Here is a 111,846-nt window from a genome sequence, read left to right as displayed (position 1 = left end):
GCGATCTGGCACAACCGGGCCACCGGAACACCGATCACACGATCACTGATCGCCTACGACCACTGACCAGGACTTCGGACTTACTCGTCTAGGCCGCCGGCTGGAGAGGGGCGGCCGGGGCGGTTCCGAGGCGGTAGGGGTCGCTGCGCAGGCCGCGGGAGGTGACCACCACCGTGAGCGGGGTTGTCGCGCCCGGCGGGAGGGTGGCCGTGAGGGTGCCCGTGGCCGGGTCCTGGACCGTCGGGAGCGGGGTGTCGTCGACCGTGAGGCGGGGGTCGGTGAAGCCGCCGCCCTCGACCGTGAGCACGCCGTCCCCGGTGACGGCGGCGTGGGTGATCACCGGGTTGCCGCGGGTGGCCATCTTGTTCACCAGGTACGCACCCGCCGGCGCGCCGGTCAGCGCCCAGATCTCGGACGGGAGCTCGGGGAGGCCGGCGCCCACGTCGGAGAGGAAGAACAGGACGACGTAGAGCATCGTCACCACGCTCAGGGCGACGTACTGGAGGTCCACGAGGTCGGTGCGGCCGCTGTCGTTGGCGATCAGCTCGCGCAGCGGCCGGCGTCCGGTGGCGGTGGGCCTCGGGGCCGGCTTGGCCAGGGTGCCGTGTTCCACCCTGATCCCGACCACCGTCTTCGCCCCGATCAGGGCGAGGTAGGGGCCGCCGAGCAGCGGGAGGTAGACCCGGGTCAGGGCGGAGAGCGGGCCGTGCTCGCCGCGGAACCAGCCGATGCCGCCGCCGGCCGTCAGCCCGTAGCCGAGACTCGCGAGCAGCAGCCAGACCAGGATCACGGTCCAGGCCAGCGCGAGGGTGGTCGAGGTGGAGAGCCGGCCGTCGCGGCCGGTGACGAAGCCCGCCCTGCGGTACAGCCGCAGGGCGACGGGTCCGGCCAGGGCGGCCAGTAACGCCAGTGCGAAGAGTGCGGATGCCATGTCGTCCCCCCGGGTGTGCGGTCCTGGGGAGAGCCTCACCCGGGCGGGGCGGCCATGACAAGTTGTCAAGCGGCCGTCATTCGTGTTCCGGCAGGACCGGGAACCGCCTCGGCGCCACGAGCAGCAGGACCAGCAGCGCCGCCACCCCGGCGAACGCCGCGCCGAGGAAGATGTGGTGCACCGCGGCCGCCACCGCGCCCCGCAGGTGTGCGGACGCGGCCCGCGAGAGGCTGCCCGGCTCGGCCAGGGCCCGGGACACGTCGTCCAGCCGGTGCGGCAGGCCCGGCAGGTGCTCCCGTCCCAGCCGGGAGGCGACGGTCGCGTTGGCCACCGCGCCCATCAGCGCGGCCCCCACGGCCTGGCCGACGGTGCGGCAGAACAGCACCGAGGCGGTCGTCGTGCCGCGTTCGGCCCAGTCCACCGTGGACTGCACCCCCACCACCAGCGGCAGCTGGAACAGGCCCAGCGCGGCGCCCAGCAGCAGCATGATCAGCGCCGGCTGCCAGATCCGCGCCGGGTAAGGCAGCAGGGTGAAGGAGAACAGGACGACCGCGGCCAGCCCCATCCCCAGGGCGGCGGTGTCGCGGAAGCCGATGCGCCGGTACACGTGCTGGCAGACGGCGGCCGACAGCGGCCAGCTCAGCGTCATCAGCGCCGTCATCAGCCCTGCCCCCACCGGCCCGAGCCCGAGGACGGACTGGGCGTAGGTCGGCATGAACACCATCGGGGCGACCATCAGCAGCCCCAGTGCCCCCATCGCCAGGTTGACGGCGGCGATGGTCCGCCGGCGCCACACCCACCCGGGCAGGATCGGGTCCCCGGCCCGCCGTTCCACCCGGACCACCACCGCCGCCAGCACCGCGCTGGCGCCCAGCAGCCCCAGCGAGGGCGCGGACAGCCAGGGCCAGGCGACCCCGCCCTGGACCAGGGCGAACAGCAGCAGCCCGCCGCAGGCGAAGATCCCGAGCGCCCCCGCCCAGTCCACCGGCCCGCGGTGCGCGGGGGCGCGCCGGGGTTCGACGAGGTGGCGGCCGGTCAGCCACAGCGCCAGCCCGGCCATCGGCACGTTGATCAGGAAGGTCCAGCGCCAGCCCGCGTAGCCGGCGATCAGTCCGCCGAGGGCCGGGCCGATGAGCGCGCAGCTCGCCCACACGGTGGTCATGCGGGCCTGGATGCGCGGGCGGTCGCGCAGCGGGTAGAGGTCGGCGGCCAGGGTCTGCACGGTGCTCTGCAGGGCGCCGCCGCCCAGCCCCTGGACGATCCGGAAGGCGATCAGCGCGCCCATGTTCCAGGCGGAGGCGCACAGCAGGGAGCCGGCCAGGAAGAGGGCCGTGCCGAAGAGCAGGACCGGTTTGCGGCCGAAGGTGTCGCTGAGCTTGCCGTAGACGGGGAGGGTGACGGTCACGGCGAGGAGGTAGCCGGAGAAGAGCCAGGAGAAGACGGCGAAGCCGCCGATGTCCCCGACGATCTGGGGGACGGCGGTGGAGACGATCGTGGTGTCGAGGGCGACCAGGGCCATGGACAGCATCAGTGAGGCGACGACCCGCGCCGGCGGCCTGCCCTGCACGGGTGGGGCGGCCCCCGTCTCGGCCCCCGCCTCCTCGGCTGAAACCTTTCTCCCGGGTGTGCCGGCCGGCTTCTTGCCGGAGCCCGCGCCCCCGCTTTTCTCCGTCTCCATCACGTTCCCCCTTCGTCCGCGCAGACACCCTCTCACCGGGGTGCGCCCGGCGGAATCCCCATCTCACGCGGGTGCCCCGGGCCGTGCGGGCCGTGTGCCCCCTACGTCCGGTCCGTCGAAGGGCGGACGTCCCCTAGGGGTCCCTCCCCATTTGGGTCCAGAGGACTTTCGTCCCGGCGGAGGAGGCCGGACGGCCTGATCCGTCTTTGACTGGTGCACAGGGGAGAGGGCCGCGGGGGCGAGGTGGGGTTAACCCCCCGGCCGATACGGCGACGGGCACCAGCGCGCCGGACACCCCGGGTTCAGCAGACTTCACGACGGCGACGCACGTACGCCGTACGCACACCGACAGGGGAGAGAACACCGTGACAACGGCGATGACCGAGACCAGGCACGGAAGCGACGGGGGACACGGCTCCGTGGCCGCACGGGCGCGCCAGGTCGTCAAGGCGTACGGCTCCGGCGAGACCCGCGTCGTCGCCCTCGACCACGTGGACGTGGACATCCACCGCGGCCGGTTCACCGCGATCATGGGCCCCTCCGGCTCCGGCAAGTCCACCCTCATGCACTGCCTGGCCGGCCTGGACACGGTGACCAGCGGCCGGATCCACCTGGAGGACACCGAGATCACCGGCCTGAAGGACAAGAAGCTCACCCAGCTGCGCCGCGACAGGATCGGTTTCATCTTCCAGGCGTTCAACCTGCTTCCGACGCTGAACGCCCTGGAGAACATCACCCTCCCCATGGACATCGCGGGCCGCAGGCCCGACCCGCAGTGGCTGGACCGGGTCGTGGAGACCGTCGGCCTCGCCGGGCGGCTGGGGCACCGCCCGACCGAGCTGTCCGGCGGCCAGCAGCAGCGCGTGGCGGTCGCCCGCGCCCTCGCCGCCCGCCCGGCGATCATCTTCGGCGACGAGCCCACCGGAAACCTGGACTCGCGGGCCGGCGCCGAGGTCCTCGGCTTCCTGCGCCAGTCGGTGGACGAGCTCGCCCAGACCATCGTGATGGTCACCCACGACCCGGTCGCCGCGTCCTACGCCGACCGCGTCGTCTTCCTGGCCGACGGACGCATCGTCGACGAGATGTACGCGCCCACCGCCGACCAGGTCCTGGACCGGATGAAGGACTTCGACGCGCGCGGGCGGACCTCGTGACCGTCATGAAGACCGCGCGGCGCAACTTCGTCGCGCACAAGGGCCGGATGGCGCTGTCCGCCATCGCCGTGCTCCTCTCGGTCGCCTTCGTCTGCGGGACCCTGGTGTTCACCGACACCATGAACACCACCTTCGACAAGCTGTTCGCCGTCACCAGTTCCGACGTCACCGTCAGCCCCAAGGAGCCCGCCGACGGCGAGGCCGACCCGAACCGCGGCCGCCCGCAGGTGCTGCCCGGCTCGGCCGTGGAGAAGGTGCGCGGCGCCGAGGGCGTGAAGTCCGCCGAGGGCGGCGTCCTCTCGACGGCCGTCACCGTCGTCGACTCCAGGAACGAGAACATGGGGTCGACCACCGGCGCCCCCACCATCGCCGGCAACTGGACCGACGGCGAACTCAAGTCCATGAAGATCACCTCCGGCCGGGCCCCGCGCGGACCGACCGAGATGATGGTCGACGCCGACACCGCCGCCAAGCACCACCTGAAGCTCGGCGACGAACTGCGCACCATCGCCGTCACCGGTGACGTCCGCGCGAAGATCAGCGGCATCGCCTCCTTCACCGTGACCAACCCGGGCGCGGCGATCGTCTACTTCGACACCGCCACCGCCCAGGAGAAGCTCCTCGGCGCGCCCGGCACCTTCACGCACGTCAGCGTCACCGCCAAGGACGGCGTCAGCGACGAGCAGCTGAAGAAGAACGTGGCCTCGGTCCTCGGCGCGGACACCTACAAGCTGCAGACCGCCAAGGAGTCCACGGCCGCCAACAAGAAGGACATGGGCTTCCTCGACGTCATGAAGTACGTGATGCTCGGGTTCGCCGGCATCGCCTTCCTCGTCGGCATCTTCCTGATCTTCAACACCTTCTCCATGCTGGTCGCCCAGCGCACCCGCGAGATCGGCCTGATGCGCGCCATCGGCTCCGACCGGCGACAGATCAACCGCTCGGTGCTGCTGGAGGCCCTCCTGCTGGGCGTCGTCGGCTCCGCCGCCGGTGTCGCGGCGGGCGTCGGCCTGGCCGTCGGCCTGATGAAGCTCATGGGCTCCATGGGCATGCACCTGTCCACCGGCGACCTGACGGTCCGCTGGACGACCCCGGTCGCCGGCCTGGTCCTGGGCACCGTCGTCACCGTCGTCGCCGCCTACGTCCCGGCCCGCCGGGCCGGCAAGGTCTCCCCGATGGCCGCCCTGCGCGACGCCGGCACCCCCGGCGACCGCAAGGCCGGCGCGGTCCGCGCCGTCCTCGGCCTGGTCCTCACCGGGACCGGCGCCGCGGCCCTGTTCCTCGCCGCGGCCGCCGACCAGGCCTCCGCCGGCTCGCTGTGGCTGGCCGTCGGCGTCCTGTTCAGCCTGATCGGCTTCATCGTGATCGGCCCGCTGCTGGCGGGCGTCGTGGTCCGGCTGCTCGCCGCGCCCGTCCTGCGGCCCTTCGGCTCCGTCGGCCGGCTCGCCGAGCGCAACGCCCTGCGCAACCCGCGCCGTACCGGGGCCACGGCCGCCGCACTGATGATCGGACTGGCGCTGGTCGCCTGCCTGTCGGTCGTCGGCTCCTCGATGGTGGCCTCCGCCACCGACGAGCTCGACCGCACCGTCGGCGCCGACTACATCGTCGCCTCCCAGGGCGGCCAGCCGCTGATGCCGCAGGCCGAGCAGGCCATGCGCGCCGTCAAGGGCCTGGACCACGTCACCGCCTACCGCGAGGTCGAGGCGCGGATCACCGCCCCGGACGGCACCTCCGCCCAGGACCGGCTCAGTGCCACCGACCCCTCCTACGCCCAGGACGTCCGCCGCAAGACGAGCGCCGGACAGCACCAGGACGCGTACGCGCCCGGCGCGATGGCGGTGGGCTCGGAGTACGCCGCCCAGCACCACGTGAAGATAGGGGACGAACTGGGCGTGGCCTTCAACGGCGGCAAGACCGTCAAGCTGAAGGTCGCCGCGATCACCCTGGACGAGGGCAACCTCGACAAGGGCGTGAAGTACGTCAGCACCGCCACCGCCGAGGCCAACCTGCCGGCCGACCGGCTGCCGCGCCCGTTCATGCTGCTGGCCAAGGCCGAGAAGGGGCAGGCCGACAGCGCGTACACGGCGCTCAAGGCGGCCATGGCCGAGTACCCGCAGTACAAGGTGCTCAACCAGACCGACTACAAGAAGGACCTCAAGGACCAGGTCGGGCAACTGCTCGACATGGTCTACGGCCTCCTCGCCCTGGCGATCATCGTCGCGGTGCTGGGCGTCGTGAACACCCTGGCCCTCTCGGTGGTCGAGCGGACCCGCGAGATCGGCCTGATGCGCGCCATCGGCCTCTCGCGCCGCCAGCTGCGCCGGATGATCCGCCTGGAATCGGTGGTCATCGCCCTCTTCGGCGCCCTGCTGGGCCTGGGACTGGGCATGGGCTGGGGCGCCACCGCACAGCAGCTGCTCGCCCTCCAGGGCCTGAAGGTGCTGGAGATCCCGTGGGCGACGATCATCGCGGTCTTCGCCGGCTCGGCCCTGGTGGGCCTGTTCGCCGCACTGGTCCCGGCGTTCCGGGCGGGGCGGATGAACGTCCTGAACGCGATCGCCAGCGAGTAGCCTCCGGCGGTCGGACGGGGGAAGACCCGGGGGCCCCACGGGCCCCCGGAACCCCGGGGGAGCACGGGGGTCCCACGGGGGAGGCCCCGGGAACCCCCCGGGGGAAGTACGGGGGCCTCCGGGAGGCCCCCGGACCCTGCGCGGGACATGTGGGGGTCCCCGCGGGGGAGCATCGGGCCCTGCGGTCCGGGGGCCCATGGGGGAGTACGGGGGAACGCGCCGGCCCCGGCCCGTCCGGGAGGGCGGGCCGGGGCCGGCACGCTGCCTCATCGTCCTCGGGTGGGCCTTCGGGCGGCCGCCCGGGCCGGCGGTCGGGGGTGTTCCGGTTCCGCCGTCACAGTCGGCGCTCCAGGAGGACCGTTCCCTCTGCGTCGCCCACCAGGGCGAACCGCGACCCCGGATGCAGCCGGCCCGCGTATACCAGCGGGTCCCCGGCCCAGCCGGAGGCGTTGTCGAAGACCAGGTACGCCGGGCGCACCCCCCGCGAGCCGCCGAGCCACAGCACCCGGCAGCGCGAGGTCAGCCGGGTCAGCGCGGGGTAGTCGGCCTCCACCGTCACCCCGTCGGGGATCCGCGCCAGCAGCCGCTCCACGGCGGCGGCCCGCGCGGGCTTCTCGTACGCGGCCCGCTCCCCGAGCCGGGCCAGCGGCAGGCCGGTCGCGCTCAGCGCGAGCCCCGCGGCGAGCAGGGCGCCGGGCAGCTGGTGGGCGTACGAGCGCACCCACGGCCGGGGACCGCGCCGGACGCGGTCCAGGGCGTCGGCCAGCGCCAGCGCGACGACCGGCATCAGGACGGCGCTGTAGTGCCAGTCGGTGGACCAGAAGTGCGGGTCGGACGAGGTGAAGCGCCAGCCCAGCGTCGGCACGGCCACCCACAGCAGCGGGGAGCGCAGCGCGAGCAGCCCGGTGGTGGGCACCAGCACCCAGACCAGGGTGGTGAGCTTGGTGCCGAGGCCGTGCAGGGCGTCGGCGGGGCCGCCGGCCTTCTGCCAGTAGGTGTAGCCGTCGGCGGCGAAGGCCGGGATCACCACCGTGAACACGAGTGCGGCCGCCGCCGCCCCGGCCACCGCCACGCCGAGGGCCAGCCGCGCCGCCCGCCGGTCGGTGCGCCGGGCCCGCCAGGCGACGACGAGCGCCAGCGCGGCCAGGGTGAGCCCCTGGTCCTCCTTGACCAGCAGCAGCGGCAGCCCCCAGACCAGCGCCGCCCGCCAGCGGCGGGCCAGCAGGGCCTCCAGGGCGAAGGCGATCAGCGGGACCGCGAAGCAGATCTCGTGGAAGTCGAACTCGACGGCCCGCTGGATCCCCCAGGACAGCCCGTACACCGCCCCGAGCGCGAGCCCCCGCGCCGACCCGAGGAGCCGGGCGGAGGCCCGGGTGACGGGCAGGGCCGACAGCGCGAACAGCGCCGCCTGCACCACCAGGAGGGTGACCGGGCCCGGGAAGATCCGGTAGAGCGGGGCGATCAGGGCGATGACGGGGCTGAAGTGGTCGCCGAGGACGTTGGCGCCCGGCCCCTTCAGGTCCACGACGGGCGCCTGGAGGTGGGCGTAGGCGCGGACGGCCTGCTCGAAGATCCCCAGGTCGTAGGAGCCGTCCTCCATCCGCATGTGGCGGGTCACGGAGAGGGTGGCGTACGCGGCGAACAGCGCGGCGGTCAGCGCGTACGGCGCCCGGGCCCGGGCCCACGCGGCGGCCCGGGCCCGCCGGTCGGCGCGCGCCTCGACGGCGGCGGGTGCGGTGGGCTCCGCCGCCGGCGCGGGGGCGGGCGCGGCGGGCGCGGCCGGCGCCGTGCGGGGCGCGGTCGTGCCGTCGGGCGGGCTTCCGGATATGGACATCCGGACAGATTGTCATCCTGGTTCGGAAGCGTGGATTCCGCCCCGGTCGCGGGCGCGCTCCGGGCGTGCCCGGGCGGGGCCTCGGGTGTGCTGGCGGCGGGGTCCGGGGTGTGCCCGGCTCGGGGCGCACGGCATGCCCGGATCGGGGCCCGTATCCCGCGCGCGGCCGGCACCCCCGCGGCATAGGGTGGGAACCCCCGGCCCGTTCACGTGTCGGGTGCTTCGCGTTGCCCCGCCCGCCCCTCCACCGGATGGAAAGCCGCCTTCATGAGCCTCACCGGACTGCTCGACGCCGTCACCCGGGACCCCGCCCTGGCCGAGGCGGTCACCGCGGCCGGGGACGGCAACCGCATGCACGTGGACCTGGTCGGCCCGCCCGCCGCCCGCCCCTTCGCGATCGCCGCGCTGGCCCGCCGCACCGGGCGGACCGTCCTCGCCGTGACCGCCACCGGCCGGGAGGCGGAGGACCTCGCCGCCGCGCTGCGTTCCCTGCTTCCGCCCGACGAGGTGGTGGACTACCCGTCCTGGGAGACCCTGCCCCACGAGCGCCTCAGCCCGCGCAGCGACACCGTCGGCCGCCGCATCGCCGTCCTGCGCCGCCTCGCCCACCCCCGCGCGGACGACCCGGCCTCCGGCCCCGTCTCGGTGGTCGTCGCCCCGATCCGCTCCGTGCTCCAGCCGCAGGTCAAGGGGCTGGGCGACCTGGTCCCGGTGAGCCTGCGGCACGGCGAGAGCACCGACCTCGGCGCGGTCACCGAGGCCCTGGCGGCGGCCGCGTACGCGCGCGTCGAGCTGGTGGAGAAGCGCGGGGAGTTCGCCGTGCGCGGCGGCATCCTCGACGTGTTCCCGCCCACCGAGGAGCACCCGCTGCGCGTGGAGTTCTGGGGCGACGAGGTCGAGGAGATCCGCTACTTCAAGGTCGCCGACCAGCGTTCCCTGGAGATCGCCGAGCACGGCCTGTGGGCCCCGCCCTGCCGCGAGCTGCTGCTGACCGACCAGGTGCGCGAGCGCGCGGCGGCCCTCGCCGAGGCCCACCCCGAGCTGGGCGAACTCCTGGGCAAGATCGCCGAGGGGATCGCCGTCGAGGGCATGGAGTCCCTCGCCCCGGTCCTGGTCGACGACATGGAGCTGCTCCTCGACGTCCTGCCGGCCGGCTCCATGGCCGTGGTCTGCGACCCCGAGCGGGTCCGCACCCGGGCCGCCGACCTGGTGGCGACCAGCCAGGAGTTCCTGATGGCCTCCTGGGCGGCCACCGCCGGCGGCGGCCAGGCCCCCATCGACGTCGGCGCGGCCTCGCTGCGCGGCATCGCCGACGTCCGCGAGCACGCCCGCGAGCTCGGCATGATGTGGTGGTCGGTCTCCCCCTTCGCCGCCGACGACCCGGCGCTGGGCTCCGACACCCTCAAGCTCGGCATGCACGCCCCCGAGGCCTACCGCGGCGACACCGCCCGCGCCCTCGCCGACACCAAGGGCTGGATCGCCGACGGCTGGCACACCGTCTACCTCACCGAGGGCCACGGACCGGCCGCCCGTACCGTCGAGGTCCTCGGCGGCGAGGGCATCGCCGCCCGCCTGGAGGCGGACCTGCGGGCCCTGGAGCCGTCGCTCGTGCACGTCTCCTGCGGCTCCATCGACACCGGGTTCGTCGACCCGGCGCTGAAGCTGGCCGTCCTCACCGAGACCGACCTCACCGGCCAGCGCACCGCCACCAAGGACCTCGGCCGGATGCCCACCCGCCGCCGCAAGTCCATCGACCCCCTCACCCTGGAGGTCGGCGACTACATCGTCCACGAGCAGCACGGCGTGGGCCGCTACATCGAGATGGTGCAGCGCACCGTCCAGGGCGCCACCCGCGAGTACCTCCTCGTCGAGTACGCGCCCGCCAAGCGCGGCCAGCCCGGCGACCGGCTCTACATTCCCACCGACCAGCTGGAGCAGGTCACCAAGTACGTCGGCGGCGAGGCCCCGACCCTGCACCGGCTCGGCGGCGCCGACTGGACGAAGACCAAGGCGCGGGCGAAGAAGGCCGTCAAGGAGATCGCCGCCGACCTGATCAAGCTGTACAGCGCGCGCATGGCGGCCCCCGGCCACACCTTCGGCCCGGACACCCCCTGGCAGCGCGAGCTGGAGGACGCCTTCCCGTACGCGGAGACCCCCGACCAGCTCACCACCATCGCCGAGGTCAAGGAGGACATGGAGAAGTCCGTCCCCATGGACCGCCTGATCTGCGGCGACGTCGGCTACGGCAAGACGGAGATCGCGGTGCGGGCCGCGTTCAAGGCGGTCCAGGACGGCAAGCAGGTCGCCGTCCTCGTCCCCACCACCCTCCTCGTCCAGCAGCACTTCGGGACCTTCTCCGAGCGCTACAGCCAGTTCCCCGTCAACGTGAAGGCGCTCTCGCGCTTCCAGTCCGACTCCGAGTCCAAGGCCACCCTGGAGGGCCTCAAGGAGGGCTCGGTCGACGTGGTCATCGGCACCCACCGCCTGTTCTCGCAGGAGACCAAGTTCAAGGACCTGGGCCTGGTCATCGTCGACGAGGAGCAGCGGTTCGGCGTCGAGCACAAGGAGCAGCTGAAGAAGCTCCGCGCCAACGTCGACGTCCTCACCATGTCCGCCACGCCCATCCCCCGCACCCTGGAGATGGCCGTCACCGGCATCCGCGAGATGTCCACCATCACCACCCCGCCGGAGGAGCGCCACCCGGTCCTCACCTTCGTCGGCCCGTACGAGGAGAAGCAGATCGGCGCGGCCATCCGGCGCGAGCTGCTGCGCGAGGGCCAGTGCTTCTACATCCACAACCGGGTCGAGTCCATCGACCGGGCGGCCGCGAAGCTGCGCGAGATCGTCCCCGAGGCGCGGATCGCGACGGCCCACGGCCAGATGTCCGAACAGGCCCTGGAACAGGTCGTGGTCGACTTCTGGGAGAAGAAGTTCGACGTCCTCGTCTCCACGACGATCGTCGAGTCCGGCATCGACATCTCCAACGCCAACACCCTGATCGTGGAGCGCGGCGACAACTTCGGCCTCTCCCAGCTGCACCAGCTGCGCGGCCGCGTCGGCCGGGGCCGCGAGCGCGGGTACGCGTACTTCCTCTACCCGCCGGAGAAGCCGCTGACGGAGACCGCGCACGAGCGCCTGGCCACCATCGCCCAGCACACCGAGATGGGCGCGGGCATGTACGTGGCGATGAAGGACCTGGAGATCCGCGGCGCCGGCAACCTGCTCGGCGGCGAGCAGTCCGGCCACATCGCGGGCGTCGGCTTCGACCTGTACATCCGCATGGTCGGCGAGGCCGTCGCCGACTACCGGGCCGCGGTCGAGGGCGGGGTGGAGGAGGAGCCGCCGCTGGAGGTCAAGATCGAGCTGCCGGTCGACGCGCACGTCCCGCACGACTACGCGCCGGGCGAGCGGCTGCGCCTCCAGGCCTACCGGGCGATCGCCTCGGCCACCTCGGAGGCCGACATCAAGGCGGTCCGCGAGGAACTCACCGACCGCTACGGCAAGCTGCCCGAGCCGGTGGAGAACCTGCTGCTGGTGGCGGGCCTGCGGATGCTGGCCCGGGCCTGCGGGGTCGGCGACATCACCCTCCAGGGCCCCAACATCCGCTTCGGACCGGTGGAACTGCGCGAATCGCAGGAGCTGCGCCTCAAGCGCCTCTACCCCGGCACGGTCCTCAAGCCGGCCACCAGCCAGGTCCTGGTCCCCCGCCCCAAGACGGCCCGCGTCGGCGGCAAGCCGCTGGTCGGCCGCGAACTCCTGGCCTGGACGGGCGAATTCCTGACCACCGTCCTCGGCTCGTAACCCCCCGCCCCACAGACCCCGCCCCCCCGGGCCGCCCGCTCATCCGCGGCCCGGGGGCCGTCAGTCGGTGCGGGTCAGGTTCTTGTATTCGACGGTCCTCCAGGTCGGGCCGCTCTCCCAGTGGGCGAGGAGGTACGGCTTGCCGTCCAGGCAGACGTGGTCGGTGATCTCGGTGCCGTCGGGGCCCTTCGACAGGAGTACGAGGACCGGTCTGGCGTTCAGGTAGGTGTCCCGGCCCCGGTGCAGGCCGGTGCGGTCCGCCGGGAAGGTGCTGGCGGGGGAGCCGTCCTTGCACAGGGCCAGGAGGTGGGCGACCGAGGGGTCGCCCGGCCTCAGGTCGATCCAGCCGTCCTCCGTGTCGGGGGACTTGGCGGGCTGGTCCCTGAACTGGTCCTGGAGGAACTCGTAGTCGCCCCGCAGGGATACCTTGGCCTCGTTCACGAGGATCTCCCCCGCCCCGTGCCGGTTGACCTTGACCTCTCCGTAGCAGCTGCCGTCGCCCTCGAAGGTCAGCTTCGCCGTGATCTCGCGCGCGCCGATCCGGCGCGAGATGACCGCCGTCTTGGAGTCCGCCCGCTCCGTCTCCTCGTACGCGGCACGCAGGACGGCGGCCGGGTCGCCCGTGAGCGGGGTCTGCGCCGGGGCGGAGGACGAGGGCGTCGGCGCCGCGTCGGTGGAGTCCGGGCCGCAGGCGGTGGCCGCGGCGGTCAGCAGGACCGCGCAGGTGAGCGCGGCCGTGGTCGTGGTTCTGGGCATGCGGGTGCGCATGTCGGGTCCCCCCCTGGGATCGATCAGGAGATCAGAGGGTAGCCGCAGGGGGCAGGAGGGCGGTGGAGTGCGTGGGAGCAGGCGCCCTCGGCGGCGAGGCCGACGGGACGCCCCGGGGGAGCGGCTCGTACAGGGCCTGTACGACGGGCTGTCGGACGTCGCCGTGACCCCGGGCGGGCCGGCGCCGGGCCGCCCCCGGGCCGCCCGTGCTGCGACCCTGCAACGGTTGCGCGCATACCCTCACGGACGGCCGGAAACGCTGTATACGCTTCCAGCCGTCACCCTTTCCGCACGGCCCGTCAGGAGCAGCGATGCACGGCCCCGGCATCCCGCCGCAGCAAGGCCCCCACGGCCACCGCCCCGTGTCCGGGGCGGCGATGACGCTGCGCGTGCTGTTCACGGCGCTGCCCCTCCTCACCTGCGGTTTCTTCGCCTGGGGCTCCCTGCTGCGGATCGCCCTGCTCACCCGCAGAAGCCGCGACTGGGTGCTGCTGGTCCTCGGCGGGGTGCTGTCCGTCGTCTGGATCACCTTCATCGAGCTCGACCCGACGGCCGAGACCAACGGCTGGCAGGGCAACCTCGGCGCCGGTGGCTCGATCTTCACGGGCTTCGCCGTCTGCGTGTACTACCTCGTCGCCGACATCAAGCACCACGAAGCGCGGGCCGCCCTGCCCCAGGCCGTGGGAGCCGCGCCCTGGTACCCGGCGCAGCAGCCCCCGTACGCCCAGCCGCAGTCGCAGCAGCCGGCGCACCTGCCGCAGCCCCCGCAGCAGACCCGGCCCTCCTACGGCTACCCGCCCGTCCCGCCGCAGCAGACCCCGGCCCCCGGCCGGCCCCCGCGCATCGGACAGGTCCGCGCCGAACTCGACGAGCTCAGCGAACTCCTGCGCAAGCAGCCCCCGCACACCCCGCCCGCGCCCCCGCGGCCCGGCGGCCCCTACCAGGACCCGAACAGCACGGCGATCCAGGACCCGCAGCAGTGACCGCGAGCGAACGGCTCGTCGGCGAGCGCTACCAGCTCGCCACCATCCTCGGCCAGGGCGGCATGGGCCAGGTGTGGACCGCCTACGACCGGCGCCTGGACCGCCGCGTCGCCGTCAAACTGCTGCGCCCCGACAAGGTGGCCGGCCCCGGCACCGTCGCCGAGGAGCTGCGCCGCCGCTTCGTGCGCGAATGCCGGGTCACGGCACAGGTCGACCACCCGGGCCTGGTCACGGTGCACGACGCGGGCAGCGACGGCGACGAGCTCTACCTCGTCATGGGCTACGTCGAGGGCTCCGACCTCGCCGACCACCTCGCCGAGCACGACCCCTACCCCTGGCCGTGGGCGGTCGCGGTGGTGGCGCAGCTGTGCGCGGTGCTGTCCGCCGTGCACGCCGTACCGATCGTCCACCGGGACCTCAAGCCCCGCAATGTGATGATCCGTCCGGACGGGACCGTCCTCGTCCTGGACCTCGGCGTCGCCTCCGTGATGGACACCGACACCACCCGCCTCACCAGCACCGGCTCGCCCATCGGCAGCCCCGCCTACATGGCCCCCGAACAGGCCATGGGCGGCGCGGTCGGCCCGTACACCGACCTGTACGCCCTCGGCGTGCTGCTGTACGAACTCCTCAGCGGTACCGTCCCCTTCGCCGGAACCACCGCCCTCGGCGTCCTGCACCGGCACCTGTACGAGCCCCCGGCCCCCGTCCGCGGCCGGCGCCCGGAGATCCCGCAGGAGCTGGAGGCGGTCCTCATGCGCCTCCTCGCCAAGGACCCGCAGGACCGGCCCGGCAGCGCGCAGGAGGTCTACGAGGCCCTCGCGCCGCTGCTCCCGGCCCCCGGCAGCCGCCCCGTGGCCGGCCCGCTCGACCCGACCCGGCCCTTCCTGCGCCCCCAGGCCCCCTGGCCGGACCGGCCGGCCGCCGTCGTCCCGCCGATGCCGGCCACGGCGCCGGCCCCGCCCCGCCCGGACATCCCCGGCGCCGTGGACGAGGCCCGCAAACTGCTGGACCAGGGGCGGCTCACCCAGGCCGTGGACATCCTCGGCGGCATCCTCCCGGCGGCCGCCGCCGAGCACGGCGCACACTCCCCGGTGGTGCGCAGCCTGCGCAAGCAGTACGCCGCCACGCTGATGGACGACGGCCAGTACCGCCGCGCCCTGCCCGAACTGCGCCGCCTCGCCGACGAATTCCCGGCCGGGGACCCGCAGGCGCTGCGCTTCCGCTACGACGCCGCGCAGTGCCTGGAGCAGCTCGGCGAACCGGCCGCGGCCCTCGCCGAGTACCGGTCGCTGCTGCCGCTGTTCGAGAACCACTACGCCAACCCGGACCCGGGCCTGCCGCTGGAGGTCCGCCGCCGGATAGCGCACCTGCTGCTCTCCCTCGGCGACCGCGCGGCCGCCCACGACACCCTGGTCCGGCTCCTGTACGACGCGGACCGGGTGCACGGCCCGGCGCACCCCCTCCCGGTGGAGATCCGCCGGACCCTCCAGTGGCTGGGCCAGGTCCGCTGACCCGGCCGGTCCGCCGGGCCGCCGGCCGCCGGGCCCGCTGACCCCGCCGGGTCCGCTTGCCTCGCCGACCCGCCGACCCGCCGACCCGCCGACCCGCCGACCCGCCGACCCGCCGACCCGCCGACCCGCCGACCCGCCGACCCGCCGACCCGCCGACCCGCCGGCCCCGCCCGCCGCCGGGCCGTCAGGTGGTGCGCCGGGTGCGGCGCCGCCCCGGTACCGGCAGGTACTCCGGCCGCCGCCGGTGCACCGCCAGCGCGGCCACCAGCAGGGCCGACAGCCCCGCCACCGCCGCGCCCGCCGCCAGCCCCGGCGGGGTGAACCCGCAGCGCAGGGTGGTCGTGCGCCCGTCCAGCGGTACCGCCAGCAGCCCCAGGCGGGACCCGGCCGGACGGCCCGCGCAGCTCCAGCCCGCGACGGCCGGGACGGCGACGACCGCGGTGCCGGTGCTGCCGGGCGGCAGCGTGGCGGTCAGGTCCGAGTCCCCGACCCGGACCGAGGTGGCGGCCGCACCCCGCAGGGCGGACACCGCCGCGGTCAGCTTCGCCCGGTCCAGGCAGGACAGCGCCCACACGGCGGGGGCCGGACGGTCGAAGACCAGCTTCGAGGCGGGCCCGTGCGAACGCCCCAGCGGCTGGAGCGCCGCCCGGTTCTTCGGCGGGTTGCCGTTCAGCTTGAACGGCCGGCCGTCCGCGAGCCGCGCTGTCGCGTTGTACTCGGGCGCCCACAGGAAGGCGTCCGTCCCCGACCGGCAGACCTGCGGCGCGACCGGATCCTCGTACACCTTCGCCCCCAGCAGCAGCTCCTGGTTGGCGAACGGCGACGCGCCGAACTCCGGCGGCGGCCCCGCCGGGCGCACCGTGACCAGCGGCAGGGCATCGCCGCGGGCGATCCTCCCGTCCGGCTTCAGCCGCGCGCCGACCGAGAACAGCGCGTCCGTCACCGGGTTGTCCAGGCTCTGCACGCTGCGCCCGCGCGAGGTCCAGCCCGCGCCCAGCGCCGCCATCGTGCGGGTGAACACGTCCGGGGTGTGGCTGCTGTAGTAGGAGCCGCCCTCACCGCCCAGCAGCAGCGGGTCGTTGCCCGTCAGCGCGGGCCGGCCCGCGTCCGTGCGGTACGCCGGCCAGCCGTCGGCCCGGGTCAGGGCCCGCTCGCGGGAGGTGTCGGCCCGGCCCCAGGAGGGGTAGTCGTCCAGCCCGGCCAGCTTGCCCTTGTGCCCGTACGCCGTCGTCGCGGAGGCCTGCGCCACCAGCGCCACCGCCAGCACGGCCGCCGCCGGCAGCAGCAGCCGCCGGTGGCGCAGCGCCCACCAGGCGCCCGCGCTCAGCGCCAGCCCCCCGCAGAACAGGGCATACCCCCAGCCCGTGGCCAGCGCGCTGCCCGCCGCCCAGGCGGCGGCCGCCGCCAGCACCACGGCCCCGGCCGCCAGCGCCCGCACCCCGGGCGGCCCGGCCGCGAGCCCCGTCCAGGCGGCGATCACCACGATCCCGGCCAGCACGAAGGTCTGCCGGTACGGGCTGCCGTTCGGCGTCGCGAAGACGTGCCAGACCAGATGCGTCGGTCCCCACTGCAGGGACAGCAGCACGGCCGCCACCAGCCCCGCCCACCACAGCCGGGTGCGCGGCGGCAGCGCCCGGTGGAACGGCAGCGCCGCCACCAGCAGCAGGGTCCCCGTACCGATGAACAGGGCCGGGGAGTTGAAGGAGTACGTGGCCGGCAGCAGCCGGGCGAACAGATCCGACCAGGGCGCCGGGGAGAACTGCTTGGACCAGCCCGGATAGGCCTGCCGCGAACTCAGGAACAGCGGCAGCAGCAGCGGCGCCGTCAGGGCCGTGCCGAGCACGGTCGTCAGCGCCGCCCGCCCCACCACCCGCAGCCGCTCGCGCGCCCCCTCCCGGGTCAGCACCACCCGCACCACCAGCACCAGCGCCGCGCCCAGGGTGGCCATGTAGGCGGTGTAGAAGTTCGCCGTCCAGCAGACGGCCACCACCAGCACCCCCAGCAGCGGCCGCCGCGCCCGCAGCGCCCATTCGCCGGTCAGGCACAGCAGGGGGAAGGCGATCAGCCCGTCCAGCCACATCGGGTTGTACGAGGCCTCGATCACCGACCAGCCGCACAGCGCGTACGAGGCCCCCAGCAGCCCGGCCGCCCACCACGGCCCGGGCCGCTGGGTGCGCAGCAGCCAGGCCATCGCGGCCGCCGCGACCGTCATCTTCAGGACGGTGACCGCGTACACGGCGAGGTCGATGTCGTGCCGCGGGAACAGCGCGACCAGCGGGGCGAAGGGACTCGTCAGGTAGGTGCCCAGATCCGGCAGGAAGCTCGTCCCGTACCCGGACTGCCAGTTGAACAGCAGCCCACCCCGAGCCCGCCCGTGCAGCAGGTCCCACAGGTGCGCGTGGAAGGGCACGAACTGGTTGCCGAGGTCGTTGACGCTGCGGTGGCGGGGCCCGTACGGGAAGACCCGCGCGACGGCGTCCCCGGCACACACGGCCACCGCCGTGACCAGGGCGGCGAACGCCGAGCCGAACAGACCGGCACGGCGCCCGGAACGGCGGACGGGGGCCGGAGCGGGGCGCTCCGGAGCGGGATGCGGAGCGAGCTGCGATGTCGACATGGTGGTCCGACCTTCGCAGGAACGCCGAACTCCGCGGTAGCCGGGGGGTGAACTGGAGGTCGGCGGAAGGGGTATGGGCGAGTTCCGCCACGCATGGCCGGAGAGGACGTGCGAGGAGAGTTCCTCGGTCGAACGGATGACCTCCGCATGGGGAGCTCGTTGGGGAGGAGGGGTTTCGATGCGAGGGGTGACGGGATGGTGGGTGGGGTGCGCCGGTTGGCGGCGCCGTTCCTCGTGCCCGGCCCGTCGGGGGTGTCGGTACGGACCAGGCTGAAAGGCTTGGAGGCCGGGGACGAGCAGGTACTGGCGCGGGCCGGCGCGCACCTGGGCTCGCTGGCTTCGCGTGACCTCGCCATCCGTTCCCGCGATGGTCTGCGGCATTCCGCGCGGAGCTGGGCGGCCCGCAAACGGGAGCTGACCGCCGCGTCGTCATCGCGGTGGGCGGGCAGCGTCACGAAGGCCACGCATGATCAGTGGGCGCTGGCCCGGCGGGGGCAGACGGCATACATACAGAACCTGCAGGCCGGGATCCGGACCGTCCGCGACCGCCTGGCGCTGCCCGTCGGAACGAAAGGCGCCGGCGGGTCTCCGGGCGGCTACCGGTCGCAGCGGGAGTGGCACGCGAAATCGCGGCGCCTGCGCGTGCTGGACGACCGGCTCGCCTCCGTGGTGGCCGACCACGAGGCAGGCCGGGTGCGGGTGGTGCGGGGTGGCAGGGCCCTCCTCAACACCAGGCACCACCTGGTCGCCGCGCGGCTCGCGGAGGACGAGTGGCGGCGGCGGTGGGAGGCCGAGCGCTGGTTCCTCCAGGCCGACGGCGAGACGGGCAAGAGGTACGGGAACGAGACGATCCGTGTCACCTCGGACGGCGAAGTGAGTATCAGGCTCCCCGGCCCGCTCGCGGATCTGGCGAACAGCCCGCACGGCAGGTACGTCCTGGCCGGCAGGGTCGCGTTCGCGCACCGGGGAGCGGAGTGGGCGGACCGCGTCGCAGCCGACCTGGCAGTGGCCTACCGCATCCACTACGACACGGCCCGCTCCCGCTGGTACCTGACCGCCTCCTGGCAGTATCCGCCCGCCAAGGCCGTCCCGATCGTGACCGCCCTCGCACACGGGGTGGTCGGAGTGGACACCAACGCCGACCACCTCGCCGCCTGGCGGCTCGACCGTCACGGGAACCCCGTGGGCGCTCCCCGCCGCTTCGCCTACGACCTCTCCGGAACCGCCGGCCACCGCGATGCCCAGGTGCGTCACGCCCTCTCCCGTCTGTTGCACTGGGCGCGGTCCCGCGGCGTCAAGGCCATCGCGGTCGAGGATCTGGACTTCGCCGGTGAGAAGACCCGTGAGAAATACGGTCGGAAGCGTCGTTTCCGGCAGTTGATCTCCGGTTTGCCCACCAGCCGGCTGAGGAACCGTCTGGTCTCCATGGCCGACCGGAGCGGCATCGCGGTCATCGCCGTCGATCCGGCCTTCACCAGCAAGTGGGGTAACCGGCACTGGCGAAAGCCTCTGACATCGAAAAACCGCAAACCCACCCGGCACGATGCCGCGAGCATCGCGGTCGGGCGGCGCGCCCAGGGCCATGCGATCCGGCGGCGGACGCCACCGCCCCCTGTTCACCGGAGTGATGAGCAGGGGCATCGGAGTGTTCAGGCCGGACCGGACACCCCTGGGCGTGAGGGACCCCGCCCCCGCCTCACCGGACCGCGCACACGATGCGCCGGGCCCGGGAGCGGAGCGAAAGCGGGGGACCAGCGTGCCCAGCACCGTTCGGGGCACACGGCCGAGCCGCGGTCCTGGCAACAGGAGCGATTACAGCCCGGTCCGCAGGAATGGTGAACTCGCACCTTCAACACCCCCGGAATCGTTGGTCGAACCGGTGGCTCGGGCCACTCTGACTGCATACCATCGATCACCGCACGGCCTTGTGCACCGACGCACAATCCCCCGGCCCTGGAGGCTCCTTTGCACCGTCGCACAGCGCTCTCCGTATCCGTCGCCCTGCTCGCGGCGGCCCCCCTGCTGGCCGCCTGTTCGGGCGGGACCCGTCCCGGTACCGCGGCCGTCGTCGGCGGCGAGCGCATCACCACTTCCGCGCTCCAGGCGCAGGTCAACGACGTGCGCACCGCACAGAACCGCTCCGAGCAGGGGGCGCGGCTGATCGGGGCCACCGCCGGACTGGAGCGGCTCAAGCTCAACAAGATGATCCAGACCGCGGTGCTGGAGCAGGCGGCGGACGACGCCGGGCTGAGCGTGAGCACCAAGGAGGTCGAGGACGTCCGCAAGGCGCAGCTCCAGCAGGTCGGCGGGGAGAAGGCGCTGGCCGCGGCGGCGCTGGAGCAGGCGCAGCTGGCCCCGGACCAGATCGACGCCGACACCCGCTTCAAGCTGCTGCGCGACAAGCTCTTCGCGCACTACGGCAACCAGGACAAGGCCCTGGTCAAGCTCGGGGAGGCGGCGAAGGCCCTCCACATCGAGGTGAACCCGCGCTACGGCCGCTGGGACGAGAAGCAGATCCTGCTCGGCGACCAGCAGACCCCGTGGATCACCCAGAAGACGATGCCCGAGCAGGCGGCACCCGCCGGAGCCTGACGGTCGTGGGCGGAGGTAGGTTCGGAGGGTGACCGACCACACCGCCGAACCCGCCCCCGTGACCGCCGACGCCTCCGCCGAGGACGCCGGTCGGATCGTCCTGCTGACCGTCAGCCACCGGGTCGCGCCCGGGCTGCTGTCCTGGCCGGCCTGGCAGGCCCTGCGCGCGGCGGACCGGGTGCTGTGCGCGGACCCGGGCCACCCGCAGCTGCCGTACCTGCGCGAAGCCGGGGTGGAGGTGGCGCACGAGGCCGCCGACGCGCACGCCCTCGTCGATGCCTGCGCCGGCGGCCGCACCATCGTGGTCATCCCGTCCGGGGAGGGCGACCAGCGGCTGACCGACGGTCTGGCCCGGCTCGCCGGCTCGGGCCGGGTGGCCATGCCGGACCTGGAGCTGCTGCCGGGGTCGTACGACCTGCCGGGCGCGCGGCTGCTCGATCTGGTGCAGGTGATGGACCGGGTGCGCCGCGAGTGCCCGTGGACCTCCCGCCAGACGCACGAGGGGCTGGTGAAGTACGCCATCGAGGAGGCGTACGAGCTGGTCGAGGCGATCGAGGACGGCGACCGGGACGCGCTGCGCGAGGAGCTCGGCGACGTGCTGCTCCAGGTGGTCTTCCACGCGCGGATCGCCGAGGAGGGCGTGGCGGGGGAGGAAGGCGAGGAGGCGGAGGCCTTCTCCGTCGACGACGTCGCCGGCGACCTGGTCGACAAGCTGATCCGCCGCCATCCCCATGTCTTCGGGGACGCCACGGCCGAGTCCCCGGAGGACGTCAGCGCCCACTGGCAGGCGACCAAGGCGGTCGAGAAGCGGCGGGAGTCGGTCACCGACGGGATCCCGCTGGGCCAGCCCGGGCTGGCGCTCGCGGCGAAGCTCGCGGGCCGGGCCCGTGCGGGCGGGGTTCCCGTGGAGCTGCCGCGGGGTGAGGGCATCGGGTACGAGCTGCTGGCGCTCGCGGCGCGCGCGGAGGCGGCGGGGACCGACCCGGAGACGGCGCTGCGGGCGGCGGCCCGGGTCTACCGGGACGCGATCCGGGCGGCGGAGGGCGTCGGGGAGTAGCCCGGCGGTTCAGAAGCTCCGCACGGTGGGCGGCTAATGCTTCCCTCCGCCCTCAAAGCATTAGCCGCGCCGTGTGGGCCGGGCGTCCGCGCCCCATGCCGTCTGCCGGCGGGGGGCAGGAGTCGCGCGGGGTGCGGCTGGTCGCCTGCCGGCACATGCCTCCGGGCGGCGCAGAGGCATTAGCCGCGCGGCGCGCGGTCCGCCGGGTTGTGCCAGTGCGGGGCCGGGCGGTGCAGGAACCACTCGCCGAAGCCCAGCGGCCGGCCGCCGCGAGCGGCGCTCGGGACCGGGACGGCGTCGTGGAAGAGCCGGTCGGGCCGGGCCCCGAGCTCCTCCAGCAGGAGGGCGGTCTCCTCCATGAACACCGGCGGCCCGCTCAGGTAGACGTCCTGCTCCGGCCACAGGGCCCGGTTGCCGAGCGCGGTCGCCAGCCGGGCGGTGGCCTGGTCGCGGTGCTGGCCGGGGGCGGGGGTGATGTAGGTGACGCCGAGCCAGCGGAAGGCGGCGGCGTACGCGTCGATCCACGGGCGGTCGTAGAGGTGCGCGGCGTCGCGGGCGGCCAGGAAGAGCCGTACGTCCTGATCGGGAGGGTGGTCCGCGAGCTCCTCCAGCATCGCGCGGACGGGGGCCCAGCCGGTGCCGGCGGCGATGAAGGTGACGGGCCGGTCCGCGCGGCGCAGCGTCAGCCGCCCGCCGGGGGCGCCGAGCCGCAGCGCCTCGCCGAGCTGGACCTCGCGGACCAGGGCGGTGCTGAGCCGGCCGCCCTCGATCCGGCTGACGTGCAGGTCGACGGTGTGGTCGGGGCGGGGTGCGTTGGCGAGGGAGTACGTGCGCCAGGTCGTCGGCACCCGTTCGCTGCTCACGCTGACGTACTGGCCGGGCCGGTACGGGAGCGGGGCGTGCGGTGCCAGGGTGAGGACGCCGATGTCCTCGCCGTACTGGAGGTGGCGCACGACCTCGGCGTCCCACCAGGGCGGGTCCTGGCTCGCGGCGGCGCCGGCCCCCATCGCGTCGGCCATCACCTGGTAGGCCTCGCACCAGGCCTTCTCCACGTCCGGGGTCCAGGCGTCACCGGAGGTCGCGGCGAGGGCGGCGAGCAGGCTGGCGCCGACGGCGGCGTAGTGCTCGGGGCCGGCCAGGTACTTGCGGTGGTCGCGGCCGAGGTCCTGGAGATAGGGGAGGAGGGAGTCGTCCTCCAGATGGGAGACGACATGGGTGAGTGCGGCGAAGAGCCGGTCGCGCTGGCGTTCCATGTCCTCGGGGGAGGAGGGGAACAGCCGGCGGAGCCCGGGGTTGTGCCAGAAGAGGTGGGAGTAGAAGAACTTGACCGCGTGCTCGGCCCGTCTCTCCACCACCGCGAAACTGCTCTTCAAGATCCTCACGTCCACAGGACCGAAGTAGGAATGTCCGACAAGCCGCCGTCAAGTGAAGGCGGATCTGCGGACAGCCGCGACGAAGCAGGCATAAGGGATGTCCGGTAGTGGCCCGGGATACCGTCGACGGGTGCACGAGCAGACCCCCGACACCCCGTCCGCCCCTTCCGTCCCCGAGGCACCGGCCCTCTTCGGCTGGGAGTTCGCCACCGACCCCTACCCCGCCTACGCCTGGCTGCGCGAGCACTCCCCGGTGCACCGCGCCACGCTGCCCAGCGGCGTCGAGGCCTGGCTGGTGACCCGCTACGCCGATGCCCGCCAGGCCCTCGCCGACCAGCGGCTGAGCAAGAACCCGGCGCACCACGCGGAACCGGCGCACGCCAAGGGCAAGACCGGGATCCCCGGGGAGCGCAAGGCGGAGCTGATGACCCACCTGCTCAACATCGACCCGCCGGACCACACCCGGTTGCGCCGGCTGGTGTCGAAGGCCTTCACCCCGCGGCGCGTCGCGGAGTTCACCCCGCGGGTGCAGGAGCTCACCGACCACCTCATCGACGCCATCGTGGAAAAGGCGGGGGCCGAGCGGAAGGGGGAGACGGACCTCATCCACGAGTTCGCGTTCCCCCTCCCCATCTACGCCATCTGCGAGATGCTCGGTGTACCGCGCGAGGACCAGGACGACTTCCGCGACTGGGCCGGGATGATGATCCGGCACGGCGGCGGTCCGCGCGGCGGGGTCGCCCGGTCGGTGAAGCGGATGCGCACCTATCTCGGGGAACTGATCCACCGCAAGCGGGACGATCTGGGCGATGACCTCATCTCCGACCTGATCCGGGCGAGTGACCACGGCGACCACCTGACGGAGGCCGAGGCCACGGCGATGGCCTTCATCCTGCTGTTCGCCGGCTTCGAGACGACCGTGAACCTCATCGGCAACGGCCTCCACTCCCTCTTCATGAACCCCGCTCAGCGCGCCCTCCTCCAGGACTCCCTCGCCGCGGGCGAGACCGGCCTGCTGGAGACCGGTATCGAGGAGCTGCTGCGCTACGACGGCCCGGTGGAGCTGGCCACCTGGCGGTTCGCCACCCGGCCGCTGACCCTCGGCGGGCAGGACATCGCCGCCGGCGACCCGGTGCTCGTCGTCCTCGCGGCGGCCGACCGCGACCCCGCGCGCTTCGCGGACCCCGACGCCCTCGACCTCTCCCGGAGTGACAATCAGCACCTCGGATACGGCCACGGGATCCACTATTGCCTCGGCGCCCCGCTGGCCCGCCTGGAGGGCCAGACGGCGCTCGCGACTTTGCTGAAGCGTCTGCCGGATCTGGAACTTGCCGTTCCCCCCACGGACCTGCGCTGGCGCGGCGGACTCATCATGCGGGGCCTGCGCACCCTCCCCGTCCGCTTCACAGTCCCGAACGCCTGAGGCGGGTGCGAAGCCCGGCGGGGGCGGCGGAACTGACCGGAATTCAGTACTCGGCCGAACTTGTGACATCCGTTCGAAGGCGGCTAGGTTCTGCCGTTACCCCGCCGTTATACGAAAGGTGCAGGCTCATGCTTCCCGGGAACGGCCGCCACAGACGACCCCGTCAGGTCCCCGCCATCGTCGTCACCGCCGGAGTCACCGGCTCAGCGCTGGCCCTGCCGCTGCTCGCCGCCACGGGCGCGAGCGCGGCCGACACCACGACGTGGGACAAGGTCGCCGACTGCGAGAGCGGCGGCACGTGGAGCGCCAACTCCGGCAGCGGAGCCTACGGCGGCCTGCAGTTCACCCTGGAGCAGTGGAAGAGCGCGGGCGGACTGGAGTACGCCGAGCGCCCCGACCTCGCGAGCCGCTCGCAGCAGATAGCGGTGGCCGAGCGGGTGCTGGAGTCCCAGGGCCCCGAGGCGTGGCCGCTGTGCTCGGCGTCGGCCGGGCTGTCGAAGAACGGGCCGAAGCCGGACGTGGACACGGGAACCTCCAAGACCCCCGGGCCGGTCGGCGCCACCCCGGTCCGGCCGGACTTCTCGGTGCCCGCCACGGGCAAGGGCGGTGCCTCCACGGACTTCGGGGCGCCCACCCCGGCACCCGGCGCCCCGGCTGCGGGCGTCCTGCCCGACTTCCCGCTGGGAGCCTCCAGCGGACTGCCCGTCATGCCAGAGCCGGACTACTCCGTGCCCACCACCCCGACCACCGGCCCCACCTCCCCGACCACCGACCCGACGAACCCGGGCAACCAGAACAACTCGAACAACCAGGGCAACCAGAGCAACCAGGGCAACCCGAACGGCCAGGGCAACCAGGGCAACCAGGGCAACCAGGGCAACTCCAACAACCAGGGCAACCCGGCCAATCCGGCCACGGCCACCCCCACCGCCCCGGTCGACCCGACGGCCCCGGCCACCCCGGGCGCCACGCCCTCCCCGTCGCCCACCGCGGCCGCCGACGGTGGCGGCAAGCACCGCGGCCCCGCCGCGATCGAGGTGCCCGCGGCCCCTGGCACGGCGTCAGCGGCCGCCGAGCCCACGTACACCGTGAAGCCGGGCGACAACCTGGCGGCCATCGCGGACGCCAACGGCCTCAAGGGCGGCTGGAGCGCCCTCTACAAGGCCAACGAGCAGGTCATCGGGACGGACGCGGACCTCATCAAGCCCGGTCAGAACCTGGATCTAACCAAGAAATAGGGGTAGTTCGGGCAGCCATTACGGGCTGAATGTCCGTTATCGGCAAGTGAGACATGCATCTCTTCCGGACAACTGGCGTGTCTCGTTCCGGAACTTCCGCAAACCCCGCCCCGACCTGCGCAAACGCGCTTCCGAGGAACGCAAGTAGGCCGGTTTCTCCCCAAAATCACACGTTGAACATCGGGGAGAGACCTGCCTACCTTCTGAGTCGCCCGCCACCGCGGGCTCCTTCGACCGCATCGCCGAATCCTGCCGGCGGCCGGAGGGAACAGTCGTCGCGCAAGCGCCGTTGGCAGGAGCGGGGGAACCAAGGTAGTTGCCGGGAAAGGCCGTTGAGAGACGGCCCGCGTACCGGCTAGGGGTGAAGACGCGCAACTGCGCGGCCGGGCAACTCATCCGCCCGAACCCGACAGCTCACCTCGAAGGCGTCGGTGAGGAGAACTCCATGCTGCTTTCCGGCAAGGGCAAGCACCGCCGCGGCTCCAAGGCCGTCCGTATCGTCACGCTCGCCGGTGTCGCCGGTGTGGCCGTCGCCGCCCCGCTGATGGCGGCCGGCTCCGCCAGCGCCGCGACCGTCTCGGAGTGGGACAAGGTCGCCTCGTGCGAGTCCGGCGGCAACTGGTCCATCAACACCGGCAACGGTTACTACGGCGGCCTCCAGTTCTCCGCGTCCACGTGGGCCGCGTACGGCGGCAAGGCGTACGCCTCCCAGGCCAACCAGGCCAGCAAGTCGCAGCAGATAGCCATCGCCGAGAAGGTCCTCAAGGGCCAGGGCAAGGGCGCCTGGCCGTCCTGCGGCGTCGGCCTGTCCAACTCCGCCTACAACGGCGGCGGCTCGACCACCACCCCGGCCAAGCCGAAGCCGGAGACCAAGCCGGCCCCGGCCAAGCCCGCCCCGGCGAAGCCTTCCGCCCCGAAGGCCGACACCGACACCGAGACCAAGAGCACCGGCTCCGGCTCCGGCAACTGGACCCCGTCCAAGCCGGCCCCGTCGAAGCCGTCCGCCCCGAAGACCGAGACCCCGGCGACCGGCAACGGCTCGTACACGGTCGCGGAGGGCGACACCCTCGGCACCATCGCCCAGGCCAACGGCGTCAAGGGCGGCTGGGAGAAGCTGTTCGACCTGAACAAGGACGTCGTCAAGGACGCCGACCTGATCTTCCCGGGCCAGAAGCTGAAGCTCAGCTGAATTCCCGCGTAACACCCCAGCGGCATCCCGCCGCTGCCCGTGGCACCGACGCCCGGCGCGCAGCCCCTTGCGCGCCGGGCGTCGCCATGTCCGGGGTCGGCCCCCGATATTCCAGGGCTCTATGTCCTGGAAGGCGGGTATTCGGCCCCTTTTTCGTCCCAGGACCCGGGCGGCGGCTGGCCGACCGCCCGGAGCCGGTTAGGCTCTAGTCGGCGAGGCCGTCCCAGGCCCCACGCCACCGCACACCCAGCGTCACATCCCAGAAGGAGATGCTCGTGCCGTCCATCGACGTCGTCGTAGCCCGGGAAATCCTGGACTCCCGAGGCAACCCCACGGTCGAGGTCGAGGTGGGCCTCGACGACGGCAGCACCGGCCGTGCTGCAGTTCCGTCCGGCGCCTCCACCGGAGCGTTCGAAGCCGTTGAGCTCCGCGACGGCGACCCCAACCGCTACCTGGGCAAGGGCGTCGAGAAGGCCGTCCTGGCCGTCATCGAGCAGCTCGGCCCGGAGCTCGTCGGCTACGACGCCACCGAGCAGCGCCTGATCGACCAGGCGATGATCGACCTGGACGCCACCGAGAACAAGGGCTCCCTCGGCGCCAACGCCATCCTCGGCGTCTCCCTCGCCGTCGCGCACGCCGCGTCCGAGGCCTCCGACCTCCCGCTCTTCCGCTACCTCGGCGGCCCGAACGCGCACCTGCTGCCCGTTCCGATGATGAACATCCTCAACGGCGGTTCGCACGCGGACTCCAACGTCGACATCCAGGAGTTCATGATCGCGCCGATCGGCGCGGAGTCCTTCTCCGAGGCCCTGCGCTGGGGTGCCGAGGTCTACCACACCCTCAAGAAGGTCCTCCACACCAAGGGCCTGTCCACCGGCCTGGGCGACGAGGGCGGCTTCGCCCCGAACCTGGAGTCCAACCGCGCCGCGCTCGACCTCATCATCGAGGCCATCAAGCAGGCCGGCTACACCCCGGGCAAGGACATCGCGCTCGCGCTCGACGTCGCCGCGTCCGAGTTCTACAAGGACGGCAAGTACGAGTTCGAGGGCCAGTCCCGCTCGGCCGCCGAGATGACCGAGTACTACGAGGAGCTCGTCTCCGCGTACCCGCTGGTCTCCATCGAGGACCCGCTGTTCGAGGACGACTGGGCCGGCTGGAAGACCGTCACCGACCGCCTGGGCTCCAAGGTCCAGATCGTCGGCGACGACCTCTTCGTCACCAACCCGGAGCGCCTGGCCCGCGGTATCGAGGAGGGCTCCGCGAACGCCCTGCTCGTCAAGGTGAACCAGATCGGTTCGCTGACCGAGACCCTCGACGCCGTCGAGATGGCCCAGCGCAACGGCTTCAAGTGCATGATGTCCCACCGCTCCGGCGAGACCGAGGACGTCACCATCGCCGACCTCGCCGTCGCCGTGAACTGCGGTCAGATCAAGACCGGCGCCCCGGCCCGCTCGGACCGCGTCGCCAAGTACAACCAGCTGCTGCGCATCGAGGAGATCCTCGACGACGCCGCGGTGTACGCCGGGCGCAGCGCCTTCCCGCGCTTCAAGGGCTGAGTCCTCGCCTAGCCTCCCTACGTCCCCGCACTCGGTCCCGTACCGTGTGCGGGGACGTATTGCGTAGCGCGCACCAGGGGAGGCGGACCAATGGCCGGGAACCGGGATCGGTTCTCCACCTTCTCCACGGCGACCAGGCTCCGGCAGCTCGGCGAGCGGACCGCGGCCCACGTCTACCGCTCGCAGTCCCGCCGGCAGGTGCGCCGCAGCCGGCTCACCGGCCGGGCGGCGCTGCTGGTGCTCGTCCTCTGTACGCTGGTCGTCGCCCTCGCGTACCCGATGCGCCAGTACGTGTCCCAGCGCTCGGAGATCGCGGACCAGCAGCGGGCCGCCGCCACCGCGCGCAAGCGCCTGGAGCAGCTCCGCGACGAGAAGGCGCGCTGGCAGGACCCCGCCTACGCGGAGCAGCAGGCGCGCAGACACCTGCACTTCCTGCGCCCGGGGGAGATCGGCTACATCATGACCGACCCCGGGGCCGCGGCAGCGGAGCACCGCCGGAGCGGCCAGGGCGGATCCGACCGCCCCTGGTACTCCAACGTCTGGGACGGGGTCGACAAGGCCGACCGCCCCGGCGACTGAACCACCGCGACCGCGCCACCGCGACCGCGCCGCGCGACCGCACCACCCGACACGACCGTCACCCACGACCGAACGAAGAGACTTCCTCCAGGCATGCAGACGCCCCCGCCCCAGACCGACCGGACCGAGCCGACCGCCGCCGACATCGAGGCGTTCGAGCAGCAGCTCGGGCGCCCGCCGCGCGGGCTGCGCGCCATCGCGCACCGCTGCCCCTGCGGCCAGCCGGACGTCGTCGAGACCGCCCCGCGCCTCCCCGACGGCACCCCCTTCCCGACGCTGTACTACCTCACCTGCCCGCGCGCGGCCTCCGCGATCGGCACGCTGGAGGCCAACGGCGTGATGAAGGAGATGCAGGCCCGCCTCGCCGAGGACCCGGAGCTCGCCGCCGCCTACCAGAAGGCGCACGAGGACTACATCCGGCGGCGCGACGCCATCGAGGTGCTCCAGGGCTTCCCGAGCGCCGGCGGCATGCCGGACCGGGTGAAGTGCCTGCACGTGCTGGTCGGCCACTCCCTCGCCGCCGGCCCCGGGGTGAACCCGTTCGGCGACGAGGCCCTGGCGATGCTGCCGGAGTGGTGGGCCAAGGGCGCCTGCGTCACCCCGTGCGGCGAGAAGGCGAAGGAAGAGGAGTCCGCATGACCCGGGTCGCCGGCATCGACTGCGGTACGAACTCCATCCGCCTCCTCGTCGCCGACTGCGACCCGGCCACCGGCGAGCTCGTCGAGCTCGACCGCCGGATGACCATCGTCCGGCTCGGCCAGGGCGTGGACAAGACCGGCCGGCTGGCCCCGGAGGCGCTGGAGCGCACCTTCGCGGCCTGCCGCGAGTACGCCGCCGTGATCAAGGAGCTGGGCGCCGAGCGGGTCCGCTTCGTGGCCACCTCGGCCTCGCGCGACGCCGAGAACCGTGAGGACTTCGTCCGGGGCGTGCTGGACATCCTGGGCGTGGAGCCCGAGGTGATCTCCGGCGATCAGGAGGCCGAGTTCTCCTTCACCGGCGCCACCAAGGAGCTCACCGGCTCCACGGCCCTGGAGCGGCCCTTCCTGGTGGTGGACATCGGCGGCGGCTCGACCGAGTTCGTCGTCGGCGAGGAGCACGTGCGTGCCGCCCGCTCGGTCGACGTGGGCTGCGTGCGGATGACCGAGCGGCACCTGGTGGTGGACGGCGAGGTCACCGACCCGCCGACCGCCGGGCAGATCGCCGCCATGCGCGCCGACATCGAGGCGGCGCTGGACCTGGCCGCCGAGACGGTCCCGCTGGGCGAGGCCCGCACCCTGGTGGGCCTGGCGGGGTCGGTGACCACGGTCGCCGCGATCGCCCTGGACCTGCCGGAGTACCGGTCCGAGCGGATCCACCACTCCCGGATCTCCTACGAGCAGGTCCGCGAGATCAGCGGGCGCATGCTGACGGCCACCCACGCCGAGCGCTCGGCGATCCCGGTGATGCACCCGGGGCGGGTCGACGTGATCGGCGCCGGGGCCCTCGTGCTGCTCGCGATCATGGAGCGCGTCGGCGCCGCCGAGGTCGTGGTCTCCGAGCACGACATCCTGGACGGCATCGCCTGGTCCGTGGCCTGAGCGGTCCGCCCTCGCGGCGGTGGGAGGGGGGGTCCGGGTCCGGGCGCCCCCTCCAGTCGTTCGAGGGCGTTCCTGCGGCGGTTGTCGTGCGGAGCTGTGGCCGAATATCGGGTTCCGCCCGATGAGTGGCTGGTGGGGCGGGGGAGGACGCCCGGGGCGGGAGCAGTGCGGGAGCAGTGCGGGGCCTGTGGAGAGGCCGAAAAGGCCCTCCCCCGTACCAAGTTCGTGAAGTTCTTCACAAGGAAAAAAGGCCCTCCGGGTCAACAAGAGGGTCGTTCGACGGGTTCTCGAGGGTTGCAGGGCCGTTTCAGCACCTGTTTGTGCGATGCGCGGACGCTGCGGGTTTCGTATCAGAGGTAAGGACGAAACCCGGTGGTCCAGTCCGGTTGAGGCCTTGGAGGCCAGTTCAGGGCGGGTGAACAACGAATCCCGTGACACCGTGGTTCCCGTTGCGCGCCATGATCTGGGTCACGCGGGGCGCGCAGTGTAGCAGAGGTCTCCCAGCTCCTTGTGAAGGGGCTCACGAGCATCACCCCTTGGGGTGCTGGATACTCATCTCATGAGCACCACGGAGCGTCCCAGGATCCTCGTTGTAGGAGGTGGGTACGTAGGCCTGTACGCAGCCAAGCGCATCATGAAGAAGATGCGCTACGGCGAGGCGACCGTCACGGTCGTCGACCCGCGCTCGTACATGACCTACCAGCCCTTCCTCCCCGAAGTGGCCGCAGGCAGCATCTCGCCTCGGCACGTCGTCGTCCCGCTGCGACGCGTGCTGCCCAAGGCTGAGGTTCTCACCGGCCGGGTCACCACCATCGACCAGGACCGCAAGGTCGCCGTCGTCACGCCGCTCGTCGGCGAGGCGTACGAGCTGCCCTTCGACTACCTGGTGATCGCGCTCGGCGCCGTCTCGCGCACCTTCCCGATCCCCGGCCTGGCCGAACAGGGCATCGGCATGAAGGGCGTCGAGGAGGGCATCGGCCTGCGCAACCACGTCCTCGAACAGCTCGACAAGGCCGAGTCCACGACGGACGAGAACGTCCGCCGCAAGGCTCTGACCTTCGTCTTCGTCGGTGGCGGCTTCGCCGGCGCCGAGACGATCGGCGAGGTCGAGGACATGGCCCGCGACGCCGCGAAGTACTACACCACGATCAAGCGCGAGGACATGCGCTTCATCCTGGTCGACGCGGCCGACAAGATCCTTCCCGAGGTGGGGCCCAAGCTCGGCACCTGGGGCAAGGAGCACCTGGAGTCGCGCGGCATCGAGATCTACCTCAGCACCTCCATGGACTCCTGCGTGGACGGCCACGTGGTCCTGAAGAACGGCCTCGAGGTCGACTCCAACACCATCGTGTGGACCGCGGGCGTCAAGCCGAACCCGGCGCTGGCCCGCTACGGCCTGCCGCTCGGCCCGCGCGGCCACGTGGACACCGCCCCCACCCTCCAGGTCCAGGGCACCGACTACATCTGGGCCGCCGGCGACAACGCCCAGGTCCCGGACGTCGCCTCCCGCAAGGCCGGCGTCGAGAACGCCTGGTGCCCGCCGAACGCCCAGCACGCGCTGCGCCAGGCCAAGGTCCTCGGCGACAACGTGGTCTCCGGCATGCGGGGCTTCCCGCAGAAGGAGTACGAGCACTCCAACAAGGGTGCGGTGGCGGGCCTCGGCCTCCACAAGGGCGTGGCGATGATCGTCATGGGCAAGATGAAGATCAAGCTCAAGGGCCGTCTCGCCTGGTACATGCACCGTGGCTACCACGGCATGGCCATGCCGACCTGGAACCGCAAGATCCGCGTCTTCGCGGACTGGACCCTCGGCATGTTCCTCAAGCGTGAGGTCGTCGCCCTCGGCGCCCTCGAAACCCCGCGCGAGGAGTTCTACGAGGCCGCCAAGCCGGCGCCGGCTCCGGCCGCCGCCGCTGCCCCGGCCGAGAAGGCCAAGGCCTCCTGACCCCGGCACCGACGCCTGGTCCCTGAGCACGACCCCGAAGGGGCCGCCCGCCATCCGTGGTGCGGGCGGCCCCTTCGGCGTACCCGCGTACCGGCGTACCCGCGTACCCGCGTGCCGGGCCCGGGTCCGGGGCCGGGCCCGGCACCGGCGCGCGAGCCCCGGCGCACGGCAGGGTCAAGGTGCGCTCAAGGTGCGGTCCAGGTGTGATTCGGCGGCGAATGGCGCCGAGCCGTTGTGGGTAGGCCGGTGGGTCGGACCACCTTGGAGGTGCCTCGATGACCGAAGCCGCGCCGCGGCTGGCAGCCCTTGCCGAAACCCTGCTGGGCGCCCCCCTGCCCGTCCGCATACGCGCCTGGGACGGCAGTGAGGCCGGCCCCGCCGCCGGTCCCGCACTGGTGCTGAACAACCGGCGCGCCCTGCGCCACATGCTGTGGAAGCCCGGCGAACTCGGCCTCGCCCGCGCCTGGGTGGCCGGGGACCTGGCCATCGACGGCGACCTCTTCGACGCGCTGGACAAGGTGGCCGGCCTGATCTGGGAGCGCGAGCCCGCCGCCGCGCCCGCACCCGCCCGCAGCCCCCGCTCCGGCCTGGCCAAACTCGCCGCACTGCGCCCTCACCTGCCCGCGCGCGCCTCCGGCGCCGTCGGCACGGCCGCCCTGCTGCGCGACCCGGCGACCCGTGCCGCCGTACGGGAGCTCGTGGCCCTGGCCCGCCCGTGGACCCGGCCCGCGCCGCCCCCGGAGGAGGCCGCCCGCCAGGGCGGGATCCGCCACTCCAAGGGCCGCGACCGGCACGCCATCAGCCACCACTACGACGTGGGCAACGCGTTCTACGAGCACGTCCTCGGCCCCTCGATGGTGTACTCCTGCGCCTACTGGACCGAGGGCGGCACCCTGGAGGACGCCCAGCGCGACAAGCTGGACCTGGTCTGCCGCAAGCTCGCCCTGAAGCCCGGCCAGCGGCTCCTGGAGGTCGGCTGCGGCTGGGGCTCCATGGCCCTGCACGCCGCCCGCGAGTACGGGGTCCAGGTCACCGGCATCACGCTCTCCACCGAGCAGGCCGCCTACGCCCGCAAGCGGATCGCCGAGGAGGGCCTGACCGACCGGATCGAGGTCCGCGTCCAGGACTACCGGGACGTCAAGGACGGCCCGTACGACGCGATTTCCTCGATCGGCATGGCCGAGCACGTGGGCTCCGAGCGCTACCGCGAGTACGCCGGGATCCTGCACGCCCTGCTGGCCCCCGGCGGCCGCCTGCTCAACCACCAGATCGGCCGGCCCCCGGAGCCCGACGAAGCGGCGTACGAGATCGACGAGTTCATAGACGCCTACGTCTTCCCCGACGGGGAGCTCTCCCCGGTCGGCTCCACCGTCGGCGAGCTGGAGAAGGCCGGCTTCGAGGTCCGCGACGTGGAGGCGCTGCGCGAGCACTACGCGCTGACCCTGCGGGCCTGGGTGGCGCGGCTGGAGGAGCACTGGGACGAGGCCGTACGGCTCACCTCGCCCGGCCGCGCCCGCGTCTGGCTGCTCTACATGGCGGCGTCCGCGCTGGGCTTCGAGCACGCCCGGCTCGGGGTCAACCAGGTCCTGGCGGTGAAGCCGGCCGGCCGCGGGCTCTCCCGGATGCCGCTGCGCTCCCGGGTCTGGGGCGGCGCGTAGCCCCGTACGCCCCCAGCGCGGAAGGGCCCCGGGGCGTGTCGCCCCGGGGCCCTTCGCGTTCCTGCTCCCGCCCCGGACTACTCGGTCTTGATGGCGGTCAGCATGTTCAGCCGGGCGGCGCTGCGGGCCGGCCACATGGCGGCCAGGACACCGACGGCGCCGGCCAGCAGGAGGAAGATCCCGAGCCGGCCGTAGGGGAGGATCAGCTCGTAGTTCGGCACCGACTTGGTGAGGGTGCTGCCCACGGCCCAGGCCAGGAAGAGGCCGATGCCCATGCCGAGGACGGCGCCGAAGAGCGAGATCACCACGGACTCCAGGCGGATCATGTTCTTGACCCGGGCGCGGTCGAGGCCGATGGCCCGCAGCATGCCGATCTCCTGGGTCCGCTCGAAGACGGACATGGCGAGGGTGTTGACCACGCCGAGCACCGAGATGATCAGCGCCATGCCGAGCAGGCCGTACATGATGTTCAGCATCGTGTTGATGATGCCGCCCATCTCGTTGCGCATGTCCTGCCGGGTGGCGACGGCCATCGCAGGGTTCCTGCCGAGGGCGTCGACGACGGCCTGCTGGCCGGCCTTGGAGTCGCCGGCGGTGGCGTTGACGTAGACCTCGCGGACGTTCTGCTGGTCGGTGTGCGCGCTCAGGACCTTGTTGTCCAGGACGTACGGGGACAGCAGGCCCTCCAGGTCCTTGTAGACGGCGCCGATCTTCAGGGTGGTCTTCTGGCCGTCCTCGAATTGCGCCTGGACGGTGGAGCCGACGGTGAGGTTCTGCTTCTTCGCGGTGCTCTCGGCGACGGCGACCTCGCCCTTGCCGAGGGAGGCCAGCGAGCCGGCCGTGACGTCGATGTTGAGCAGTTCGCCGATGGTGGCCGGGTTGACGCCGGAGGCGGAGCGGAAGCTGTCGCCGATCTTGAAGTAGCCGTCGGCCTGCGGGGAGACCGCCTTGATGCCAGGGGCCTTGGCGAGGGTCTCGGCCACGGACTTGTCCAGGCCGCCCATGCCGCCGGCCATGGAGACCTTGTAGTCCGCCTTCAGCTTGTCGGTGCTCATCCGGTCGACGGCGGTGCCCAGGGTGATGCCCAGCACCGACAGGGTGGTGACCAGGGTGAGGCCGATGGCCAGGGAGGCGGCGGTCACGGCGGTGCGGCGCGGGTTGCGGACGGCGTTCTGCGCGGCCAGCTTGCCGGGGACGCCGAACACCTTCTGCAGGAGCGGGCGGACGGCGCCGATGACCGGCCGGGACAGCAGCGGCAGCAGCACGATCATGCCGATGAGCATCAGGCCGGCGCCGGCGCCGATGACCATGCGGCCGTCGCCGCCCATGGACACGCCGAGGAAGACGACGCCGATGCCCGCGAGGCTGATGAGCGAGCCGAGGACGTTGCGCACGACCAGGGACTTCGCGGTGGCCGGGAGGTGGGCGCTGCCCATGGCGGCGACCGGGGCGATCCGCCCGGTGCGCCAGGCCGGCAGCAGGGCGGCGACGGTGGTGACGACGACGCCGATGAGCAGGGCGGCGACGACCGTGCCCGGGGCGATGACCAGGGCGCCGTCGGGGATCTTGGCGCCGAGGGTGTCCATCACGGAGCGCATGCCGACCGCCAGGCCGATGCCGGCCGCGAAGCCGATCGCGGCGGAGGTGGCGCCGATGACCAGGGCCTCGGCGAGCACGGAGCGCATGACCTGGCCGCGCTTGGCGCCGACGGCCCGCAGCAGGGCCAGTTCCCTGGTGCGCTGGGCGACCAGCATGGTGAAGGTGTTGTAGATCAGGAAGACGCCGACGAAGAGGGAGATGCCGGCGAAGGCGAGCAGCCCGGTGCTGAAGCTGCTCATCTGCTTCTCGATGTCCTTGGCCTGCTGGGCGGCGAGCGCCTTGCCGGTCTGGGCCTTGGTGTGCTTGCCGTCGAGCAGCGGCTTGATGTCGGAGAGCAGCTGGTCGGCGGAGGTGCCGGCCTTGGCGGCGACGGCGAGCTCGTCGTAGAAGCCGGGCTGGAGGTAGAGCTCCTGGGCGACCTTGGTGTCGAACAGGACGAGGCTGCCGCCGGCGTTGACGGCGCCGTCCTCGGTGGTGAACACGCCGGTGAGGGTGAACTCCCTGACCGGGCCGTTGGTGGCGACGCGGACCTTGTCGCCGGTCTTGTAGCCGCCCTTGGCCGCGGACTCCCTGTCGAGGGCGATCTGGTCGTCCTTGGCGGGGCCGGCGCCGTCGGTGAAGGTGTAGCGGGGGTCCTTGCCGTCCTTGACGGGGGCGTAGTTGGAGCCCTTGTTGGCCCAGCCGGAGCCGATCAGCCGGCCGTTCTCGTCGCCGACGCCGGCGAAGCCGGAGACCCGGCCGGAGACGGAGTCGACGCCCTTGACGGCCTTGACCTTGTCCAGGGTCTGCTGGTCGATGCCGGGCTCGCCCTCCTTCTGGCCGTCCTCGTTGCGGGAGGGGCCCCACGAGGTGACGGAGACGGCTATGCCGTCGTAGCTCTTGGCCGACTGGCCGGAGAGGGCCTTGCTCATGGTGTCGGTGAAGACGAGGGTGCCGGAGACGAAGGCGACGCCGAGGGTGACGGCGAGGACCGTCATCAGCAGCCTGGCCTTGTGCGCGAGGACGTTGCGCAGGGCGGTACGGAACATGGGGTTATCAGTCCTGGGCTGGAAGTCTGTTCGTGGCTTCGGTGATCAGTGACCGATCAGCTGGTGCGGCCCTTGGCGTCGAAGGCCTTCATCCGGTCGAGAACGCCGTCCGCGGTGGGCGCGTACATCTCGTCGACGATGCGGCCGTCGGCGAGGAAGATGACGCGGTCCGCGTAGGCGGCGGCGACCGCGTCGTGGGTGACCATCACGACGGTCTGGCCGAGCTCGCGCACCGAGTTGCGCAGGAAGCCGAGGACCTCGGCGCCGGAGCGGGAGTCGAGGTTTCCGGTGGGCTCGTCGCCGAAGATGATCTCGGGGCGGGCGCCGAGGGCGCGGGCGACCGCCACGCGCTGCTGCTGGCCGCCGGAGAGCTGCGTGGGGCGGTGGGAGAGGCGGCCGGAGAGGCCGACCATGTCCACCACGGTGTCCAGCCACTGCTTGTCGGGCTTGCGGCCGGCGATGTCCATGGGGAGGGTGATGTTCTCCAGGGCGGTCAGGGTCGGCAGCAGGTTGAACGCCTGGAAGATGAAGCCGATCTTGTCGCGGCGCAGCTGGGTCAGCTGCTTGTCCTTGAGGGTGGCGAGCTCGGTGTCGCCGATGCGGACCGAGCCGCCGGAGAAGGTGTCCAGGCCGGCGACGCAGTGCATCAGCGTCGACTTGCCGGAGCCGGAGGGGCCCATGATCGCGGTGAACTGGCCCCGGCCGAAGTCCACGGAGACGTTGTCCAGCGCGACCACCTGCGTCTCGCCCTGGCCGTACACCTTGGAGAGCTGCGTGGCACGGGCGGCCACGGCCTGGGCGGTGTGCTGCGGGGCGTAGTTCATGGCGGTCACGGGGACTCCTGTCGGGCGGTGCTGCTGCGCGGTGGCGGGACCCTTCCATCCTCACCGCGGCCTTACCCCCGGGGGATCAGCCGAGGTGCCCGTTCGACGGCCCACTGGAGTCTGACCGGGGTGCCGGTCGTCTCCTCCTCTGGTATGACGGGAGCCCTGAGGACGGGCCGGGGGGCGGGGGTGGCCCGGGGTGGCGCGGGGCAGCGAAATCACGTCATTTGCGAGGCGGGGCACAGCGTCGTCCTCAGCGCTGCCGACCGTGACTTATCGGTCCTGACGCCCACTCAATCGCCAATAAAATCAGACAACATCGGATAGACGGGCCGCTGGCGGACGGGGTCTTCCGGATAGGCTCACCGCAGCGTTCAAGGCTTTTACCACGGGGCCCGCTGCGCCCTGCCCGGATGGTGGAATGCAGACACGGCGAGCTTAAACCTCGCTGGCCCTCGGGCCGTGCCGGTTCAAGTCCGGCTCCGGGCACTTCCGCGCCTGCGCGACGGCCCCGTGCACCACTCGCGGGGCCCCTTCCGACATCCCCGGCGATCCGCCGCGCCTTCTCCTAAGATCCTCCTCCAGTAGTAGGGTGCTTTCTTTGCGAACGCATTACCCTTGACGCAAGGCCGCGCTCCGTGGCCATGGAGGAGTGAGATGAGGAGCAGCAACCCGGTCTTCTCGCGACGGGGGTTCAGCCGCGACAACGGCGGCTACGCGGGCTTCGACGCGCAGTACGCGCAGGCCGGGACCGCGACCAACCCGTACGCGACGAATCCTTACGCCGTCGACCCCAACACCGGCATGCCGGCCGCCCCGGCCCGCGGCACCACCATGACGATCGACGACGTCGTGAGCCGTACGGCCATGACGCTCGGCGTCCTGATCATCACCGCGGCGGTCGCCTGGGTCGCCCTGCCGGTCGACCCGGCGAACCTCAACAAGTCGTACTTCATCGCCGGCGGCGCGGCGCTCGTCGCCTTCGTCCTCGCGATGGTCCAGAGCTTCAAGCGCAAGCCGTCCCCGGGCATCATCCTCGCCTACGCGGCCTTCGAGGGCTTCTTCCTCGGCGTCATCTCCGCGGCGACCAGCTACTACCTCAGCCCGGGCGTGGTCATCCAGGCCGTGCTCGGCACGATGTGCGTGTTCGCCGCCGTGCTGGTGGCGTACAAGATGCGCTGGATCCGCGTCACGCGGCGCTTCACCGGCTTCGTGATGGCCGCGGCCCTCGGCTTCGTCCTGCTGATGCTGGCGAACTCGCTGTTCATGCTGTTCGGCGGTGGTGACGGCCTCGGCTTCCGCAGCGGCCCGCTCGGGATCGTCTTCGGCATCGTCGGCGTGGTCCTCGGCGCCTGCTTCCTCGCCATGGACTTCAAGCAGGTCGAGGACGGCGTCACCTACGGCGCCCCGCGCGAGGAGGCCTGGCTGGCCGCCTTCGGCCTCACCATGACCCTGGTGTGGATCTACCTGGAGCTGCTGCGCCTGTTCCAGATCCTCTCCGGCGACGACTAGTCGTACCGGCCGCGGTCCGCGGTCCGCAGGCAGGGGGAAGGCCCCGCGAGCGACGCTCGCGGGGCCTTCCCGCATCTCGGGGGCGTACGGGGCAAGGGGGCCGGGGTTCAGCCGAACCGGCGGGCCGCTCTGCGCAGCCCGTATTCGTGGACGATCGCCTTCGCCTGGCCGTGCGACAGGTCGTGCGCGCCGAGCAGCCAGTTGACCTTCTCCTCGAACCGGAGGAGGGAGGGGCCCTCGTCGACGGTCCGGAGCCAGTCGGAGATCTCACGACCGGTGGTCTGGGGGATTCTGTCGATCATGTTGCGGTGGGTCTGTTCGGAGAACTCAACGGACATGGGCGCCTCCGGGGGTATCGCCGTGCTGTTCTCTTCATTGCACCGTGCCGGAGAGTTCGCCCGTTGGCAATGGTGCCCGGGCGGCGCGTAAGGTCGGCCGGGTGCTCGATACCTCGCCCCTGACCGCCGCCGTGGAACGTTTCGCCGACCGGCTGCGGTCCGCCCCGCAGAGCCGGCTCCAGCGGGGAGCCGCCGCCGAGGCCCTGGAGCTGGCCCGCGAGCTGGCCGCGACGGCACAGCGGCTGGAGGACCCCTCGGGGGCGGCTCCGGCGCGCGTGATGCCCGACGAGGGCGTCTTCGTCGTCGGGGACCAGGTGACGGTGGCCGGGCAGGACCTGGCCGAGGCACTGCGCGCGGCCGCGGCGGGTCCGGGAAGCGCGAAGGCCCCGTCCGAGGTGCTGGACGAGGCCGTGGCGCTGGTGGAGCGGGCGGAAGTCAGAGCGATGCGATGACGCGGTCCGCGAGGATGTAGACGTTGCTGTCGGGGTCCTCGGCGTCACCGCAGGAGAAGGTCAGCGCGTAGGCGCCGGAGATGCCCGAGCCGCCCAGCAGGACCGGGGCCGTGCCCGAACGCAGCGCCTCGGCGAGGCGCTCCGCCGTCTCCCGGTGGCCCGGGGTCATGCACAGCGTGGTGCCGTCCGTGAAGACGTACACGTCCAGGGTGCCCAGCGGGCCGGGACGGACGTCCGCGAGGGCCGTACGGGCCTCCGCGAGCTCCTCCAGGCGGCTGACCGTGCGCTCGTGGTCGGCGCCGGGGTGCGGCTGGACCGGGACGAAGTCGGGGTGCGAGGGGTGGCGCCGGCGGGCCGCGGCCAGCTCGGCGGAATCCTCGGCGTACTCCGGGTACTCGTCGGCGAGGTCGTCGCCCAGCACGGGCTCCAGGCCGACCAGGTCCGCCTGCCGGGGCAGGAAGACGGGGCCGTCCTCGCCCAGGCCCGGCAGCCCGCCCAGCAGGCTCGTAGGGGCCTCCCCCGCGAAGCGGGGGGAGGCGTCGGCGGCGTCACGGGCCTCCTGCGCGGCCCAGAAGGCCCGCGCCTCGGCCAGCTCGCGCTCGCGCTCCTCGGCGAGGGCGGCGGCCACGGCGGCTCGTATCTCGGCGGCGGGGGACTCCACGGCGCTGCGGGCGTGCGGGACGCCCGCGCCGCGGGCGTGGGCCGGCACGGCGAGCTCATCGCGCAGGGCCGACACCTGCTTGCGCAGTCCGTGTACGGCGTGCAGCGCAGCAGCGCCCACGGCCGTGGCAGCGGCCGTGGTCAGCAGCAGGGCAAGAGACATGGCGCTCACTGACTAACTCCTGATTGATTCGATCCCCCGACTTCCTACATCAGCTTGTCCTGTGCTGGGAATGGCGTGCAGTGCATTACGTCATGAATTGGACAGGTCTTTCGTCCTTGAGGCCCTGAGGCGATCGCGTCTGACCTGGGCAAATGCCGATCCCCCAGGACAAAGGTCACATCCTGGGGGAGATTCGGTCACAGGTCGGCCGCGACGGGATTAGACCTGATGTCAGTACACCGTATGGATCTAGAGGATCCCTTGCGGGAGCTGGGGGCCCGGCTGGAGCGGTACCGAACCCCCTACTCTCCGCTGTGTGGCCCGGGTCTCAGCTGAGGCGCTCGATGACCATGGCCATGCCCTGGCCGCCACCCACGCACATGGTCTCCAGACCGAACTGCTTGTCGTGGAACTGCAGGCTGTTGATCAGGGTGCCGGTGATCCGGGCACCGGTCATCCCGAACGGGTGACCGACGGCGATGGCGCCGCCGTTGACGTTCAGCTTCTCCAGCGGGATCTCCAGGTCCCGGTAGGAGGGGATGACCTGCGCGGCGAAGGCCTCGTTGATCTCGAACAGGTCGATGTCGCCGACGGTCAGCCCGGCCCGCTTCAGCGCCTGCTTCGACGCCTCGACCGGACCCAGGCCCATGATCTCGGGGGACAGGGCGGTCACACCGGTGGACACGATCCGCGCCAGCGGGGTCAGGCCCAGCTCCCGGGCCTTGGTGTCGCTCATGATGACGAGCGCGGCCGCGCCGTCGTTCAGCGGGCAGCAGTTGCCGGCCGTGACCAGGCCGTCGGGGCGGAAGACCGGCTTGAGGCCCTCCACGCCCTCCAGGGTGACGCCGGCGCGCGGGCCGTCGTCCTTGCTGACGACCGTGCCGTCCGGGGTGGTCACCGGGGTGATCTCGCGGGCCCAGAAGCCGTTCTTGATGGCTTCCTCGGCGAGGTTCTGCGAACGCACGCCGAACTCGTCCATGTCCCGGCGGGTCACGCCCTTGAGACGGGCCAGGTTCTCGGCGGTCTGCCCCATCGAGATGTACGCGTCCGGGATCAGACCATCCTCGCGCGGGTCGTGCCAGCCGCTGCCCTCGCTCTGCGCGACGGCGGCCGTACGGGCCTCCGCGTCGGCGAACAGCGGGTTGTGCGTGCCGGGCATCCCGTCGGAGGACCCGTTGACGAACCGCGACACCGTCTCGACACCGGCGGAGATGAAGACGTCGCCCTCGCCGGCCTTGATGGCGTGCAGCGCCATGCGGGAGGTCTGGAGGGAGGAGGAACAGTAGCGGGTGATCGTGGTGCCGGGCAGGTAGTCCATGCCCATCTGCACGGCGACGATACGGGCCAGGTTGTGGCCCTGCTCCCCGCCGGGGAGGCCGCAGCCGAGCATCAGGTCGTCGATCTGGCGCGGGTCCAGCTCGGGAACCTTGGCGAGGGCGGCCTGGATGATCGTGGCGGTCAGGTCGTCCGGCCGGACGTCCTTGAGGGACCCCTTGCCGGCGCGCCCGATGGGGGAGCGGGCGGTGGAAACGATGACGGCTTCGGGCATCGGGACTCCAAGGGGTGTGCGCAGGGGTCTGCGTGCGTCGTTGCGGGACCGCAAGCGAAGTTACCGCCCCGTACGGTCGAGGTCACCGGGGCGGTGGTGTGATGCCCGTCGCTTGGAGGCGGGGTGGGGGGTGGGCGGGGCCCCGGCGGGGCGGTCTCACAGATCGGTTGGGGCTTTCCCGTCAGTCTCATCGTCCTTCCGTGTCGGGCCGGCCTGTCAAGGGCGCTCCTTCGTCGCGTCGCTGCGCGATGGCCTTCGGCCACCCTTGACAGACCGTCCCGCCACGGAAAAACGAAGACTGCCGGGAAACCCCCAAAGAAACGGGACGGTGGATCAATGGGCATGCGGCCGGATCAGCGACCCGTCGGGGTGGTCGGGGGTCGGCAGACCGGGCATCCGGCCCCGTCGCGAGCGCAAGCGGGGACGACCTACGCGTCAGATCGCTACGCGCTCCTCCCGGCTTAGCGTCCGCCGCCCGTCTGGGGTCGCTGCCGTCGCCCGGGGACGACGGAGTCGTCATCCGGGGCCGGAGGGCGCGCCTGATCGCTACGCGCTCCTCATGTCCCAGCGTCCGGCGGCCGTCTGGGGCTGATACCCGCACCAAAGGACGATCAGGACGACATCCGGGCCCTCCGGCGCCTCAGATCGCTACGCGCTTCGCTCATATCGGCGTCTGGCGGCCGTCTTGGCTTTCTGACCGCACCAGACGATGAGTGGCAGGGCATCCCAGCCCACGACCACCCCTGGACGCCGAGAAAAGAGAAGCGCGTAGCGATCTGGCGCGCCGGGGAGCCCGGATGCCGCCCTGATCGTCCTTAGGCGCAGGCAGCGAGCCCAGACGGACGGCAGACGCTAAGCCGGGAGGAGCGCGTAGCGATCTGACGCGTGGCTCGTCCCCGAATGCGACTGTCGGGGCCGAATGGGATGTCTGCCGGCCCCCGACCACCCCGAAAGGTCCCTGATCCGGCCGGATGTCTCAGGTACATCCGTCCCGTTTCTTTGGGGGTTTCCCGGCAGTCTTCGTTTTTCCGTGTCGGGACGGTCTGTCAAGGGTGGCCGAAGGCCATCGCGCAGCGACGCGACGAAGGAGCGCCCTTGACAGGCCGGCCCGACACGGAAGGACGATGAGACTGACGGGAAAGCCCAACCGATCTCTGAGACCGCTCAAGAGGGTCCCGGCCCCCACCCGTCCCGCCCGGCCCTTCACCCCCGCCCGGGCGGGAGCCACCCGACCCCGACCCCGCCTCCCTCACGGCGCCGACGGCCCAGACGGCGTCGCCGGTTCCGGGGTGGCGTCCGTCGGGAGGCGTCGGCGGCGGCGGTGTTTGAGGAGGGCCCACGGGCCTCGGGCCGGGGTGACCTCCGTGCCCGGTTCGCCCGCCGCCGCCGAGGCGGCCTTGGCCACCGGGAGCAGGTCCTCGTTGCGGGAGACGTCCAGGCGGTCCGACTCCGGCCACACGCCCAGCGCCGCGCACAGCGTCGGCAGGACGGCCATCGCCGCCGTCGCGTAGCCCTCCGCCGAGGGGTGGTAGGAGTCCGGGCCGAACATCTCCCGCGGGTTCGCCGCGAACTCCGGGCCCAGCATGTCCCCCATCGAGACCGTCCGCGCCCCCAGCGCGACCACCCCGATGGTCTGCGCGGCCGCCAGCTGGCGTGAGACCCGCCGGGCCATCCAGCGCAGCGGCTGGTACACCGGCTCGATCGTGCCCAGGTCGGGACAGGTGCCGACCACCACCTCCGACCCCGCCAGCCGCAGCCGCCGGACGGCGGCCGTCAGGAGCCGCACCGACTGCGTCGGCGGCATCCGGCGGGTCACGTCGTTCGCCCCGATGATGATCACGGACACGTGCGGCGCCGGCCCGTCCGCGTCCAGCAGCAGCGACACCTGGCGGTCCAGGTCGTCCGACATCGCCCCCGACAGCGCCACGTTCCGCAGCTCGACCGGCCGCTCCGCCACCGCCGCCAGCCCCGACGCGAGCAGGGCCCCCGGGGTCTGGCGGGCCCGCCGTACGCCCAGGCCGGCCGCCGTCGAGTCGCCCAGCATCGCCATCCGCAGCGGCCCCGGGCTCAGCTCCGGCCCGCCGAACTCGCTCCCGTAGAGGCCGTCCGCGCGCGGCGGGTCCGGCAGGCCCGTGCCCACCGTCCGCTTGGCGAACTGCACCTCCGCCAGCACCAGCCCCACCGCGGCCACTCCGACCAGCCCGAGTCCGCCCCCGCCGTACGCTGCCCCCGCCGCGATCCGGCGGGCCGTTCTCGCCCTGGACACCTCTTGGGCCACCTCCTCGGGTCGTGTTGACCTTCCTGCCCGTTAGTGCCGGTCGGCCAATCCCTTTCCGCATACTCTGGCCGGACCTCCCGGAGAACCCGTGGAGTCCCCTTCTTGGAGAACATGGTGCAATTCCACGACTCGATGATCAGCCTCGTCGGCAACACCCCGCTGGTGAAGCTCAACCGCGTGACCGAAGGCCTGCAGGCCACCGTGCTTGCCAAGGTCGAGTACTTCAACCCCGGCGGTTCCGTGAAGGACCGGATCGCCGTCCGGATGATCGAGGCCGCCGAGCAGAGCGGTGCCCTCAAGCCGGGTGGCACCATCGTGGAGCCGACCAGCGGCAACACGGGCGTAGGACTCGCCATCGTGGCCCAGCAGAAGGGCTACAAGTGCATCTTCGTCTGCCCTGACAAGGTGTCCATGGACAAGATCAACGTGATGCGCGCCTACGGCGCGGAGGTCGTGGTCTGCCCGACCGCCGTCGACCCCGAGCACCCGGACTCGTACTACAACGTCTCCGACCGCCTCGCGCGCGAGCCCGGCGCCTGGAAGCCGGACCAGTACAGCAACCCGAACAACCCCCGTTCGCACTACGAGACCACCGGTCCCGAGCTGTGGGAGCAGACGGACGGGAAGATCACGCACTTCGTGGCGGGCGTCGGCACCGGCGGCACGATCTCCGGCACCGGCAACTACCTCAAGGAGGTGTCCGGTGGGAAGGTCAAGGTCATCGGCGCCGACCCCGAGGGCTCCGTCTACTCCGGCGGCAGCGGCCGCCCGTACCTCGTCGAGGGTGTCGGCGAGGACTTCTGGCCCACCGCCTACGACCCGAACGTGACCGACGAGATCATCGCGGTGTCCGACAAGGACTCCTTCCAGATGACGCGCCGCCTCGCCAAGGAGGAGGGCCTGCTGGTCGGCGGCTCCTGCGGCATGGCGGTCGTCGCCGCGCTGCGCGCCGCCGAGGGCCTGGGGCCGGACGACGTGGTCGTCGTCCTGCTGCCGGACAGCGGCCGCGGCTACCTCAGCAAGATCTTCTCGGACGAGTGGATGGCCGGTCACGGCTTCCTGGAGGAGGCCGGTCCGGCCGCGCGCATCGGCGCCGTCCTCGCGGACAAGGAGGGCGGCATCCCGTCGCTCGTCCACATGCACCCCGAGGAGACCGTCGGCCAGGCCATCGAGGTGCTGCGCGAGTACGGCGTCTCGCAGATGCCGATCGTCAAGCCGGGCGCCGGCCACCCCGACGTCATGGCCGCCGAGGTCATCGGCTCGGTCGTGGAGAAGGAGCTGCTGGCGGCGCTGTTCGCGCAGCGGGCCTCGCTGAACGACCCGCTGGAGAAGCACATGAGCGCGCCGCTGCCGCAGGTGGGTTCCGGTGAGCCCGTCTCCGAACTGATGTCCGTGCTCGGTGAGGCGGACGCGGCCATCGTGCTGGTCGAGGGCAAGCCGACCGGTGTGGTGAGCCGTCAGGACCTGCTGGCCTTCCTGGCGAAGACCTCGAAGTAGTCGTCCGTTCCGCGGCCGGGGGCCGGGCCGGGGTCCTTTCCCGGCCCTTGGCGCAAACGGTACGGTCCCGACACGTGGCGGCAGCGCCCGCTTAACACGGCACCGGCACAGTGGTCCTGTCGGCGGGACGGCCCGGGAGACCGGGCTCCGGCCGGCGCCATGTGCGGCGTCAGCGCGCCTCCGGAGCGGCTCCCGGAGCGGGCCGGCGCCCCAGGACGCGGACGGCCCTGACCCGGCCCGTGTCCCCGGCGGGGCCGCCGCCGTCCCGCCCTCCGGGCCCGCCCGGGGGTGCGGCGGCCCCGCCGATACCCGCTCGCCCCGGCCCTGCTCCGGCCCCACCCCCGCCCCCGCCTCGTCCCGTTCCCGAGGCGCCCGCGCGGCGGCACCGCGCCCGCATCACGGGCACCGGCTTGCCGTCCTGCATAAGCACATGCAGAGTGCACCCTGACTGAATATCTCGCTCGGACGAGGGGACGGCGATGAGCGACAGCCCGGCCGCACGGCTGCAGAAGCTCTTCGAGGGGCACCGGCTGACGCCGACGCAGCGGCGGATCGCGCACTGCATGGTGCGCGGCGCCGCGGAGGTGCCCTTCCTGTCGAGCGTGGAACTCGCCGAGCTGGCCGGGGTGAGCCAGCCCTCGGTGACCCGGTTCGCCGTGGCCCTCGGCTTCGACGGGTACCCGGCGCTGCGCCGGCACCTGCGCGAGGTGGCTCCGGCCGAGCCGCCGCGGGCCGCGCGCGAGGAGTCGTACAACGAGTACCAGCAGGCCGTCGAGGGCGAGATCGAGAACCTGCGGCGGCTGGCGACGATGCTCGCGGACCCGGCGCCGGTGGAGGAGGCGGGCCGGCTGCTCGCCGGGTCGTCCCCGCTGCCGGTGCTCGGGCTGCGGGCGGCGTCCTCGCAGGCGCGCGGGTTCGCCTACTTCGCCGCCAAGGTGCACCCGGACGTGCGCCTGCTCGACGAGGGCGGCTCGATGCTCGCCGACCGGATCGACGCGGCGGCCGCGGCCGGGGCGTCGGCGCTGCTGTGCTTCGCCCTGCCCCGGCACCCGCGCGAGGTGGTGGAGGCCCTGGAGCACGCCCGGGCGGCCGGGCTCACCACGGTGACGGTGGCGGACTCGGCGTTCGCGCCGGTCGCCCGGTACTCGGACCTGCTGATCCCGGCGCCCGTCGGCACCGGGCTGGCCTTCGACACGGCCTGCGCGCCGATGCTGCTGGGCCGGGTGCTGCTGGAGGCGATGGCCGACGCGCTGCCGGACGCGCAGGCCCGGCTGGAGTCCTTCGACGCGCGCGCCGCGGCCCGCGGGCTGTTCGTGGAGTGAGGCCGGTCCCGGGCCTCACAGCAGGGCGTCGCGCAGCCCGCCGCCCGCTTCCGCCACCAGTTCCGCTGCCGTCTGGGCCGGGCGGGCCGGGCGGAAGCGGACCGTGCCCGCCGCGTCGGTGGTGAAGCCGTGGACGGAGGGGCGCGGCAGGCTGTTGTAGCCGTAGTGGGCGGTGAAGAAGTACGCCCCGGTGTCCGGTACGGCGATCAGGTCGCCCGGGGCCAGTTCGGGCAGCTCCCGGGCGGTGGCCAGCAGGTCGCCGGCGAAGCAGGCCGGGCCGGCGACGTCCTGGGCGACCGGCGGGCCGGTCTTCGGGGTGCCCTTGGCGTCGTAGGCGAGGATCCGCAGCGGCCAGGCGGCCGGGGCGTAGACCGTGCGGGTGGCCACCTGGACCCCGGCGTGGGTGAGGGCGATCCGGCGGCCGCCGGCGGTCTTGGTGTACTCGACGCGTGCGAGGACCGTGCCGTGCTTGGCGAGCAGGGACCGGCCGAACTCCGTGACCAGTCCGTACGAGCCGTCGAACAGGGCCGGGACGGCCTCGCGGAGGGCGCCGGCGTACTCGGCGTACGTGGGGGTCTGCTCGTCGGAGGTGAAGTTCACCGGCAGGCCGCCGCCGATGTCGAGGGTGTCGATCCGGCGGTGTCCGGCGGCCGCGTTGATCTCCTCGGCGAGCGCGTGCAGCTCCCGTACGCCCTCGGCGATCAGGGGCAGCGGCAGGCCCTGTGAGCCGGAGTGGGCGTGCAGCCGGGTGATCCACGGCCGGTCCAGGCAGGCCCGTACGAGTCGTTCGCGCGCGCCGGGGTCGCGCAGGGCGATGCCGAACTTCGCGGTGGTGGTGGCGGTGGAGAGGGCGTCGATGGAGCCGGCGCCGGTCTGGGGGTTGACCCGTACGCCGACCGGGGAGCGGACCGGGCCGCCGGGGGCCGCCGCGACCAGGGCGTCGAGCCGTTCCAGTTCCTGGTGGTTGTCGGCGTTGACGGCGATGCCGAGGGCCAGGGCCCCGCGCAGTTCGTCGGCGGTCTTGGCGGGGGAGTCCAGCACGATCCGCCCGGCCGGGATCCCGGCGGCGCGGGCCAGCGCGAGTTCGCCGGGGCTGGCCACCTCGCAGCCCAGGCCGCACGCGGCGAGCAGCCGCAGGACGGGGACGAGCGGGGCGGCCTTGGCGGCGAAGGCGTGCAGGACGGGCGTGCCGGGGGCGGTGACGGCGTCGAAGGCGGCGGTCAGGGCGGCGGCGGAGGCCCGGATTCCGGCGGTGTCCAGCAGGCAGACGAGCGGCTCGGCATCCAGCAGCCCCTGCTCCACGGCGGCCCGCACGGCCCGGTCACGGCGCCCCGCGGCGCCGAGCCCGGTGGTGTCCGCGGCCCCGAGCCCGGTGGTGTCCCCGGCGTCGGCGGAGCCGGCCGCGGCGGTGTCCCCGTGCCCGGCTGCGTCCCGTAAGGCGTCCATGCCGCCATCCCATCATCCCGGCGACTCGCGCGCAGCTGTTGACTGGATCTATTCAAGACGCCAGGATGTGAATAGATAGACCAACATCCGGAGGAGGCACCCGCCATGTCAGGACCCCGCCCCGTACGGGCCGCGCGAGGCACCGAGCTCAGCACCCTGGGATGGCAGCAGGAGGCCGCCCTCCGCATGCTGCAGAACAACCTCGACCCCGAGGTCGCCGAGCACCCCGACAAGCTCGTCGTCTACGGCGGCACCGGCAAGGCGGCGCGCGACTGGCGCTCCTTCGACGCGATGGTCCGCACCCTGCGGACCCTCAAGCAGGACGAGACCATGCTCGTCCAGTCCGGCCGCCCGGTCGGCGTGATGCAGACCCACGAGTGGGCGCCGCGCGTCCTGCTCGCCAACTCCAACCTGGTCGGCGACTGGGCCAACTGGGAGGAGTTCCGCCGCCTGGAGCACCTCGGCCTGACCATGTACGGCCAGATGACCGCCGGCTCCTGGATCTACATCGGCACCCAGGGCATCCTCCAGGGCACCTACGAGACCTTCGCCGCCGTCGCGGCCAAGAAGTTCGGCGGCACCCTGGCCGGCACCATCACCCTCACCGCCGGCCTCGGCGGCATGGGCGGCGCCCAGCCGCTGGCCGTGACGATGAACGACGGCGTCGCGATCTGCGTCGACGTGGACCCGCGCGCCATCGAGCGCCGCATCGAGCACCGCTACCTGGACGTCAAGGCCGACAACCTGCGCCACGCCCTCCAGCTGGCCGTCGAGGCCCGCGACGCCCGCAAGCCGCTCTCCATCGGCCTCCTCGGCAACGCCGCCGAGCTGCTCCCGCAGATGCTCGCCGAGGGCGCCCCGATCGACATCGTGACGGACCAGACCTCCGCCCACGACCCGCTCTCCTACCTCCCCGTGGGCGTCGACTTCGACGACATGGCGGCGTACGCGGCCAAGGACCCGGCCGGCTTCACCACCCGCGCCCGCGAGTCCATGGCCAGGCACGTCGAGGCCATGGTCGGCTTCATGGACGCCGGCGCCGAGGTCTTCGACTACGGCAACTCCATCCGCGGCGAGGCCCAGCTGGCCGGCTACGACCGCGCGTTCGCCTTCCCCGGCTTCGTCCCGGCCTACATCCGCCCCCTCTTCTGCGAGGGCAAGGGCCCCTTCCGCTGGGCGGCCCTCTCCGGCGAGGCCTCGGACATCCACAAGACCGACAAGGCGATGCTGGAGCTCTTCCCCGAGAACGAGTCCCTCCACCGCTGGATCAAGATGGCCGGCGAGCGCGTCCACTTCCAGGGCCTGCCCGCCCGCATCTGCTGGCTCGGCTACGGCGAGCGCGACAAGGCGGGCGAGCGCTTCAACGAGATGGTCGCCGACGGCACCCTCGCCGCCCCGCTGGCCATCGGCCGCGACCACCTCGACTGCGGCTCGGTGGCCTCCCCGTACCGCGAGACCGAGGCCATGCTCGACGGCTCCGACGCGATCGCCGACTGGCCGCTGCTCAACGCCATGGTCAACGTCGCCTCCGGCGCGTCCTGGGTCTCGATCCACCACGGCGGCGGCGTCGGCATGGGCCGCTCGATCCACGCGGGCCAGGTCACCGTCGCCGACGGCACCAAGCTGGCCGGCGAGAAGATCCGCCGCGTCCTCACCAACGACCCGGGCATGGGCGTCATCCGCCACGTCGACGCCGGCTACGACATCGCCGAGACGGTCGCCGACGAGCGCGGCGTCCGCGTCCCCATGCGCGAGGGTGACCAGGCGTGACCCCCTCCAGCGCCCCCGGCGCGGACGAGGCGTCCCGGGGCTCCGCCCCGGGCGCCCGCCCCGCCGCCGCCCCCGCCGCCCCGCGCGGCGGGGGCGGTTCCCCCTCGTTCCACGCCATGTGGGACGAGCTCCGCCCCATCGGCCGGCACGCCGACAGCGGCGGCTACCGCCGCTTCGCGTGGACCGGGGCCGACGCCGACTGCCGGGACTGGTTCCGGGCGCAGGCCGAGTCCCGCGGCCTCGCCTACGAGGTCGACCGCAACGGCAACCAGTGGGCCTGGCTCGGCGACCCCGAAGCCGGCGACGCCGTCGTCACCGGCTCCCACCTGGACTCCGTCCCCGACGGCGGCGCCTTCGACGGCCCCCTCGGCGTGGTCTCCTCCTTCGCCGCCCTGGACGAGCTCCGCGCCCGCGGCGCGGCCCTCACCCGCCCCCTCGCCATCACCAACTTCGGCGACGAGGAGGGCGCCCGCTTCGGGCTGGCCTGCGTCGGCTCCCGGCTCGCCGCCGGACAGCTGACGAAGGAGAAGGCGTACGAGCTCCGCGACGCCGACGGGACCACCCTCCCGCAGGCCATGGAGCGCGCCGGCCACGACCCCGACGCGATCGGCGCCGACCCCGAGCGGCTCGCCCGCATCGGCGCCTTCGTCGAACTGCACGTGGAGCAGGGCCGCGCCCTGGACCTGTCCGGCGACCGGGTCGGCCTCGCCTCCGCGATCTGGCCGCACGGCCGCTGGCGCTTCGACTTCCACGGCGAGGCCAACCACGCGGGCACCACCCGTCTGGTCGACCGCCGCGACCCGATGCTCACCTACGCGCAGACCGTCCTGGCCGCCCGCCGGGAGGCCGCCCTCGCCGGGGCCGTCGCCACCTTCGGCAAGATCTCCGTCGAGCCCAACGGGGTCAACGCCATCCCCTCCCTCGTGCGCGGCTGGCTCGACTCCCGGGCCGCCGACCAGGCCACCCTCGACACGGTCGTCACCGCCGTCGAGAAGGCCGCCCGCGAGCAGGCCGAGCGCGACGGCATCGACCTCGACGTCGTCCGGGAGTCCTTCACCCCGGTCGTCGAGTTCGAGCACGCCCTGCGCGACGAGCTCAACCGGATCCTGGGCGGGGCCGTCCCCGTCCTCGGCACCGGGGCGGGACACGACGCCGGAATCCTCTCCGCGTCCGTCCCGACCGCGATGCTGTTCGTACGCAACCCCACGGGCGTCTCCCACTCCCCGCGGGAGTTCGCCGCCGAGGACGACTGCGTGGCCGGAGTCCTCGCCCTCGCCGACGTACTGGAAGGCCTGGCATGCCGCTGAAGGGGCACGAGCTGATCGCGCGGAAGACGTACTGGCTGGAACACGCCTGGCTCGGCGACCACGTCGAGCCGGGCGTGGCCCTCGGCGTCACGGCCGACGGCCGCATCGCCGAGGTGCGCACCGGGGCGGACACCCCGCCCCCCGGGGCGGAGGTGCTGCGCGGCCTCACCGTCCCCGGCCTGGCCAACGCGCACTCCCACGCCTTCCACCGGGCGCTGCGCTCCACCGTCCAGGTCGGCTCGGGCACCTTCTGGACCTGGCGCGAGGTCATGTACGGCGTCGCCCAGAACCTCACCCCCGAGAACTACTTCGCCCTCGCCCGCGCGGTGTACGCGGAGATGGCGCTGGCCGGCATCACGAACGTCGGCGAGTTCCACTACGTCCACCACGCCCCCGGCGGCACCCCGTACGCCGACCCCAACGCGATGGGCGAGGCGCTGATCGAGGCGGCCGCGGCGGCCGGCATCCGCATCACCCTCCTCGACACCGCCTACCTGGCGTCCGGCTTCGGCGAGGCTCCCAACCCGCACCAGCTGCGCTTCTCCGACGGCACCGCCGACGCCTGGGCCGAGCGGGTCTCGGCCCTGAAGCCCAGCGAGCACGCGCTGATCGGCGCGGCGGTCCACTCCGTCCGGGCCGTCCCGGCCGACCGGCTGGCCACCGTCGCCGCCTGGGCGCAGGAACGCGAGGCCCCGCTGCACGTGCACCTGTCCGAGCAGACGGCGGAGAACGACGCCTGCCTCGCCGCGCACGGCCGCACCCCCACGCAGCTGCTCGCCGACCACGGCGTGCTGGGCCCGCGCACCACCGGCGTCCACAACACGCACCTGACGGACGAGGACATCGCCCTGCTCGGCGGCACCTCCACCGGCACCTGCATGTGCCCGACCACCGAACGCGACCTCGCCGACGGCATCGGACCGGCCCGCCGGCTCCAGCGCGCGGGCAGCCCGCTGTCCCTGGGCAGCGACAGCCACGCGGTGATCGACCTGCTGGAGGAGGCGCGGGCGATGGAGCTCGACGAGCGGCTGCGCAGCCGGACGCGGGGCCACTGGACGGCCAACGCCCTGCTGACGGCCGCCACCGCCGACGGGCACGCGGCCCTGGGCCGCCCGGACGCGGGCCGGCTGGAGGCCGGGGCGCTCGCGGACTTCACGACCATCGCCCTGGACACCGTCCGCACGGCGGGGCCGCTGCCCCGCCTCGGCGCGGAGACGGCCGTCTTCGCCGCGTCGGCCGCCGACGTCCGCCACACGGTGGTGGGCGGCCGCCACGTGGTCCGCGACGGCGTCCACGCGCTGGTGGGGGACGTCGCGGGGGCCCTGGCCGAAGCGATCTCCGCCGTCCGGGGCTGACGCCCCCGACCCGTACGGGCGCGGGCCGCCCGTACGACCCGTACGGGCGCCGCCCGCCCGTCGCCTCGGACGCCGGCGGGGCCGACATCGGCCCCGCCGGCGTTGTGAACCTTCCGAGAGGAACCATGACCACCACCGTCCTCACCAATATCGGCAGCCTCGTCACCAACGACCCCGCCTACGGCGACGGATCCCCCCTCGGCCTGATCGAGAACGCCGCCCTCGTCATCGACGGCGACCGGATCGCCTGGGTCGGCGAGGCCGCGGCGGCCCCCGCCGCCGACGCCGCGTTCGACGCGAAGGGCCGCGCCGTCATCCCCGGGTTCGTCGACTCCCACTCCCACCTCGTCTTCGCCGGCGACCGCACCGCCGAGTTCAACGCCCGCATGTCCGGCCGCGCCTACTCCGCCGGAGGCATCCGTACCACCGTCGCCGCCACCCGCGCCGCCACCGACGCCGAGCTGGAGGCCAACCTCGTCCGCCACCTCGACGAGGCCCTCCGCCAGGGCACCACCACCTTCGAGACCAAGTCGGGCTACGGCCTCACCGTCGACGACGAGGCCCGCGCCCTGCGCATCGCCTCCGCCCACACCGACGAGGTCACCTACCTCGGCGCGCACATCGTCTCCCCCGACTACGCCGAGGACCCGGCCGGCTACGTCGACCTCGTCACCGGCGAGATGCTCGCCGCCTGCGCCCCGTACGCCCGCTGGGTGGACGTCTTCTGCGAGAAGGGCGCCTTCGACGGCGACCAGGCCCGCGCGATCCTCACGGCCGGCGCCGCCGCCGGGCTGATCCCCCGCGTCCACGCCAACCAGCTGTCCTACGGCCCCGGCGTGCAGCTGGCCGTGGAGCTGGAGGCCGCCTCCGCCGACCACTGCACCCACCTCACCGACGCCGACGTGGACGCCCTCGCCCAGGCCTCCGCCACCACCGTCGCCACCCTGCTGCCCGGCGCCGAGTTCTCCACCCGCGCCCAGTGGCCCGACGCGCGCCGCCTCATCGACGCGGGCGCGACCGTCGCCCTGTCCACCGACTGCAACCCCGGCTCCTCGTACACGAGTTCCATGCCGTTCTGCATCGCCCTCGCCGTCCGGGACATGCGCATGACCCCCGACGAGGCCCTGTGGTCGGCCACCGCCGGCGGGGCGCGCGCGCTGCGCCGCGGGGACATCGGCCGCCTGGCGCCCGGGGCCCGCGCCGACCTGGCCCTCCTCGACGCCCCCAGCCACGTCCACCTCGCCTACCGGCCGGGCGTCCCGCTGGTGTCCGCCGTCTGGAACCGCGGGGTGCGCGCCGCCTGAGGCGCCGTCCGGCCCGGCCCGGCGGACCGCCCGAGGGGGCGGCCCGCCGGGCCTTTCACGCCGGGCCGTCCTTTGTCTTCCCTCCGTGGGGTCCCGGGCGTACCTTGAGCCACCAATCTGACATGGCGTCAGTAAGCCGTTCCGTGGCCCGAGGGGAAGACGAAGGTGTCCGACCGGAAACGCTCCACCGCGCTCGCGCTGGCCTCCGCGCTGGCCGGATCCGCCGTCCTGTTCGCCGCCCCCGCGGCCCACGCCGACGTGGTCGACGTCCAGTACGACTGCAAGACCCCCATCGGGGACAAGTCGGCGGTCTCGCCCATCGACATCAAGGCCGTCGAGGACGGCGACGGCTACAAGCTGACGATGTCCTTCCAGAAGGGCGTCTCCTCCAGCCCCATCGAGCTCGGCAAGGGCGCGATGAACCCCAGCGCCGTCGTCATGGCCGCCGGCGCCGAGGAGGCCTCGATACCGGTCTCCGGCCCCCCGAACGCGGAGGCCGCGCCCGCCGACACCCCGATCAAGATCAGTGACCTGTCGGGCACCTACACCCCCAAGAAGAGCGGCAAGGTCACCTTCACGGCCGGGCTCCTGACCATCAAGGCCATGGGCACCACCACCACCTGCACCCCCGGCAACGGCCCCAAGCCCTCCCTGGAACTCGACGTGACGGCGGCCGCGGGAGGCGGCGCACCCTCCGACGGCACCCTCCCGCAGACCGGCCCCGCCGACTCCGCCCTGGCCCTCGGCACCCTCGGCGCCACCGTCGCGCTGTCCGGCGCCGCAGGCCTGCTCTGGCTGACCCGGCGCGGCCGGCGGGCCCGGCGCACCCCGTCCTGAACGGAGCGCCCGCCCGTGCTCCAGCCCCTCACCCCCCGCACCCTGCGGCGCCTCGCCGCCCTGGTCCTGTGGGCCGCCGCCGCCCTCCACGCCACCCCGGCCGCCGCCGACGACCCCGGCTGGACCGCCGAACCCGCCTCCGGGGCCGCGCCCGCCGCCCGCCGCCCCTCCTTCTACCTCTCGGGCCCCGCCGGCACCGTGCTGGAGGACCGCCTCGCCCTCGCCAACACCGGCGACCGGGAACGGACCGTCACCCTGCGCGGGGCCGACGCCTCCCCCGCGCCCGACGGCGCCTTCGCCGCACGCCCCGCCCGGGGGGAGCGGGGCGCCGGGTCCTGGATCAGCTTCGGCGCGGCCGCCACCGTCACGCTCCCGCCGCACACCCGGGCGGTGGTCCCCTTCACGGTCACCGTGCCGCCCGCCTCCCCGCCCGGCGACCACCCTGCCGCCGTCGTCGCCGCCGAGGGCGGGCGCGAGGTGGGCGTACGGGTCGACCTGCGGGTGGCCGGCCCGGCCCTGGCGGCCCTCACCGTCGAGGAGGTCTCCGTACGCGGTCACGGCGCGGCCACCGCCGTCGCGTACACCCTCGTCAACCGGGGCAACGTCACCCTCACCCCGGCGCTCGCCCTGCACGCCGAAGGCGCCCTCGGCGGGGCCTCCGACCCCCGCCGCGCCCGCCCCCTGCCGGTCGAGCTGCCGCCCGGCCGGCGGGTCGCCCTCACCGAGCCCTGGCCGGGCGCGCCCGCCTTCGGCCGGGTCTCGCTCCGCCTCACCGCCACCGCCCCGGGCGCCGCCCCGGCCACCGCCACCGCCACGGCCTGGCGCGTGCCCTGGGGGAGCGCGGCCTGGGCCGGGGCCGGGCTGCCGCTGCTCGGCGCGGGCGCGGTGTTCCTCGTACGGGTCCTGCGGCGCGGCCCGCCCGGCCGGCGCGGGAAGCCGCCCGCAGAGCCGCACGAGCAGGCCGGGGGCCCGAGCGCCCCGGCGGTGTCCGAACCCGAGCTGACGGGAGCGTCCAGGTGAGCCGCACGTCCGGCCCGAGGGCCGTGTCCCGCGCCGGGGCGGCCTTGGCGGCCCTCGCCCTGGCCCTCCTCCCGGCCGCCCCGGCCCCGGCGGCCGCCGCCTCCGAGGGGAAACCCGCCGTGGCGCTCTCGCTCCAGGAGGCGGCCAAGGGCACCGAGCTCACCGCCACCGGCACCGGCTGGCGGGCCAGGACCCTGGTGATGCTGCTGGTCTGCGGCCAGAACATGATCGGCGGCACCAACAGCTGCGCCAACGCCGACGGGGTGGCCGTCTCGGTCGGCGACGACGGCCGCTTCACGGCCCGGCTGCCGGTCGTGGCGCCGCCCAAGCCCTGCCCGTGCGTCGTGGACGTGGCCTCGGTCAACGGCGACCAGTCCACCGTCGCCGTCCCGCTGAAGATCACCGACCATCCGGTGGCCGACCTGCCCGCCGAGTCCGGGACCGCCCGGCTCGCGATGCTGACGGGCGTCCGGCTGCGGGGCGGGGACGGGGTGCTGACCTGGTTCGGGGCCCCGCCGTCGCGGCGGTTCACCGCCACCGTCGGCAACCTCGGCCCGGTCCCCGTCAAGGACCCGGTCTTCCGGCTGGGCACCGCCCACGGGGTGTTCGCCCCGCAGTGGGAGGAGGCCCGCTGGAAGGGCACCATCCCGCCCGGGGGAAAGGCGGAGGTGGCCCTGGACGTGGAACTGCCGGCGGGCGCCCACGGCGACTACACGGTCTCGCTGAAGTACGGGGAGACGGTCCTCGCCACGCAGCCGTGGGGCGTGGGCCGGCCGTACGGGGTGCTCCTGTTCTGGGGCCTGCTGCTGGTGGTGATCCCGACGGCGCTGTTCCGGCTGGGCATGGCGGTCGTGGACCGGGTCCGGCCGCGCCCCGGGGCGCCGGGCCGCCACCGGGGCACCGGCCCGGCCCCGGAGGGCGCCTCGGCGGTGACGGCCCGCCTCCCGAGGATCCCGGACGCGGGCGGCCCGGAGGCCCCGCCGCCCGCCCTCCCGTGGTTCACCCCGGAGCCCCGGCCTCCACAGCCTTCCGCACCGTCCGATCACAGTCCGACGACGAGAGGACCCCAGTGAAGACCCAACGGAGGGCGAGCGCGGCCCTGGTCGCGCTGCTGCTCAGCGGCGCGGGTGTCGCCGTGGCGGCTTCCCCCGCCCAGGCCGCCGAAACGACGTTCAAGGTCAGGTGCGTGCCGCCGGCCGGCGGCGGCGACCCGGTCGAGGGCGAGACCACCGCGCGGATCACCGCACCGGCCACGGCCAAGGTCGGCGACGAGGTCGACGTCTCGTGGGAGACGGTGAAGCCGGCGTCGAACAACACCGACCTGATGGTGATCCCGAAGGACTCGGTCCAGCCCACCGGCTGGCTCACCGTGAGCGACGGCGGAGGCGAGGCCAAGGTCGTCGGGGAGAAGAAGAACCCGGAGATCCCCAAGAAGGCCCCCATGGTCATGTCCGTCATGAAGGGCAAGCTGAAGCTGACCAAGGCCGGCAAGATCACCGTGACCCCCGGCAAGTACGAGGTGGCGGTGACCTTCCCCTTCGGCACCTTCGTCACCAAGTGCGCCCCGGTGGGCGAGGTGAAGGGCGGCGCCGTCATCGACGTCTCGGGCGGCGGGACGGGCGGCACGACCGGCTCGACGACCACCGGCGGCACCACCGGCGGCTCGACCACCGGGGGCACCACAGGCGGCTCGACCACGGGCGGTTCGACCACCGGGGGCACCTCGGGCTCGACCACCGGCGGCAGCACCACGGGCGGCTCCACCAGCGGCGGATCGACGACCGGCGGCTCCGGCGGCCAGACCGACTTCCCCGGCAAGGCGGTGGAGGTCGCCTACGACTGCGGCGCCGTGGTGCCTAATGGCATCAAGACGCCCGTGACCATTAGCGCCAAGAAGAACGGCGGCGACTACGCCCTCACCGTCAAGACCGCCAAGGGTGCGATGGCCAGCCCCATGCAGCTCCCGGCCGGCGCCCTCAAGCCGTCCATGGACATCAAGCTCGGCGGCGCCGACAGCGGCACCGTCAAGGTCGCCGGCCCGGCCAACGCCGAGCCGATCCCCAGCGGGGCACCGGTCAGCCTCACCGACATGACCGGCACCTACAAGCCCGGCAAGTCGGGCAAGGTGACGCTCAGCCCCGACCAGCTGACCATCGACGTCACGATGACCCCGGGCAGCACCCCGATCAACGTGCCCTGCAAGGCCACCGGCAGCGGCGTCTCCCTGGAGCTGGACACCACCGCCCAGCCCGGCGGCTCCGGCTCCACCTCCGCCGGCCCGTCCACCGGCAGCTCCTCGGCGGCGTCCGCCTCCGGCGGCCTCGCCGAGACCGGCGCCCGGGACGACGGCGGGCTCCAGGCCCTCGCCCTGGCCGCCGGCACGGTCATCCTGCTCGGCGGCGCGATCTTCACCTTCACCCCCTGGCGCCGCCTGCGCGGCATGAGGTAACCCGCCCCGAAACGGACGAAGGCCCGGCACACCATCCGGTGTGCCGGGCCTTCGCCTACCCCTGGGGGCGGGGTGTCACTTCATGTCGCCCATCAGGGCGTCGACCTTCTTGCGGTACATGTAGATCGCGAGACCGGCGACCACGGCGGCGGCCGCCTGGAAGAGGATCACGCCCACGCCGTCCAGCTTCACGTCGGCCAGGCCGAGCAGGCCGGTGACGCAGTCACCGGCGGTGACGGCGAGGAACCACACGCCCATCATCTGCGACGCGTACTTCTGCGGCGCCATCTTCGTGGTGACCGAGAGGCCGACCGGGGACAGGCACAGCTCGGCGACGGTCTGCACCAGGAAGATCAGCACCAGCCACCACATGGTGACCTTGGTGTCGTTGCCGGCGGTCTGGTTCAGCGGGATCGCGAACAGGAAGAAGGAGAAGCCCACGAGGACCAGGGCCCCGGAGAACTTCACGATGGTGCTGGGCTCGCGGTTGCGGCGGGCCAGAACCACCCACAGGGCGGCGAAGACCGGGGCCAGGGCCACCACGAAGAGCGGGTTCAGCGACTGGAAGACCACCGTGGGGACTTCCCAGCCGAGCAGGCTGCGCTCGGAGTTCTTGTCACCGAACAGGGAGAGGGTCGAACCACCCTGGTCGTAGATCATCCAGAACACGGCGGCGGCCACGAAGAACCAGATGTAGGCGCTCATCCTGGACTGCTCGCCGGTCGACAGGTCCTTGTCGCGCTTGATGCGGACGAGGACGGCGACCGGGATGATCAGACCGGCGATGGTGATCGGGTACAGCGCCCACTTGATGGTGAACATGCCCGCGGCGGCCACGGCGCCGTAGAAGACGGCGATGACGACCAGGACGGCGAGGGCCTTGACGATGACGGCCTTGCGCTCCGCCGGGGACAGCGGGTTCGGGACGACGCTGCTCTCCGGGTTCAGGGTGCGGGCGGCGAGCACGTAGATCACCAGGCCGACGCCCATGCCGATGGCGGCGAGCAGGAAGCCGAGGTGCCAGTTGACCGTCTCACCGATGGTGCCGATCACGAGCGGCGCCGCGAAGGCACCGACGTTGATGCCGATGTAGAAGATCGTGAAACCGCTGTCGCGGCGCGAGTCGTCCAGGCCCTTGTACAGGTGGCCGACCATCGTGGAGATGTTGGCCTTCAGCAGACCGGAGCCGAGCGCGACGAGCAGCAGACCGACGAAGAACGCGATCTGGCCGGGGAGGGCCAGCGAGACGTGGCCCGCCATGATCACACCGCCGGCTATGGCGACCGTCTTGCGGGCACCCCAGACGCGGTCGCCGAACCAGCCGCCGGGCATGGCCATGAGGTAGACCATGGCCACGTAGACGGAGTAGATCGCCGTGGCCGTCGCGGCCGTGAAGGCGAGGCCCCCGCCCTGGCTGCCGGTCGCGGCGTCGGCGCCGCCGGAGACCAAGTAGAGGACGAGAAGCGCACGCATGCCGTAGTAGGAGAAGCGCTCCCACATCTCGGTCATGAACAGCGTGGCCAGGCCAACGGGGTGGCCGAGGAAGGTCTTCTCGTGAGCTGCGCTCGGCGAGGCCTTCGTCAGGCTGGAAGCCATGGTCGATCCTTGCTTGCTCGGGACGCTTGGCTTCGTGAGCTGTTCAGCGCCCGGTGGGGGGTGGCCGGCACCGGCGACGGATGTCCCTCCCCACGCCCTGGGGTCTCGTTCCCCGGTGTGACGGGGTGACGGGGCAGCCGTAACCGGGATCCACGCCCTGCACGCCTCCTCGCGTGCCGGGCCCGGCCCATAGGTCATTCACTGTCATCTGGGCCGGATCGAGCCGGCCAGAGCAGAATTTGAGGTTCTTGGCTCGGATTTGAGCGCAAATGTCCCCTCGATAGTGCATCGGGCGTTCCGCCACCATACGACAGGGCACCGATGCATATGGAAGGGATTGAGATATGGATCACAGGGAAGACGGGAACCGATTCGTCAAGTTCGAAGGCCGATAGTAGTTAATAACCCCAGTTCGAGAGGGGTATGCAGGCAAGCGCCTCCTTTCAGCCGCCGCGGACTACCATCACCCACATGACGCGTGTACTGCTCGCCGAGGACGACGCATCCATCTCGGAACCCCTGGCCCGCGCCCTGCGCCGGGAGGGTTACGAGGTCGAGGTCCGGGAGGACGGCCCCACGGCCCTGGAGGCCGGACTGCAGGGCGGCGTCGATCTCGTCGTCCTCGACCTCGGACTGCCCGGAATGGACGGCCTGGAGGTGGCCCGGCGACTGCGCGCCGAGGGCCACGGCTTCCCCATCCTGGTCCTGACCGCCCGGGCCGACGAGGTCGACACGGTCGTCGGCCTGGACGCCGGCGCCGACGACTACGTGACCAAGCCCTTCCGCCTCGCCGAGCTGCTGGCCCGCGTACGGGCCCTGCTGCGGCGCGGCGCCAACGACACCGCCCAGGCGCCCGCCACCCACGGGGTCCGCATCGACGTCGAGTCCCACCGCGCCTGGATGGGCGAGGAGGAGCTCCAGCTCACCGCCAAGGAATTCGACCTGCTGCGCGTCCTGGTCCGCGACGCCGGCCGGGTCGTCACCCGCGACCAGCTGATGCGCGAGGTCTGGGACACCACCTGGTGGTCCTCCACCAAGACCCTCGACATGCACATCTCCTGGCTGCGCAAGAAGCTCGGCGACGACGCCGCGAACCCCCGCTACATCGCCACCGTCCGGGGCGTCGGCTTCCGCTTCGAGAAGAGCTGACGCGTTCCTCCGTTAGGGCATGCTCTAGGGCATGCGCCGCCGCCTGATCAACTCCACGCTCGCCGTGGTCCTCGTCGTGATCGCCGTGTTCGGGGTCTCCCTCGTCATCGTGGAGACCCGGACCATCACCAGCAGCGCCCAGGACCGCATCGGCTCCGAGGCGCTGCGCCTGCTGGGCGTCGTCGAAGCCGACGCCCTGGAACACCGCAGGGTCGACGCCGGCTCCCTCTCCGAACAACTGGACGTCGGCACCTACGCCCGCATCACCCTCCCCGGGCAGCCGCCCGTCGAGGTGGGCGAGCGCATCGCCGACAACGTCATCCGGGGCACCGCGCGCGGCGAGCAGGGCGAGGTGGTGGTCGTCGAGGAGTCGCGCTCCACCGTCACCCGCGAGGTCGGGCGCACCCTGGCCGTCGTCGGCGCGGTGGCGCTGCTGGCCGTCGTGGCGGCCGTCCTGCTCGCCGTGCGCCAGGCCAACCGGCTGGCCTCCCCGCTCACCGACCTCGCCGAGACCGCCGAGCGGCTCGGCTCCGGCGACCCCCGTCCCCGCCACAAGCGCTACGGGGTCCCCGAGCTGGACCGGGTCGCCGACGTGCTGGACGCCAGCGCCGAACGGATCGGACGGATGCTCACCGCCGAACGCCGCCTCGCCGCCGACGCCTCCCACCAGCTGCGCACCCCCCTGACCGCCCTGTCGATGCGGCTGGAGGAGATCACGGTCACCGACGACCTGGAGACCGTTCGGGAGGAGGCGTCCATCGCCCTCACCCAGGTGGAGCGGCTCACGGACGTGGTCGAGCGGCTGCTGACGAACTCCCGCGACCCCCGCACCGGCTCCGCCGTCCCCTTCGACCTCGACGAGGTCGTCAAGCAGCAGCTGGAGGAGTGGCGGCCGGCCTACCGCAGCTGCGGACGGGCCATCGTCCGCTCCGGGAAGACCGGCATGCGGGCCGTCGGCACCCCCGGGGCGGTCTCCCAGGTCCTGGCCACCCTGGTGGAGAACGCGCTCATGCACGGCGGCGGCACCGTCGCCCTGCGCACCCGCGTCACCGGCAACCAGGCCGTCATCGAGGTCACCGACGAGGGCCCCGGCGTCCCGCCCGACCTCGGCAACCGGATCTTCGAGCGGGCCATCAGCGGCCGCAACTCCACCGGCATCGGCCTGGCCGTCGCCCGCGACCTCGCGGAAGCGGACGGCGGCCGCCTGGAGCTCCTCCAGAGTCAGCCGCCGGTGTTCGCGCTCTTCCTCAGCCGTACGGCCCCGGAGCGCGCGGAGCCGGAGCGGACGGTCAGATAGCCCGCTCCGGGGTGCGGGAGGCGCCGACGGGCGCCGCGTCGCGCCCGTCGCGCTGCTCCACGACCAGCGAGGGCGCGGCGTCCGTGGGCAGGGCCTTGAAGACCCACGTCCGGTACGACCAGAACCGGAAGACCGTCGCCACCGCCATGCCGAAGAACTTGAAGACGTTGTTCTGCAGGGAGCTGTCCAGACCGAACCCGTACGTGGCCACGTAGAGCACACCGCTCTCGATGACCATGCCGATCAGGCTGAACAGGACGAACAGGATCATCTCGCGGCGACGGCTGCCCAGGTCGCGGTCACGATAGGTGAAGTAGCGGAACCCCACGTAGTTCGTGATGATGGCCACCACGATGGCTATCACGTTCGCCCGGACCGTCTGCAGGTCCGTGGTGCTGCGCAGCAGGTTGAAGACGCCGAAGTTGACCAGCACGCCCGCGCCGCCGACCGCGCCGAACTTGACGACCTCCCGGAGGATCCCTCGGAGGCGCTCGGACAGCGGTACTGCGTTCGGCGTGCTCATGTGATGGTCAGTCCCTGTCAGTCGTCGGATGAGTCGCGGGGCGAGCCGCCGGCGCGGGCCGGCCGGGCGGGCGGACGTGTCACCCGATCTCGTCAACCCCACCATGTTAAGTGTCGCCCCGGCGGCCCGACGGCGCCTCGGCACCCCTGCGACACAACGCACACAAGGCCTCCGCGTCCCACCGGCGGGTCCGCGCCAGGCCTGCGTCCGTATGGCGGAATACCGGCGGATACCCTGGAGAGGTGACGTTCCCGGTAGTCGGCATGGTCGGCGGCGGTCAGCTCGCCCGCATGACCCACGAGGCGGGTATCCCCCTCGGCATCAGATTCAAGATCCTCAGTGACACCCCCCAGGACTCGGCGGCCCTGGTCGTGAACGACGTCGTCATCGGCGACTATCGCGACCTGGAGACGTTGCGCGCCTTCGCGCGCGGCTGCGACGTGATCACCTTCGATCACGAGCACGTACCCACCGAGCACCTCCGGGCCCTGGAGTCGGACGGCATCCCCGTCCGGCCGGGGCCCGACGCGTTGGTGCACGCCCAGGACAAGGGGGTGATGCGCGCCAAGCTCGACGAGATCGGCGCGCCCAGCCCCCGCCACCGGATCGTGAGCGATCCGGCGGACGCGGCGGCCTTCGCGGAAGAGGTCGGCGGCTTCCCCGTCATCCTCAAGACGGTGCGCGGCGGGTACGACGGCAAGGGCGTGTGGTTCGTCCGCACCCCCGAGGACGCGGAGGCCCCGTTCAAGGCGGGCGTCCCGGTCCTCGCGGAGGAGAAGGTGGACTACGTCCGCGAACTCGCCGCCAACATCGTCCGCTCCCCGCACGGCCAGGCCGTGGCCTACCCCGTCGTGGAGTCCATCCAGGTCGACGGCGTGTGCGACACGGTGATCGCCCCCGCCCCCCACCTCTCCGAAGCCCTCGCGGGCGAGGCCCAGGCCCTGGCCCTGCGCATCGCCAAGGAACTCGACGTGACCGGCCACCTGGCCGTGGAGCTGTTCGAGACCACCGACGGCCGCATCCTCGTCAACGAACTGGCCATGCGCCCGCACAACAGCGGCCACTGGACCCAGGACGGCGCGGTCACCTCCCAGTTCGCCAACCACGTCCGAGCGGTCCTGGACCTCCCCCTGGGCGACCCGCGCCCCCGGGCCCGCTGGACCGTGATGGCCAACGTCCTCGGCGGGGACTACCCCGACATGTACGCGGCGTACCTGCACTGCATGGCCCACGACCCGCAGGTGAAGATCCACATGTACGGCAAGGACGTGAAACACGGCCGCAAGGTCGGCCACGTCAACACCTACGGCGACGACCTGGACGATGTGCTGGAACGCGCACGCCACGCAGCCGGCTACCTCAGAGGAACGATCACCGAATGAGCACTTCCCCCGTCGTGGGCATCGTCATGGGTTCGGACTCCGACTGGCCGGTCATGGAGGCCGCCGCCCAGGCCCTGGACGAGTTCGAGATCCCCTACGAGGTCGACGTCGTCTCCGCCCACCGCATGCCGCGCGAGATGGTCGCGTACGGGGAGCACGCCGCCGAGCGCGGGCTCAAGGCGATCATCGCCGGCGCCGGCGGGGCCGCCCACCTGCCCGGCATGCTCGCCTCCGTCACCCCGCTGCCCGTCATCGGCGTGCCGGTCCCGCTGAAGTACCTGGACGGCATGGACTCGCTCCTGTCGATCGTCCAGATGCCCGCCGGGGTCCCCGTCGCCACCGTCTCCGTCGCCGGCGCCCGCAACGCCGGCCTGCTCGCCGTCCGCATGCTCGCCGCGCACGACCCGGAGCTCCTCGGCCGGATGCGCGAGTTCCAGCAGGAGCTGAACGACCAGGCCACCGAGAAGGGCAAGCGGCTGCGCGCCAAGGTCGCCGGCGCGGAATCCTTCGGGTTCGGCAAGTGAGCGCGGCGGACCTGCTCGCCGAGGCCCGCGCGCTCCTCGCGGAGCACCCGGTCGTCGACGGCCACAACGACCTGCCCTGGGCCCTGCGCGAGCAGGTCCGCTACGACCTCACCCGGCGCGACATCGCCGGCGACCAGTCGGCCCACCTGCACACCGACATCCCCCGGCTGCGCGCCGGAGGGGTCGGTGCGCAGTTCTGGTCCGTCTACGTCCGCTCCGACTTCGCGGGCGACGAGGCGGTCAGCGCCACCCTGGAGCAGATCGACGCCGTCGGGCAGCTGATCGCCCGTTACCCCCGCGCCCTGGTGCGGGCCCTGACGGCCGACGACATGGAGGCGGCCCGCGCCGACGGCCGGATCGCCTCCCTGATGGGAGCCGAGGGCGGCCACTCCATCAACAACTCCCTCGCCACCCTGCGCGCCCTGCACCACCTGGGCGTGCGGTACATGACGCTCACCCACAACGACACCATCGACTGGGCGGACTCGGCGACCGACGCACCCCGCCACGGCGGCCTCACCGACTTCGGCCGCGAGGTGGTGCGCGAGATGAACCGCACCGGCATGCTCGTCGACCTCTCGCACGTCGCCGACACCACCATGCGCGACGCGCTCGCCGTCTCGGCCGCCCCGGTGGTCTTCTCGCACTCCTCGGCCCGGGCGGTCTGCGACCACCCGCGCAACGTCCCCGACGACGTGCTGGCCCTGCTGCCCGCCAACGGCGGCGTCGCCATGGCCACCTTCGTGCCGAAGTTCATCCTCCCGGCCGCCGTCGAGTGGACCCTCGCAGCGGACGAGAACCTGCGCGCCCACGGCTTCCACCACCTCGACACCACCCCCGAGGCGATGGCCGTGCACCGGGCCTTCGAAGCCGGCCGCCCCCGCCCCGTGGCCACCGCCGCCACCGTCGCCGACCACCTCGACCACATGCGCGAGGTCGCCGGTGTCGACCACATCGGCATCGGCGGCGACTTCGACGGCACCGCCTTCACCCCGGCCGGGCTCGACGACGTCTCCGGCTACCCGAACCTGATCGCGGAGCTCCTGCACCGCGGCTGGTCCCGGGCCGACCTGGCCAAGCTGACCTGGTCCAACGCGGTACGGGCGCTGCGCGACGCCGAAGCCGTCGCCCGGGACCTCCAGGCCACCCGCGGCCCCTCCAACGCGGTGCTCTAGGCAGGACCGGGCGGGCCACGGGGACGGGACCGGGAACATCCGGGCCCGCCCCCGTCCCGTACCGCCGTACACCCGAACGCCACATTCGCCGGGCGGCACCGGCGCCCGGCATGTCACGGTGGCCGCATATCTCCCTGCTGCCGCCGAGACCGGAGCGAATGCCATGGCCGACCTGCAGGATGAACCCCACTCCGTGGGTGTCGGAGCCGAAGACGCCCCCGTCACCGCCCCCCTCAGGGCGGGCGGATCCCTGGACCGCGCGGCCGCGCTGCTCGCCGTCCATCCCGTCGCCGACGGCTGCAACACCCTCGTCTGGACCTTGCGCCAGAGCCCCTACCACGACATCGACACCCCCGACACCGGCGTCGACACCGACATCCCCCGGCTGCGCGCCGGGGGAGTGGGCGCCCAGTTCTGGACCCTCCTCGTACCCCCCGGCCCGCCCCGCGCGGACTCCTGCGCCCAGGCCGTGTGCGAGACCCTCGAACAGATCGACGCGGCCCGCGCCCTGATGCGCCGCTACTCCGACAGCCTGTGCTTCGCGCTGACCGCCGACGACATGGTCGACGCCCGCAACCGCGGCCGGATCGCCTCTTTCCTCGGCCCCGTCCCCGGCAGCACCCTCACCGGCTCCCTCGGCGCCCTGCGCGCCTTCCACGCCCTCGGCGTACGCCTGCTCGCCCCCGCCGGGGCCTCCTGGGCCGACGAGGGACTGACGGCCTTCGGCCACGAGGTGGTCAAGGAGCTGAACCGGCTCGCGATGCTGATCGACCTGACGGGCTGCTCACCGGCCGCCGCCTGCCAGCTCGCCGCCGCCTCCAAGGCGCCGGTGATCATCTCGAACACCGGGGCGGCCTCCCTCACCCCGCATCCGGACAACGCCACCGACGAGGTCCTCCTCGCGCTGCGTGCGGCGAGCGGCCTGGCGATGGTCACGTTCGACACCGAGCGCACCGGCGACTCCCTGCACGCCGTCGCCGACCACGTGGAACACGTACGGGACCTCGCGGGCCCGGAAGGGGTCGGCCTCGGCGCCGCCTTCGGCGCCGAACCCGGAAGCCCGAGGCCGACCGGACTCACCGATCCCTCGGGCTACCCGCGACTGCTCGCGGAACTGCTCGAACGCGGCTGGTCGGAAGCCGACCTCGCCCTGCTCACCTGGGGCAACGCCCAGCGGGTCCTGCGCGAGGCGGAGTTCACCGCCCGCGCCGCCCAGTACAAGGCCCCGCCCGGCTAGCCCGGCTGGAGCGCCGCCTTCGGCAGCACGGTCGCCTTCCACAGCCGGACTCCGGACCACACCGTCGCGAAGAGCAGCATGGCGTTGCGGGTGCAGAGCAGGACCGTGCCCAGCGTGCTGGTGGTGAGGACCTCGGTGTCGTACCAGACCGGGAAGACCAGCGTGGTCACCGCGGTCGTGGCGACCAGCAGCCAGGCGACCGGCCGCTGGGTGGAGTGCTTCGAGGTCAGGCAGACGGCCCCGAGGCCCAGCAGCCAGATCATGTACTGCGGGCTGATGACCCGGCTGGTGACCGTGAAGACCAGGATCGCGCAGAGCGCGGCGTCGAACGGCGTCGCGCTCGACCAGCGGTTCGCCTTCACCCGCCACAGCAGGAGCAGCAGGAAGCCGATCACCGTCAGGCCCACCGAGGCCCGGGCGATGCTCGACACGTACGGGCCGACGTACTCGAACGCCCCGTACTGGAAGTTCGTCCTGCCGGGCCACAGGTGCAGCAGCCGCGCCGCCATCAGCGCCGAACCGCCCAGCGACTCGACCTGGACCCCGCGGTTGCCCTGGTTGCCCAGGAAGCCCAGCGTGTCCTTGAACAGCACCGCGAAGACGCCGAGCAGCGCCGCACAGGACAGCGCCGCCGCGACGAAGGCGTCCCGCGTGGACTTGCCGCGGGGGACACCGAGCAGGGTCAGCAGCGGCCACACCTTGACCATCGCGCCGATGCCGGCGACGACCCCGCCGAGCCGGGGGCGGTTGCGCATGCAGAGCAGCGCGAAGACCGCGAACAGGGTGACGTGGATGTCGTAGCGGGCGAACGGGGTCGCCATCATCATCGGCAGCGCCACCAGCCACATCAGCGCACCGGCCATGCTGCCGTCGTCGCGTCGCGCCACCCGCAGGAGGCCGAGCAGGATGACGGCGTCGCAGAGGACCGTCAGGGCGACGAAGCCCTGGAAGTAGGTGAGGAACGGCAGCAGGTCCGGGGAGAGGAAGACGGCCGCGGCGGCCGGCGGGTACTGCCACATGACGTCGTTGTGCGGCATCGTCCAGTGGACGAGCACGTTGTACCAGTTGTGGTAGGTCAGGGTGACCTCCACACGGGTGTTGGTGGAGTGCCCGACGTCGTGGACCAGCGTCCAGAGCATCGCGGCCCTGCTGGCCAGCCAGAAGACCGCGATGCCCAGCAGGGCGCTCCGTCCTCGCAGGGCTGCTTCGAAGGACCCCCGCCGCTCGCGCGGGGCGGGAGCCGTCGGCGCGGGCGCGGTGGGGTGGAGTGCGGGGCTGCTGGTCGTGGTCATCGGCGCGAAGTCTACCCAGGGGCCCTTACGCCTGCGGTCGTCCCATGGCCCGGTACGTCCAGCCGGCTCCCCGCCACCGCAGCGGGTCGAGGGCGTTGCGGCCGTCGAGGATCAGCCGGTCCGTGACGACGGATCCCAGCTCGGCGGGGTCGATCTCGCGGAACTCGCGCCATTCGGTGAGGTGCAGCACGACCTCGGCCCCGCGGGCGGCCGCGAGCGCGGAGTCGGCGTAGCCGAGGGTGGGGAAGACGCGGCGGGCGTTGTCCATGCCCTTGGGGTCGTAGACGGTGACCTGACCGCCCTGGAGGTGGATCTGCCCGGCGACGTTCAGCGCGGGGGAGTCGCGCACGTCGTCCGAGTCCGGCTTGAAGGTGGCGCCGAGCACGGCGACCCGCTTGCCCAGGAAGGACCCGCCCACCGCCTCGCGGGCCAGCTCGACCATGTGCCCGCGGCGGCGCATGTTGATGGAGTCGACCTCCCTGAGGAAGGTCAGCGCCTGGTCGGCGCCCAGCTCGCCGGCCCGGGCCATGAAGGCCCGGATGTCCTTGGGCAGGCAGCCGCCGCCGAAGCCGATGCCGGCGCGCAGGAACTTGGCGCCGATCCGCTCGTCGTGGCCGATGGCCTCGGCGAGCTTGACGACGTCGCCGCCGGCGGCCTCGCAGACCTCGGCCATGGCGTTGATGAAGGAGATCTTGGTGGCGAGGAAGGAGTTCGCGGCGGTCTTGACCAGCTCGGCGGTCGGGAAGTCGGTCACCACCAGCGGGCTGCCCTCCGCCATCGGCGTCGCGTACACCTCGCGCAGCAGCTTCTCGCCGCGCTCGCCCCGTACGCCGATGACGATCCGGTCGGGGTGCAGGGTGTCCTGGACGGCGAAGCCCTCGCGCAGGAACTCCGGGTTCCACGCCAGCTCGACGTCCTCGCCGGCCGGGGCCAGCGCGGCGAGCTTCCCGGCGAGCCGCTCGGCCGACCCGACCGGCACGGTGGACTTGCCCACGACGAGCGCGGGCCGCGTCAGGTGTGGGGCCAGCGACTCCACGGCGGAGTCCACGTAGGACATGTCGCACGCGTACTCGCCGTGCTTCTGCGGGGTGTTCACGCAGACGAAGTGCACGTCGCCGAAGTCCGCGACCTCTTCCCACGACTGCGTGAACCGCAGCCGGCCGGTGGCCCCGGGCAGCCCGGCGACGTGCCGGGAGAGCAGCTCCTCCAGCCCCGGCTCGTACATCGGGACCCGGCCCGCGGCCAGCATCTCGATCTTCTCCGGCACCACGTCCAGCCCCAGCACCTCGAACCCGAGCTCCGCCATGGCCGCGGCGTGCGTCGCGCCCAGGTAGCCGGTGCCGATCACGGTGATCTTGAGGGGGGCCATGGATGCTCCAGAGTGCGGGGCCGTTTGCGGCCCCCGAGCATAGTCGGGCCGGTCCGGGGGGACGTTCCCCGGAGTGCCCGGCTGTCACGCAGCTCACGTACGCGCCACATATCGCTGCACCGGCGCCGGGAACTAGAATTTGGGTTACTTAACGGTAGTTAGCATCCCGCGCCGCGCGCATGCCAGCGACACACGGCTGTCAGCGCCCTACGGCGCGTCATCCTGGGGAGTGACTGATCTTGGCGGGTTCTGCCGACTTCGACCTGTACCGCCCGGCCGAGGAGCACGACATGCTCCGCGAGTCCGTCCGCGCGCTCTGCGAGGCGAAGATCCTCCCGTTCGCGGCCACCGTCGACGAGGAGGCCCGCTTCCCGCAGGAGGCCCTCGACGCCCTCGTCGCCAACGACCTGCACGCCGTCCACGTGCCCGAGACCTACGGCGGCGCCGGCGCCGACGCCCTCGCCACGGTCATCGTCATCGAGGAAGTGGCCCGCGTCTGCGCCTCCTCCTCCCTGATCCCGGCCGTCAACAAGCTCGGCTCCCTCCCGGTGATCCTCTCCGGCTCCGAGGAGCTCAAGGCCAAGTACCTCGGCCCGCTGGCCAAGGGCGACGCGATGTTCTCCTACTGCCTCTCGGAGCCCGACGCGGGCTCCGACGCGGCGGGCATGAAGACCCGCGCGGTCCGCGACGGCGACTTCTGGGTCCTCAACGGCGTCAAGCGCTGGATCACCAACGCCGGCGTCTCCGACTACTACACGGTCATGGCCGTCACCGACCCGTCGATGCGCTCCAAGGGCATCTCGGCGTTCGTCGTGGAGAAGTCGGACGAGGGCGTCTCCTTCGGCGCCCCCGAGAAGAAGCTCGGCATCAAGGGCTCCCCGACGCGCGAGGTCTACCTCGACAACGTCCGCATCCCCGCCGACCGCATGATCGGCGCCGAGGGCACCGGCTTCGCCACCGCGATGAAGACCCTCGACCACACCCGCATCACCATCGCCGCCCAGGCCCTCGGCATCGCCCAGGGCGCCCTGGACTACGCCAAGGGCTACGTCCAGGAGCGCAAGCAGTTCGGCAAGCCGATCGGCGACTTCCAGGGCGTCCAGTTCATGCTCGCGGACATGGCCATGAAGATCGAGGCCGCCCGCCAGCTGACCTACGCCGCGGCGGCCAAGTCCGAGCGCGTCGATTCCGACCTCACCTTCTTCGGCGCCGCGGCCAAGTGCTTCGCCTCCGACGTCGCGATGGAGGTCACCACCGACGCGGTCCAGCTCCTCGGCGGCTACGGCTACACCCGCGACTACCCGGTCGAGCGCATGATGCGCGACGCGAAGATCACGCAGATCTACGAGGGCACCAACCAGGTCCAGCGGATCGTCATGGCCCGCAACCTGCCGTAACGCGGACCGACCCGCTCGCTCCCCCGACAAGGCCCCGGCGTCGCGCCGAGGGCCTTGTCGTGCTTGCGGCCGGCCGTGCGGCGGGGCGCGGCGGGCGGCGGATGTGAAGGGTTCTTTTGTAACGATTCCGATCCAGCGGGCGTGGCGGCCCGCCCGGTGCGCCCCCGCGGCGGGCGGGCCGCCCGTGCCGGAGGGCGCCGGCCGGGGCGGGCGGTGCGCCGTGGGGCGCGGCCGGAAGTGGCGGGCGGGGTTCCAAGGCTGAGCAGGGCGTCTCTCCCCGGGAGGGGCGGCTCCCCCCTATATAAGGGGGACGGCCGGGACTCCCGGTGCCCGCACCCTGCGGAACCCGCCGTAACCGGAACGTTGCCGGAGGCGGCCGGGGCGGGGATCCGCCGGGCTTCGCACTGTGCCGGATGGGCTAACTTTGAAGCTTCGTACGCCTGAACCGGTTGGGGAGAGAACAAAATGACGGAAGCGATCCTGCTGGTCGGCGGGCAGGGGACGCGTCTGCGCCCCGTGACGGTGAACACCCCCAAGCCGATGGTTCCGGCAGCGGGCGTCCCGTTCCTCGCCCACCAGATCGCCAGGGCCGCTGCCGCCGGTGTCACGCACATCGTGATGGCCACCTGCTACCTCGCCGAGGTCTTCGAGCCCTACTTCGGCGACGGATCCGACTTCGGCATCACCCTCGAATACGTCGTCGAGGACGAGCCCCTCGGCACCGGCGGCGCCATCCGCAACGCCGCCCAGCGCCTGACCGGCGGCCCGGACTCCCCGGTCCTCGTCTTCAACGGCGACATCCTGACCGGCCTCGACATCGCCGGGCTGGTCGAGTCCCACCGGGCGGCCGACGCCGACGTCTCGCTCCACCTCGTGCGCGTCGAGGACCCCCGGGCCTTCGGCCTGGTCCCCACCGACCCCGACGGGCGGGTGCTGGCCTTCACCGAGAAGCCCGAGACCCCCGAAGAGATCATCACCGACCAGATCAACGCCGGCTGCTACGTCTTCCGCCGCAGCGTCATCGACACCATCCCCGCCGGCCGGCCGGTATCCGTCGAGCGCGAGACCTTCCCCGGCCTCCTCGCCTCCGGTGCCACGCTGCACGGCGTGACCGAGGACACCTACTGGCTGGACCTCGGCAAGCCCGAGTCCTTCGTCCAGGCCTCCGCCGACCTCGTGCGCGGCGTCGTCTCCTCCCCGGCCGTCCCCGGCCCCCGCGGCGAGGCCCTCGTCCTGCCCGGCGCCCAGGTGGCGGAAGGCGCGAAGCTGACGGGCGGTACCGTGGTGGGCGCCGGCGCCCGCATCGAGTCGGGTGCTGTCGTCCAGGGTTCCATCGTGCTGGACGGCGCGATCCTCGGCCCGGACACGGTGGTGAACGCCAGCCTCATCGGGGCCGGCGCCTCGGTGGGCTCGCGCACCGTGGTGACCGGTGCCGTCATCGGTGACGGTGCCGTCGTGGGGGCTGACAACGAACTCCGTGCAGGGGTGCGGGTGTGGTGCGAGGCCGAACTGCCCGACGCAGCCGTCCGCTTCTCCTCCGACCGGTGACCAACTCCAGTGAGGCATAACCCTGTGATAGGCGAGCAGCAGACTCCCCGCACGACCGACGTCGCCACCACCAGGCTCCCCGACACCTGGGCGCACACCCCCCTCACCGTGGTCATGCCGACCTACAACGAGGCGGGCAACCTCCCGGGCATGGTGGACCTGCTCATGAGCCTCGACCAGCCGGGCCTGCGCCTGCTGATCGTCGACGACTCCTCGCCCGACGGCACCGGCAAGATCGCCGACGAGCTCGCCGAGGGCTTCGTCACCGAGGACGGCAAGCCGCGCATGTCGGTCCTGCACCGCACCGCCAAGGACGGCCTCGGCCGCGCCTACGCGGCGGGCATGGCCAAGGCGGTCGAGGACGGCGCCGAGTACGTGCTCCAGATGGACGCCGACGGCTCCCACCCGGCCGGGAAGATCGCCGAGATGCTGGGCGTGGCCCGCTCCACCGGCGCCGGCCTGGTCGTGGGCTCCCGCTACGTGCCGGGCGGCACTCTGTCCGACGCCTGGGGCGCGCACCGCAAGCTGCTCTCCCGCTGGGCGAACGCGTACGCGAGCACCATCCTGGGCACCCGCGTCCGCGACATCACGGGCGGCTTCAACCTGTGGAGCGCGGGCGCGCTGAAGGCGATCGACCTCGCGTCGATCGGCAGCGCCGGCTACAGCTTCCAGGTGGAGATGAAGTACAAGGCCCTGCGCCGCGGCTTCCAGGTGATGGAGGTCCCGATCCACTTCGAGGACCGCACCGTCGGCGAGTCGAAGATGAACCTGGCCGTGCAGCTGGAGTCCATCGCGATGCCGTGGAAGCTCCGCGCCCGCGCCGGCCGCTGAGCCGTACGAGACCATGAAGAAGGGGCACCCCCCAGGGGGTGCCCCTTCTTCATGGCCGTGCCCGGCGGCCGTCAGGCCCTGACCGGGCGCCGTTCCAGCATGCGCTTGAGCGCGGCCGAGCCGGGCCGTTCCACGAACCGCACGACCAGCCAGGACGCCAGCAGCATCGAGCCGGTGGTCGACAGGATCAGCACGTACGGGTGGACGTCGCCCGACCAGTGCTCCATCAGCGTCACGCCCACCTGCTGGTGCAGCAGGTACAGCGGGTAGGACATGGCGCCCGCCACCGACAGCCAGCGCCAGTTGATCCGGTCCAGCCAGCCCAGCGCGACCGCGGCCATCACGGCGTAGAAGACGGTGACCACGGCGACGCAGACGGCCCAGGAGAGCTTGTCGCCGGGCCGGGTGTTCCAGCCGTGGATGTCGGTCATGTAGCGCTGCATCAGCAGCCAGGACAGGGCCAGCAGGACCCACGGCTCGCCCACGCGGGCGCCCTCGCGGCGGATCAGGTAGAAGGCGATGCCGGAGATGAACAGCGGCGAGTACACCTGGTTCGCGACCGCCTCCAGCACCGGCAGGCCCGAGTTCGGCGCGAGGATCGAGACCACGGTCCAGATCCAGCAGAAGTTCATGACCCGGCGGTACGTCAGGCCCTTCCAGGCGACGATCGCGAAGATCAGGTAGAACCGGGCCTCCGACCACAGGGTCCAGTAGGAGGGGTCGACCGAGGGGTTGTTCAGCGGCATCTGCACCATCGTCAGATTCGTCAGGATCTGACTGGGCGTGGGGTGGTTGCCGCCGTAGAACTGCGCGTAGACCGTCATGACGGTGCCGGTCGCCAGGGCGCAGAACCAGTACGCCGGACCGAGCCGCACCACGCGGCTGCGCAGGTAGCTGCCGAGCGGCCGGCCCCAGGCGGACATGCAGATGACGAAGCCGCTGATCATGAAGAACAGTTCGACGCCGAGCCAGCCGTAGCGCGAGGGCGTGGCGACCGGGCCGAACAGCTCCTTGTTCTCCCGGGCGCCCCAGATCACGGGGTGGACGTAGTGGGCGCTGAGCACCACCACGGCCGCCACGATGCGCAGTCCGTCCAGGACCCGCAGCCGCGGCTTGGGGGCGGAGACCGGCTGGTGCCGCCGTACGGGGGCCGCCGCTGGGGCTCCGTCCCGCCTCTGGTCGCCGAGTTGGGGCGGGGCCGCGGGCAAAGACATCTACGCTCCAGAGCAGGCGTGCAAAAGGCGGATCAGTCTTACGAAGAACCCGCCGGACTGTCCAGTGCGTCGCGGAACGAGTGCTTCATGTCACTGCCCCCCGCATGTCACTGCCCCCTGACGGTGACCTTCTGGTCGTTCTGGATCTCCTTGACCAGCTGCTGCACCTTCGCCTTGTCCCAGACGAGGTTTCCGCCCCGCTGGCCGGAGAGCGGCATGTTCATCGACACGCCCTCACCGCTGTTGATGCCCTTCATGGCGAAGAACATCTCGCCCATGTCCCACAGCGACATGTCCTTGTCGACGATGAGGGTGTCCAGGCCGGCGCCCATCACCGGGTAGAGGGAGAAGGGGTTGAGGACGGTGCCCGGGGTGGCGGCCTGGGAGGCGAGCGCGGCCAGGAACTTCTGCTGGTTCTTCGTCCGCTGGAGGTCCGACTCGGCGAAGGCGTAGCGGGTGCGGACGAAGGCCAGGGACTGCTCGCCGTTGAGGGTCTGCTTGCCCGCCTTGAAGTCGGCGCCGGACTTTTCGTCCTTGAAGCCCTGTTCGATGTTCAGCTCCACGCCGCCCAGCGCGTCGACGATGTTCGCGAAGCCGGCGAAACCGATCTCGGCGTAGTGGTCGATGCGCAGGCCGGTGTTGAACTCGACCGTCCGCACCAGCAGCTCCGGGCCGTCGTCCGCGTACGCGGCGTTCAGCTTGGTCCGCTTGCCGGTGCCGGCGTACTTCTTGCCCGACTGGGAGCCGACGAAGGAGGGGATCTCCACGTCGGAGTCGCGCGGCAGCGAGACCATGGTGTTCCCGCTGGAGCACTTGGCCAGGACCATCATCGAGTCGGTGCGCTTGCCCTCGGCGGAGCCCGTGTGGAGCTTCTTCTTCTCCTCGTCGGACATGCCCTCGCGGCTGTCGGAGCCCACGATCAGGTAGGTCGTGCAGTCGCCCTCCTTGGGCCGCTCGATCACCTTGGACAGGTCGACCTCGCGGCGGACCTTGGAGTCGGCCCAGAAGTAGGTGCCGATCGTGGTCACCAGGAGGACGGAGACGATCGCGATCGAACCGATCTTGATCCGCTTGCGCCAGTCCACGACCACCCGGACGGGCACCGGGCCGTCGGGACCGCCCGGACCCCCGCGCCGTCCCGGACCGCCGGGACCCGAGGGGCCGCCCGGGCCGCCGGGGCCGGCGGGGCGCCCGTAGACCTGGCCGGTGTTGTAGCCGCTGTCGTACGCCGCGTCGGGCCCCTGCGCCTGCTGCGGCGGCACCCGGTGGCCGGAACCGGGCCGCGCGCCCGGCGGCGGGGCCTGCGCCGGGACCGGCGGCCGGACGGGCCGCTGCTCGGGACGGGGCTGTGACCGGGGAGGCCGGGGAGGCTGCGGCTGCCGCTGGACGTGCCGCATCCGCTGCGGTCCCTCCGGCTGTGCCTGTCCGCCGCGCCCGTACCCGTCATCACGGCGGCCGCGCGCGTCGCGCTCGCCGCCGAAGCCGTCCCAGTCACTCATGCCGACAAGGATGCCCGGCCGCGAGCACCCGGGGACACCCCGGAGGGGTCTTCGTACCGGTGCTGTTGCACACCTGATGCCTCCGGGACGCACTTAAGGTGGCTGCATGACACAGATACCGGAGGCCCCGGAGGGCAAGCCGATCTCGGCGTCCCGGACCACCCTCAGCCACATCATGACCGCGGCCGACACCAACCTCCTCGGCACCGTGCACGGCGGCGTGATCATGAAGCTGGTGGACGACGCGGCCGGCGCCGTGGCCGGGCGCCACTCCGGCGGGCCCGCCGTCACCGCCTCCATGGACGAGATGGCCTTCCTCGCCCCCGTCCGGGTCGGCGACCTGGTCCACGTCCGGGCGCAGGTCAACTGGACGGGCCGCTCGTCGATGGAGATCGGCGTACGGGTCCTCGCGGAACGCTGGAACGAGTCCACCCCGGCCACCCAGGTCGGCAGCGCCTACCTCGTCTTCACGGCGGTCGACGCCGAGGGCAAGCCCCGCCGGGTCCCGCAGGTGATCCCGGAGACCGAGCAGGACGAGCGCCGCTACCAGGAGGCGCAGATCCGCCGCACGCACCGCCTCGCCCGCCGCCAGGCGATCAGGGAGCTGCGCGAGCGGCGCATCGCCGAGGGCCTGGACGAGGACTGACCGTGCGCATACGGGAGCCTCTTGTGCATACGGGAGCTTTACGGGCGACCCCCTTATGCTGATACGTCGACGTCCGGCTCCCACGCGAGGGACGGCCGTGCACCCACGACCGGCTCTGCCGCGGAGACCCATCTGATGCCGACTGCCACCCAGAACGCCCCCGCGACCACGGCCCCCGCCCGCGCGGGCCGGCGGCGGCCGCCCGGGCCCGACTGGCTGTGGGCGGCGCTGCTCACCCTCGCGGTGACCACCTTCCGGGCCGGCACCCCGCAGCTGTGGCGCGACGAGCTGGCCAGCTGGAACGCCGCCTCCCGCAGCACCGGCGAGCTGACCGCGATGCTCCAGCACGTCGACGCCGTCTCCGGTTTCTACTACCTGCTGCTGCACTTCTGGGTCACCCTTTTCGGTGATTCCCCCGCGATGCTCCGGCTGCCCTCGGCGCTGGCCATGGCCGGTTCGGCCGCCCTCGTGGTGCAGATCGCCCGCGCCCTCTTCGACCGCCGGACCGCCGTGTTCGCGGGGCTGCTGTTCGCGCTGCTCCCCGCCGTCACCCGGTACGGGACCGAGGCCCGCTCGTACGCCTTCGTGGTGCTCACGGTGACCGCGGCGACCTGGCTGCTCCTGCGGGCGCTGGAGCGTCCGGCGCTGCGGCGGTGGGCCGGGTACGCCGCGCTGGTCGCCGCGTCGGGGCTGCTGCACATGGTCTCCCTGCTGGTCCTGCTGCCGCACGCGCTGATCGTCGCCCTGCGGTGGTGGCACGGGCGCCGCACCCGCACCGCGCTGTCCTTCGCGGCGGCGGCCGTCGCCGCGCTGCTGCCGGTGGTACCGCTGGTGCTGCTGGGGCGGCGGCAGGTCAGCCGGCAGATCAGCTGGATCGAGACCCCGCGCATGCGCGACGTCTCCGGGCTCTGGGACAACCTGTTCACCTCCCCCCTGGTGGCCCTGGGCATCGCCGCGCTGGCGCTGCTGCCGCTCGCCTGGCCCCGGGGCCGGCGCCACGTCGTCGAGCTGCTGCTGCTGGGAGCCGTGCCGATCGCCGCCTGTTTCGTGGCCTCGCAGGGCAGTTCCTCGTACTTCATCGACCGCTACCTGCTCTTCACCGTCCCCGCCTGGACGATCCTCGCCGCCGCCGGGCTGGCCGCCCTGCGGCCCCGTCCGGCCGGCGCGGCCGGGCTGGCCGCGCTGGTCCTGCTCGGCGCCCCCGACCACCGCCAGCTGCGCACCGAGCAGGCGAAGGAGACCTCCGACGGGATCGCGGCGGCCCGGGTGATCGCCCAGGGCTACCGGCCGGGCGACGGCTTCGTCCCGCCGCGGGGCAAGAAGGAGCGGGTGTTCATGATCGACTACCAGATCGCCTACTACCTGCCCGACCGGATCCGGCTGCGCGACGTCTTCACCGAGCGCTCGGCGGTGGCGTCCGACGACCTGTTCCCCGTGGAGTGCCGCCGGCCCGAGAGCTGCCTGGGGGACACCCGGCGGATCTGGCTGGTCACCCGGGACACCGACGACGGCCACCACGACCCGTACAACAAGCTCCCCGCGGCCCCCAAGCAGGTCCTGAAGGACCACTTCCGGATCGAGCGGACGACCGAGGTGCGCGGCCTGCACGTGTCCCTGCTGGAGCGGGTGAAGTAGCCGGCCCTCCCGGGGCGCCGGCTACTTTCCGCACACCACCTGGTCGCCGGTGACCACCGCGGCCTCGCCCTGGTAGGGGTCCTCGCCCCGTACCGGGACCACCTTGGCGTAGTCGGATCCGGCGATCACCAGCACCGTCCGGCCCTGCCCGGGGACCGCGCGCAGCTCGCTGCCGGGCAGGGCCGCGGCCACCGTCTTGGCGGAGCGGTCCCAGCGCGGGTCGTAGGAGATCACCGTGCGCCGGACGTCGCGGCGGGCGCCGCCGGCCGGGGTGCCGGTGGTGTCGAAGCCGGTGGCGCGCAGGGCGGAGTCGACCCGTCCGCCGAGCCCGTCGATCCGCGTGCCGTTCTCCACCTGCACCCGGATCTGCTGCGGCGGCACGTCCACCGGGACGGCCGTCGGCGCCGCCCCGGCCGCGGGCCGGCCGGCGGCCGCGGCGGCGCCGCCGGGCGGGCCGGGGCGGGGCGGGGCCAGCGGGCGGTCCTCGCGCAGGGACTCGAAGAGCCGGGCGGCCTTGTGCTCGTCCCACTTGACGGTCGACCCGATGCCCTTGACCGGGTACGCGGCGTCCCCGATCGGGACGGAGGCGAACTCGGACGAGGAGGGGGTGAAGGCGCGCATGGCCTGCCCGAGCGCCAGCATCTGCTCGGAGCCGAAGTCCTTGTCGGCGCGGACCGAGCCCAGCAGGGTGGAGCTGACCTCCTTGAACTTCACCGGGTTGAGCAGCACCCCGCCACCGGTGGCCTGCTTGATCAGGGCCGCGACGAACCGCTGCTGACGCTGCATCCGGCCCAGGTCGGAGGCCCCGTCGACGTGGCGGGAGCGGACGTACTGGAGGGCCTGGCCGCCGGTGAGGCGGTGGGTGCCGGGCAGCAGGTGCAGGCCGGTGTTCTGGTCGTCGAGGGCCCTGACGGTGCAGATCTCGACGCCGCCCATCGCGTCGACGGTGCGCATGAAGCTGGTGAAGTCGACCTCCAGGTAGTGGTCGATCTTGACCCGGGTCATGGCCTCGACGGTCCGCACGGTGAGGTTGGGGCCGCCCTCGGCGTAGGCGGCGTTGAGCTTCACGGGGTGGGGCCGGTGGGGCTTGCCGGTGTCCGGGTCCTGGTGGGCGGGGAGCTCGGCGTAGCTGTCGCGGGGCAGGCTGACCACGCTCGCCCGCTGCCGGTCGGCGGAGAGGTGCACCAGCATGATCGTGTCCGTGCAGTGGCAGGGCTCCCCGCCGAGGCGGTACTCGCGCTTCTCCTCCGGGGTGATCTTGTCCCGGCCGTCGGTGCCGACCAGCAGGAAGTTCACCCCGTGCCCGGCCTGGGGGCGGTTCTTCATGTCCTTGAAGGGGTCCACCCGGTCGATGCCGGTGTCCAGACCGGTCATCACGGCGTGCCCGACGGCGCCGGAGCCCAGGACCACCAGGGAGATCCCGGCCGCGATCCGCACGCCCCACCGGGGCCGGTCGCGCCGGCCGCGGGCCGTCCCGCCGCGTCCGCCGCCCTTGCGTGCGCGCTGCGGCTGGGCCGGCCCGGCGGGCCGGGTGGGACGGTGCGGCTGGGGCACGGGGGACACCTCCCGGTACGTCGGGCAGATTCATCGGAACAGTAGGCCCATACGATCAGCGTCTGTCCGTACCGCCCGTCCGCCGCGCACCCGTTTCCCCCGTACGCGGTAACGTGACACCGATACCCGACCGTGAAGGACGCCATGCCCGCCCAGCAGCCCGCAGTCTCGGTGATCATGCCGGTGCTGAACGAGGAGCGCCACCTGCGCGACTCCGTCCGGCACATCCTCGGACAGGAGTACGCAGGCGAGATGGAGGTGGTGATCGCGCTCGGGCCGTCCACGGACCGCACCGACGAGATCGCCGCCGAGCTCGTACGAGAAGACCCCCGCGTCCACACCGTCCCCAACCCCACCGGACGCACCCCCGCCGCCCTCAACGCCGCGATCAAGGCCTCCCGCCACCCGATCGTCGTCCGCGTCGACGGCCACGGCATGCTCTCCCCGAACTACATCGCCACCGCCGTCCGCCTCCTGGAGGAGACCGGCGCGCAGAACGTCGGCGGCATCATGCACGCCGAGGGCGAGAACGCCTGGGAGGACGCCGTCGCCGCCGCGATGACCTCGAAGATCGGCGTCGGCAACGCGGCCTTCCACACCGGCGGCGAGGCCGGCCCCGCCGACACCGTCTACCTCGGCGTCTTCCGCCGCGAGGCCCTCGAACAGCAGGGCGGCTACAACGAGGAGTTCATCCGCGCCCAGGACTGGGAGCTGAACTTCCGCATCCGCGAGGCCGGCGGCCTGATCTGGTTCTCGCCGGAGCTGAAGGTCCAGTACCGCCCGCGCCCCTCCGTACGGGCCCTGGCCAAGCAGTACAAGGACTACGGCCGCTGGCGCCACGTGGTGGCCCGCTACCACTCCGGCTCCATCAACCTGCGCTACCTGGCCCCGCCGACCGCCGTCTGCGCCATCGCGGCCGGCGTCGTCGCGGGCGTGGCCGTCACCCCGTGGGCGTTCGCCGTCCCGGCCGGCTACCTCGCGGCGATCACCGCCGGGTCCGTCCCGGCGGGCAAGGGGCTGTCGCTCACGGCGCGGGCGCGGATCCCCGTGGCGCTGGCGACCATGCACATGTCCTGGGGCTACGGCTACCTCACCAGCCCGCGCGCGCTCGCCCGGAAGGTCATCGCCAGCCGCCGCCCGTCGGCGCGCCGCGACCCGGCCGAGGTCTGAGGCACCACGCGAAGGGGTGGCCCGGTCCGTACGGACCGGGCCACCCCTTCGCGTTTGCGGCCGAGCCTCCGCTACCAGCGGTACGGCTTGTAGACCTCCATGCAGGCGCCGGTGTCCGAACCGTTGATCGCGTCGGCGGAGTCCGGGATCGACCCGGCCGCCGGCGGGGTCTGGGCCGGGAAGGCGTTGCCCTCGCGCCAGTCCGCGCCCACGATCAGGGTGATCTTGGAGACGTCGGCCGACTGCTGCACCGCCGTGGTGGGGATGCCCAGCGACGCGGCCACGTTCTGCGCCTCGTCCGCCAGGTCCGGCGTCGGGTAGCGCACCACGGTGGTCTTCTCCGGGATCAGCGCGGTGTCCGCCTTGGCCCCGGTGAAGCCCTTGGAGACCAGGACGTCCGCGATGGCGTTCGCCCGGTGGGGCGTCAGCGGCTGACCGGCCGCGGTGCCGTTGACCACGCTGACGGCGATCTTGTCGGGGGCGGTGCCCGGAACCTTGGACGGCACCTGGCCGGCCGGGGCCGCCGGCTGCGAACCGGCCGGCGCGGGCTGCGAGGCGCCCGCGGAGGGCTGCGGGGCCGCCGGACTCTGCGCGGCCTGCGGCTCGCCGTTCTTGTCGAACGCGATGTCCTTGCGGAGCATCGTCCACAGCTTTTCGGCGTCCGGCTGGTTCACGATCAGCCGGTCCTCGTCCCGCGGGTCCTGGAACGTCGGCATCGTCGTCATCGTGATGCGGTTGGTCGGGACGTCCTTGAGCTGCATGGCCAGGTTGTAGAGCCTCTTGACCGAACCGATCTCCTCGGAGACCTCCAGGGCCTTGGTGCCCGCCTCCGCCAGGTCCGTGATCCGGCCGACGTCGGTGAACGCGTTCTGGCTCTTCAGCTCGCGCATCATCGAGTTCATGTACATGTGCTGGGCCTGCGCACGGCCCAGGTCACTGCTGAACGCGTGCCGGGTGCGCAGCCACTGGAGCGCCTGCTCGCCCTTGACTCGGGTCGTGCCCTTCTGGAGCTTGAGGCCGGAGCCGCCGCCGGAGGTGGGCAGGGGCCGGTCCCAGACGTTGTCCTTGACGCAGACGGGGACGCCGCCGATCGCGTCGGCCATCTTCACCACACCGGAGAAGTCGATCATCATCCAGTGGTCGATGTAGACGTTGGTCAGCTTCTCCCAGGTGGCCAGGGTGCAGCCGGGGCCGCCGCGGCCGAGCGACTCGTTGATCATCGCGTTGGTCTTCTTGAACTTCTCGCCGGTCTTGGGATCCGTGCACTCGGGTATGTCGACCCGGGTGTCGCGCGGAATGCTCACGACCGAGGCGTTCTCCCGGTCCGCCGACACGTGCAGCAGCATCTGCACGTCCGCGAGCGGCGGGTTCCCCACGGTGTCGCGGCTGCCGCCGAGTTCCACGTTCTCCGGCTTGTTGCGGCTGTCGGAGCCGATCAGCAGGATGTTCAGCGGCCGCTGGCCCTTGGCGTTGGCATGGGTCTTCTCCACGCCGCTGTCACCGCTCAGGCGCTGGCCGCTGCGGATGTTGCCGTTGAGGTGGTTGTAGTAGAGGTACCCGGCCGCCGAGGTCCCCAGGATCAGGAACGCCAGGACGGACGCCACCCAGAACAGCACCCGCCGGCGGCGCCGGCGGGCGGGGACACCGCCACCCGGGGGCCGGGCGCCGCCGCCCGAACCGTCCCGGGGTGGGGGCACCGTGGCGGACGCCTTCTTCTCGCCGCCGCCGGATATGCCGTCGGCGGCCTGCTCGGGCGCCCCCTCCCCCCGCACGCTGCTGTGCACCACGCGTACCCCCCTCAAGATTTCTTCACTGGTCGGTGTCGTGCCGGCCCTGCCGGCTACCGCCCCCAGGCGGTCTGTGGACGATCGGCGGGCGGCCTAAGCGCCGCCGCCCGCTCCTGCTGGGCCGCGCCGGACATCGGCGTCGGCCGGCGCGGCCGCTCACTTGGCGCAGACCGCCTTGTCGGCCTCCACCCGCTGGACCCCGTCCGGGGCCTGCTGCGGGGCCGCCGCGCCGAGCGGCGTGCCGGGCTCCTTGAAGTCGGAGCCCAGGGTCAGCTTCATCGGGGTCCTGGGCCCGGCGTCGACCGCGCCGGGCTTCAGGGCCGAGGCCGGCAGGCCCATCATGTCGGCCAGTGCCCGGGCCTGGTCGGCCTGGTTGGGCGCGTACTCCAGCTGCGTGGCGGCCAGCCGCGCCGAGGCGTTGCCGTGGTTGCCGGACTTGTAGACGCCCTTGGCGTTCTGCAGCCACGTCAGGGTGGTGGAGGCGGATCCGGGAGGCCCGCCGCCGTTGTACACGTCCACCCGGACGTCCCCGGCGGGAGCGCGGTTCCCCTGGAGCAGCGCGTCCTGCTTGTTCTTGGCGTCGGCCTCGGCCGCGTCCTTGGCGGCCTGCTCCTTCTTCTCGACCGCCGTCAGGGACACGTCCCCGCGGATCATCTGCAGGAGCGGGTCCGCCTGCGCGGAGTTCACGACCACGGTCGCCTTGCGGTTCGCCGGCTCGTTCGGGTTGTCGACCACCGGCAGCGTCGTGAACGTGACGTTCTTCGGGTTGATGTCCTTCAACTCGCCCGCGAGCGCGGTGAGCTTGCCGATCGAGCCCAGCCCCTGGTCCACGGTCAGCGACTTCGTCGCCGCCTCCGCCAGCGAGAAGAACTTCTTCGGACTGGTCAGCGTCTCCTTGGACTTCATCTCACGCATCATCGAACCCAGGAACTGCTGCTGGGTCTTGATCCGGTCCAGGTCGCTCTCGTTGCCGAAGGAGTGCCGCGTCCGGACGAAGGCCAGCGCCTGCTCGCCCTCCAGCCGGTGCTCGCCCGCCTTCAGGTTCAGCTTCGAATCACGGTCGTTGACGTCCTTCGCGAGGCAGACGGGCACCCCGCCCACCGCCGTGCTCAGGTTCTTCACCGCGTTGAAGTCGACCATCATGAAGTTGTCGACGTCGATGCCGGTCAGCTGCTTGACCGTGCGCATCGTGCAGCCCGGGTCGCGGCCCTCCTGGCCCAGGCTGTTGTTGAAGCGGGTGCCCCGGGTGCCGGGGATCTCCTTGACCGAGCCGTCGATCTTCGTCGGGCAGGACGGGATGTCGGTGATCAGGTCGCGCGGGATGGACAGCGCGGTCGCGTTGCTGCGGTCCTTGGAGACGTGGAAGAGGATCGTGGTGTCGGCGTGGCCGACGCTCTCGGCGTCCCCGTAGCCCTCGTTGCCCTTGCCGCTGCGCTTGTCCGTGCCGATCACCAGGACGTTGATCGGCTGGTCCTTCTTGAACCCGCCGCCCGCACCACCGGTGTCGATGACGTTCAGGTTGCCGTTCAGGTGCTGGTAGTAGAGGTACGAGCCGACGCCGCCGCCCACCAGCAGGAACGCCAGGGTGCCGCCGGTGACCGTGAGCAGCCGCTTGCGCCGGCTCGGGCCGCCGCCCTTGCGGGAGCGGTCGCCGCCGCGGCGCCCGCCGGGCGGCCCCTCGCCGCGGCGGGGCTTGGGGACGGCGGGGGAGGGGGCGGCCGGAGCCGGGGCGGCCGTGGAGGCGGACGATCTGCGGGATCTGCGGGGGGCGGGGGCGGAACGCTGCTGCGCAGCGGAACGGCCCAGTTGCAGTTCGTAGTTGCCAGTGCGGGGATTGAGGACCCACTGGTCGGCGGGGTCGATCTCGTCCGCCCGCCCACGGCTTTGCGCATCCACGGTTGCTCGAATCCTCCGTCGGTGCTTCGCGACGCGCCTCCCCCCAGGCGCGCGGTCAACGATCCGGCTGCTGGTGCACGGCCTCTTCGCAGCCGGTGCACCGGATCGCTCACCTTATCCGGCCAGGTCAGCCGCAAACCATGTTGGTGACAAAATCCACTCCCCCTATAACGGGCCAAAGCGCCCATCCGGCTCGGTTGGGCGGGCGGCTTTTGGATTGCTTTACCGGCAGTCGACCGTGCCCGCCGTGGTTCCTGTGAAGGTGGGGGCGGGTGTGGGCGCCGAAGAGGTTCCGCTTCCCGTCGGCGAAGGCCCGCCCGAACCCTCCCCGGAACTCGCGCGGGGCGCACCCGCGGGCTCCGGATCCGGGCTCGGCGACACCGCCGGCGTGGTCACCGCCACGGGCCGGTCCGCCCGCAGCCGCTCGAAGAGCCGGGCCGCGTCCGGCTCCACCAGCTCGTCCCGGTTCGGATCCGCCGCGTACGGGCGACGGGGTACGGTCAGGAACTTGACCTGGTCGGCCGGTATGTCCCGTACGCCCCGTACGAGTTCGTACAGCCCCCGCAGCGACGCCAGCCCCGGGTCGGTGGTCACCGAGGAGGTCGCCGCGTCCAGCAGCGGATACAGCCGGCCCGGATTCAGCAGCACCCCGTTGCTGCTCACCTTCTCCCACAGCGAGCCCAGAAACTGCTGTTGGCGCTCCATCCGTTCGGTGTCGCTGCCGTCGCCCAGGCTGTAGCGGGCCCGGACGAAACCGAGCGCCTGCTCCCCGTGCAGCACCTGCCGGCCCGCCGGCAGCCGCACGTGCGCCTCGGCGTCGTCCACCGGCCGCCTCAGGCAGACCTCCACGCCGCCGACCGCGTCGACCATCTTCTTGAACCCGCCGAAGTCCACCACCATGTGGTGGTCGACGCGGATCCCGGTCATCTTCTCGACCGTACGGATCGTGCAGGCGGCCCCGCCCCACTGGAAGGCCCAGTTGAACTGCGCGAACCGGTCCCCGGTGCGGGAGCCGTCCGCCCCCAGGCACTCCGGGACCTCCGTCATCAGGTCCCGGGGGATCGACACCGCCGTCGCACTGCGCCGGTCCGCCGGCAGGTGCAGCAGGATCGTGGTGTCCGAGCGCTGGGTGCCCCCGTCCTGCCCGTAGCCCGCGTTGCCCGAGCCGGCGCGCGAGTCCGAGCCGATCAGCAGGATGTTCTGGGCGCCCGAGGCGAAGTGCGCCGGGCGCTCGCGGTCGTAGCGGCGCAGCTCGGCCGCCGCCGAGGTGTCCTCGGTGATGTTCCCGTCGAGCTTGGCGTACAGCCACCAGCCCGCCGCCGTCCCCGCGAGGACCAGCAGGACGGCCCCGAGCCCGATCCAGCGCAGCAGCCGGCGCCGCCGACGGCCGCGCGGGGGCGTTCCCGCGCCCGCGCCCGTGCTCGCTCCGGCGTGCGCGTCCGCTCCCGCGCCGCCGTCCGGTATGCCCGCGCCGTCCCTCACTCGCGCACCGTCCCCTCGCCGTGCCGGCCACGGCTCCACCGCACCGGCAGCGGGCCGTACGGGTGAGCACGGCCTGCTGCGATCCTCGCCCCCGGCGGGGTGGGCGGCCCGGGGGCGGGGGGCTGTCTAGACCCATGCGGGTGACAAATCGCCGGGACCGGGCCGCGCGGGCGAGGCGAGATGAGGAGGGGGCGGCCTAGGCCGTCTCTTCCGGATCTTGCCTGACCCGCGCCGCCCGGCACCGCACCTCGGCGCCTTGGCGGGGCACCAAGTACGTCCAGTACGGCGGCGCCCCGCCAAGGCGGCGATGCACGGCACCGGACGACGCGGGCTTGACCGGCAAGATCCGAAAGAGACGGCCTAGACGGTGTGGGTGACGCGCTCGCTCTCCACGCGCTGGGCCAGCGCCTCCGGCGCCAGCCGGTCCAGGTTGCGGCACAGCACCACCGAGCCGCCCGCGGCCAGCGGCCCGTACAGGCCCGCCGACAGCCCCTCCCAGCCGTCGAAGTCCAGCCCGGACAGCACCCGGGCGCCCTCGCCCAGCCCCCGCTTCGCCGCGTCCTCCCGGGCCCGCTCCACCAGCGCCGCGTACGACAGCTCCGCGCCGCCGACCACCAGCCCCGGCCCGTCCGCGTCCACGGGGACGAAGGGGGCGAACCGGTCGCCCTGCCCCGGCACCTCCACCGCGTAGTCCGCGAACCCGGCCGGCGGCTGCGGGAACCGCCCGCCCAGCGGACGCAGCGCCAGCGCGATCCGCTCACCGGAGCAGGCCCGCGCCTTCTCCAGCGTGTCGGGCCCGCTCACCACCAGATCGGCGTCGGCGGGGTCCCCGCCGATCTCCACGACCACCCCGACCGAGGCGCACGCGAGCAGCCACACGGCGCTCTGCCAGTGCGCGGGCAGCAACAGCGCCAGCCGGTCGCCCGGCTCGGCGCCCAGGTCGCCCTGGAGCAGATTGGCGGTCTTGGCCACCCAATTGGCGAAGGTGGCGACGGACAATTCGACGCGCTCGCCCGTGGCGTCGTCGTAGAAGGTGACGAGCGGGCGGCCCGGATCGGCGGCGAGCGCGGATCGCAGCAGGTCGGCAGGGGTGCGGTCAGTGGCGTTCACCCGCCCCAGCGTACGCGGCGCCCTCCCCCGTACGGGGGGCGGCGGCTCGTCCGTCCAGGGGAGCCGCGCCCGGCGCGCCGTCGGACGGTCCGTCAGTTCTCCGATGGCGCTTCGTGGAGGCTGTGCCCAGCATCGCTTCCATGCGCGGATTCCTTGCTTCCTCGATCGGTGTCGTGACGGCCGCCGCCCTGGCGGTGCCGCTCACGCTCTCCACTCCGGCCCTGGCCGAGGCGGTCCCCGTCGCCCCGGGGTCCACCCAGTCACTGCCCCTCGTCCCCCTCGGCCCCTCCACCGCCGCCCGGATCCCCGGCGTACCCGGCATGAGCACCTCACCGGACCCGGCCGAGACCCGGGGCCTGGCCCCGCGCGACGTCACGACGTTCTCGCTCGTCGGGGTCGTCTGGGACGACGCCGCCGCCGAACTCGGCGGCCGGGTCCAGGTCCGTACCCGCTCCGTCGCCACCCGGGCCTGGTCCGGCTGGCAGGACGTGGACACCCACAACGGCGAACACGCCGCCGACCCCGACGCGGTGGAACGCGGCACCGGCCGCCTCCGCGGCGCCACCGCCCCCCTGTGGGTCGGCCCGTCCGACGGCGTCGAAGTCCGCGTCCAGGCGGAGAACACCGCCACCGGCCCCCGCGCCGCCGCCCGCCCGGGCCGCCTCCCCTCGGGGCTGCGCCTCGAACTCGTCGACCCGGGCGCGGGCGCGGCCCACCCGCCGTCCGCCGCGGACGGCAAGAACGGCGCGCTCCCGACCCCGTCCCACCTCCCCCCGGACGACGACAAGGGCGACATCGCCGCCACCCTGCCGGCGATGTCCATGGAGGCGTCGGAATCCTCCTCGGCCAACGTCCCGCACGCCCCGCTCGGCGCGCTGGAGATCAGCGCCCTCGACAAGGCCGACTCCACCGCCGACGCCGTCCTCGCCGCCGACGGCGAGCTCACCGCCGCCGCCCGCCCCTACATCGGCCCGCGCCCGCGGATCGTCACCCGGCGCGGCTGGGGCGCGGACGAGTCCCTGCGCGAACCGGGCTTCGTCTACACGAGCACGGTCAAGGCGGCCTTCGTCCACCACACCGCCTCCGGCAACAACTACGCCTGCAAGGACGCCCCGGCGGTGCTGCGCAGCCTCTACCGCTACCACGTGGTCAGCGAGGGCTGGCGGGACTTCGGCTACAACTTCGCCGTCGACAAGTGCGGAACGGTCTACGAGGGCCGGGCGGGCGGGGTCACCAAGCCGGTGCTCGGCGCGCACACCATGGGCTTCAACGCCGACAGCATGGGCGTCGCCGTGATCGGCACCTACACCTCCACGGCCCCGCCGAAGGCGGCGGTGGACGCGGTGGCCCGCCTCACGGCCTGGAAGCTCGGCCTCTTCGGGGCGGACCCCCGGGCCAAGACCACCCTGAGGTCGGGTGGCGGGAACCTGTACAAGAAGGGCACCAACGTCAAGCTGAACGTCATCTCGGGCCACCGCGACGGCTTCGCCACGGAATGCCCGGGCCGCCTCCTCTACAACCAGCTCCCGCCCACCCGCACCGCCTCGGCGAAGCTCCAGGGAAGGTAGGAGCCACCGAAGGCCCGCCCCCGGTTCCGGTCCGCCGGCCGGGGCCGGGGCGGGGCGGGTTGTCGGACGCCGCCGCTACCCTCGAAGCATGGCCGGCCGATTCGATCCCCCGACCCGTACCGATCTCCGGGCCGGGCGGACGCCCGTGCCCGCCGGGCGGGGCGCGGTCGCCGGCGGGGGGACGCGCCGACTCTGGCGGCCCGGCGGGCCCGTCGACCTCGGGCTGGTCCTCGGCCCCCTCCGCCGGGGTCCCGGCGACCCCACCTTCCGCACCACCCCCGACGGCTCCGTCTGGCGGGGCACCCGGACGCCCGCCGGCCCCGCCGGCCTCCGGGTCTCGCTCACCCCGGACGGGGTGGAGGCCGAGGCGTGGGGGCCCGGGGCCGACTGGGTGCTCGACGGGCTGCCCGTGCTGCTCGGCGCCGACGACGACCCCGCCGCCTTCGTGCCCCGCCACCGCCTCGTGCACTCCAGCCACCGCCGCCGCCCCGGCCTGCGCCTGACCCGTACCGGGCTGGTCCTGGAGTCGCTGATCCCGACCGTCCTGGAGCAGAAGGTCACCTCGGACGAGGCCTACCGCTCCTGGCGCCGGCTGGTCCTGCGGCACGGCGAGCCGGCCCCGGGCCCGGCCGGCGGGCCCGACCTGTACGTGATGCCCTCCGCCCGGGCCTGGGCGCTGATCCCCTCCTGGGACTGGCACCGCGCCGGGGTGGACCTGAAGCGTTCCGACACCATCGTGCGGGCCGCCCGCGTGGCGGCGCGGCTGGAGGAGGCCGCCGCGATGGAGCTGCCGCAGGCGGCCGCCCGGCTGGAGGCCGTGCCCGGGATCGGCCCGTGGACCTCCGCCGAGACCCTCCAGCGCAGCAACGGCGCGCCGGACGCCGTCACCACCGGCGACCTGCACCTCCCCGGCATCATCGGCTACGCCCTCACGGGCAACCGCGACGCCGACGACGCCGAGATGCTGGAGCTCCTCGCCCCGTACGCGGGCCAGCGCCACCGCGCGGCCCGCCTCATCCTCCTGGCGGGCCACACCCCGCCCCGCCGCGCGCCCCGCATGTACCGCAGCGACATCAGCCGCATCTGACCAGCGGGACGGGACCACCCGCCCCCGAGACGGGACTACCGCACCTCGACGAAGTCCTCCACCGGCCGCGCCGCCCGCTCCGCCGGGGGTCCGGCCGGGTGGCCCACCGCGACGGCGCCCATCGGCTCCCACCCCTCCGGCAGTCCCAGCACCTTGCGCACCACGTCCCGGCAGAACATCGTCGAGGACACCCACGCCGAGCCCAGCCGTTCCCCGGCCAGCGCGACCAGGAAGTTCTGCACGCCCGCGCCCGTCGCGACGACGAACATCTCCCGCTCGGCCGCGTCCCGCCGCGCGTGCCCGTAGGTGTGCGAGCCGTCCGTGACCATGCACGGCACCACCAGGTAAGGGGCGCCCCGCAGGACGTCGCCGCGCCGGACGCGCTTCGCGATGGACTCCTCGGACTTGCCGTCGCCGCGCAGGTCCGCGATCCACGCGTCCCGCATCGCGTCGAGCAGCTCCCGCCGTGCGGCCGCCGACTCCAGCAGGACGAACCGCCAGGGCGTCGTGTGGTGCGGTGCCGGGGCCGTGAGCGCCGCCGCCACCGCGCGGCGCACCGCGCCGGGGTCGACCGGCTCGTCGGTGAAGGCCCGGACGGTACGGCGCTGGGTGACGGCTTCCCGTACCGCTTCCGACGTGCCCAGCCGGAACATGTCCTCGGCGGGGGCGCGGACCAGGTCGCGGGCCGAGGAGGCGCCGCCCACCAGGTGCCCCAGTCCCCGGACGACCGCCACCGGCAGGCCGGCCGCCTTGCCCTTGACCAGGTCGCCGGCGCCGGCGAGTTCGTCGGCGGTCGCCACTATCGTCGCGCTCAGCGGGTTGCCCCGGGCGTCGGTGCCGCCGCGCAGGTCGTCCAGGACGCGGACCCCGGCCGCGCCGATGGCGACGTCGGTGAGCCCGGCGCGCCAGGGCCGGCCGAAGGTGTCGGTGACGACGACGCCCACGTCGACGGAGAGCAGGGCCCGCAGCCCGTCCCGGAGGGCGGCCGCCGAGGCGTCGGGGTCCTCGGGCAGCAGCAGGACGGTGCCGGGTTCGGTGTTCGAGGCGTCGACCCCGGCCGCCGCCATGACCAGGCCCTGGCGGTTCTCGACGATCCGCAGCGCACCCCGGCGCGCGACGACCCGTACGGTCTCGGCGTCGATGGCCTCCTCGCGGGAGTCGGCCCGTACGATCCGCCCCTCCGCCTTCGACACTATCTTCGAGGTGACGAGCAGGACGTCCCCGTCGCGCAGGTCGGGCGCGGCGTCGGCGATCAGCCGGGCGAGGTCGTCGCCGGGCCGGACCTCGGGGAGCCCGGGCAGGGCGCGCACCTCGTACGACGGGCTGGTCACCGGGCCTGCTCGGCGGCGAGTTCGAGCGCGGCGCGGGCCATGGCGGCGGTGGCGTCCGGGTCGGTCATCATCAGCGGCACGGCCCGGCAGGGGATGCCGGCGGCGGTGACGGCGGCGACGGCGTCGGCGTCGGCGGTGTCGACGAGCCAGCCGTCGAGGAGCTCGGAGCCGTAGTGGAGGGCGACGGCGGAGGCCGTGGACTCCACGCCCACCGCCGCGAGGACCTTGTCGGCCATGCCGCGTACGGGTGCCCCGCCGACGATGGGGGAGAGGCCGACGACGGGGGCCGCGGCCCGGGCGACGGCTTCGCGGATGCCGGGGACGGCGAGGATCGTGCCGATGGAGACGACGGGGTTGGACGGCGGGAAGAGGATGACGTCCGCGGCGGCGATGGCCTCCAGGACGCCGGGTGCGGGCTTGGCCTGTTCGGCGCCGACGGGGACGACGGCTTCGGCGTCGAGGGAGGCGCGGAGCCTGACCCAGTACTCCTGGAAGTGGATGACGCGGCGTTCGCCGGTGTCGGGGTCGTTGACGGCGACGTGCGTCTCGACGCGGTCGTCGGACATGGGCAGCAGGCGGACGCCGGGCTGCCAGCGGTCGCAGAGGGCCTCGGTGACGGCGCTGAGCGGGTAGCCGGCGTCGATCATCTGGGTGCGGACGATGTGGGTGGCGAAGTCGCGGTCGCCGAGGCCGAACCAGGAGGGTCCGACCCCGTACGCCGCGAGTTCCTCCTTGACGGTGAAGGACTCGTCGGTGCGGCCCCAGCCCTGGTCCTCGTTGATGCCACCGCCGAGGGTGTACATCACGGTGTCCAGGTCGGGGCACACCTTCAGCCCGAACAGGTGGATGTCGTCACCGGTGTTGCCGATGACGGTGATCTCCGCGTCGGGGACAGCCGACCGGAGTCCGCGGAGGAAACGGGCGCCGCCGATACCGCCGGCCAGAACAACAATGCGCATGCAGCGCAGTCTGTCAGGCGGACACGTGCGCGCGGTGGGCCGGGGAGCAGCTGTGCATCGGCATCTCGGTCAGGCCGGGGAAGTAGACGTGCAGGCTGACCGCTCCTTCGAGGGCGTCGTTGACGACCTCGTGGGCGTAGCCGGGGGCGAAGACCCGCTGGGCGCCGGCACGGTGGGTGAGGCGGCCGCGGGGGGTGTGCTCGGTGAGCTCGCCGTCGAGGACGGTGAGGACGCCGGAGGAGGCGCCGTGGTCGTGGAGGCCGCTGCCCTGGCCGGGGACCCAGCTGAGCAGCCAGACCTCGTAGCCGGGGCCGGTGCGCAGGCGGTGGTACCAGCGGGTGGTGGCGTCGTACTGGACCAGGTGCTCCCAGCTCGCGCGGTCCTCGGCGATGGAGCGGGCGAGACCGGCGAACTCGGCGACGGTGGCCGGGTGTTCGCGGGCGGGCTGGAGCAGGTGCTGGACGGCGAGGATGTCGCCGGCGATCTGCAGGTCGCTCTCGACGGGGGCGGGGGCGGCGGCCTCGACGGGTACGACGGCTTCGGTGCGGGGGGCGGCGACGGTGGAAGCGGGGGCGCTGTTCATCGTGGGGGTGTCCTCGACGGATGTCAGTCGTGCGGGGCGGTTGCTGTGGGGGGAGAGCCGGTGCTCGGGGGAGCCGGGGGCTCCGAGGGCATCAACAGCTGCAACAGCAACAGCGAACCTGGGCAGCGCACAGGAACCCACGAATGGGGGTCCGGGTGGTGGCTGCGGGCGCTGACATGCAGACAAGGAGACCGGGCCGAGGGCCTGACTGTCAACCCAATGTCCGGATTGCGGGAAAAGTTTCACCTCATCCGGTTACTGTCCGCGGAGAAAGGTTTGTGCAGGCCGGTCCGGGGCATGTGCCGCTGCACGCCCCCCGGTGGGAGCCGCTCTCAAACCTGCCGACGCCAAGTCGTGACCGGAATGTGATCCGCGCCGCATCTTCGGCTGGATTGCAACCCCTCCACGGAGTGACGCGTCGCCCAGGGGGAGGGCGCCGCCCGCCGCGAGGTCGGTGGCTTCTGTCACGATTTTTGCCGATATGAACACTTTCTGTATAGGCTTGGTTCCGCAGAGTGAATAAGGCGCCCAATAGCAGATCTCGGCTTGACTGGGCAGAAGCCACGCACTTGTAATTTCACTCGTGTCGTTACCCGGCGATCGGTAACGGCAACACCACGGGGACGCACAGACAGAGCGAGGGGCGCACATGACCGAGCTGTTTCAGGAACTGCTGGTCGAGGAGGCGGACGAGGAGCTCGGATGGCAGGAGCGCGCTCTGTGCGCCCAGACCGACCCCGAATCCTTCTTTCCCGAGAAGGGCGGCTCCACCCGCGAAGCCAAGAAGGTCTGCCTCGCCTGCGAGGTCCGTTCCGAATGCCTTGAGTACGCCCTCGCCAACGACGAGCGATTCGGCATCTGGGGCGGGCTGTCCGAAAGAGAGCGCCGCCGCCTGAAGAAGGCAGCGGTCTGACCCTCCGCACACCCCACGACGACCCCCGGTCAACCGCGCTCCGCGGAGCGCCGCGCACCACGGAACACCGAGCCAACGGTCCGCCTCCCGCACCTTCCCCGCAGGAGGCGGACCGTCGTGTTCAGGGCCTTCTCCACAGGAGGCGGACCCGCCCCTTCCAAGCCGTTAGTGTGGGGCGCTGTCCAGCAGCCTCCGAGGGCACATCACCCCCGGATCCCCAGGCCGGAGGGCCCGTACCGCGATGTCCCCGCACAGCAACTCGCCGGTCTCCCACCAGGCGGCCGCCACCCCCGAGTTCCCCCGGCACGTCGTCACCGCCGTCCTCGTCGCCCACGACGGAGCCCGCTGGCTGCCCCAGACCCTCGCCGGACTCCTCGCCCAGGAACGCCCCGCGCAGGCCCACGTCGCCGCCGACACCGGCAGCGCCGACGCATCCGCCCGCCTCCTCGCCGAGGCCCTCGGCGACGACCGCGTCCTGCACCTCGCCCGCCGCACCGGATTCGGCGCCGCCGTCGACGAGGCCGCCCGAGCCGCCGGCACCCTCACCCCCGACGACCTCCCCTACCTCAAGCGCCCCAGCGGCTGGGACCCCGTCAGCCGCACCTGGCGCGACGACGCCTACGACCTGCCCGACCTCCCCCACGGCGAACCCGTCCAGTGGCTCTGGCTCCTCCACGACGACAGCGCCCCCGAACCCGACGCCCTCACCGAACTCCTGCGCGTCGCCGACCAGAACCCCGAAGCCGCCGTCATCGGCCCCAAGCTCCGCGGCTGGTACGACGCCAAGCAGCTCCTCGAAGCCGGCGTCACCATCGCCCGCAGCGGCCGCCGCTGGACCGGCCTCGACCGCCGCGAACAGGACCAGGGCCAGCACGACCAGGTCCGCCCCGTCCTCGCCGTCTCCACCGCCGGCATGCTCGTGCGCCGCGACGTGTACGACGCCCTCGGCGGCTTCGACCGCCGCCTGCCCCTCATGCGCGACGACGTCGACCTGTGCTGGCGCGCCCACAACGCCGGCCACACCGTCCTCGTCGCCCCCGACGCCGTCCTGCGCCACGCCGAGGCCGCCGCCCGCGAACGCCGCACCGTCGACTGCGCCGGCCGCTCCTCCGTCGACCCCCACCGCGTCGACAAGGCCGGCGCCGTCCACACCCTGCTGGCCAACACCCCCGGCCGCGCCCTGCCCTACGTCTTCCTGCGCCTGGTCCTCGGCACCCTCCTGCGCACCCTCGGCTACCTCATCGGCAAGGCCCCCGGCCAGGCCGCCGCAGAGTTCACCGGCCTGCTCGCCACCCTCCTGCGCCCCGGCCGGATCCTCGCCGCCCGCAAGGCCCGCCGCCGCACCGCCGCCTCCGTACCAGCCGCCGAACTGCGTCCCCTCTTCCCCCCGCCCGGCGCCACCCTGCGCGCGAGCGCCGAACAGCTCGCCGGCCACCTCGGCTCCGGCCAGGGCGCCGACCCCGCCCCCACCGGCCGGCACGGCGGCGCCGTCGAATCCGGGCCCGGCGGCGACGACGCCGACTACCTGGAGATCGAGCAGTTCGCCCGGCTCAAGCGGATCGCCCGCAAGCCCGCCCCCGTCCTGTTCGCCCTGCTCCTGCTCGTCTCCCTCGCCGCCTGCCGCGCCCTGATCGGCGGCGGCAGCCTCACGGGCGGCGCCCTGCTCCCCGCCCCCGCGAGCGCCCTCGACCTGTGGCACCGCTACACCACCGACTGGCAGCCCGCCGGCACCGGCACCACCGCCGGAGCACCCCCCTACCTCGCCGTCCTGGGCGCCCTGTCCGCCCTGCTGTTCGGCTCCACCAAGGCCGCGCTCACCCTCTTGCTCGTCTGTTCCGTCCCGCTCGCCGGCCTCACCGCCTACTTCGCCTCCCGGCCGCTCGCCGAATCCCGGCTGCTGCGCGCCTGGGCCGCCGTCGCCTACGCCCTCCTCCCCGCCGTCACCGGAGCCCTCGCCGGGGGCCGCCTGGGCACCGCCGTCCTCGCGGTCCTCCTGCCCCTCCTGGCCCGCTCCGCCGTCACCGCCTTCGGCCTCGCCGGCCGCGACACCCCCGGCACCTGGCGCGCGGTGTGGACGTTCACCCTCCTGCTGACCCTGGCCACCGCCTTCACCCCCGTCGCCTGGCCGCTCGCCGCCGTCCTCGGCGCCCTCGCCGTCCTGACGCGCCGCGCCCGCTGGAAGACGTACGCCCCGAGGCTGCTCGCCACCCTCGCCGTACCCGTCCTCGTCCTCGCCCCCTGGTCGGCGGGCCTGCTCACCCACCCCGCCCGCCTCCTGCGCGAGGCCGGACTCCCCTACGGCAGCGGCTCCGCCACCCCCCTCGGCCTGCTCATCGCGGACCCCGGCGGCCCCGGCACCGCCGGCGGGTTCCTCCTGGCCGGCACCCTGCTCGCCGCCCTCGCCGCCCTGCTGCGCGCCGACCGCCGCCAGGCCCTCGCCACCGCCTGGACCGCGGCCCTGGCCGGACTGTTCCTCGCCGTCCTGCTCAACCGCGGCGGCTGGGCCGGCCCCGGCACCCTCCTCTACGGGCTCGCGCTGATCGCCGCCGCCGTGGTCGGCGCCGACGGCGCCAAGGAGCGCGTCGCCGCCCGCAGCTTCGGCTGGCGCCAGCCGCTGGCCGCCCTGATCGCCCTCGCCGCGGCCGCCGGCCCGCTGCTCGCCGCGGCCGTCTGGACGGTCGCCGGCGCCGACGGGCCGATCCGGCGGCGCGACCCCGTCCAGGTCCCGGCGTTCGTCGCCGCCCAGTCCGACGACAGCAACCGCACCCGCACCCTCGTCCTCGGCGGAGACTCGGCCGCCACCGTCTCCTACACCCTGGTCCGCGGCGGCGGCGTCCGCCTCGGCGACGCCGAGGTCCTCGCCGACGCCGGCCCCCAGCGCCGCCTCACCCAGGCCGTCTCCAGCCTGGTCTCCGGCTCCGGCGCCGACCAGTCCGAGCAGCTCGGCGCCTTCGCCGTGCGGTACGTGATGATCCCGGCCGGCGGGTCCACCGCACTGCGGCAGGTCCTCGACGGCACCCCCGGCCTCAAGCAGCACCACCAGGACGACGGCACCGCCGTCTGGGAGGTCCAGCGCCTCCCCGCCCGCGTCGTGATCGTCCCCGCCCGGCAGGGCCAGGCCCCCATCGCCGTCGACGCCGGACCCGTCGAGGCCCACGCCAAGGTCCCGGCCGGCGAGGAGGGCCGCACCCTGCGCCTCGCCGACCGGGCCGACCCCGGCTGGAAGGCCACCCTCGACGGCAAGCCCCTGACCCCCGTCACCCTCGACGGCTGGGCGCAGGGCTTCGAGCTGCCCCGCGGCGGCGGCCGGCTCGACCTCGTCCACCAGGACTCCGCCACCCGCGACGCCTGGCACTGGGCGCAGGGCCTGCTCGCCCTGGTCCTGCTGGTGATGGCCCTGCCGGGCCGCCGCGCCCGCCTCGACGACGACCTCCCCGAGGAGACGGCGCCCGACCCCGCCGACGGCGAGACGGGCCAGGGCCGCCGCGCCCGGCGCCGGGACGCGCGGGCCGCCGAAGAGCCCGAGCCGGCCCCGGCGGACGCCCTCGTCGACCCGTACGCGCAGATCCCGGCACAGCAGGTGTACGGCGAGGAGTCGTACGCCTACCAGGAGCCCTACGCCTACGAACCCCCGTACGAGGCCGGCCCCGGGCAGCAGCACGACGCGCCTCCCCCTTACCCCCACCAGCCCCAGGCACCCCAGTACCCCCAGGCGCCCCAGTACCCCCAGGCGCCCCAGTACCCGGAGTACTCCCCGTACCCGGAGTACCCGGAGTACGGCGGGGCCCACGCCCAGCCCCCGCAGCAGCCGCCCTTCCCGCACCAGCAGCAGGCCGGGCAGCGGCAGCCCCACCCGTACGAGTACGAACCCCAGCAGTACGACGCCTACGGACAGCACCACCCGCGTCCGGACGGGAGCCCCCAGCCGTGAAGCAGCGCGCCCCCCTGACGCTCGCGGCCGTGACGGCGGCCCTCGCCGCCGGCTGCGGCCTGGCCTTCCTCACCGCCCCCGCACCCGCGGCCCCGGCGGCCGGCGCCCAGCGCGCGGCCGCCGCCCGGATGCCGGTGGAGCGGTCGGTCCTGGTCTGCCCGGCCCCCAGCTCCTCGGACATCGCCGACACCACCTACACCTCCCTCACCCCGGCCACCCCCGGCAAGGACGCCGCGAAGGGCACGGCCCGGCTGGCCACGAAGGAGGGCAAGACGGTCCTGGAGCCCAAGGAGCCCGGCAAGCCGGTCGCGGCCACCGCCTCCGGCGCCGAGGCGCCCGCGCTCACGGGCTCCGCCCAAGGGTCCCTGGCGCCCGGCTGGACCGCCCAGCAGACCACCAAGGTCGCGGTCGGCCAGGGACGCGGCCTGCTCGGGCTCGCCTGCACCGCGCCCGGTACCGACTTCTGGTTCCCCGGCGTCAGCACCGCCAAGGGCCGTCAGGACTACGTCCACCTCACCAACCCCGACGACACCGTCGCCGAGGTGGACATCAAGCTGTACGGCCCCGACGGCCTGCTCAAGCCCAAGCCGGGCACCGCCGACCCCGTCATCACGGTCGAACCCCACTCCACCACCAAGGTGTGGCTGGCCCAGCTGGCCGCCGACGCCCAGCTCCCCGACGTCACCGCGCACGTGACCACCGGCTCCGGGCGGGTGGGCGCCTCCACGCAGATCGCCGAGGACGGCGTCGGCTCCGACTGGCTGCCGGCCTCGGCCGGCCCGGCGGGCTCCCTGGTCCTGCCGGGCATCCCGGCCGACGCCGCCTCCGTGCGGCTGGTCGCCTTCGCGCCCGGCGAGGACGACGCCGTCCTGAACGTGAAGCTGTCCGGCCCGAACGGTTCCATCAGCCCGGCGGGCAAGGAGCAGCTGCACGTCAAGGCGGGGATGACGGCCTCGGTCGACCTGGCCGACGTGACCCGCGGCGAGGCCGGCTCCCTCCTGCTGGCCCCCGCCGACCCGAAGAAGCCCGTACCGGTGGTGGCGGCGCTGCGGGTGGTCCGCGGCACCGGGGCCAAGCAGGAGATGGCGTTCATCCCGGCGAGCCCGGCGGTCGGGGAGCGCGCCACCGTCGCCGACAACCGGCCCGACGACAAGGCCACCACCCTGACGCTCACCGCCGCGGGCGCCGACGCCAAGGTCCGCGTCACCGCCTCCGCGGGCACCGAGGGCGGCCAGTCGGCCGTGCAGGAGCTCACCCTCAAGGCCGGCACCACCCGCGTGCTGACACCGACCCCGGCCCCGTCCGGCGGCAAGGGCCCGTACGCGCTGACGGTCGAGACCCTCTCCGGCGGCCCGGTCCACGCGGCCCGCACCCTGACCCTGCCGCAGGACGGGATCCCGATGTTCACCGTCCAGACGTTCGCGGACGACCGCTCGCGGGTCTCCGTCCCCCAGGCCGTCGAGGACCCGGCGATCCTGGTCCGCTGAGGGCCCCGGCGGCCCGGGGCCCCGGGCCCCGGTACGGGGGCTCAGTCCTGCCCGTACCGGGGGTCGACGGTCTCCGGCGAGAGCCCCAGCAGCTCCGCCACCTGCTCCACGACGATCTCGTGCACCAGCAGCGCCCGCTCGTCGCGCGTCTTCGCCCGGATCTCCACCGGCCGCCGGAACACCACGATCCGCGCCGGCCGCCCGTCGCGGGCCTCCACCAGCCCGCCCAGCGGCACCGCCTCGTCGTTCCAGCCGCCATCCGCGCCACCCGGCGGCCCCGGGACGTCCGCGACCACGAACTCCACCTCGTCCAGCTGCGGCCAGCGCCGCTCCAGCCGCTCCACGGAATCCCGTACGAGGTCGCCGAACAGCTCCGCCCGGCTCGCCGACAGCGGCACCTGCGGCGGGGCCAGCGGCCCGCGCATCCCGCGGCCGTGCCGGTCGCGCCGCCGGGGTCTGGGCTCCCGGGGGGCCGCTGCGTCGGGTGCGGGGCGGGGAGGAAGCGAACTGTCCGTCACCCCGGCAGGGTAGCCCGCGTGCGAGGACGCGCCACGGCCTCGATCCGGTCACGACCTGGTGTCGCGGCGGTGTCGCCCCCCGAACGATCCGGGCAAGATCGCGCACCATTACGGACTCGCTGCCCCCCTTCGTCACCACCCGCCGGAGACGACACGGGGGAGTGGCCGGGGGGCGAGTCGTCGCGGCCCGGTCAAGAGTGCGGTACCGTCCAACGTCGTGAGCCTTGTACGTCGCTGTTCGCGCACCGCGTGCGGCCGCCCTGCCGTCGCCACACTGACGTACGTCTACGCCGACTCGACCGCAGTTCTCGGCCCGCTCGCCACCTACGCCGAGCCCCACTGCTATGACCTGTGCGCCGAGCACTCCGAGCGCCTGACCGCCCCGCGCGGCTGGGAGGTCGTCCGCCTGTCGGACGGCTCCGGGCCGTCCGCCCGCAGCGGCGACGACCTCGAAGCGCTGGCCAACGCCGTCCGTGAGGCGGCCCGTCCGCCCGAGCGCGCGGCCGAGGCCGGCGGCTCCTCCGGGGGCGCCCCGACGGCCGGCGAGACCCGGCGCGGTCACCTGCGCGTCCTGCGTTCGCCCGATTCCTGACACCCGGATCGTCTGAAAAGCCACTCTCCGTACAAGGTAGGTTTGCTGCACCGCACGGAACCTTCAGGAGGGCAGGCAGTGGCCGCAGATCTTTCGAACATCGTCAAGGCATACGACGTACGCGGCGTCGTGCCGGACGAATGGGACGAGCCGCTGGCCGAACTCTTCGGCGCGGCGTTCGTCGCGGTCACCGGTGCGAGCGCCATCGTCGTCGGCCACGACATGCGGCCTTCCTCGCCCGGCCTGTCGGCGGCCTTCGCCCGCGGCGCGGCCGCCCGCGGCGTCGACGTCACCCTCATCGGGCTGTGCTCCACCGACCAGCTGTACTACGCCTCCGGCAAGCTGGACCTGCCCGGCGCCATGTTCACGGCCTCCCACAACCCGGCCCAGTACAACGGCATCAAGCTGTGCCGCGCCGGCGCCGCCCCCGTGGGCCAGGACACCGGCCTCGCCACCATCCGCGAGCTCGCCGAGAAGTGGACCGACGAGGGCGCCCCGGAGATCCCCGCCGGCACCGTCCCGGGCACCATCACCGAGCAGGACACCCTCGCCGGCTACGCCGCGCACCTGAAGTCCCTGGTGGACCTCAGCGCGATCCGTCCGCTGAAGGTCGTCGTCGACGCGGGCAACGGCATGGGCGGCCACACCGTCCCCACCGTCTTCGAGGGCCTGCCGCTGGAGCTCGTCCCGATGTACTTCGAGCTGGACGGCACCTTCCCGAACCACGAGGCCAACCCCCTCGACCCGAAGAACATCGTCGACCTCCAGGAGCGCGTGAAGGCCGAGGGCGCCGACCTCGGCCTCGCCTTCGACGGCGACGCCGACCGCTGCTTCGTCGTCGACGAGCGCGGCGAGGGCGTCTCCCCGTCCGCCATCACCGCCCTGGTCGCGGCCCGCGAGCTGGCCCGCAACGGCGGCACCGGCACGATCATCCACAACCTGATCACCTCCTGGTCGGTCCCGGAGGTCGTCCGCGAGAACGGCGGCACCCCCGTCCGCACCCGCGTGGGCCACTCCTTCATCAAGGCCGAGATGGCCACCTCCGGCGCGATCTTCGGCGGCGAGCACTCCGCGCACTACTACTTCAAGGACTTCTGGAACGCGGACACCGGCATGCTCGCCGCGCTCCACGTCCTCGCGGCCCTCGGCGGCCAGGACGGCGCGCTCTCCGAGCTGGTCTCCTCCTACGACCGCTACACCGGCTCCGGCGAGATCAACTCCACCGTCGCCGACCAGGCCGCCCGCACCGCCGAGGTCAAGGCCGCCTACGCCGGCCGCGAGGGCGTCACCTTCGACGAGCTGGACGGCCTCACCGTCTCCGCCGCCGACTGGTGGTTCAACCTCCGCCCCTCGAACACCGAGCCCCTCCTGCGCCTCAACGTCGAGGCCCGCGACGAGGCCACCCTCGCCAAGCTCCGCGACGAGGTCCTGTCCCTGGTCCGCGCGTAGGGCTCCGCCGGCGGGGCTGGTCCAGGCCGGCCCCGCCCCGCCCCGCGACATTCAGCCCCGCCGGCGTTTGAGGCGCGGGGGCGCGGGGGCAGAGCCCCCGGAACGGCGCCGCACGCGCACCGCCAGCCGCACCAGACGGAGCCACGCGGCACCGGAGGTGACTCGGCGGTACGCTGACCACGCCCAATCCGCACCCCCGAAGGGAACCGCCCCATGCCGCTCGAAGCCGGCCTGCTGGAGATCCTCGCCTGCCCCGCCTGCCACGCCCCCCTCCAGGACAACTCGGCGGACGAGACCAGCCCCGAGCTGATCTGCACCGGGCAGGACTGCGGCCTCGCCTACCCGGTCCGCGACGGCATCCCGGTCCTCCTCGTCGACGAGGCCCGCCGCCCGGCCTGACCCGGCCCCGCACTCCCCGCTCGACCAGCCTGGATCCGTCAACCCCGCCGGAGGCCCCCATGCTCGACGAGTCACTCCTCGACGCACCGGACGATCTCGCCCGTGCCGACCGCCGCGGCCTGCTCCGCGGCGCCGCCGAGGCCGGGGCCAGAGTGCGCACCGCCGCCCGGCACGCCGCCGAGGCCGGCCTCGCGGACCTGCGCCCCGACGGGCGCCCCCGCGCCGTGCTCATCGCCGGCCCCGGCACCGCCGCCACCGGCGTCGCCGACCTCCTCGGCGCCCTCGCCGGAGCCTCCGCCCCGGTGACCCGCCTGCACCCCACCGGCGTCGCGCACGCCGCCGGGGCGCTGCGCTGGACCCTGCCCGGCTGGGCGGGCCCCGTGGACCTGCTGCTCATCGCCACCACCGACGGCAGCGAGCCCGGCCTCGGCGTCCTCGCCGAGCAGGCCTACCGGCGCGGCTGCACCGTCGTGGCCGTCGCCCCCGAGCGCTCCCCGCTCGGCGAGACCGTCGACGGCGCGCACGGACTCCTCGTACCGATGGCCAAGGCCCCGTACCAGGAGTACGACGAATCGGCCGCCGCCGGACCCGGCGCCCTGTGGGCCCTGCTCACCCCGCTGCTGGTGCTCCTCGACAAGGTCGGACTGATCGCGGCCGCCCCCGACGCCCTCCAGCGCGTCGCCGACCGCCTCGACCGCACCGCCGAGCGCTGCGGCCCGGCCATCGCCACGTACTCCAACCCGGCCAAGACCCTCGCCGCCGAACTCGCCGACTCCCTCCCCCTCATCTGGAGCGAGGGCACCGGCGCCGGCCCGGCCGGCCGCCGCTTCGCCGCGACCCTCGCCGAGCTCGCCGGCCGGCCCGCCCTCGCCGCCGACCTCCCCGAGGCGCTGCCCGCGCACGGCGTCCTGCTCTCCGGGGCCTTCGCCGCCGGAGCCGACCCCGACGACTTCTTCCGCGACCGCGTCGAGGAGCCCCAGGCCCTGCGCGCCCGCGTCGTACTGCTGCGCGACCGGCCCACCGGCGGACTCACCGCCGCACCGGCCGCGCGCGAGCTCGCCCTCAGCCACGACACGGCCGTCAGCGAGCTCGAACCGGAGGAGGGCGGGGAACTGGAACAGCTCGCCGAACTCCTCGCCGTCACCGACTTCGCCACCGCCTACCTGGCGCTGGCGGCGCGGGGACACAGCTGAGGCACACACCCGTGCCCGCACCGCACCAGATCCAGGAAGACCACGATGGACCGCCTCACGAACACGATCCGCCCCTACGCGTGGGGATCCACCACCGCGATCCCGGCCCTCCTCGGCGTCGAACCCACCGGTGAGCCCCAGGCCGAGATGTGGATGGGCGCCCACCCGGGCGCCCCGTCCCGCCTCGACCGCGGAGCGGGCGAGACCACGCTGTCGGCCGTCATCGCCGCCGACCCCGAGGGCGAACTCGGCCCCGCGGCCGTCGCGAAGTTCGGCCCCTCCCTGCCGTTCCTGCTGAAGATCCTGGCCGCGGGCGCCCCCCTCTCCCTCCAGGTCCACCCCGACCTCGCGCAGGCCAGGGCCGGCTTCGAGGACGAGGAGCGCCGCGGGGTCCCCGTGGAGGCGGGCCACCGCAACTACAAGGACGCCAACCACAAGCCCGAACTGATCTGCGCCCTCACCCCCTTCGACGGCCTGTGCGGCTTCCGGCCGCCCCTGGAGGCCGCGGACCTCCTCGAAGGCCTCGGCGTCGACTCCCTCAAGCCGTACGTGGACCTGCTGCGCGCCCACCCCGTCGACGCGGCCCTGCGCGAGGTCCTCACCGCCGTCCTCACCGCCGACCGCGCGGAGATGGCCCACACCGTCGCCGAGACCACGGCCGCCGCCGAGCGCCTCGGCGGCCCGTACGCCCCGTACGCGGGGCTCGTGCACGACTACCCCGGCGACCCGGGCGTGATCGCGGCCCTGCTCCTCAACCACGTCCGGCTCCAGCCCGGCGAGGCCATGTTCCTCGGCGCCGGCATCCCGCACGCCTACCTCGACGGCCTCGGCGTCGAGCTGATGGCCAACTCGGACAACGTGCTGCGCTGCGGCCTGACCCCCAAGCACGTCGACGTCCCCGAGCTGCTGAAGGTCGTCGTCTTCGAGCCCAGCGTCCCCGGCCTGCTGCGCCCCGAGGGCGACGGCGAGGAGGTCTACGAGACCCCTGTCGACGAATTCCGCCTCTCCCGCTTCGTACTGCCCCCCGGCGGCGCGCCCCGCACCCTTCCCGACACCGCCCCGCAGATCCTGCTCTGCACCGCGGGCGCCCCGAAGGCCGGCGAACTGGCCCTCGCCCCGGGCGAGTCGGTATTCGTCCCGGCGGGCGAAAAGGTCGAACTGTCCGGAACCGGCACGATGTTCCGTGCCACTGTGGTCATCTGACGTGACATCGGCCGCACGGGCAGCTGCAACAATGTGCGGCCGTAGCCAGTGGCCAGGAAAGGACATCCAGCACCCATGAGCGCGTCGGGCGGCACCAAGGCGATCGTGGCGGCACTCGCCGCCAACCTGGCCATCGCTGTGGCCAAGTTCGTGGCCTTCCTCTTCAGCGGCTCCTCGTCGATGCTCGCGGAGAGCGTCCACTCGGTCGCCGACTCCGGGAACCAGGGCCTGCTGCTCCTCGGCGGCAAGAAGGCGCAGCGCGAGGCCACCCCCCAGCACCCCTTCGGATACGGGCGCGAACGCTACATCTACGCCTTCCTCGTCTCCATCGTCCTCTTCACGGTCGGCGGCATGTTCGCCCTCTACGAGGGCTACGAGAAGATCCACGACCCGCACCCCATCGAGTCCTGGTACTGGCCCGTCGGCGTGCTCGTCTTCGCGGTCGTCGCGGAGGGCTTCTCCTTCCGCACCGCGATCAAGGAGTCGAACGAGACCCGCGGCAGCCAGTCCTGGGGCCAGTTCATCAAGAGCGCCAAGGCCCCCGAGCTGCCCGTGGTCCTGCTGGAGGACCTCGGCGCGCTCATCGGCCTCGTCCTCGCCCTGCTCGGCGTCGGCCTCGCCCTGATCACCGGCGACGGCGTGTGGGACGGCATCGGCACCGTCTGCATCGGCACCCTGCTGATCGGCATCGCCGTCATCCTCGCCCTGGAGACCAAGTCCCTGCTGCTCGGCGAGTCCGCCGGCACGGCCGAGGTCGAGAAGATCAAGGCCGCGCTCGTCGACGGGGACACCGTCACCGGCGTCATCCACATGCGCACCCTGCACCTGGGCCCCGAGGAGCTGCTGGTCGCCGCCAAGATCGCCGTCCAGCACGACGACACCGCGACCGAGGTGGCCAACGCCATCAACGCCGCCGAGGCCCGGATCCGCGCCTCCGTCCCGATCGCCCGCGTGATCTACCTGGAGCCGGACATCTACAACCCCGAGGCCGCCAAGGCCGACGGCCGCTGAACGGCCGCCCGGGATCCCGTCCCGGCCGGGCACCGCGCCCGGACGCACGAAGGCCCCCGCCGCTCCGTCGAGCCGCGGGGGCCTTCGCCCTGTCGGAGGGGACGCTACGAGGGCACGTCCGCGCGCTCACCGGGCGCCACCGGAACCTCCCCGGCCTTCCCCGACGCGGCCGCGGCCGCCACGGGCGCCGCGGCGGACGCGGGGCCGGACCCGGACCCGGACGCGGCGGCGTCGGCGGCCCGCGCCGCCCGACCGGCCCGCCGGGACAGGAACGCCAGCACCGCGCCGGCCACCAGCACCAGCCCGCCGGCCAGCTGCCCCCACACGGCCAGCTTCGCCATCGGGTACGCCACGACCTTGGCGACGACCCCGTCCGCGCGAACCGGCCCGTTGTTCGCGTACTGCGAGCCGTCCGAGTTCATCCGGTTGTCGCCCATCAGGAACAGGGACCCCTCGGGCACCGTCACGTCGAAGGCCACGGCCGACGGGTTCTTCCACTGCTCCAGGTACGGCTCGTCCAGCGGCTCACCGTTCAGCACCAGGCGGTACTGGCCGGCGGTCTTGCTGCTCGGCTTGTACCGGATGCGGTCACCGCCGACGGCGATGACCCGGTTCATCTGCGTCTTCTGCAGGGACCACGGAACGGGGGAGAGGACGATGTCCCCCCGGCGGATCTGCCCCGCGGTCACCGGCTCCAGGTAGATGCTCTCCCCGTCGGTGTAGGTCGGCGCCATCTGCCAGCCGGCCGCCTCGCCCTCCGAGTAGCGTGACGGAGGGTTCACGGCCTTCGCCACCGTCACCCCTGCGAGGATGACCGCTCCGAGCACCAGCAGGACGATCGCCGCGATCCCGCGCCCGCGTCCTGGCCTGTGTGTCATTTCGTCCCTTCCGATGTACCTGCCTTGCATCGTAGGTCGACGGCGACACGGCGAACGCCGCCGGGGCCCTGGTCCGGGCACTCCGTAGATACCGATTCGGACACTGCCCGCACGGCGGCTAGCGGATCTCGCGCAGCACCTCCAGGACGGACGGCACGTCCGGCGCGGACCCCAGCCGGTCCCGGAAACCGGCGTCCATCAGCTTCCGTGACAGCAGCGCCAGGATCCGCAGGTGCTCGTCGCCGGCGGAGGCCTCCGGCACCGCGACCATGAAGATCAGCCGGGCCTTCGTACCGTCCGGCGCACCCCACTCGATGCCCTCGGCGGACCGGGCGAACCCCACCGTCGGGCGGGTCACCGCGTCCGTCTTGGCGTGCGGGATCGCGATCGACTCGCCGAGCCCGGTCGTGCCCTGCGCCTCCCGGGCGAGCGCGACCCGTACGAGCTCCTCCACGTCCCGCACGGTGCCGGTGGAGGCGAGCACCCCGGCCATCTCTCGGATCGCCGCCTCCTTGGAACCCGCCGCCACCTCCGTCCTGACGGTCCGCTCCGTCAGGTAGCCCGACAGCACCTCCGCCGGCGCCCGCGGCGCCTCCCCGGCCGGGGCGGCCTGGGCAGGGGCAGGGGCCTTGCGGCGCTTGACGTCGATCAGCGCGTTGGTCGTCAGCGCGGTCACCACCGTGCCGACGGCGATGGCCACGAAGAACATCGCCACCCCGCTGATCGCGCCGAACAGGGAGACGACCGGACCGCCGTGCGGCACCGAGTTCCCCACCCCGGCCACCCCGGCCACCGCCCCGGCCACCGCCCCGCCCAGCATGTTCGCGGGGATGACCTGCGCGGGACGCGCCGCGGCGAAGGGGATCGCCCCCTCCGAGATGCCGAAGAAGCCCATGAACAGGGCCGCCATGCCCGCTTCCCGCTCCTGGCCGGTGTAGAGCCCGCGGCGCAGCAGCGTCGCCAGGCCCTGGCCGAGCGGCATGACCGGGATCGCGGCGGCCGCCATGCCCATGACCGCGTTGTCGGTGCCGATCAGGCCCACGGCCACGAGGAACGCCGTCTTGTTGACCGGGCCGCCCATGTCGAAGGCGATCATCAGGCCGATCAGGGCGCCGAGGGCGACGGCACTGGAGCCGGTCATCCCGTTCAGCCAGTCGGTCAGGTGCGTGAAGGCCCAGGAGATCGGCTGCCCGATGACGTAGATGTAGAAGAGCCCGAGCGCCAGCGTCGACACGATCGGGATCACGATGATCGGCATGATCGGCCGGACGAACCGGGGGACCTCGACCTTCTTGATCCACACGACCAGGTAGCCGGCCAGGAAGCCGGTGGCGATGGCGCCCAGGAAGCCCGCGTTCGCGTCCGCCCCGTAGATGTTCACGGCGTCGGCGGCCAGGAACCCGCCGATCATGCCCGGCACGAGCGCGGGCCGGTCGCCGAGGGCGTGGGCGATGTAGCCGGAGAAGATCGGCAGCATCAGCTTGAAGCCGAGACCGCCCAGCGCGTTGACGTAGAACCAGAACGAGTCCTTGTCGAACTCGATGCCCTTGGGCGTGGTGTGCCCGCCGAGCGCGATCGAGACGGCCAGCAGCAGACCGCCCACGACCACGAACGGGATCATGTGGGAGACGCCGTTCATCAGCGCCTTGTAGGCGGCGCCGCGCTCCCGGCCCCCGCCCGCCGGACCGCCGGGGGTCGCGGTCCCGCTCTGCACCGGCGCGGTCCGCACCCGCTCGATCAGCTCCTTCGGCCGGTGGATGCCGTCGGCCACGCCGGTGGACAGGACCCGCTTGCCGGCGAAGCGCGCGCGGTCCACCTCCCTGTCGGCGGCGATGATGATCCCGTCCGCCTCTTTGACATCGTTGTCAGTGAGTACGTTCTCCGCCCCGATGGAACCCTGCGTCTCCACCTTCATCTCCACGCCGAGTTCGGCGGCGGCCTGCCGGAGCTTCTCCGCGGCCATGTAGGTGTGCGCGATCCCCGTCGGGCACGCGGTGACGGCGAGCAGCCTCGGCCGCCCCTCCCCGCCCGCGCCCCCGCCGCCGGGGCGGTCGGCCGTAGTACTCACGTGGAATCTCCTTCGTGCGCCGGGTGCGTCCCCCGGCATCCTCCACCACCCGAGGAGTGGATCAAAAGTCCGAAAGGCCCCGAACCTTCCGCCGGACGGCCCGGAAACGAGCCGTGACTCGATCCCCTGCGGGCTGGGGCGCGCTGCGCCGACCGGTGTAGATTCGTCATCAGTGTCAGGCGTCGCTGCTGATGGCGGTCGGGCGGTCCTTCGAGACCGGCCGAGGGGAGAGAGGGCCCCGCGACGGACTGTGCTCGGCGCACCGGCCCGCCCGTGCGCGGCTCAGCCGTACCCACCTCTCGACCCATGAGGAGCAGCACCCATGGACTTCAAGGTCGCCGACCTTTCCCTTGCCGCTTTCGGCCGCAAGGAGATCACCCTGGCCGAGCACGAGATGCCGGGTCTGATGTCGATCCGCCGGGAGTACGCCGAGGCGCAGCCGCTGGCCGGCGCCCGCATCACCGGCTCCCTGCACATGACCGTGCAGACCGCCGTCCTGATCGAGACGCTGGTCGCGCTCGGCGCCGACGTCCGCTGGGCCTCCTGCAACATCTTCTCCACCCAGGACCACGCGGCCGCCGCCATCGCCGTCGGCCCGAACGGCACCCCGGAGAACCCGCAGGGCGTTCCGGTCTTCGCCTGGAAGGGCGAGACGCTGGAGGAGTACTGGTGGTGCACGGAGCAGGCGCTGACCTGGCCGAACACCCCCACCGGCGGCCCGAACATGATCCTCGACGACGGTGGTGACGCCACCCTCCTCGTCCACAAGGGCGTCGAGTTCGAAAAGGCCGGCGCGGCCCCGGACCCGTCCACCGCGGACTCGGAGGAGTACGCCTACATCCTGACCCTCCTCAACCGCACCCTCGCCGAGTCGCCCCAGAAGTGGACCCAGCTCGCCTCCGAGATCCGCGGCGTGACGGAGGAGACCACCACCGGTGTCCACCGCCTCTACGAGATGATGCAGTCCGGCGACCTCCTCTTCCCGGCGATCAACGTGAACGACGCGGTGACGAAGTCGAAGTTCGACAACAAGTACGGCTGCCGCCACTCGCTGATCGACGGCATCAACCGTGCCACCGATGTCCTGATCGGCGGCAAGGTCGCGGTCGTCTGTGGTTATGGCGACGTCGGCAAGGGCTGCGCGGAGTCGCTGCGGGGCCAGGGCGCCCGGGTGATCGTCACGGAGATCGACCCGATCTGCGCGCTGCAGGCGGCGATGGACGGCTACCAGGTCGCCACCCTCGACGATGTGGTGGAGATCGCGGACATCTTCATCACGACGACGGGCAACAAGGACATCATCATGGCCGCGGACATGGCCAAGATGAAGCACCAGGCGATCGTGGGCAACATCGGCCACTTCGACAACGAGATCGACATGGCGGGCCTGGCCAAGATCGACGGCATCGTCAAGGACGAGGTCAAGCCGCAGGTCCACACCTGGACGTTCCCCGACGGCAAGGTCCTGATCGTGCTGTCCGAGGGCCGCCTGCTGAACCTGGGCAACGCGACCGGCCACCCCTCGTTCGTGATGTCGAACTCCTTCGCGGACCAGACCCTGGCCCAGATCGAGCTGTTCACCAAGCCCGAGGAGTACCCGACCGACGTCTACGTGCTGCCCAAGCACCTCGACGAGAAGGTCGCCCGCCTCCACCTCGACGCCCTCGGCGTCAAGCTCACCACCCTGCGCCCGGAGCAGGCCGCCTACATCGGCGTCGAGGTCGAGGGCCCGTACAAGCCCGACCACTACCGCTACTGATCCCCACGGATCCCGCGGATCGCGCACACTGAAGCAGGCCCCCGGCACCCCGTGCCGGGGGCCTGCCCCATCCGCACCCCGTAACGCCAGCCAAGGACCACGCCCCATGCCCCGCGGCCGCTACTCGCTCCACGACCCGCACGACCACACCCCCCTCGGCGAGGAGCACTTCCACTGCGCCCCCGGACCCTCGGGCTGGCGGTACGTCTCCCAGACCACCGCCCCCGGCGGAGACCACCGGGGCTCCGTCGACCTGGCCGTCGACGCGCTCGGCCGCCCCATCCGCCTCGAAGTCCACGCATCGAGCTGGCAGATCCGCGGCGCCGCCATCGACGGGGTCACCTGGGTCCGCACCGACCCCACCGGCACGGAGGCCACCGAGGGCAACGTCGCCGCCCCCGGCTTCACCGGCACCTCCCCGGCCTTCCTCATCGCGACGGCCCGCCTGCTGCGCCTGGCTCCCGGCGCCCCCGCGACCCGGATCCGGCTCGTCGCCCTCACCGACCCCGTCCTCGCCCCCCGCACCGTCGACCAGGCCTGGGCCCTGCGCTCCCGCGCCGAGCACCCCACCGACAGCGGGACGCTCGTCGTGGACGAATACCAGGTCACCGCCCTCGACACGGGCGAGGTCCACACCGTCCACATCGCCGGCGACGTCGTCCTCTCCGCCCCCGGCATCGAACTCGAACACCTGGAGTCCCCGCCCTCCACCTTCACGGACGCCGACGACTTCACGGAGTCCGAGCAGTTCGAGCAACCCGAGGCCTAGACGAGTAAGTCCGAAGTCCTGGTCAGTGGTCGTAGGCGATCAGTGATCGTGTGATCGGTGTTCCGGTGGCCCGGTTGTGCCAGATCGC

84 protein-coding genes, 1 tRNA gene and 1 riboswitch are annotated in these 111,846 nt (G+C 73.0%); of the genes, 55 read left to right on the top strand and 30 right to left on the bottom strand.

What is annotated here, in order from left to right:
• Nucleotides 1-88: 88 nt before the first annotated feature.
• Both ACZ5NJ_RS33515 and ACZ5NJ_RS33510 read right to left on the bottom strand, forming a co-directional pair.
• Nucleotides 89-931 (bottom strand): hypothetical protein, encoded by an 843-nt coding sequence (locus ACZ5NJ_RS33515; protein ID WP_468769983.1) that lies wholly within the window; start codon nt 929-931, stop codon nt 89-91.
• Nucleotides 932-1,007: 76 nt separating this feature from the next.
• Nucleotides 1,008-2,609 carry an MDR family MFS transporter gene (locus ACZ5NJ_RS33510; RefSeq protein WP_468769981.1) on the bottom strand — a complete coding sequence of 534 codons (1,602 nt, stop codon included), beginning with the start codon at nt 2,607-2,609 and terminating at the stop codon, nt 1,008-1,010.
• Between the two features lie 377 nt (nt 2,610-2,986).
• Here ACZ5NJ_RS33510 and ACZ5NJ_RS33505 point away from each other — a divergent pair, with 377 nt between their 5' ends.
• Both ACZ5NJ_RS33505 and ACZ5NJ_RS33500 read left to right on the top strand, forming a co-directional pair.
• Nucleotides 2,987-3,763 carry an ABC transporter ATP-binding protein gene (locus tag ACZ5NJ_RS33505; RefSeq protein ID WP_468769979.1) on the top strand — a complete coding sequence of 259 codons (777 nt, stop codon included), beginning with the start codon at nt 2,987-2,989 and terminating at the stop codon, nt 3,761-3,763.
• Nucleotides 3,760-6,333 (top strand): ABC transporter permease, encoded by a 2,574-nt coding sequence (locus ACZ5NJ_RS33500; protein WP_468769978.1) that lies wholly within the window; start codon nt 3,760-3,762, stop codon nt 6,331-6,333. The genes ACZ5NJ_RS33505 and ACZ5NJ_RS33500 overlap by 4 nt, the downstream gene beginning before the upstream one ends.
• Before the next feature lie 334 nt (nt 6,334-6,667).
• Here the strand turns inward: ACZ5NJ_RS33500 and ACZ5NJ_RS33495 are convergent, their stop codons facing one another.
• Nucleotides 6,668-8,167, bottom strand: coding sequence for a DUF2079 domain-containing protein (locus ACZ5NJ_RS33495; RefSeq protein ID WP_468769976.1), 1,500 nt, complete (start codon nt 8,165-8,167; stop codon nt 6,668-6,670).
• Between the two features lie 267 nt (nt 8,168-8,434).
• On the opposite strand from ACZ5NJ_RS33495, the gene mfd reads away from it, so the two are divergent.
• On the top strand, nt 8,435-11,968 hold the full coding sequence (gene mfd, locus ACZ5NJ_RS33490; protein ID WP_468769974.1) for a transcription-repair coupling factor: 3,534 nt from the start codon (nt 8,435-8,437) through the stop codon (nt 11,966-11,968).
• A 60-nt stretch (nt 11,969-12,028) separates the two neighbouring features.
• Here mfd and ACZ5NJ_RS33485 read toward each other — a convergent pair whose 3' ends face one another.
• On the bottom strand, nt 12,029-12,724 hold the full coding sequence (locus tag ACZ5NJ_RS33485) for a hypothetical protein (RefSeq protein ID WP_468769973.1): 696 nt from the start codon (nt 12,722-12,724) through the stop codon (nt 12,029-12,031).
• A gap of 323 nt (nt 12,725-13,047) precedes the next feature.
• On the opposite strand from ACZ5NJ_RS33485, the gene ACZ5NJ_RS33480 reads away from it, so the two are divergent.
• Together ACZ5NJ_RS33480 and ACZ5NJ_RS33475 are read left to right on the top strand one after the other, a co-directional pair.
• Nucleotides 13,048-13,719: a hypothetical protein gene (locus ACZ5NJ_RS33480; protein WP_468769971.1), complete on the top strand. Its 672-nt coding sequence runs from the start codon at nt 13,048-13,050 to the stop codon at nt 13,717-13,719.
• A complete protein-coding gene (locus ACZ5NJ_RS33475) occupies nt 13,716-15,233 on the top strand; it encodes a protein kinase domain-containing protein (RefSeq protein WP_468769969.1) in 1,518 nt (505 codons plus the stop codon). Before ACZ5NJ_RS33480 ends, ACZ5NJ_RS33475 begins: the two co-directional genes overlap by 4 nt.
• A 184-nt stretch (nt 15,234-15,417) precedes the next feature.
• Here the strand turns inward: ACZ5NJ_RS33475 and ACZ5NJ_RS33470 are convergent, their stop codons facing one another.
• Entirely contained in the window at nt 15,418-17,850 is a 2,433-nt protein-coding gene (locus ACZ5NJ_RS33470) for a YfhO family protein (protein WP_468769967.1), read from the bottom strand.
• Between the two features lie 195 nt (nt 17,851-18,045).
• Between ACZ5NJ_RS33470 and ACZ5NJ_RS33465 the strand changes: the two genes are divergently transcribed.
• The 3 genes from ACZ5NJ_RS33465 (at nt 18,046) to ACZ5NJ_RS33455 (ending at nt 21,499) form a co-directional block, all read left to right on the top strand.
• Nucleotides 18,046-19,689: a nuclease/transposase family protein gene (locus tag ACZ5NJ_RS33465; RefSeq protein WP_468769965.1), complete on the top strand. Its 1,644-nt coding sequence runs from the start codon at nt 18,046-18,048 to the stop codon at nt 19,687-19,689.
• Nucleotides 19,690-19,815: 126 nt separating this feature from the next.
• A complete protein-coding gene (locus ACZ5NJ_RS33460; protein ID WP_468769963.1) occupies nt 19,816-20,442 on the top strand; it encodes a SurA N-terminal domain-containing protein in 627 nt (208 codons plus the stop codon).
• A gap of 28 nt (nt 20,443-20,470) precedes the next feature.
• A complete protein-coding gene (locus ACZ5NJ_RS33455; RefSeq protein WP_468769962.1) occupies nt 20,471-21,499 on the top strand; it encodes a nucleoside triphosphate pyrophosphohydrolase in 1,029 nt (342 codons plus the stop codon).
• Nucleotides 21,500-21,678: 179 nt separating this feature from the next.
• Here ACZ5NJ_RS33455 and ACZ5NJ_RS33450 read toward each other — a convergent pair whose 3' ends face one another.
• Nucleotides 21,679-22,881 (bottom strand): globin domain-containing protein, encoded by a 1,203-nt coding sequence (locus ACZ5NJ_RS33450; RefSeq protein WP_468769961.1) that lies wholly within the window; start codon nt 22,879-22,881, stop codon nt 21,679-21,681.
• A gap of 121 nt (nt 22,882-23,002) precedes the next feature.
• On the opposite strand from ACZ5NJ_RS33450, the gene ACZ5NJ_RS33445 reads away from it, so the two are divergent.
• The 9 genes from ACZ5NJ_RS33445 (at nt 23,003) to ACZ5NJ_RS33405 (ending at nt 34,037) form a co-directional block, all read left to right on the top strand.
• On the top strand, nt 23,003-24,295 hold the full coding sequence (locus ACZ5NJ_RS33445) for a cytochrome P450 family protein (RefSeq protein WP_468769960.1): 1,293 nt from the start codon (nt 23,003-23,005) through the stop codon (nt 24,293-24,295).
• Between the two features lie 128 nt (nt 24,296-24,423).
• The gene (locus ACZ5NJ_RS33440; RefSeq protein ID WP_468769958.1) at nt 24,424-25,533 is read left to right on the top strand and encodes a transglycosylase family protein; all 1,110 of its coding nucleotides are present in this window, start codon (nt 24,424-24,426) and stop codon (nt 25,531-25,533) included.
• A gap of 274 nt (nt 25,534-25,807) precedes the next feature.
• Nucleotides 25,808-25,976, top strand: a riboswitch (cyclic di-AMP (ydaO/yuaA leader).
• Nucleotides 25,977-25,978: 2 nt separating this feature from the next.
• Entirely contained in the window at nt 25,979-26,722 is a 744-nt protein-coding gene (locus ACZ5NJ_RS33435; protein ID WP_468769956.1) for a transglycosylase family protein, read from the top strand.
• A gap of 269 nt (nt 26,723-26,991) precedes the next feature.
• On the top strand, nt 26,992-28,278 hold the full coding sequence (eno, locus tag ACZ5NJ_RS33430) for a phosphopyruvate hydratase (protein WP_468769954.1): 1,287 nt from the start codon (nt 26,992-26,994) through the stop codon (nt 28,276-28,278).
• A gap of 90 nt (nt 28,279-28,368) precedes the next feature.
• On the top strand, nt 28,369-28,857 hold the full coding sequence (locus ACZ5NJ_RS33425) for an FtsB family cell division protein (protein ID WP_468769953.1): 489 nt from the start codon (nt 28,369-28,371) through the stop codon (nt 28,855-28,857).
• A gap of 93 nt (nt 28,858-28,950) precedes the next feature.
• Nucleotides 28,951-29,496: a DUF501 domain-containing protein gene (locus ACZ5NJ_RS33420; protein WP_468769952.1), complete on the top strand. Its 546-nt coding sequence runs from the start codon at nt 28,951-28,953 to the stop codon at nt 29,494-29,496.
• Nucleotides 29,493-30,434 carry a Ppx/GppA phosphatase family protein gene (locus tag ACZ5NJ_RS33415; RefSeq protein ID WP_468769951.1) on the top strand — a complete coding sequence of 314 codons (942 nt, stop codon included), beginning with the start codon at nt 29,493-29,495 and terminating at the stop codon, nt 30,432-30,434. The genes ACZ5NJ_RS33420 and ACZ5NJ_RS33415 overlap by 4 nt, the downstream gene beginning before the upstream one ends.
• A 559-nt stretch (nt 30,435-30,993) precedes the next feature.
• Entirely contained in the window at nt 30,994-32,379 is a 1,386-nt protein-coding gene (locus ACZ5NJ_RS33410) for an NAD(P)/FAD-dependent oxidoreductase (RefSeq protein WP_468769950.1), read from the top strand.
• Between the two features lie 275 nt (nt 32,380-32,654).
• Nucleotides 32,655-34,037 carry a class I SAM-dependent methyltransferase gene (locus ACZ5NJ_RS33405; RefSeq protein ID WP_468769949.1) on the top strand — a complete coding sequence of 461 codons (1,383 nt, stop codon included), beginning with the start codon at nt 32,655-32,657 and terminating at the stop codon, nt 34,035-34,037.
• Nucleotides 34,038-34,114: 77 nt separating this feature from the next.
• Here the strand turns inward: ACZ5NJ_RS33405 and ACZ5NJ_RS33400 are convergent, their stop codons facing one another.
• A complete protein-coding gene (locus ACZ5NJ_RS33400; RefSeq protein ID WP_468769948.1) occupies nt 34,115-36,664 on the bottom strand; it encodes an ABC transporter permease in 2,550 nt (849 codons plus the stop codon).
• A 56-nt stretch (nt 36,665-36,720) separates the two neighbouring features.
• Nucleotides 36,721-37,488: an ABC transporter ATP-binding protein gene (locus ACZ5NJ_RS33395; RefSeq protein ID WP_468769989.1), complete on the bottom strand. Its 768-nt coding sequence runs from the start codon at nt 37,486-37,488 to the stop codon at nt 36,721-36,723.
• 407 nt (nt 37,489-37,895) lie between these two features.
• On the opposite strand from ACZ5NJ_RS33395, the gene ACZ5NJ_RS33390 reads away from it, so the two are divergent.
• Nucleotides 37,896-37,977: transfer RNA gene (locus ACZ5NJ_RS33390), tRNA-Leu, on the top strand.
• Between the two features lie 168 nt (nt 37,978-38,145).
• On the top strand, nt 38,146-39,000 hold the full coding sequence (locus ACZ5NJ_RS33385) for a Bax inhibitor-1/YccA family protein (RefSeq protein WP_468769946.1): 855 nt from the start codon (nt 38,146-38,148) through the stop codon (nt 38,998-39,000).
• A 107-nt stretch (nt 39,001-39,107) separates the two neighbouring features.
• On the opposite strand, the gene ACZ5NJ_RS33380 is transcribed toward ACZ5NJ_RS33385, so the two are convergent.
• Nucleotides 39,108-39,338, bottom strand: a complete 231-nt coding sequence (locus ACZ5NJ_RS33380) for a DUF4287 domain-containing protein (protein ID WP_079427578.1) — start codon at nt 39,336-39,338, stop codon at nt 39,108-39,110.
• 101 nt (nt 39,339-39,439) lie between these two features.
• On the opposite strand from ACZ5NJ_RS33380, the gene ACZ5NJ_RS33375 reads away from it, so the two are divergent.
• The gene (locus ACZ5NJ_RS33375) at nt 39,440-39,790 is read left to right on the top strand and encodes a hypothetical protein (RefSeq protein WP_468769944.1); all 351 of its coding nucleotides are present in this window, start codon (nt 39,440-39,442) and stop codon (nt 39,788-39,790) included.
• Here ACZ5NJ_RS33375 and ACZ5NJ_RS33370 read toward each other — a convergent pair.
• The 3 genes from ACZ5NJ_RS33370 to ACZ5NJ_RS33360 form a co-directional block, all read right to left on the bottom strand.
• Entirely contained in the window at nt 39,774-40,613 is an 840-nt protein-coding gene (locus ACZ5NJ_RS33370; protein ID WP_468769987.1) for a hypothetical protein, read from the bottom strand. The two genes, ACZ5NJ_RS33375 and ACZ5NJ_RS33370, sit on opposite strands and share 17 nt — an antisense overlap.
• Before the next feature lie 328 nt (nt 40,614-40,941).
• On the bottom strand, nt 40,942-42,162 hold the full coding sequence (locus tag ACZ5NJ_RS33365) for an acetyl-CoA C-acetyltransferase (RefSeq protein WP_468769943.1): 1,221 nt from the start codon (nt 42,160-42,162) through the stop codon (nt 40,942-40,944).
• A gap of 1,249 nt (nt 42,163-43,411) precedes the next feature.
• Nucleotides 43,412-44,428 carry an SGNH/GDSL hydrolase family protein gene (locus ACZ5NJ_RS33360; protein ID WP_468769941.1) on the bottom strand — a complete coding sequence of 339 codons (1,017 nt, stop codon included), beginning with the start codon at nt 44,426-44,428 and terminating at the stop codon, nt 43,412-43,414.
• A gap of 126 nt (nt 44,429-44,554) precedes the next feature.
• Here ACZ5NJ_RS33360 and ACZ5NJ_RS33355 point away from each other — a divergent pair, with 126 nt between their 5' ends.
• Nucleotides 44,555-45,937, top strand: coding sequence for a cystathionine beta-synthase (locus tag ACZ5NJ_RS33355; protein ID WP_468769986.1), 1,383 nt, complete (start codon nt 44,555-44,557; stop codon nt 45,935-45,937).
• Nucleotides 45,938-46,416: 479 nt separating this feature from the next.
• On the top strand, nt 46,417-47,259 hold the full coding sequence (locus ACZ5NJ_RS33350; RefSeq protein ID WP_468769940.1) for a MurR/RpiR family transcriptional regulator: 843 nt from the start codon (nt 46,417-46,419) through the stop codon (nt 47,257-47,259).
• A gap of 15 nt (nt 47,260-47,274) precedes the next feature.
• On the opposite strand, the gene ACZ5NJ_RS33345 is transcribed toward ACZ5NJ_RS33350, so the two are convergent.
• Nucleotides 47,275-48,705, bottom strand: a complete 1,431-nt coding sequence (locus ACZ5NJ_RS33345) for a type III PLP-dependent enzyme domain-containing protein (protein ID WP_468769939.1) — start codon at nt 48,703-48,705, stop codon at nt 47,275-47,277.
• Nucleotides 48,706-48,810: 105 nt separating this feature from the next.
• On the opposite strand from ACZ5NJ_RS33345, the gene hutU reads away from it, so the two are divergent.
• The 8 genes from hutU to ACZ5NJ_RS33305 all read left to right on the top strand — a co-directional run bounded on the left by hutU (nt 48,811) and on the right by ACZ5NJ_RS33305 (nt 58,747).
• Nucleotides 48,811-50,475, top strand: a complete 1,665-nt coding sequence (gene hutU / locus ACZ5NJ_RS33340) for a urocanate hydratase (protein ID WP_468769937.1) — start codon at nt 48,811-48,813, stop codon at nt 50,473-50,475.
• A 116-nt stretch (nt 50,476-50,591) separates the two neighbouring features.
• Nucleotides 50,592-51,782: an allantoate amidohydrolase gene (locus ACZ5NJ_RS33335; protein ID WP_468769984.1), complete on the top strand. Its 1,191-nt coding sequence runs from the start codon at nt 50,592-50,594 to the stop codon at nt 51,780-51,782.
• Nucleotides 51,773-53,137 (top strand): formimidoylglutamate deiminase, encoded by a 1,365-nt coding sequence (locus ACZ5NJ_RS33330; RefSeq protein ID WP_468769936.1) that lies wholly within the window; start codon nt 51,773-51,775, stop codon nt 53,135-53,137. Before ACZ5NJ_RS33335 ends, ACZ5NJ_RS33330 begins: the two co-directional genes overlap by 10 nt.
• Nucleotides 53,138-53,262: 125 nt before the next feature.
• Entirely contained in the window at nt 53,263-54,441 is a 1,179-nt protein-coding gene (hutI, locus tag ACZ5NJ_RS33325; RefSeq protein WP_468769934.1) for an imidazolonepropionase, read from the top strand.
• 165 nt (nt 54,442-54,606) lie between these two features.
• On the top strand, nt 54,607-55,278 hold the full coding sequence (locus ACZ5NJ_RS33320; RefSeq protein ID WP_468769932.1) for an LPXTG cell wall anchor domain-containing protein: 672 nt from the start codon (nt 54,607-54,609) through the stop codon (nt 55,276-55,278).
• A gap of 15 nt (nt 55,279-55,293) precedes the next feature.
• On the top strand, nt 55,294-56,298 hold the full coding sequence (locus ACZ5NJ_RS33315) for a COG1470 family protein (protein WP_468769931.1): 1,005 nt from the start codon (nt 55,294-55,296) through the stop codon (nt 56,296-56,298).
• Nucleotides 56,295-57,371: a hypothetical protein gene (locus ACZ5NJ_RS33310; RefSeq protein WP_468769930.1), complete on the top strand. Its 1,077-nt coding sequence runs from the start codon at nt 56,295-56,297 to the stop codon at nt 57,369-57,371. Before ACZ5NJ_RS33315 ends, ACZ5NJ_RS33310 begins: the two co-directional genes overlap by 4 nt.
• Nucleotides 57,368-58,747, top strand: coding sequence for a hypothetical protein (locus ACZ5NJ_RS33305; protein ID WP_468769929.1), 1,380 nt, complete (start codon nt 57,368-57,370; stop codon nt 58,745-58,747). Before ACZ5NJ_RS33310 ends, ACZ5NJ_RS33305 begins: the two co-directional genes overlap by 4 nt.
• A 75-nt stretch (nt 58,748-58,822) precedes the next feature.
• Here ACZ5NJ_RS33305 and ACZ5NJ_RS33300 read toward each other — a convergent pair whose 3' ends face one another.
• Nucleotides 58,823-60,343, bottom strand: a complete 1,521-nt coding sequence (locus ACZ5NJ_RS33300) for a peptide MFS transporter (RefSeq protein ID WP_468769928.1) — start codon at nt 60,341-60,343, stop codon at nt 58,823-58,825.
• A 471-nt stretch (nt 60,344-60,814) separates the two neighbouring features.
• On the opposite strand from ACZ5NJ_RS33300, the gene ACZ5NJ_RS33295 reads away from it, so the two are divergent.
• Nucleotides 60,815-61,492, top strand: coding sequence for a response regulator transcription factor (locus tag ACZ5NJ_RS33295; protein WP_395510818.1), 678 nt, complete (start codon nt 60,815-60,817; stop codon nt 61,490-61,492).
• A gap of 31 nt (nt 61,493-61,523) precedes the next feature.
• Complete coding sequence (locus ACZ5NJ_RS33290) at nt 61,524-62,789, top strand: ATP-binding protein (protein ID WP_468769927.1); 1,266 nt, start codon at nt 61,524-61,526, stop codon at nt 62,787-62,789.
• On the opposite strand, the gene ACZ5NJ_RS33285 is transcribed toward ACZ5NJ_RS33290, so the two are convergent.
• Nucleotides 62,782-63,312, bottom strand: a complete 531-nt coding sequence (locus ACZ5NJ_RS33285; RefSeq protein ID WP_468769924.1) for a GtrA family protein — start codon at nt 63,310-63,312, stop codon at nt 62,782-62,784. The two genes, ACZ5NJ_RS33290 and ACZ5NJ_RS33285, sit on opposite strands and share 8 nt — an antisense overlap.
• A gap of 242 nt (nt 63,313-63,554) precedes the next feature.
• Here ACZ5NJ_RS33285 and ACZ5NJ_RS33280 point away from each other — a divergent pair, with 242 nt between their 5' ends.
• The 4 genes from ACZ5NJ_RS33280 to ACZ5NJ_RS33265 all read left to right on the top strand — a co-directional run bounded on the left by ACZ5NJ_RS33280 (nt 63,555) and on the right by ACZ5NJ_RS33265 (nt 67,630).
• Nucleotides 63,555-64,694 (top strand): 5-(carboxyamino)imidazole ribonucleotide synthase, encoded by a 1,140-nt coding sequence (locus ACZ5NJ_RS33280; protein WP_468769923.1) that lies wholly within the window; start codon nt 63,555-63,557, stop codon nt 64,692-64,694.
• The gene (gene purE, locus ACZ5NJ_RS33275; RefSeq protein ID WP_079427542.1) at nt 64,691-65,218 is read left to right on the top strand and encodes a 5-(carboxyamino)imidazole ribonucleotide mutase; all 528 of its coding nucleotides are present in this window, start codon (nt 64,691-64,693) and stop codon (nt 65,216-65,218) included. Before ACZ5NJ_RS33280 ends, purE begins: the two co-directional genes overlap by 4 nt.
• Entirely contained in the window at nt 65,215-66,393 is a 1,179-nt protein-coding gene (locus tag ACZ5NJ_RS33270) for a dipeptidase (protein WP_468769921.1), read from the top strand. The genes purE and ACZ5NJ_RS33270 overlap by 4 nt, the downstream gene beginning before the upstream one ends.
• Before the next feature lie 163 nt (nt 66,394-66,556).
• A complete protein-coding gene (locus ACZ5NJ_RS33265) occupies nt 66,557-67,630 on the top strand; it encodes a membrane dipeptidase (protein WP_468769919.1) in 1,074 nt (357 codons plus the stop codon).
• On the opposite strand, the gene ACZ5NJ_RS33260 is transcribed toward ACZ5NJ_RS33265, so the two are convergent.
• Complete coding sequence (locus ACZ5NJ_RS33260; RefSeq protein ID WP_468769918.1) at nt 67,627-68,922, bottom strand: glycosyltransferase 87 family protein; 1,296 nt, start codon at nt 68,920-68,922, stop codon at nt 67,627-67,629. The two genes, ACZ5NJ_RS33265 and ACZ5NJ_RS33260, sit on opposite strands and share 4 nt — an antisense overlap.
• 25 nt (nt 68,923-68,947) lie before the next feature.
• Complete coding sequence (locus ACZ5NJ_RS33255; RefSeq protein WP_468769916.1) at nt 68,948-70,291, bottom strand: UDP-glucose dehydrogenase family protein; 1,344 nt, start codon at nt 70,289-70,291, stop codon at nt 68,948-68,950.
• A gap of 239 nt (nt 70,292-70,530) precedes the next feature.
• Between ACZ5NJ_RS33255 and ACZ5NJ_RS33250 the strand changes: the two genes are divergently transcribed.
• The 3 genes from ACZ5NJ_RS33250 to ACZ5NJ_RS33240 all read left to right on the top strand — a co-directional run bounded on the left by ACZ5NJ_RS33250 (nt 70,531) and on the right by ACZ5NJ_RS33240 (nt 74,067).
• The gene (locus tag ACZ5NJ_RS33250; protein ID WP_468769915.1) at nt 70,531-71,688 is read left to right on the top strand and encodes an acyl-CoA dehydrogenase; all 1,158 of its coding nucleotides are present in this window, start codon (nt 70,531-70,533) and stop codon (nt 71,686-71,688) included.
• Nucleotides 71,689-72,153: 465 nt separating this feature from the next.
• Nucleotides 72,154-73,236, top strand: coding sequence for a mannose-1-phosphate guanylyltransferase (gene manB, locus ACZ5NJ_RS33245; RefSeq protein ID WP_468769913.1), 1,083 nt, complete (start codon nt 72,154-72,156; stop codon nt 73,234-73,236).
• Between the two features lie 24 nt (nt 73,237-73,260).
• Nucleotides 73,261-74,067 (top strand): polyprenol monophosphomannose synthase, encoded by an 807-nt coding sequence (locus ACZ5NJ_RS33240; RefSeq protein WP_468769912.1) that lies wholly within the window; start codon nt 73,261-73,263, stop codon nt 74,065-74,067.
• 71 nt (nt 74,068-74,138) lie between these two features.
• Here the strand turns inward: ACZ5NJ_RS33240 and ACZ5NJ_RS33235 are convergent, their stop codons facing one another.
• Nucleotides 74,139-75,281, bottom strand: a complete 1,143-nt coding sequence (locus ACZ5NJ_RS33235; RefSeq protein ID WP_468769910.1) for an acyltransferase family protein — start codon at nt 75,279-75,281, stop codon at nt 74,139-74,141.
• 107 nt (nt 75,282-75,388) lie between these two features.
• Complete coding sequence (locus tag ACZ5NJ_RS33230; RefSeq protein ID WP_468769908.1) at nt 75,389-76,780, bottom strand: LCP family protein; 1,392 nt, start codon at nt 76,778-76,780, stop codon at nt 75,389-75,391.
• A gap of 106 nt (nt 76,781-76,886) precedes the next feature.
• Here ACZ5NJ_RS33230 and ACZ5NJ_RS33225 point away from each other — a divergent pair, with 106 nt between their 5' ends.
• Both ACZ5NJ_RS33225 and ACZ5NJ_RS33220 read left to right on the top strand, forming a co-directional pair.
• Nucleotides 76,887-77,426, top strand: a complete 540-nt coding sequence (locus ACZ5NJ_RS33225) for an acyl-CoA thioesterase (RefSeq protein WP_468769906.1) — start codon at nt 76,887-76,889, stop codon at nt 77,424-77,426.
• Nucleotides 77,427-77,561: 135 nt separating this feature from the next.
• Nucleotides 77,562-79,061 carry a glycosyltransferase family 39 protein gene (locus ACZ5NJ_RS33220; RefSeq protein ID WP_468769904.1) on the top strand — a complete coding sequence of 500 codons (1,500 nt, stop codon included), beginning with the start codon at nt 77,562-77,564 and terminating at the stop codon, nt 79,059-79,061.
• Nucleotides 79,062-79,082: 21 nt separating this feature from the next.
• Here ACZ5NJ_RS33220 and ACZ5NJ_RS33215 read toward each other — a convergent pair whose 3' ends face one another.
• Nucleotides 79,083-80,615: an LCP family protein gene (locus ACZ5NJ_RS33215; RefSeq protein ID WP_468769902.1), complete on the bottom strand. Its 1,533-nt coding sequence runs from the start codon at nt 80,613-80,615 to the stop codon at nt 79,083-79,085.
• Between the two features lie 144 nt (nt 80,616-80,759).
• On the opposite strand from ACZ5NJ_RS33215, the gene ACZ5NJ_RS33210 reads away from it, so the two are divergent.
• Nucleotides 80,760-81,785 (top strand): glycosyltransferase family 2 protein, encoded by a 1,026-nt coding sequence (locus tag ACZ5NJ_RS33210; protein WP_468769900.1) that lies wholly within the window; start codon nt 80,760-80,762, stop codon nt 81,783-81,785.
• A gap of 71 nt (nt 81,786-81,856) precedes the next feature.
• Here the strand turns inward: ACZ5NJ_RS33210 and ACZ5NJ_RS33205 are convergent, their stop codons facing one another.
• The 4 genes from ACZ5NJ_RS33205 to ACZ5NJ_RS33190 all read right to left on the bottom strand — a co-directional run bounded on the left by ACZ5NJ_RS33205 (nt 81,857) and on the right by ACZ5NJ_RS33190 (nt 88,060).
• On the bottom strand, nt 81,857-83,572 hold the full coding sequence (locus ACZ5NJ_RS33205) for an LCP family protein (RefSeq protein ID WP_468769898.1): 1,716 nt from the start codon (nt 83,570-83,572) through the stop codon (nt 81,857-81,859).
• A 156-nt stretch (nt 83,573-83,728) separates the two neighbouring features.
• Nucleotides 83,729-85,468, bottom strand: coding sequence for an LCP family protein (locus tag ACZ5NJ_RS33200; RefSeq protein WP_468769896.1), 1,740 nt, complete (start codon nt 85,466-85,468; stop codon nt 83,729-83,731).
• Nucleotides 85,469-85,690: 222 nt separating this feature from the next.
• The gene (locus ACZ5NJ_RS33195) at nt 85,691-86,950 is read right to left on the bottom strand and encodes an LCP family protein (RefSeq protein WP_468769894.1); all 1,260 of its coding nucleotides are present in this window, start codon (nt 86,948-86,950) and stop codon (nt 85,691-85,693) included.
• A 360-nt stretch (nt 86,951-87,310) separates the two neighbouring features.
• Entirely contained in the window at nt 87,311-88,060 is a 750-nt protein-coding gene (locus ACZ5NJ_RS33190; RefSeq protein WP_468769892.1) for a TIGR03089 family protein, read from the bottom strand.
• Between the two features lie 140 nt (nt 88,061-88,200).
• On the opposite strand from ACZ5NJ_RS33190, the gene ACZ5NJ_RS33185 reads away from it, so the two are divergent.
• Nucleotides 88,201-89,628, top strand: a complete 1,428-nt coding sequence (locus tag ACZ5NJ_RS33185; protein ID WP_468769890.1) for a peptidoglycan recognition protein family protein — start codon at nt 88,201-88,203, stop codon at nt 89,626-89,628.
• A gap of 88 nt (nt 89,629-89,716) precedes the next feature.
• Entirely contained in the window at nt 89,717-90,715 is a 999-nt protein-coding gene (locus tag ACZ5NJ_RS33180; protein ID WP_468769888.1) for a DNA-3-methyladenine glycosylase family protein, read from the top strand.
• A 35-nt stretch (nt 90,716-90,750) separates the two neighbouring features.
• Here the strand turns inward: ACZ5NJ_RS33180 and ACZ5NJ_RS33175 are convergent, their stop codons facing one another.
• From ACZ5NJ_RS33175 to ACZ5NJ_RS33165, 3 genes are read right to left on the bottom strand one after another with little or no spacing between them, the layout of a single operon-like run.
• Nucleotides 90,751-92,046 (bottom strand): coenzyme F420-0:L-glutamate ligase, encoded by a 1,296-nt coding sequence (locus ACZ5NJ_RS33175; protein WP_468769886.1) that lies wholly within the window; start codon nt 92,044-92,046, stop codon nt 90,751-90,753.
• Nucleotides 92,043-93,005 (bottom strand): 2-phospho-L-lactate transferase, encoded by a 963-nt coding sequence (gene cofD, locus ACZ5NJ_RS33170; protein ID WP_468769884.1) that lies wholly within the window; start codon nt 93,003-93,005, stop codon nt 92,043-92,045. The genes ACZ5NJ_RS33175 and cofD overlap by 4 nt, the downstream gene beginning before the upstream one ends.
• Before the next feature lie 13 nt (nt 93,006-93,018).
• Entirely contained in the window at nt 93,019-93,588 is a 570-nt protein-coding gene (locus ACZ5NJ_RS33165) for a cysteine dioxygenase (protein ID WP_468769882.1), read from the bottom strand.
• A gap of 649 nt (nt 93,589-94,237) precedes the next feature.
• On the opposite strand from ACZ5NJ_RS33165, the gene ACZ5NJ_RS33160 reads away from it, so the two are divergent.
• The 3 genes from ACZ5NJ_RS33160 to ACZ5NJ_RS33150 all read left to right on the top strand — a co-directional run bounded on the left by ACZ5NJ_RS33160 (nt 94,238) and on the right by ACZ5NJ_RS33150 (nt 99,919).
• Nucleotides 94,238-94,501, top strand: a complete 264-nt coding sequence (locus ACZ5NJ_RS33160) for a WhiB family transcriptional regulator (protein WP_003983763.1) — start codon at nt 94,238-94,240, stop codon at nt 94,499-94,501.
• 241 nt (nt 94,502-94,742) lie between these two features.
• Nucleotides 94,743-98,432 (top strand): glycosyltransferase family 2 protein, encoded by a 3,690-nt coding sequence (locus ACZ5NJ_RS33155; RefSeq protein ID WP_468769880.1) that lies wholly within the window; start codon nt 94,743-94,745, stop codon nt 98,430-98,432.
• A complete protein-coding gene (locus ACZ5NJ_RS33150; RefSeq protein WP_468769878.1) occupies nt 98,429-99,919 on the top strand; it encodes a DUF5719 family protein in 1,491 nt (496 codons plus the stop codon). The genes ACZ5NJ_RS33155 and ACZ5NJ_RS33150 overlap by 4 nt, the downstream gene beginning before the upstream one ends.
• A gap of 41 nt (nt 99,920-99,960) precedes the next feature.
• On the opposite strand, the gene ACZ5NJ_RS33145 is transcribed toward ACZ5NJ_RS33150, so the two are convergent.
• On the bottom strand, nt 99,961-100,437 hold the full coding sequence (locus tag ACZ5NJ_RS33145) for a metallopeptidase family protein (protein ID WP_468769875.1): 477 nt from the start codon (nt 100,435-100,437) through the stop codon (nt 99,961-99,963).
• Between the two features lie 217 nt (nt 100,438-100,654).
• Here ACZ5NJ_RS33145 and ACZ5NJ_RS33140 point away from each other — a divergent pair, with 217 nt between their 5' ends.
• The 6 genes from ACZ5NJ_RS33140 (at nt 100,655) to ACZ5NJ_RS33115 (ending at nt 106,284) form a co-directional block, all read left to right on the top strand.
• Complete coding sequence (locus tag ACZ5NJ_RS33140) at nt 100,655-101,029, top strand: DUF3499 domain-containing protein (RefSeq protein WP_468769873.1); 375 nt, start codon at nt 100,655-100,657, stop codon at nt 101,027-101,029.
• A gap of 78 nt (nt 101,030-101,107) precedes the next feature.
• Nucleotides 101,108-102,478 (top strand): phosphomannomutase/phosphoglucomutase, encoded by a 1,371-nt coding sequence (locus ACZ5NJ_RS33135; protein WP_468769871.1) that lies wholly within the window; start codon nt 101,108-101,110, stop codon nt 102,476-102,478.
• A 213-nt stretch (nt 102,479-102,691) separates the two neighbouring features.
• Nucleotides 102,692-102,877: a Trm112 family protein gene (locus ACZ5NJ_RS33130; RefSeq protein ID WP_468769869.1), complete on the top strand. Its 186-nt coding sequence runs from the start codon at nt 102,692-102,694 to the stop codon at nt 102,875-102,877.
• 59 nt (nt 102,878-102,936) lie between these two features.
• Nucleotides 102,937-104,070, top strand: a complete 1,134-nt coding sequence (locus ACZ5NJ_RS33125) for an SIS domain-containing protein (protein WP_468769867.1) — start codon at nt 102,937-102,939, stop codon at nt 104,068-104,070.
• 45 nt (nt 104,071-104,115) lie between these two features.
• Nucleotides 104,116-105,273, top strand: coding sequence for a mannose-6-phosphate isomerase, class I (manA, locus tag ACZ5NJ_RS33120; protein ID WP_468769865.1), 1,158 nt, complete (start codon nt 104,116-104,118; stop codon nt 105,271-105,273).
• A gap of 75 nt (nt 105,274-105,348) precedes the next feature.
• Nucleotides 105,349-106,284: a cation diffusion facilitator family transporter gene (locus ACZ5NJ_RS33115; RefSeq protein ID WP_468769863.1), complete on the top strand. Its 936-nt coding sequence runs from the start codon at nt 105,349-105,351 to the stop codon at nt 106,282-106,284.
• Nucleotides 106,285-106,388: 104 nt separating this feature from the next.
• Here the strand turns inward: ACZ5NJ_RS33115 and lepB are convergent, their stop codons facing one another.
• Both lepB and ACZ5NJ_RS33105 read right to left on the bottom strand, forming a co-directional pair.
• On the bottom strand, nt 106,389-107,162 hold the full coding sequence (gene lepB / locus ACZ5NJ_RS33110) for a signal peptidase I (protein ID WP_468769862.1): 774 nt from the start codon (nt 107,160-107,162) through the stop codon (nt 106,389-106,391).
• Nucleotides 107,163-107,280: 118 nt separating this feature from the next.
• Entirely contained in the window at nt 107,281-109,230 is a 1,950-nt protein-coding gene (locus ACZ5NJ_RS33105) for a fructose-specific PTS transporter subunit EIIC (protein ID WP_468769860.1), read from the bottom strand.
• A gap of 322 nt (nt 109,231-109,552) precedes the next feature.
• Between ACZ5NJ_RS33105 and ahcY the strand changes: the two genes are divergently transcribed.
• Complete coding sequence (ahcY, locus tag ACZ5NJ_RS33100) at nt 109,553-110,989, top strand: adenosylhomocysteinase (RefSeq protein ID WP_468769859.1); 1,437 nt, start codon at nt 109,553-109,555, stop codon at nt 110,987-110,989.
• A gap of 106 nt (nt 110,990-111,095) precedes the next feature.
• Nucleotides 111,096-111,758, top strand: a complete 663-nt coding sequence (locus ACZ5NJ_RS33095) for a hypothetical protein (protein WP_468769857.1) — start codon at nt 111,096-111,098, stop codon at nt 111,756-111,758.
• Nucleotides 111,759-111,846: the final 88 nt, after the last annotated feature.

This window comes from Streptomyces sp. NPDC032091, assembly GCF_055580265.1.
The sequence above is the reverse complement of the archived record's forward strand: the minus strand, read 5'-3'. Positions and strand labels throughout refer to the sequence as shown.

Excerpts from the sequence above, each read along its gene's own strand:
- ACZ5NJ_RS33155 (WP_468769880.1), top strand. The coding sequence starts at position 94,743 with ATGTCCCCGCACAGCAACTCGCCGGTCTCCCACCAGGCGGCCGCCACC.
- lepB (WP_468769862.1), bottom strand. The coding sequence starts at position 107,162 with ATGACACACAGGCCAGGACGCGGGCGCGGGATCGCGGCGATCGTCCTG.
- ACZ5NJ_RS33225 (WP_468769906.1), top strand. The coding sequence starts at position 76,887 with ATGACACAGATACCGGAGGCCCCGGAGGGCAAGCCGATCTCGGCGTCC.
- ACZ5NJ_RS33185 (WP_468769890.1), top strand. The coding sequence starts at position 88,201 with ATGCGCGGATTCCTTGCTTCCTCGATCGGTGTCGTGACGGCCGCCGCC.
- ACZ5NJ_RS33330 (WP_468769936.1), top strand. The coding sequence starts at position 51,773 with ATGCCGCTGAAGGGGCACGAGCTGATCGCGCGGAAGACGTACTGGCTG.
- ACZ5NJ_RS33095 (WP_468769857.1), top strand. The coding sequence starts at position 111,096 with ATGCCCCGCGGCCGCTACTCGCTCCACGACCCGCACGACCACACCCCC.
- ACZ5NJ_RS33370 (WP_468769987.1), bottom strand. The coding sequence starts at position 40,613 with ATGTCTCTTGCCCTGCTGCTGACCACGGCCGCTGCCACGGCCGTGGGC.
- ACZ5NJ_RS33255 (WP_468769916.1), bottom strand. The coding sequence starts at position 70,291 with ATGGCCCCCCTCAAGATCACCGTGATCGGCACCGGCTACCTGGGCGCG.
- ACZ5NJ_RS33470 (WP_468769967.1), bottom strand. The coding sequence starts at position 17,850 with ATGTCGACATCGCAGCTCGCTCCGCATCCCGCTCCGGAGCGCCCCGCT.
- purE (WP_079427542.1), top strand. The coding sequence starts at position 64,691 with ATGAGCACTTCCCCCGTCGTGGGCATCGTCATGGGTTCGGACTCCGAC.
- ACZ5NJ_RS33265 (WP_468769919.1), top strand. The coding sequence starts at position 66,557 with ATGGCCGACCTGCAGGATGAACCCCACTCCGTGGGTGTCGGAGCCGAA.
- ACZ5NJ_RS33495 (WP_468769976.1), bottom strand. The coding sequence starts at position 8,167 with ATGTCCATATCCGGAAGCCCGCCCGACGGCACGACCGCGCCCCGCACG.
- ACZ5NJ_RS33420 (WP_468769952.1), top strand. The coding sequence starts at position 28,951 with ATGCAGACGCCCCCGCCCCAGACCGACCGGACCGAGCCGACCGCCGCC.
- ACZ5NJ_RS33365 (WP_468769943.1), bottom strand. The coding sequence starts at position 42,162 with ATGCCCGAAGCCGTCATCGTTTCCACCGCCCGCTCCCCCATCGGGCGC.
- cofD (WP_468769884.1), bottom strand. The coding sequence starts at position 93,005 with ATGCGCATTGTTGTTCTGGCCGGCGGTATCGGCGGCGCCCGTTTCCTC.
- ACZ5NJ_RS33435 (WP_468769956.1), top strand. The coding sequence starts at position 25,979 with ATGCTGCTTTCCGGCAAGGGCAAGCACCGCCGCGGCTCCAAGGCCGTC.
- ACZ5NJ_RS33160 (WP_003983763.1), top strand. The coding sequence starts at position 94,238 with ATGACCGAGCTGTTTCAGGAACTGCTGGTCGAGGAGGCGGACGAGGAG.
- ACZ5NJ_RS33285 (WP_468769924.1), bottom strand. The coding sequence starts at position 63,312 with ATGAGCACGCCGAACGCAGTACCGCTGTCCGAGCGCCTCCGAGGGATC.
- ACZ5NJ_RS33350 (WP_468769940.1), top strand. The coding sequence starts at position 46,417 with ATGAGCGACAGCCCGGCCGCACGGCTGCAGAAGCTCTTCGAGGGGCAC.
- ACZ5NJ_RS33400 (WP_468769948.1), bottom strand. The coding sequence starts at position 36,664 with ATGTTCCGTACCGCCCTGCGCAACGTCCTCGCGCACAAGGCCAGGCTG.
- ACZ5NJ_RS33130 (WP_468769869.1), top strand. The coding sequence starts at position 102,692 with ATGCCGCTCGAAGCCGGCCTGCTGGAGATCCTCGCCTGCCCCGCCTGC.
- ACZ5NJ_RS33480 (WP_468769971.1), top strand. The coding sequence starts at position 13,048 with ATGCACGGCCCCGGCATCCCGCCGCAGCAAGGCCCCCACGGCCACCGC.
- ACZ5NJ_RS33410 (WP_468769950.1), top strand. The coding sequence starts at position 30,994 with ATGAGCACCACGGAGCGTCCCAGGATCCTCGTTGTAGGAGGTGGGTAC.
- ACZ5NJ_RS33260 (WP_468769918.1), bottom strand. The coding sequence starts at position 68,922 with ATGACCACGACCAGCAGCCCCGCACTCCACCCCACCGCGCCCGCGCCG.
- ACZ5NJ_RS33395 (WP_468769989.1), bottom strand. The coding sequence starts at position 37,488 with ATGAACTACGCCCCGCAGCACACCGCCCAGGCCGTGGCCGCCCGTGCC.
- ACZ5NJ_RS33440 (WP_468769958.1), top strand. The coding sequence starts at position 24,424 with ATGCTTCCCGGGAACGGCCGCCACAGACGACCCCGTCAGGTCCCCGCC.
- ACZ5NJ_RS33405 (WP_468769949.1), top strand. The coding sequence starts at position 32,655 with ATGACCGAAGCCGCGCCGCGGCTGGCAGCCCTTGCCGAAACCCTGCTG.
- ACZ5NJ_RS33125 (WP_468769867.1), top strand. The coding sequence starts at position 102,937 with ATGCTCGACGAGTCACTCCTCGACGCACCGGACGATCTCGCCCGTGCC.
- eno (WP_468769954.1), top strand. The coding sequence starts at position 26,992 with ATGCTCGTGCCGTCCATCGACGTCGTCGTAGCCCGGGAAATCCTGGAC.
- ACZ5NJ_RS33415 (WP_468769951.1), top strand. The coding sequence starts at position 29,493 with ATGACCCGGGTCGCCGGCATCGACTGCGGTACGAACTCCATCCGCCTC.
- ACZ5NJ_RS33210 (WP_468769900.1), top strand. The coding sequence starts at position 80,760 with ATGCCCGCCCAGCAGCCCGCAGTCTCGGTGATCATGCCGGTGCTGAAC.
- ACZ5NJ_RS33180 (WP_468769888.1), top strand. The coding sequence starts at position 89,717 with ATGGCCGGCCGATTCGATCCCCCGACCCGTACCGATCTCCGGGCCGGG.
- mfd (WP_468769974.1), top strand. The coding sequence starts at position 8,435 with ATGAGCCTCACCGGACTGCTCGACGCCGTCACCCGGGACCCCGCCCTG.
- ACZ5NJ_RS33220 (WP_468769904.1), top strand. The coding sequence starts at position 77,562 with ATGCCGACTGCCACCCAGAACGCCCCCGCGACCACGGCCCCCGCCCGC.
- ACZ5NJ_RS33115 (WP_468769863.1), top strand. The coding sequence starts at position 105,349 with ATGAGCGCGTCGGGCGGCACCAAGGCGATCGTGGCGGCACTCGCCGCC.
- ACZ5NJ_RS33230 (WP_468769908.1), bottom strand. The coding sequence starts at position 76,780 with ATGAGTGACTGGGACGGCTTCGGCGGCGAGCGCGACGCGCGCGGCCGC.
- ACZ5NJ_RS33165 (WP_468769882.1), bottom strand. The coding sequence starts at position 93,588 with ATGAACAGCGCCCCCGCTTCCACCGTCGCCGCCCCCCGCACCGAAGCC.
- ACZ5NJ_RS33385 (WP_468769946.1), top strand. The coding sequence starts at position 38,146 with ATGAGGAGCAGCAACCCGGTCTTCTCGCGACGGGGGTTCAGCCGCGAC.
- ACZ5NJ_RS33380 (WP_079427578.1), bottom strand. The coding sequence starts at position 39,338 with ATGTCCGTTGAGTTCTCCGAACAGACCCACCGCAACATGATCGACAGA.
- hutU (WP_468769937.1), top strand. The coding sequence starts at position 48,811 with ATGTCAGGACCCCGCCCCGTACGGGCCGCGCGAGGCACCGAGCTCAGC.
- manB (WP_468769913.1), top strand. The coding sequence starts at position 72,154 with ATGACGGAAGCGATCCTGCTGGTCGGCGGGCAGGGGACGCGTCTGCGC.
- ACZ5NJ_RS33345 (WP_468769939.1), bottom strand. The coding sequence starts at position 48,705 with ATGGACGCCTTACGGGACGCAGCCGGGCACGGGGACACCGCCGCGGCC.
- ACZ5NJ_RS33485 (WP_468769973.1), bottom strand. The coding sequence starts at position 12,724 with ATGCCCAGAACCACGACCACGGCCGCGCTCACCTGCGCGGTCCTGCTG.
- ACZ5NJ_RS33295 (WP_395510818.1), top strand. The coding sequence starts at position 60,815 with ATGACGCGTGTACTGCTCGCCGAGGACGACGCATCCATCTCGGAACCC.
- ACZ5NJ_RS33290 (WP_468769927.1), top strand. The coding sequence starts at position 61,524 with ATGCGCCGCCGCCTGATCAACTCCACGCTCGCCGTGGTCCTCGTCGTG.
- ACZ5NJ_RS33515 (WP_468769983.1), bottom strand. The coding sequence starts at position 931 with ATGGCATCCGCACTCTTCGCACTGGCGTTACTGGCCGCCCTGGCCGGA.
- ACZ5NJ_RS33505 (WP_468769979.1), top strand. The coding sequence starts at position 2,987 with ATGACCGAGACCAGGCACGGAAGCGACGGGGGACACGGCTCCGTGGCC.
- manA (WP_468769865.1), top strand. The coding sequence starts at position 104,116 with ATGGACCGCCTCACGAACACGATCCGCCCCTACGCGTGGGGATCCACC.
- ACZ5NJ_RS33235 (WP_468769910.1), bottom strand. The coding sequence starts at position 75,281 with ATGTCTTTGCCCGCGGCCCCGCCCCAACTCGGCGACCAGAGGCGGGAC.
- ACZ5NJ_RS33510 (WP_468769981.1), bottom strand. The coding sequence starts at position 2,609 with ATGGAGACGGAGAAAAGCGGGGGCGCGGGCTCCGGCAAGAAGCCGGCC.
- ahcY (WP_468769859.1), top strand. The coding sequence starts at position 109,553 with ATGGACTTCAAGGTCGCCGACCTTTCCCTTGCCGCTTTCGGCCGCAAG.
- ACZ5NJ_RS33300 (WP_468769928.1), bottom strand. The coding sequence starts at position 60,343 with ATGGCTTCCAGCCTGACGAAGGCCTCGCCGAGCGCAGCTCACGAGAAG.
- ACZ5NJ_RS33335 (WP_468769984.1), top strand. The coding sequence starts at position 50,592 with ATGTGGGACGAGCTCCGCCCCATCGGCCGGCACGCCGACAGCGGCGGC.
- ACZ5NJ_RS33425 (WP_468769953.1), top strand. The coding sequence starts at position 28,369 with ATGGCCGGGAACCGGGATCGGTTCTCCACCTTCTCCACGGCGACCAGG.
- ACZ5NJ_RS33465 (WP_468769965.1), top strand. The coding sequence starts at position 18,046 with ATGGTGGGTGGGGTGCGCCGGTTGGCGGCGCCGTTCCTCGTGCCCGGC.
- hutI (WP_468769934.1), top strand. The coding sequence starts at position 53,263 with ATGACCACCACCGTCCTCACCAATATCGGCAGCCTCGTCACCAACGAC.